The sequence below is a fragment of the Skermanella rosea genome (assembly GCF_016806835.2).
GTDB lineage: Bacteria > Pseudomonadota > Alphaproteobacteria > Azospirillales > Azospirillaceae > Skermanella > Skermanella rosea.
Window position 1 is genome coordinate 4,631,009 of record NZ_CP086111.1, and the last position, 113,086, is coordinate 4,744,094.

Consider the following 113,086-nt stretch of genomic DNA (forward strand, 5'->3'; position numbering starts at 1 on the left):
CGCAGGGCGCCGGTTCCGGCCCGATCCTGGAGGAGGCACCCAGGGCCGCCGCCAAGGCGGCCGCGCATCCGGCGGCCCCGGCGGCGACCGGCCAGGCGGCCGACAACGTGCTGACCTTCTACAGCCCGACCGAAGCCGTCTCCTGGGGGGTCGACCAGGGAGCCTTCCCGGACGCCGCCGCCGCCCAGGCCGCCTATGACCAGCTCAAGGGCGAGGTCGGGCCGCGCAACGCCAAGGAGATGTACGCCGCCTGGATCGACTTCGTGTCGAACCGCAAGCCGCGCCGCCGGCGGGCGTAGCCGGGGTTTACGGTATGCCGTCGGCGTCGGCCCTGCGGGCCGAGGCCGACCTACGCCGCACCGATGCCAGCCGCCGGGCCTCAACTCGCGTCTTCCAGTTAGGTTGTGCCCGTAGGTCGGCCTTCGCCCAAAGGGCGAACGCCGACATCAGCCGCATCGACTCCGGCCGCCCCGTGTCAGCCCGCGCCCTCCAGCATGGCGCGGATCCTCGCCAGCAGGACGCGGGCATTGAAGGGCTTGCCCAGAACCTGGGTGCGCGGGCCGAGGATGCTCTCGTCCAGATCGGCGTCGTGGGCGTAGCCGGTCAGGAACAGGACCGGCAGGTCCGGCCGGCGCCGGCGGGCGATCTCGGCCACCTGGCGGCCGTTCATGCCGGGAAGCCCCACGTCGGTCGCCAGCAGGTCGATCTTCCCGTCCGCCTCCAGGACGGCCAGGGCCGCCGGGGGCTCGTGCGCCTCGATCACGCGGTAGCCCTGCCGTTCCAGCGACTGGACCAGCAGCATGCGCACGAGGCCCTCGTCCTCCAGGACGAGGATCGTCTCGCCGTCCCTGGCGCGCTTGGGCTCCGGCAGGACCGGGGCCGCAGGCGCCACGGACTGGGCCTCGGACTGGGCGCCGCCGCGGTGGCGCGGCAGGTAGAGCTTGACCGTGGTGCCCCCGCCCTCCTCGGAATAGATCGCGGCGTGGCCGCCGGACTGGCGGGCGAAGCCGTAGAGCTGGCTCAGCCCCAGCCCGGTGCCCTGCCCGAACGCCTTTGTGGTGAAGAACGGCTCGAACGCCCGGGCGACCACGTCGCGCGGCATGCCGGTGCCGGTGTCGGTCACCGACAGGCAGACATACTCCCCGGGCTCCAACCCGAACTCGGTCGCGATATAGCTCCCGTCCAGGTTCGCGTTCGCCGTCTCGATGACCAGCCGGCCGCCGTCCGGCATGGCGTCCCGGGCGTTGATCACCAGGTTCAGCAGGGCGTTCTCCACCTGGTTGGCGTCGGCCCAGGTCCGCCACAGCCCGCCGGCAGCCACCGTCTCGACCCGGATCGTTTCGCCGACCGAGCGCCGGATCAGCTCCTGCATGTCGCCGACCAGCGCGTTGAGGTCCAGGCTGACGGGAGCGAGGGGCTGGCGCCGGGCGAAGGCCAGCAGCCGCTGGGTCAGCGTCGCCGCCTTGTCGCCGGCCTGCATCGCGAAGCGGACGGGGCGCAGCAGGTCCTCGCGGTCCGAAAGCCTGTCCTGCAGCATGTCCAGGTTGCCGAGGATCACCTGGAGCAGATTGTTGAAGTCGTGGGCGACGCCGCCGGTAAGCTGGCCCACGGCCTCCATCTTCTGGGACTGGCGGAGCGCCTCCTCGGTGGAGCGGAGCGCGTCCAGGGCGTCGCGCTCGGCCGTCATGTCGCGGCCGACCGCGTGGATACGGGCCTCGTCCGGCACCGCCGTCCACGAGATCAGGCGGTAGGAGCCGTCCTTGTGGCGGTAGCGGTTCTCGAACCGCAGCGTCACCAGCCCCTTGGCGAGGCGTGCGGCCTCCCCCTCGGTCGCGGCGCGGTCGTCGGGATGGATCAGGTCGAGGAACGACAGGCTCAGCAGTTCGGCTTCGGACCAGCCCAGCAGGGTCGACCAGGCCGGGTTGACCGCGACGATCCGCCCGTCGAAGCCGGCGACCAGCATGATGTCGGTCGAGAGGCGCCACATGCGGTCGCGGTCGCGGGTCCGCTCGGCGACCTGCTGTTCGAGCGTGCGGTTCAGCAGGCGCAGCGAGGCTTCCGACCGGGCGCGCTCGGCCGCGGACCAGGTCCGGTCGGCGACGTCGCGGATCAGGGCCAGCTCCTCGCCCGTCCAGGCGCGCGGCGCCCGGTCGTGGATGTAAAGCACCGCCGAAAAGCGCCCCTCCTCCATCACCGGCACGTTGACCATCGCCGCCACGTCGATCGCGCGCAACGCGTCGGCGTGGCCGCTGGTCCGGGGATCGGCCGCGATGTCCGGCATGACCAGCAGTTCGCCCCGGTGCAGGGTGTCGATGAAACTGCCGTAGTGGCGGAACTCGTGCGTGCCGGCGATGCTCGCGACGCGCCCGTCGGTCCAGTCCCGCTCGACCGAGACCTTCAGGCCCCCGGCATCGACCCTGCCGTACCCCGCCCGGGAGACCCCGAGGGCCTTGCCCAGGACTTCCGCCGCCGCCTGGGCGATGGCGCCGGTATCGTTGAGGTCGCGCAGGCGGTCGCCCAGCTCGACCAGGCACGCGGCGCGCTCGCGCGCGCGGACAAGGTCGGTGACGTCGTTGCCGTCGACGAAGATGCCCGAGACCGTGCCGTCGGCCCGGGTGATCGGCTGCAGGACGAAATCGACGAAGCGCTCCTCCCCGCGGGCGTTCGTCGTCGGGTCACCGGGATTCCGCAGGAGCAGCAGACGGACCGCCCGCCCGACATGGGGCACCCCGCTGGCATAGACTTGGTCGAGCAGCCGCACGATGCCCTGCTCCTCCAGTTCCGGGATGGCCTGGCGGACCGGCTTGCCGATGATCTCGCGGTCGCCGACCAGGCGCCGGTAGCTGGCGTTGGCCAGCTCGTAGACGTGGCCCGGCTCGCGCAGCACGGCCATGAAGCTGGGCGCCTGCTCGAAAAGGCGGCGCAGGCGGTCCCCTTCCTCCGCCCTTTGGCGGTTCAGCGCGCCGACCGCCCGCGCCCGCTCGATCGCCTCCCAGGTCCGCTCGACCACGCCGGCCGCCAGCTCCGCGTCGGCTTCGGTCCAGGCGCGGGGAACGGGTTCGTGAAGATAGAGGATGGCTGCGAGACGGCCGCCCTTGAGCAGCGGGACGGCCAGCAGCGCCCGCGCGCCGATCCCGGCGGAGACCGCCCCGGCCGTCCGCGGATCGGCGGCCAGATCGTCGATCCGGAGCGTCAGCCCGGTCCGGAGATGGCCGACCACCCCGCCGCCGAGCAGGTCGAGCGGGAAAGAGCGGCCGGCCAGGCTCGGCATCCGGCCGTCGGTCCAGTCGTTCTCCACCGTGAAGCCGAGCCCGTCCCGGTCGATCTCGGCATAGCCCGCGCGCGACGCCTTGAAATGCCGGCCGAGCATCTCCGCCGCTACGGTCGCGATGTCCCCGGAGGTGTCAAGGGTGCGCAGCCGCTCGGCCAGGTCGAGCTGGAGGGTCAGGCGCCGCCTCGTCATGACCTCGCCCGTCGTCTCCATGCAGGCGCACAGGAAGCCGGCGACGTCCCCCGCCTCGTCGCGCAGCGGCGAGAACGAGAAGGTGAACCAGGTGTCCTCCAGGACGCCGTTGCGTGTCATGGAGAGGTGGAAATCCTCGAACCAGATCGCCTCGCCCGCCAGCGCGCGTTCGGTGAGCTGGCGCAGGTCGTCCCAGATCTCCGCCCACAGGCGGGAGAAGGGCTGCCCCGGCTCGGCCGGGTGCTTGGCGCCGAGCAGCGGGATGTAGCTGTCGTTATGGAAGAAGAGGAGGTCCGCCCCCCACGCCACATACATGGGATGGCGCGAGTTGAGCATGATGCCGACCGCCGTGCGCAGAGCCGCCGGCCAGCCCGCCGGCGCCCCGAGGGGCGAGGACGTCCAGTCGTGGGCACGCAACCGCGCGCCCATCTCTCCGCCGCCCGACAGGAAGGGCGGGCGATCCTCCCCGGAGGAGTCCCTCATCCGGCGTCCCGACCGGACGCGGCCATGGGGCTCCGGATGGGGTCGGGTCGGATCGGGGTCGGGAGGGTCATGGCCGCACGCATGGTCTGGGTGAAGGCGACCATAGGCCCAAGCCCCCCTCCCGCACAACCGATCAAGAGGCGAAAAGCCGCCGTCAGGACTGGCGCGCCGCTTCCGCCCGATCCTGGTACTCCCCGACCTGGTTCTCGACGTTGGCGAGTTCCGCCGGCACCGGTTCGTTCCGGGTCTTGATCAGGGACAGCACGACGGAGCCGCCGATCAGGGTCGCGGTGACGCCGAGCGCCAGGGCGGTCGGGACCTTCCAGATGTCGATCAGAATCATCTTCGTGCCGATGAACACCAGCACCAGCGACAGCCCGTATTTCAGGTAACTGAACCGGTGGATGATGCCGGCCAGCGCGAAATACAGCGACCGCAGGCCAAGGATCGCGAAGACGTTGGAGGTGTAGACGATGAACGGGTCGTCGGTCACCGCGAAGATCGCCGGCACGCTGTCGAGCGCAAACATCAGGTCGGTCGCCTCGATCATCACCAGCACGAGCAGCATCGGGGTCGCCAGCAGCAGCCCGTTGCGCCGCACGAAGAAGGCGGTGCCCTCGTAGTTGTCGGTCATGCGGACGCGGGCGCGGACGAAGCGGAGGATGCGGTTGTCCTCGAGGTTCTTTTCCTCGTCCGACGAGAACAGCATCTTGAAGCCGGTGAACAGCAGGAACGCGCCGAACAGGTAGATCGTCCAGTGGAACTGGTGGATCAGCGCGGTGCCGGCGAAGATCAGGGCCGCGCGCATGACCAGCGCGCCCAGGATGCCCCAGAACAGGACGCGGTGCTGGTATTGGGGCGGCACGGCGAAATGGCCGAAGATCATCGCCATGACGAAGATGTTGTCGACCGACAGGCTCCACTCGATCAGGTAGCCGGTCGTGAATTCCAGCCCCTTCTCCATCCCCATGAACCAGTAGATGCCGCCGTTGAAGGCGAAGGCGAGGGAGATGTAGCAGGAGCTGGCGATCAGCGCCTCGCGGACGGTGATCTGATGGGGGCGGCGGTTGAAGACGCCGAGGTCGAGTGCAAGCAGTACGAGGATGAAGGCATTGAAGCCTATCCAAATCAAGGGTGATGTTTCCATCGGCCCCTCCAGATGCGGTCACGCCCGTCGGCGCAAGAGCAGAGGAAGGGATCCGACATCATAGGTGGCGACCCACCTACCAGAGGGGCCCGGATCCGGTTTCGGCGACTCCCTAGCTCCGGCTGCCGCTGCTGTCAAGGTTGCCATCCCTCCCGTGGCATGCTTGATGAAGGGGCATCATGAAGCCCGAAGCATGAGGGGGGAAAAGAACATGGCTTCCACGGAGAAGGTCGCGCTGATCACCGGCGCCGGGACGGGAGTCGGCAGGGCCGTGGCCCTTGCGTTGCTGGAGGCGGGGTACTCCGTCGTCCTGGCCGGCCGCCGCCGGGAACCGCTGGAGGAGACCGCGGCGCAAGGCGCCCGGTTCGGCGGGCGCACGCTGGTGGTGCCGACCGACATCGGCGACCCGGCCTCGGTCGAGGCGCTTTTCGCGAAGACGAAGGAGGAGTTCGGCCGACTCGACCTGCTTTTCAACAATGCCGGCAGCGGCGCCCCGGCGATCCCGCTGGAGGAACTGACCTTCGACCAGTGGAAGAAGGTGGTGGACGCCAACCTGACCGGCGCGTTCCTGTGCACCCAGGGCGCCTTCCGGCTGATGAAGGACCAGCAGCCCCGCGGCGGCAGGATCATCAACAACGGCTCGATCTCGGCCACGACGCCCCGGCCCAACTCGGCGCCCTATACCGCGACCAAGCACGCGATCACCGGCCTGACCAAGTCCACCTCGCTGGACGGCCGGAAATACGACATCGCCTGCGGCCAGATCGACATCGGCAATGCCGCGACCGACATGACCGAGCGGATGAAGGAAGGCGTGCAGCAGGCCGACGGCTCGTTCGCGCCCGAGCCGCGGATGGACCCGCGGCACGTCGCGAACGCCGTGGTCCACATGGCCAGCCTGCCGCTGGAGGCCAACGTGCTGTTCATGACCGTGATGGCGACCAAGATGCCGTTCGTCGGCCGGGGCTGAGGCTCAGGCCGAGGCCGAGGCCGGAACCGGGCATCCGGGCGGGGGTCAGTCGACCCCGGCCAGCACGACCTGGGAGTCCAGGCCCATGGTCGTCAGCGTGTTGGGCGTGACCGTGCCCGTCACCTGCAGCCCGCGGTCGCGCTGGAACCGCTCCAGCGCGGCCTGCGTGCTCTCGCCCCAGATGCCGTCGGTCTCCCCGGCATAGAGGCCGAGCTGCTTCAGCCGGCCCTGGATGGTGCGGACCGCGTCGGTGGAGAGCGCCTTGCCCTGGACCTCCGCCGGGAGCGCCGCCGTGCCGGCATCGGCGTCGAGCCCCAGCAGGTCGGTCGGCCGTATGCCCATGGTCGCGAGCGTCGCCTGGTTGAGGCCGTCGGTCACCTGGAGCCCGCGGCTGCGCTGGAAGTCCTCCAGGGCCTCCTGGCTGTCGCGGCCCCAGATGCCGTCCACCGCGCCCGTATAGGCGCCCAGCTCCTTCAGGCGGCGCTGGATCTCCTTTTGCCCCTGGGGCGACAGCGGCTGGGTGTAGCTGAGCGACCGCGAGCCGTCGGAGGAAGTCTGGGCGAAGCTGGCTGGCGCGAAAGCGGCGGATGACAAGAGCACACCCGTGAACAGCAATCCGATCCTTGCGTAGTGCTTCATCCCCAGCGCTCCCTGTCTTCGGGTTGTTTGCACCGCGGCATCGATCCGCCGCGAGGTTTCACCCTCTACAACAGCGTTCGGCGGAATTACTCCCGCTCCGGCGCGATGGGCGTGCGGAACTGCATACAGGCGAACGGCACGCGGAGCCGGGGGAGCTTGCCGCGGCGCCGGTGCGGCGGAATGCGCGCGTTTGCGACAACGGGGCGCGGATCGGCGCGGAAATTCAGCTTGCCAGATACATAGGAGACGAGGCATTTCCTGCTCGCCGGAACCGGCGCGCGGCTTGCTTCGGGTCAGACCCTGCCGGGCCGCGGGTTTCCGGCAGCGCGCGTCGGGACCACTGCTTGAACTTTCGTGGAGAGAGCCACCATGTCTTCCATCGATCGGCTTATCGCCGGGTTCAGGGCGTTCCGTGTCTCGAATTTCGAGCACCGCCCCGAACTGTTCGAGCAGCTTGTCAGCCGCGGCCAAGCGCCCGAGGTGCTGATGATCGCCTGCTCGGACTCGCGGGTCGATCCGGCCCTGCTGCTCAACGCCCAGCCGGGCGAGCTGTTCGTGGTGCGCAACGTCGCCAACCTGGTCCCGCCCTACGAGCCCGACGGCCGGCACCACGGCACCAGCGCGGCGCTGGAGTTCGCCGTCCGCGACCTGAAGGTCTCGCATATCGTGGTGCTGGGCCATTCCCGCTGCGGCGGCATGGCGGCGCTCCGCAACTCGGCGCTTGGCGAACGGTCCGACCGCGAGTTCATAGCGCCCTGGGTCTCCATCGCGGAGGAGGCCTGCCACTGCGCCGATGCCGAGACCCTGGCCGGCCCGGACGGGGCACGGCTGGTGGAACAGGCTGCCCTCAAGGTCTCGCTGGCCAACCTGATGACTTTTCCCTGGGTGCGCGACCGCGTCGAGTCCGGCGAGCTTCAGCTCCACGCCTGGTGGTTCAACCTGGAGAAGGGCGAACTCTGGGCCGTCACCGACGACGCGGAGCCGCCGGCCCCCATCGCGTGAGGTCAGCCGGCCGTCCGGGAACCGGTTTCAGAAACCCAGCCGCTTCAGGTCGGCGATCGAGCTGGCGGCGCCGGTGTGAAGGATGAAGACGCCGCCGGCCGCTTCCCACGGGGCACGGGTGCCGGCGCGGTCGTCCACCAGCACATGCCCCGGACCGGCATGGCGCGCCTTGTCGCGCGTCATGCAGGTGATGACCGGAACGTCGGCGCCCAGCATGGCCGCGACCCAGCGGCGTTTCTGCTCCGGTGCCCAGTCGCCCAGGGGCAGGCCGGTCAGGATGGTCGGCCCGTGGGGCTTGCAGAACTCCCACAGGACCTGGGCGTCGTGCATCATCTCCAGCGTGCCGTAGAAGTCCGGCGCCTTGGCGAGCGCCTGCCACATGCGCTTCAGCGGCAGCTGGTCGGGCCGCCGGCCGGTCACGGCCTCGACCCCGCGGTCGAAATCGGCCAGCACGCCGTCGAGGTCCAGGAAAAGCTTCATGTCGGTCGTACCCAGGCTTGCGAATGTTCCGTGGCGCCGGGAGAGCCTCCCGCACGATCAGGAACATAGGCGGCCGGACGGCGTCACGCTATTGTGGGACGGAAACTCCCGGGAGGACGTCATGCCGATCCGCACCGCCGCCAGAACCGCCGCGATGGTCGTTGCTTCCATCCTCGCCACCGGCGGAGCGTCGGCCCAGACCGCGCCGCCGACCGCGCCCCCGATGGGCCATGGCAGCCATCACCAAGGCCACCATGGCTCCCCGGCCGCGCCGCCGGCGGGCACGGCTCCGGCAATGCCGGGGCAGGACGCCTTCGGCGCGATCCAGGAGATCGTCCAAATCCTCAACGCCGATCCGGCCACCGACTGGTCCAAGGTGGACATCGAGGCCTTGCGCCGGCACCTGATCGACATGAACGAGGTCACGCTCAACGCGACTGCCGTGGCGACGCCGGTGGAGGGCGGAGCGCGCTTCGAGGTTTCCGGCGAGGGCCGCACCCTGGAAGCGATCCGCCGCATGGTCCCCGCCCACGCCCGCGAGATCGACGGCATGGACGGCTGGACGGTACGGGCGGACCCGACGCCGACCGGCGTCGCGCTGACGGCGACCGCCGCCGCCCCCGGTCAGGCCGCGAAAATCCGCGCACTCGGCTTCATCGGCATCATGGCCCGGGGCAGCCACCACCAAGCGCACCACCTCGCGATGGCGCGGGGGGAGTTCGGGCATTGAGGGGTTTTACCGCGCTTCTACGTTATCCAGTGCATGTCAAGCCGCACGGTTCCGCAATTGAACAGGGTCTCGCCCCGGGGACCGGCGCGCTCGGCGCCGTCGCGATGCCGAACATCGAACTCGGTAACATCGCGGGCACGCTGGCGGCTGGCTCGGCCGGGAAGTGCCTCACCAAGAAATACCTGTTGGCCGGGATCTAAACGGGCCGCACCCTGGCCTCGGCTTGGTTCATCTTGACGCCGAAGGACGCCCACCACGCTGCTCGTGTTCTCGGCCGTGATGGGCAGCCCGTGGCTAGCCACCGTGCCGCTCACCTCGGGCTTGGTCGTCCATTTCTACGGGTTGCGCTAAAGGGGCACGCTCTACGGCATCGTAGCTGCCATGGGCGTCTGGCTCGGCGGCCGGCTCTACGACTCCTATGGCAGCTACGATGGCTTGTGGTGGATCGGCATCGGCATCGGCGCCTTCAGCGCGCTTGTCCATCTGCCGATCCGCAGGTCCGCGTGGCCCCTTGCGGCGGTCCCAGCATAGGGAAGCACCTGAGTGCCTGACGGGGCAGTTGGTGCGCGCTAAGCGTGCAACGGTCAACGGGTTTTTAGGTACGAAGGATTGCGCGATCCGGAATCCCGCTCCCGGACGCCAGGCGGAGTCCGTCAATTCCGCCACTCTGAAGTGAGTGGACGGGCTCATCGACCCTCGCCTGCACGAACGAATCGGGGGGGGCTTCCGCCGATCGAAGCTGGAGCGCGTCACGCGCCCAAATCGATGACATCACTGCAGCGGCTCGGCCCAATGCAAGGGGCCTCCGATAAACCCGGCGCGGTTCAATTCAGTGTAGCATTGACAAGGGCGTCGTCCTTGAGATGAGCACAGTAGCAAACTGCTATCCACTTCGGCCGAGCGAAGACGCATGTGCCCGCGCGACAGATCGTATGATGCTCGTGTACCCTCAGCCTCAACGTGCAGGCTTCGTTTTGGCGAGTAGATATGGTGGTCCATGTAACTCAGGAGATTATCCAAAATTATCCTGACTTGAGCCAACTTCAGGCGCAGTCGGCGACCGGACCCCAAACGTATACAACCTGCATCGCAACCGATGAGCTAGCTCTGGCAACCAGCGAAGCCGTGGCTCGGAGCCAGGCAGAAATTGAGCGGCTGGCCGGCCGCCTGGACGTATTCTTGGCCGGGATGCGGGCCGTCGCCGATAAAACGCTGATGAACCAGATCGGTGGAAAAGAAAGCGATTCGGCACGGCAGCTCACAGAGTTCCTGGATCAGTTGCGACACAATAGCGAAGATCTGCTACAGCGGCAGCGCTCAGCGCTGAAGACGTTCAACACTGTTCTATTTGGCCGCACGGGTGCAGGGAAGAGCTCCATGATCACGGCCATGGCGCGCACCGATGGCAAGGCGGTATCGCATGGGGAGAGTGACTGGACGACCGACGTCAAGCCGCTCCCATGGAATTCATGTCTGATCTATGACACCCCCGGCATCAACGGGTGGGGACGAGGGCAAAGTCGCGATAAGCTGGAGGCACGTGCGCGCGAAGCGGTCGAGGTAGCAGACGTCGTATTGGTCTGCTTCGATACCCAGAGCCAACAGATTGAGGAGTTCGCCAAGCTTGCAGCCTGGGTAATTCATTACCGTAAACCCCTCATCGCTGTGCTCAACCAACGCAATCCCGTGTGGCGGGTGCCTGACCGGGTGCCGAGCGGTACAGCCCGCGCAAACCTATCGCGGGCGATTGCAGAGCATGCGGGCAACATCCGAGACGAACTGGGCCGCCTGGGATTGGGAAACGTGCCACTCATCGCGGTCAACTCCAAGCGTGCGGTCGCTGCCCGTGCCGCCTCGCCGTTCGAGGGACCGGACCTGGAGGGCTTGACGAAACAGAGGGACGTCTACGGTTGCGAAACCCTTGAGGCTTGGTCCAACTATCGCCGCCTGGAGCAATTGCTGGTGCAGGCCGTCGGCGAGCACGCCGTCGCCTTTCGGCTTGGCGCGCTGAATGACCAGCTTCGTAGTGTGTTCCAAGACCTGCACTGCCAGTTCGACAAGCTCGGCAGCAACTCCCGGCTCGGTGCGGAGACCCTTGAAAAAGAGATGCTTGCGCCGCTGCTGCGGCTGGTCGGCTATCCGCGCAAGGACGATGCGGAGTGCCGTGCCGCCCTTGTCGTCGATGGACACGATTTGCTTGACGAGCTTGAGCAGCACCGCCGTGGTGCGTTCCAGGCACCGGCCGAGGGCGAGTACACACGGCTGACACGGAGCCTGATCGAGGCTGGGATCACTCCGTTGCGACTGACGTCCCTGAGAAACGCGGAAATGTGTATTTTCGATGCGTTCGAGTGCGGCAAAGAGATTGACGGCGAGAGTGTTCGGCTCGCCTGCTTCGATGAGCTGACCATGCGACGGATTGCTGAGACTGCCCTTGCGGAAGGTTTTGCCTATCTCCGCGACAGGGCCGCCCTCGCTGAGACGGACACCCGCTTTGCGCTAAACCTCCAGATCCGTGCCAACGCCATCGCCGGGGCCAGTGGGGATGGATGGAAACACAGCGCCTGGGCTCTAAAGACCGGCGGCATTCTAGCCGGCGCTTTCGGCGCCTTAGGTGGATTCGCGATCGCCAATTTCTGGAATCCGCTGGGCTGGGCAGCTGGCCCCGCTGCCCTTGTTGCACTTCTCGGCAGTGCAGGCGCGACCCTATTCGGCCTGTTAGGAGACTCCGCTCGCAAGGAGGCGGAGTCGAACCGCCTTGCGGCACGCCGTACTGCTATGGCCAGTATCCGGAAGACAGTTCACGCGACCTACGACAGGGTCACTGAAGATCTGATGGCACAGGTGCGGCAAACGGCAGTATCGGCCAGCGCCAAACTGCTGCTTGGGCCGGTTCGGCAGGCGTTAGAACTGCGGCGCATTGCGGAAATTTGCGGTGAGTTGACAACTCGCCTAGCCCAGCAGATCGACGAACTTCCGATTAGGGTTTACCCTCAGGCGTTGCTTTGGGAAGTTGCGCGTCGTCAAGAGCAAGCGGCGTTTCCGGGCATGGCCAACGCTTCGGCGCTGTATTGGCTGGGCGAGGACTGGATCGAGGATCCGCGTGGGCTCAGCCAACAGAAGGCCTCCATAGGGTCGGGGCGGACAGATTGCTACAATTCCAAGCTCTTCGACAGCCTGTTTGCCAGAATGGGTCGCATCTTCGAGCGCGCTGATTGCGGCATCAATGGCCAGGATGCCGACACTTGGCTGCATGAGATGGCTGAGCGGTGTAGGGATGACCCGTTGGCGCAGAATACACTGTCCGAGTTGAAGACCATCGGCGAAGACGGGCGGCCGCGGATCCATCTTGTGGGCGACTATAACTCAGGCAAATCCAGCTTCATTAAGCGCCTTCTCATCGAAGCCGGGCTGCCAGCGCCAGCGTCACTGGAAGTCGCGGCCAGACCAACGACCGCTGCGTTGCTCGAATACGACTGCAATGGTCTGGTGCTGGTTGACGCCCCAGGCTTCCAAAGCGGTGACGCGGCGCATGCGGAGATAGCCTCGAACGCCTTTCCGGACGCATCCGCCGTGATTTTCCTTTTCCAGCCCAATCTGGTCCTGGGCGACGATCAAGCGCTACGAGCGGTGCTGCTGGGGGATGCTGAGCGTGGTCTGCTGGCCAAACGCGATCGAGTGTGCTTCATCGTAAACCGAGCCGATGAGCTAGGCGTCGATCCTGAATGGTCGCCAACGGTGTACGCGCAACTGACGGAGCGCAAGCGGCTGGAGTTGGTGCAGGCTCTGAAGTCTCGTGGGATTGAGGCCGACGAAGATCGCATCGTCTTTATGGCCAGTGATCCCTATGGTCTTGTCGGCAACAATGTCGACGTGGACGCGTCGGCCTTCGATGCCCATCGCGCTTGGGATGGGTTCGACCACTTCAACGCGGCCCTGAACCGGGCTCGTCCTTCGCTCTTGGCGTCTGGTGTGGCGCGGTCAGTACTGGAAGGCGGCGTCGCGCGGCTGACGAGGCTGAAGGGCGACCGGCTGATCAGGGTCGTGATGGGAACGCAAGCGCTTCGGGAGATCAAACGCGTCATCGAGGCCGTACGTGAAACGATCGGGAACGGACAACAACTCGGCGAACGGTTCTTCCATGACCTGCAATGCCTCGTCGAAGACTATGTATCTGCTCGAAAGGATGAGGTCCTCGGCGAACGCGACCCTGTGCGCCTGCGGATCAAGGCCGAGGCGCTTTCGCAGTGGTGGACCGACCCAGCGTTGCAGGTCGAGATGACACAATGGCAAATGCGGTGCGCCGAAGCGTTGGAATCGTGGTACGTACAAAGCATCGAGGCGCTCTCGCGACGTATGGAATCGGTCGAATTCCGGCAATCACTTCGAATGCCTGTAGAGCGCTATGACAGGATTCTTGATGATGCGCAAGGTAAGGGACCGGCACTTGAAGTAATTGATAAGATCGGACGGTCCTTAGGCGGTGCGACCCGGGATGTTGTTTACAGCATCGGCAAGGCGCTGGGCGTGAAGTTCAAGCCCTGGGGAGCAGTCAAATTGGCTCGGAGCCTCGCCAAGGCCGGTGCGGTGATCGCCGTTATCGGAGTCGTGGTTGACATTGCATTCGTGTTCGTGGACGAAAAGCGGCAGGCGGAACGCGAACGGCACCGGCACGAGTTAACTGACTTCTTGCGAGCATCATCGCACAGGGTCGTACACACCGCAGCCTTTGGAGACGAGGATCAGCCAGGCCTGCTGCCCCAGCTTGGGGACGCGTTGGCAATATTTGAGCGGCATGCGCGCGAACTGACCGAAGCCTACGACGCGCTGGCTGACGAGATCTCCTGCGAGGAAGAGTGGATCGAAACCTATAGGGCACTGACAGCACAAGCACTCGAGCGGCTTCAAAAGCGGGGACGGTCACATGTCTGAAACTTCGCACATCACAGAATCGCTCTGGGCTCACTTGGCGACATTCCCGGCCACAAGGGAAGCGGTGTTAGAGCATCTAAACCGATGGAACGCATTCGCTGCCACTGACGTACTGCGGGTCATCATTTTTGGCGTTTACGACGCTGGCAAGAGCAGCCTGCTCAAGCGTCTGCTGGTGGAAGCAGGTGTCCCAGTGCCGTCCTGGCTCACGGTCAGCGCGCGCCGCGAAACCTTCGAGGCGTTGGAGATCGAGGCAGGCAACCTGATCTTCGTCGACTCGCCGGGCCTGAAAGGGGGCAACGATAGGCATGACGACATCAGCCGCAAGGCCCTGCAGCTTGCGGACGCATACTTATGGGTAATGCCGCCTCAACTGGTGACATCCGGACAGGCGGAAATCCTGGGCTTCCTCAAAGGAGACTTCTTCCATTGTAAACTTCCCCACGAGGCGGTCGTCGGCGCGACCATCGCGGTCATCGGCCGGATGGACGAGGCCGGTGTGGACCCGCCCGATAGTCCTGAAGGATACCGCAGCATCGTCGCAACCAAGACGGCCGAGTTCGAAGCGATGCTGCGCAAGGCGGGTATCGAGGGCGGTCTCGTCGGCCCTCTCTGCGTCGCCGCCGACCCCTATCAGAGTGTTGGCAACCTGCCGGATCCCGAGCTGGGGCTCTACGATCCTGGCAGGGAATGGGATGGCATCGATGCATTGCAGACAGCGCTGGGCCGGCTGGGTGGCGATTTCCTAAGGTTGAGAGCGTGGGCCGGACTGCGGTTCGTTGCTGCGGTCGCAAAGGAACTCGCTGGTGAACTCGCTGAGCATAGGTCGGCGATGGATCTTCAAGCTGAGCGCTTCGTCCGTGAGGAGGAACGTTACCGCCTGTTTCGCAAACGGCTGTCGGTCTTGATAGCGCAAGCGGAGAAGGATCTTCAGCGTCGTGTCGAGGAAGCACTGCTTTCCATAACCCGTATTGGATCCGAGGACACCGGAAAGGCCATCGATCGTCTCGAAAAGGCGATGAAACAGGGCATCGACCAGTGGTCGGCATTCAGTGTGGCGGAACTCACGGGTCTTGCGCAGGAGTTCGAATTGGAGTTGCACGAGCATCCTCTTGAGATCGATCTATCAGCGATCGGCGATGTATCAGATGGCCGCATAGGCACCTCACCATCCATGTGGCAGAAGGACGGCCTCAACAAACTCCGCAGCTGCGTGTTCGGGTTTGGTCCAGTGCTGAAGGAGTCCTTCCATGCCTACGTTGGCGCCAGCATAGGCATGTCGGTGAAGACCGCATCCGATAGGCTGCAGAAGCTGGAAGGCTTAGAAGGGGATGCATTGACTGCCGCCATCAAAAAGCTGTTCAGAACCACGGAAAGGATGGAAGAGGCCAGCAAGTACGTCAGGTGGAGCGAACTGGCGGCCGTCTTGGGGCCGATCGCCGCCCAACTCGCCGGCTTGGGTATGGATCTCGTCGCAGATCTCATGACCGCGCAGGAGGCTGCTGAGCGAAAGCGGCGGCGTGACGAACTCATTGGAGAGCTCGCCGAACTCTCCGCCAAAATCGTCGATCAGGCGAATTCGATTTTCAAAGTTATTTGCGACGACTTGGATGCGCCGTTGACCGAGCAGATGGAATTGGCACTGTGCAAGAGAATGCACCTGTTAGAACAACGCAAGAAGATAGACCTTTTTCTGATCGAGCTGAACAACCGACTCGACCAGATGAGCGCCCGGAGGAAAACCGCTGGGGCCTAATTGAAACACCCTCCTAGAATGTGCGAGTTGCGAATCTCACGCAATGGGCGGGTGTCGTGGAATTGGTAGACTCACGTGAATTCGAATTCCTCACCACTGTCATGCGGGCTCGAGTCCCGCCGTCTACACCACACCTTTATAAGCACGGTCGGAGGGCGGCCAGATTGGATCACGGATTCACCCCGACCCTCTCCGCCCAACGTTCGGCAATCGAAACCTAGCGATAAGCCAACCATTGTTCTGCGGGAAAGTAACTCCTGTACCAACTTCGACGTCGGTAGAATTTTGGCGGAGAAAACCAGCCCGTAGATAGAGAAAATGCCTCAGAACCGCCTAGCCAGCCAAATTGCCGGTTCCGTTCCTGTACGCTAAAGCTTTTAATAACTCGGAGTTCTTCAGGAAGCGACGCGCAGGAGGGCACGTCTAATTCTAAAATAGTGGCGGACGGGGTGGGATTCGAACCCACGGTACCCTTGCAGGTACGCCGCATTTCGAGTGCGGTGCCTTCAACCACTCGACCACCCGTCCGACGCATCAGCCTCGCCCACCGCGCGGTGGCGAAGCGGCGCGGAAACTAGCGTATGTAGCCGGCGTCCGCAAGGCCAACTTTTGCATCCGGATCCTGACGAGTTCAACGCGGATTTTCGCGTCGCGGCGCAGGTCCGTCGGCCACTCTACCCCTCGTGGTTTTCCGACAAACCGTCCCGGCGGGATGGGCGCCTGATGTGTTCGACGCCATACTTCACCAACACCAAGGCTTTCCAGCTCTCATCGATGAACCTGATCACGACGACGTCATCAAATTCCTGCGCCGGGCTCCTCATGTGGAGATCAGACGGCCTCTGGTGACCCAACGTCACGGCGAGGTCAGCGGCAGCTCGGTCTTCCGACATCAGCGATAGCATCATACCCCATCTTCCGGGCGAGGGCATCACGATCCCGCCGTTCCCTTGAACCCTGACGCATAGCAGATTATGCAGCTCCGACCGGATGGGGTCCGGACGCTCGGGTTCCTTACGAACGACCAGACCGCCCGACGCCGCGTTCGCCGGTGCCGCCCGCTCCGGAATCCGCAATCCCCCTGTTGACTCTCCGCCGCCGATGAGTATATTCGCCGCTCCTTACCAGCGGGCTCAAATCTCGGACGAGGTTTGTCGTGCCCGTAGTTTGTATTCAGATACGGCAGTGGCAAACATGTTCGCAGTGATCCGCACCGGCGGCAAGCAGTACAAAGTCGCCAACGGCGACGTGATCAAGGTCGAGAAACTGGCCGGCGAGGCTGGCGCTTCCATCAACTTCGACGAAGTCCTGATGGTCAGCGATGCCGGCAGCACGACGGTCGGCACCCCCCTGGTCGCAGGGGCTGCGGTCACCGCCGAAGTCATCGCCCAGGATCGTGGTCCGAAGATCATCGTCTTCAAGAAGAAGCGTCGCCAGAACTACCGGCGCAAGAACGGGCACCGTCAGGACCTGACCGTGCTGCGCATCACCGGGATCAGCGCGTAACCTCGCGCTCGACACCCCCGATCGGTACGATCCTGGCCCATAGGAGTTCAGAGCAATGGCACATAAAAAGGCAGGCGGCAGCTCCCGCAACGGTCGCGACAGCGCCGGCCGTCGTCTCGGCGTGAAGAAGTACGGCGGGGAAAGCGTCCTCGCCGGCAACATCATCGTGCGCCAGCGCGGCACCCAGTTCCACCCCGGTGCCAACGTCGGCGTCGGCAAGGACCATACCCTGTTCGCCCTGGTCGAGGGGCAGGTCAGCTTCCGCAAGTCGATCGCCGGCCGGACCTTCGTCTCGGTGAACGAGAACCTCCAGGCCGGCGCGAAGGCCGAGGAAGTGCCGGCGGCCGCCGAATAACGGCGCCCCAGCATCCTGAGGTCAGGAACTGGATAATCGGGGGGTCGGTTCAGCCGTCCCCCCGATTTTCGTTTGGGCTCCCCCTACCCTCGCCGGCCTCCGCTCCCCACCTGCCGCAGACGACCACTTCCGCCGACATTCGTTGACATCCGAGCGTTGAACCCAGAGCCATGAAATTCCTCGACCAAGCCAAGGTATACCTGAAGAGCGGTGACGGCGGGCCCGGCATCGTCGCCTTCCGGCGCGAGAAGTTCATCGAGTTCGGCGGGCCGGACGGCGGCGACGGCGGCAAGGGCGGCGACGTGGTCATCGAGGCGGTCGAAGGACTCAACACCCTGATCGACTACCGCTACCAGCAGCATTTCAAGGCGCCGCGCGGCGGCCACGGCATGGGCCGCGACCGGTCCGGCGCCAAGGGCGAGGACATCGTGCTGCGCGTCCCCGTCGGGACCCAGGTGCTCGACGACGACCAGGAGACCGTCCTGGCCGACATGGTCGAGGTCGGGCAGCGCGTCGTGCTGCTGCGCGGCGGCGACGGCGGGTTCGGCAACGCCCACTACAAGTCCTCGACCAACCGCGCGCCGCGCCAGAGCCATCCCGGCTGGCCGGGCGAGGAGCGCTGGGTCTGGCTGCGGCTGAAGCTGATCGCCGACGCCGGCCTCGTGGGGCTGCCCAACGCCGGCAAGTCGACCTTCCTGGCCGCCTCGTCGCGCGCCAGGCCCAAGATCGCCGACTATCCCTTCACCACGCTCCAGCCCAACCTCGGCGTCGTCTATGTCGGCGAGGAGGAATTCGTGCTGGCCGACATCCCCGGCCTGATCGAGGGCGCCCACGAGGGCTCCGGCCTGGGCGATCGCTTCCTCGGCCATGTGGAGCGCACCCGCGTGCTGCTCCACCTGATCGACGGCACCCAGGAGGACGTGGCGGAAGCCTACGCGGTGATCCGCAGCGAGCTGGAGGCCTATGGTCACGGCCTCGCCGAGAAGCAGGAGATCGTCGGCCTCAACAAGTGCGACAGCCTCGACGACGAGGAGATCGCGGAGAAGAAGGCGATCCTCGAGGAGGCCGCCGGAGCCCCGGTCATGGTGCTGTCCGGCGCCACCGGCATCGGCGTGCAGCCCGTCCTGTTCGAACTGCTCCGCCGGATCAAGGACGCGCGCGAGGAGGAGGCCGAGGAGGCAGCCCCCGGCCGCCGCCATCCGGTCCCGCTCCACCACGGCGAGCGCACTCTGGCGGAGCCCGGCCGGGAGCTGGGCGGCGAGGCGCGCGGGGAAGACGACCACGACCTGGACGACGAAGACGATCATGCCGACTGACCTGGCTGCCGCCGCCGCCGAAGAGACCTCCGCCAGCAGCGTCCCCACCCTGCGCGACGCGCGGCGGCTGATCGTCAAGATCGGGTCCGCCCTGCTGGTGGACGAGACCACCGGCAAGGTCCGGCGCGACTGGCTGGACGCCATGGCCGACGACGTCGCGGCGTGCAGGGCGCGCGGCCAGGAAGTCATCATCGTCTCGTCTGGTGCCATTGCCGTCGGGCGCGAGCATCTTGGCCTGATCGGCCGGCCCCTGCGGCTGGAGGAGAAGCAGGCTGCCGCGGCGACCGGGCAGATCCGGCTGGCCCATGCCTACCAGGAGACGCTGGCCCGCCACGAGGTGACCGTCGCGCAGATCTTGCTGACCCTGGACGACACCGAGGAGCGGCGCCGCCACCTCAACGCCCGCAGCACCATCGACACCCTTCTGAAGCTGGGCGCCGTGCCGGTGATCAACGAGAACGACACGGTCGCCACGTCGGAGATCCGGTTCGGCGACAACGACCGGCTGGCCGCCCGCGTCGCCCAGATGGTCAGCGCCGACACGCTGGTGCTGCTGTCCGACATCGACGGGCTCTACACCGCCGACCCGCGCCGCGACCCCACGGCCACCCTGATCCCCGAGGTCCGGGAACTGACGCCCGAGATCGAGGGCATGGCCGGCGAGCCGCCGCCCGGATACAGCTCCGGCGGCATGGTCACCAAGATCGCCGCCGCCCGGATCGCGCTGGCGGCGGGCTGCCGCATGGTGATCGCCAAGGGCAAGCGGATGAACGCGCTGTCCGCCCTGGACGCGCCGGTCGCCAGGGGCGGCGCCCCCTGCACCTGGTTCCTGCCCGGGGCCGAGCCAAGGACCGCCCGCAAGCGCTGGATCGCCGGCCACCTCAACGCCCGCGGCACGCTGGTGGTGGATGCCGGCGCCGCCGCCGCGCTCGCCCGCGGCAGCAGCCTGCTGCCGGCCGGCGTGGTCTCGGTCGACGGCGATTTCCAGCGCGGCGACGCCGTGGTCGTCCGGGCCGCGGACGGGCGCGAGCTGGCGCGCGGGCTGACCGCCTACGCGGCCGACGACGCCCGCCTGATCATGGGCCACCACAGCCAGGACACCGTCGAGATCCTGGGCTACCAGGGCCGGACGGAAATGATCCACCGCGACGACCTGGTCCTTTCCTGACACGCTTTCCCGCGCACAATCCGGAACCCCCAATGATAAGAGCCGTCCTCTGGGACATCGACGGCACGTTGCTGGACAGCGAGCCCCATCACTTCAAGTCCTTCGTGGCGGTCTGCGAGAGCCATGGCCAGACCTTGGCGAAAGCAGACTACGACCGCCTGCTGGGCCGCTCCATGGCGGAGGTGTACGCCCTGCTGAACGCCGTCCAACCGCTGCCGCTGGACCTGCCGGAGTTCGCCGCCGCCTGCTCCGACCACTACGTCACCCATGTGGCCGACGTGCCGCCGCGCCCCGGCGCGCTGGAGAAGGTCGCCGACCTCGCGGGCTCGGGCATCGCCCAGGCCTGCGTGTCGAACAGCGCCCGGCGCGTCGTCGAGGCGAACATGGCCGTCATCGCCATGCCCGAGGCGCTGGGCTTCGCCCTGTCGCGCGACGACGTGACCCGCGGCAAGCCCGACCCGGAACCGTACCTGCGCGCCGCCGAACGCCTGGGCGTGCCGCCGGACGCCTGCGTCGCGGTGGAGGACAGCCCGATCGGTGCCCGCGCCGCCAAGGCGGCCGGCATGATCACCATCGCCTGGCCGCAGCACCGGACGCTGGAATTCGACGCGGTCGACCGTATCGTCGGGCAACTGGACGAGATCGACTGGACAGCCCTTCTCCGGGACCGGAAAATCACCTAAAGTCCCGCCCCCAAAGAACCGAGACCGGGAGTAAGCCGCCGTGACCGCCGTCAAGCACACCGTCGATCCCTTGCAGGGGGAAATGCAGCAGTTGGGGCGCGCCGCGCGCGCCGCGGCGGCGGTGCTTGCCCAGGCCCCGACCGAGCGGAAGGATGCGGCGCTGCGCGCGGCCGCCGCCGCGATCCGGGAACGGTCCGCCGCGATCCTGGAGGCCAACGCCCGCGATGTCGCCAACGCCAGGGCGCGCGACATGGCCGCCTCCCTGATCGACCGGCTGAAACTGGACGGGGCCCGGGTGGAAGGCATCGCCAAGGGTCTGGAGGACGTGGCCGCCCTGCCCGACCCGATCGGCACCGTCATGGCGGAGTGGGACCGGCCCAACGGGCTGAGGATCGCCCGCGTCCGGGTGCCGCTGGGCGTCATCGGCATCGTCTACGAGAGCCGCCCCAACGTCACCGCCGACGCCGGCGGGCTGTGCCTGAAATCGGGCAACGCCTGCATCCTGCGCGGCGGCTCCGACAGCTTCGAATCGTCCCGCGCCATCATCGCCTGCATGCGGGAGGGCCTGCGTGCCGCCGGCCTGCCCGAGGACGCGGTCCAGCTGGTGCCGACCACCGACCGCGCCGCCGTCGGCATCCTGCTGACCATGGTGGACGACATCGACGTGATCATCCCGCGCGGCGGCAAGTCGCTGATCCAGCGGGTCGCGGCGGAGAGCCGGATCCCCGTGATCAAGCATCTCGACGGCATCTGCCACGTCTATGTGGACGCCGCCGCCGATCCGGCGAAGGCGCGCGATATCGTGCTGAACGCCAAGATGCGCCGCACCTCCGTCTGCGGTGCCGCCGAGACGCTGCTGGTGGACCGTTCCGTTTCCGGAACCGTCCTGCCCGCCGTCCTGGACGCCCTGATCGCCGCCGGCTGCGAGGTGCGCGGCGACGAGGCGACCCGCAGGATCGACGGCCGCGCGGTCCCGGCGACGGTCGCCGACTGGGACACGGAGTATCTGGACGCGATCATCTCGGTCCGGGTGGTGGACGGCGTCGATGCCGCGATCGAACATGTCAACCGGCACGGCTCCCACCATACCGACAGCATCGTGACCGAGGACGCGGCGGCGGCCGAGAAGTTCCTCACCCAGGTGGACAGCGCCATCGTGCTGCTGAACGCCTCGACCCAGTTCGCCGACGGCGGCGAGTTCGGCATGGGGGCGGAGATCGGCATCTCCACCGGCAAGCTCCACGCCCGCGGCCCGGTCGGCGCCGAGCAGCTGACCAGCTACAAGTATCAGGTCCGCGGCACCGGGCAGACCCGTCCATGACCGGTATTCCGGCCGAGGGGAGCCGGGACCCGGCGTGAGGAGGGTGACTCTCTACGGCGGCCGGACCTGGGCCGGCCGGCGGGTCGGGCTGCTCGGCGGGTCGTTCAACCCGGCCCACGAAGGGCACCGCCACATCAGCCTGCTGGCGCTCAAGCTGCTAGACCTGGACTATGTCTGGTGGCTGGTCAGCCCGCAGAACCCGTTGAAATCGACCCGCGACATGGCGTCGCTGGAAGAGCGGCTGGCCGGCGGCCGGCTGGTCGCCCGGCACCCGCGGATCGTCGTCACCGACGTGGAGTGCGCGCTGGAAACCCGTTTCACGGCGGAGACCCTGGCCAGACTGCACCGGTACTTCCCGCGGACCCGGTTCGTCTGGCTGATGGGGGCCGACAACCTGACCCAGATCCCGCGCTGGCAGAACTGGACGCGAATCTTTAACGGGACACCCGTTGCAGTCTTCAGTCGTCCTCCATATTCTTTAAGTGCGTTGCACGGCCAAGCCGCGCAACGCTACAGGTGTCGCCGGGTCGGCCAGGCCCGGGCCCGGGGGCTCGCGGAAATGCAGCCGCCGGCCTGGGTGTTTTTCCAGAACCCGTTGCATCCGGCATCGGCGACGGAAATCCGGAAGCGTCGCGCGCAGGCAGCGGCGGCGGCTTCCGGCGGTCAACCGGTTCAATAGAGGTGAAAGCCATAGCTACGTTCATGCAACAGACCCCTGAAAACGGGTCGAACTCGCAACAGCTCCCCCATATGGAACTCTCCCATATGGACCTGCCCAGGCAGCTCAGCGAGCTGGTCGTCAAGTCTCTGGACGACGACAAGGCCGAGGACATCGTCGTGATCGACCTCGCCGGCAAAACCACCATCGCGGACTACATGGTCGTGGCATCGGGCCGCTCGACGCGGCAGGTCGGCGCCATGGCCGAGCATCTGCGCGAGAAGCTGAAGGTTGCCGGGGCCGCCGCCGTCGAGATCGAGGGCCTGCCGCAGGCGGACTGGGTCCTGATCGATGCCGGCGACGTCATCGTCCACCTGTTCCGGCCCGAGGTCCGCAGCTTCTACAACATCGAGAAGATGTGGGGCATCGAGCCGCCGGCGGCTCGGCAGGACATGCTGTACGCCTGACCGGCCGGCTTGGACGGATCGGTCCGGTACGGAACGGAACGGTACGGCACTGAAAAGGTAGTCCCATGAAGATCTGGCTCGCCGCCGTCGGGCGGGCGCGGGCCGGGGCGGCGCGCGACCTGTACGAGGAGTACGCCCGGCGGATGACTTGGCCGCTCGTCCTGAAGGAGGTCGAGTCGAAGAAGCGCGTGCCGCCCGACGAGCTGAAACGCCTGGAAGCCGACCTGCTGCTGTCGGCCGTCCCCAATGCCGCCACGATCGTGGCGCTTGATGAACGCGGCGCGGCCCTGTCGAGCGAGCGCTTCGCCGAAAAGCTGGGCGGCTGGCGGGACACGGGCGTCGGCGACGTCGCCTTCCTGATCGGCGGGGCGGACGGCCACGGCGAGGCGGTGGCGAAGCGGGCGGACCTGATGCTGGCGCTGGGTCCCATGACCTGGCCCCACCTGATGGTGCGCGCCATGCTGGCGGAGCAATTGTACAGGGCGCAACAGATTCTGGCGGGACACCCTTATCATCGTGCATAAACTGTCCGTTGGGTCCGGCCTGTTCCACGGCTGCCGAAACGGATCCTTTACCAAACTGGGATAGTGCTATGTCCGCCATGACCGATACCAAACGCCCCCGCCCCGTCGTCCTTTGCGTTCTCGATGGCTGGGGCTATCGCGAGGATCCGGCGGACAACGCCGTGGCGCAGGCCCATACTCCCGTGTTCGACCGGCTTTGGCAGTCCTGTCCCCGCGCGTTCCTCCACGCGTCGGAGGAGGATGTCGGATTGCCCAGGGGCCAGATCGGCAACTCCGAGGTCGGCCACATGAATCTCGGCGCCGGGCGGGTCGTGTTCCAGGACCTGCCGATGATCGACAAGGCGATCGCCGAAGGCGAGCTGGAGCGCAACCCCGCGCTGAACGGCCTGATCGACGCGCTGAAGGCCTCGGGCGGCTCCTGCCACCTGATGGGCCTGCTGTCCCCCGGCGGCGTCCACAGCCACCAGTCCCACTTCACCGCCCTGTGCAAGGCGCTCAGCGCCGCCGGCGTGCCGGTCGTGATCCACGGCTTCCTGGACGGCCGCGACGTGCCGCCGCGCAGCGCCCGCGAGCAGGTCGGCGAGTTCCTGAAGTCGATCGAGGGCGTGCCCGGCATCCGCTTCGGCACCATCGACGGCCGCTACTACGCCATGGACCGCGACAAGCGCTGGGAACGCGTGGAGCGGGCCTACAACGCGATGGTCGCCGCCCAGGGCCTGGAGGCGCCGGACCCGCTGGCCGCCATCGACGCCGCCTATGCGGCGGACACCGGCGACGAGTTCGTCCTGCCCACGGTGATCGACGGCTATACCGGCATGAAGGACGGCGACGGCGTCCTGATGGTCAATTTTCGCGCCGACCGCGCGCGGGAGATCCTGACCGCCCTGCTGGACCCCGGCTTCAAGGGCTTCGACCGGCGCAACCCGATCCGGTTCGCCGCCGCCGCCGGCATGGTCGAGTATTCGGCCGAGCTGAACGAGCACCTGAGCGCGATATTCCCGCCGAAGGAACTGACCAACGTGCTGGGCAAGGTCGTGTCCGACGCCGGGCTGACCCAGCTCCGCATGGCCGAGACCGAGAAGTACCCGCACGTGACCTTCTTCTTCAACGGCGGGGAGGAGAGGGTCTATCCGGGCGAGGAGCGCATCATGGTGCCCTCCCCCAAGGTCGCGACGTACGACCTCCAGCCCGAGATGTCGGCGCCCGAACTGGCGGACAAGGCGGTCGAGGCGGTCGGTTCCGGCAAGTTCGACATGCTGGTGATCAACTTCGCCAACCCCGACATGGTCGGCCATTCCGGCATCCTGGAGGCCGCGGTCAAGGCGGTCGAGGCGGTGGACGCCTGCCTGGGCCGCTTGGTCGACGCCGTCGCGGCGCAGGGCGGAACCCTGCTGGTCACCGCCGACCACGGCAACTGCGAGATGATGCGCGACCCGGTGACCGGCGGCCCGCACACCGCCCACACGCTCAACCTAGTGCCGCTGATGCTGGTCAACGGGCCGGCCGACGCGGTAGGCCTGGGCGACGGCAAGCTGGCCGACATCGCGCCGACCATGCTCGACCTGATGAAGCTGCCGCAGCCGGCCGAGATGACCGGCCGGTCGCTGATTCGCCACGCCGCAAGCGGCGCGGCGGGCCGCGCCTCAAGCGGCGCGGCGGGCCGCGCCTCAAGCGGCGCGGCGGAGTAAACGCATGCGGAGGGCGGCATTGGCGGCGGCTGCCCTCCTCGGCGCCGCGGGCGGGTTTTCCGGAAAACCGGCCTGGGCCCAGGCCGACCCCCGCGCGTCCCAGCGCGCCCTGACGGAGATCGAGCGCCAGATCGAGGCCGGCCGCCAGCGGGACGCGGCGCTCGCCCGTTCCGGCGAGGCGCTGGAGCGGGAACTGGAAGGTCTCCGCACCCGGCTGGTCCAGACCGCCGATGAGGCCGCCAAACTCGAAACCGAGCTGACCGGGCTGGAGGAGACGCTCCGCGCCCTGGAGGCGGAAGAGTCGGCCCAGGCCGGCAAGCTCGACGCCGACAGGGCCAGCATCGCCGAACTGCTCGGCGGGTTGCAGCGGCTGTCGCGCATCCCGCCCGAAGCCATGATCGCCCGGCCGGATTCGCCGGTCGACACCCTGCGCGGCGCGCTGCTGCTGCGCTCCGCGGTACCGATCCTGCGCGAACGGGCGGAGGCCCTGGCCCTGTCCCTGCAACGGCTGGCCGACCTGCGCGCGGACCTGGCGACCCGCCGCGCCCAGGCGCAGGACGCCCGCACGGCGCTGGCGGCCCGCCAGGACGAGATCGCCAAGCTGGTCGAGCGCCGGCAGGAGCTTCAGCAGCAGACCGAGGCGGAACGCCGGCAGGTCGCGGACCGGATGGCCCGGCTGGGCAACGAGGCGCAGGACCTGCGCGGCTTGATCGAGCGGCTGGAACGCGAGGCCGAGCAGCGCCGCCGCGAGGAGCAGCGCCGCAAGGCCGAGGCCCTCGCCCGGGCCAAGGCCGAACGGGAGAAGGCGGAGCGCGAGCAGGCCGCCCGCGCGGCGGCGGCCGCCGCGGAGCGGGAGCGCGAGATCGCCGCCTCCATCACGCCGCCGACCCCGCCCGATCGCCCGGACGGCGGGTCGGGCGGCGGTTCAGGAGACGGGGCGTCGCGCCTGCCGGTGGCGGGCCAGGTCACCACCCGCTACGGCGAGGCGGACAAGTTCGGCGTGACCAGCCGCGGGCTGACGGTCTCGGCCCGGCCGGGCGCCCAGGTGGTGGCGCCGTCGTCCGGGTCGATCATGTTCGCCGGGCCGTTCCGGGGCTACGGCCTCATCTTGATCGTTGAACATCCGAATGGATACCATAGTCTTATCGCAGGACTGGGCCGTATCGACACCAAGGTCGGCCAGCGCGTCCTGGCGGGCGAACCCTTGGGCGTGATGGGTAGCCCGGCGGACGGCGATCCCGATCTCTACTTCGAGCTGCGACGGAACGGTCAGCCCATCAACCCGCAGCGCGGCCTCCCCGCTTCCGATGGGAAAGGACAAGGTTAGATGATGAAAACGATCAGTGCTGCCGCCCTAGCGGGCGTATTATTCCTGGCGCCGGCTTGCGCGATCGCCGAGACCAACACCTCGGAAACCTACAGGCAGCTCAACCTCTTCGGCGACGTGTTCGAGCGCGTCCGGTCCGAGTATGTCGAGCCGGTCACCGACGAGCAACTGATCGAAACGGCCATCAACGGCATGCTGACCTCGCTGGACCCGCATTCCAGCTACCTGAACCGCAAGAGCTTCCAGGACATGCAGGTCCAGACCCGGGGCGAGTTCGGCGGTCTTGGCATCGAGGTCACGATGGAGAACGGCCTGATCAAGGTCGTCTCGCCGATCGACGAGACGCCGGCCTTCCGCGCCGGCATCCAGCCCGGCGACCTGATCACCCACCTGGACGGCGAGGCGATCTCCGGCATGAGCCTGGCCGACGCGGTCGAGAAGATGCGCGGCCCCGTGGGCAGCGACATCAAGGTGACGATCCGGCGCGGCGAGGGCTCCGAGCCGTTCGACGTCAGCATCACCCGCGACACCATCAAGATCCAGTCCGTCCGCTATCGCGAGGAGGGGGACGTCGGCTATATCCGCATCACCACCTTCAACGAGCAGACCCAGATGGGCCTGGAGCGGGCGGTCGAACGCCTGGAGAAGGACCTGGGCAACAAGCTGACCGGCTACGTGATCGACCTGCGGAACAACCCGGGCGGGCTGCTCGACCAGGCGATCTCGGTGTCCGACAGCTTCCTGGACAAGGGCGAGATCGTCTCGACCCGGGGCCGCAAGCCGGAGGACGGCCAGCGCTACAACTCCAAGGCGGGCGACCTCGCCAAGGGCAAGCCCATCGTGGTGCTGATCAACGGCGGCTCGGCCTCCGCGTCGGAGATCGTCGCCGGGGCGCTGCAGGACCACCGCCGGGCGATCGTGCTGGGCACCCAGTCCTTCGGCAAGGGTTCGGTCCAGACCATCATCCCCCTGCCAGGCCACGGCGCCATGCGCCTGACCACCGCGCGCTACTACACGCCGTCGGGCCGCTCGATCCAGGCGCTCGGCATCAGCCCGGACATCGAGGTCCAGCCCGCGCGGGTCGAGGAGATCCAGCAGGGCCTGCGCCGCCGCGAGGCCGACCTGCGCGGCGCGCTCCGGAACGACACCGTGACCGGCGGCCAGCAGGGGCAGCCCGCTCCCCAGGCGGCTCCGCCCACCCCGGCCCCCGGCACCCCTGCTCCCGCCGCTCCGGCACCCAGTCCCGGCGCGCAGGGGGCGCCCCAGGGGACGCCGCAGGGCGAGGACGCCGACGCGGCGGCGGCGGCCAACGACCAGTTCGACTACCAGCTCGCCCGGGCACTCGACCTGATCCGCGGCGTGTCGCTGTTCAACACCCGCGCCGTGAACTGAGGCCCGCGCACCCCCGATGGCAACCGCCGCCAAACAGGCTCCGAAGGCGAAAGCCCCCAAGGTCAAGGTCGCCATCGACGTCGCCGCCATCCGCCGCGCCGTCGCCCAGGCCTTCGCCAAGCTGAAGCCGCGGCGGCGGAAGGCGGCCGGGCCGGTGGTCGACGGCGAGCGGACGCTGTCGACCGAGATCGACACCGGCGTCGAGCGCAACCTGGTCACCCGGCGCATCCGGACAGTGGCCTTGGCGGCGAAGGCGACGGCCAGGTCGCGCAACGGCCGGCGGGCCGCGGGGGCGCTCGCGGTCCTGCTTCCCGTCCTGCTGGTCGGCGGGACCGCGGCTTGGCTGGTGGGCGGGGCCGAGGAGACGGAACGCGAGCTGGCGGCGGCGGTCCCCCGCATCGTAGTCCCCGTCCTGGCCCCGGACAGCGGCGGCGTGATCCAGGCCGAACCGGCCAAGGCGGCGCCGGCCGCCGTCAATTCGCCCTACGACCCGGTCCCGATGGTGCCGGCCCCGGCGGCCGGCCTGATCGAGGATTCCCCGCGCGGCCCGCTGCCCCGGATCGCGTCCGACGGCAGGACGCCGTGGCAGACCTATGCGCGCCCCTTCTTCCACGACGACAAGCGCCCGCGCATCGCCCTGGTGATCGGCCCTCTGGGGATCTCGTCCGGCGCGACGCTCCGGGCGATCGAGGGGTTGCCGGGGGCCGTCACCCTGGCCTTCGCGAGCGGCGCCGGCCAGCTCGGCACCTGGGTGGACCAGGCGCGCCGGCTGGGGCACGAGGTGATGCTCGATCTGCCGGCCGAACCGGCCGACTTCCCGCGCAACGATCCCGGCCCCGGAGCGCTGCTGGTCTCGCTCGACGGCGACCGCAACCAGCAGAGGCTGCTGGGATCGCTCGGGCGGGTCTCCGGGTATGTCGGAGTCCTGTCCCTGTCGGGGAACCGCTTCACGGGAGCCCCCGACAGCGTCCGCCCGATGCTGGCGGAGGTCAACCGGCGCGGACTGATGTTCCTGGACGCCCGCGCCGGCGCCCGAAGCATCGCCGCGCGGGAGGCAACCAGGATCGGCCTGCCCCGGGCCATCGCCGACACCCTGGTCGACGAGGTTCCCTCCGGGCCCGCCATCGAGGCGCGCCTGCGCCTGCTGGAGGAGGCGGCCCGGCTGGACGGCGCCGCGGTCGGAATCGCCCAGCCGTACCCGGTGACGCTGGACCGGCTCAGCGACTGGATCAAGACGCTGGAAGGGAAAGGCATCGTGCTGGCCCCCATCACGGCGCTCGTCAACAAGCAGGCCGACCGGTAAACCGTCCGGCAGGAAGAAGCCCCATGAGCAAAGCGGACAAACTGCCCTACCGGCCCTGCGTCGGAATCATGCTGGTCAACCCCGGCGGCAAGGTCTTCGTCGGCCGGCGGATCGACACGCCCGACGCCTGGCAGATGCCCCAGGGCGGCATCGATGCCGGCGAGACCCCGCGCGAGGCCGCGCTCCGCGAACTGGTCGAGGAGATCGGCACCGGAGCCGCCGAGGTCGTCGCCGAGACGGAGGACTGGCTGCGCTACGACCTGCCGCCCCACCTGATCGGCAAAGTCTGGAAAGGCAAGTACCGCGGGCAGGAGCAGAAATGGATCCTGGCCCGCTTCACCGGAACCGACGGCGACATCGACCTCGTCACCGACCATCCGGAGTTCGACGCCTGGCAGTGGGTCGAGCCGGACCGGCTCGCCGACCTGATCGTCCCGTTCAAGCGGCCGATCTACGAGGCGGTGGTGGCGGAGTTCCGGAGCCTGCTCACGCCTCCACCGGGCTGACCACGCGCGATTCCAGGCGTTCGGCCGGGAAGTACAGGGTGATCGTGGTGCCGTGGCCGGAGACGCTGTCGATGCGCAGCCTGCCGCCATGCAGCTCGACCAGCCGCCGGGTAAGGGGAAGCCCCAACCCCGTCCCCTTCTGGCGGCGGTTCATGGCATTGTCGATCTGGCTGAACGGCTCCATCGCCCTGACCTGCTCGTCGGGGCTCATCCCGATGCCGGTATCCGAGACGGCGACCGCCAGCCCGCCCTCCCCCGTCAGGGCGGCGGAAACCGTCACGCCGCCGCCGGCCGGCGTGAACTTGACCGCGTTGGAGACCAGGTTCAGGACCATCTGGCGCAGCTTGCGCTCGTCCCCCCACAGGGGCGGCAGGGGTGCCGGGACCGCCGCCCGGAGAGTGACGCCGCCGCGCTGCGCCAGTTCGGCGACGATCCTGACGCTGGAGCCGACGATGGACCGCACGTCGATCTTTCCCTCGCTCAACTCCAGCCGGTTCGCCTCGGCCTTGGACAGGTCGAGCAGGTCGTTGATCAGGTCGAGCAGATGGTGGCCGCTGACGCGGATATCCGCCGCATATTCCCCGTAGCGCTTGTTGCCCAGGGGACCGAACACCTCCGACTCGATCAGCTCGGCGAACCCGATCACCGCGTTGAGCGGCGTGCGCAGCTCGTGGCTCATGTTGGCCAGGAAGCTGCTCTTGGCGGAGTTGGCCGCCTCTGCCGCCCTGCGGGCCTCGTCCAGTTCGCGGTTCTTGGCCCGGGCCTGCTCGACCGACCTGCCCATCAGCGCCAGCGCCGTGGCGATCCCGCGATACTCGTCCCGCTCCGTGATGATGAAGCCGCTGACCAGCGCCTCCGGCTTGTCGTGGGCGATGCGCTGGCTGACCTCGTCCAGGCTGAGGTCCGCGTCGACGACCAGCGGCAGGCGGTCCATGAGGAGGGAAATCGGCCGGCGCTCGTACAGGTCGCGCAGCAGGGGCTTGGCGAAAGTCGCGTACAGGTCCGGCCGGGCGATCATCCCGACCACGGCGCCGCGGTTCACCACCGCCAGCGCCGGCCATTCCGGATGGTCGGCGAAGATGTCGTAGACCCGCGTGCAATGCACCAGCGGGTCGATGGACGGCAGCGGGATGATCAGATCCCCGGCCCTGAAGCCGCCTTCCCCGGGCGCCGTCCTGTTCGGTCCTGGCAAGCGGTAGCTGCGCGGCACGGGCGCACATGCAGACATGACGTCTTGCCTCGAAATTTCAGGGAGCGGCTACCCCCAATATAGCGGACATGCGTGACGGATTTTTGACGCTCCGGTTTCACTACCCGCAAAAGATTTCGTGGCCGGCGGTTCTCCCCGGCTGGATGCTCGGCCGGCTCGATGCTCGGCCGGCCCGCTATTCGGAGGTGACGGTCACCTCGACCTCCATGCCCAGGAAGTCCTCCGCCTCGCCGAACCAGTCGCCGGTGAGGGGAACGGCCTGCGCCGGGTCCCGGGTGACCGCGACCCGGATGAGGCCGGCGCCGCCGACGATGCCGTTGGTCGGGTCGAACTCGACCCATCCGGCACCCGGCAGGTAGATCTGGACCCAGGCATGGGTGGCGCCGCCGCCGACCCGGCTCTCGGGATCGCCGTCGACCGCCGGGTCGTAGAGATACCCCGAAACGAAGCGGGCGGCGAAACCCAGCGTGCGTGCCGCCTCCATCATCAGGAGGGCGAAGTCACGGCAGGTGCCGGTCCGGGTTTCCAGGGTCTCCGCCGGGCTCTGGGTCCCGACGGCGACTCGCGCCTTGTAGGTGAAGCTTTCCTTGATGGTGCCGGTCATCGCGACCAGCATCTCCTGGGTCTCGGTCGGACCGTCGGTCCGGATGAACTGCTTGGCCCACTCGTCGACCAGATGGTCGGGATCGGGGAAATGGCGCTCCGTCGTGCGCCCGAGATCCGGGATCTCCTCGGCCGAGTAGGAGAACGGATAGGTCTTCGCGTAGTCCTCGATCGGGAAGTCGGGATTGGACAGGCCGAAATGATCCAGCCGGATGGAGCTCTCGAACCGCAGTTCGGCCGCGGTCTGGTCGAACGAGGCGATCGCGATCGAGTTGCCGAAGACGTCGTGCATCCAGCGGACGTTTGTCGGCGGCGGGCTGATCGTCATCCTGGTTTCGAGCAACCGCATGTCGTGACTGTCGCGCGGCCTGAACATCAGGCGGTGCTCCCCGAAGCTCACCGGCGTCGAGTAGCGGTACACGGTCACGTGCCTTACGTTCAGGATGGTCATCGTCGTCACCTTTGCCGGCACCCGAGGGGCACGGGCGCGGCATCAACGCAACGACCGACCAAAGGTTCCCACCCGCCCGGCGCCGATGGGACACGCCGGAAACAGGAAAGGCCGCGCCGGTGCCGGCGCGGCCTTGTACGACCCGATGGCGTCGATCCGGCGCGGCGGCGGCCCCGCCGCCGCGCCCGCGATCTCAGGCGGCCTTGGAGACCGTCAGCGCCTTCAGCTCGGCGACGCTTTCCTGCGTGCGGGAGCTGATGACCGAATAGGCCTCCCGGCTGCCCTTGGCGGCGATCTCCGACAATTCGCGGACTTGGGCGCTGACCTTGTCGGCCGTGGTCTTCGCGAGTTCCGCCTGCATGTTCAGGGTGGCCGGGAGATCCTTGACCGCCAGGACGGCCTTGGCGCTCTCCGCGGAGTCCTTCAGGTTCGCCTCGGCGATCTCGACCTGGCGCTTGATCAGGGTCTGGGCCGTATCGGCGAAAATCCTGCCGACCTTGACCATGGCTTCGAAATTGCGGTTCTGCGCGTCGATCAACGCTTTGACGTCGAGGTTCGGAACCTGGCCACTGAACAGCTTGCCGAAGTCGAAATTGTTCTGGGACATCTGTTGGAACTCCAATAGTTTCACTCTTGTTGCACCGCAGCAAACTGATAAGGTTTTTATAAATGCCCTTTCGATGCTTTGCCAACACGGAATCGCACACCCGGAGCACCAAACCACGCCGACAGACAATTTGCCGCAGGCAGGCTCGGGAATTGCAGACAAAACGGGAAACCGGAGCAGTGCGGACAGCGAAAAGCATCCGGAACGGCACGATGGCTGCACCAAATACTTCGGTTCCACTTCCGGCAGACCGACTTGTTTGTACCTTTTATGGGGCGAAATCAGTTCCTTATCCCTTCGGATGAGAATTATTTTTATAATGTGTGCTATCGCTACAACATCTTTGCTTGCTGGCGGAGCAGTTGCCGCTGTAGAAGGAGAAAACAGGCCAGGGAGTGGACGATGCCTTTTCTCCGGTTAGCGAAGTCGGGAGTTGCCGCGGTTCTTTTCTCTCTGGCGGCCCTGTCCCTGTCCGGACCTGCCCTGGCCGGCTACGTGAACTGCGTCCAGTTCGTCCGGCAAGCGGGCGCGATCGAACTTTCGGGCAATGCCTGGATGTGGTGGCCCCACGCCAAGGGGCGCTACGAAACGGGGCAGCGCCCCCACCGCGACGCCGTGATGGTCTTCCAGCGGACCAAGGCGATGCCGTCCGGCCACGTGGCCCTGGTGAGGCATGTCCTGGATTCGCGCACGATCGTGATCGAACACGCCAACTGGGCGCCGCGCGACGGCGCCAAGGGCAGGATCTCGCGGGATCTGGTCCGGGACGTCTCCCCCGGCAATGACTGGACGGCGGTCCGGGTCATGTACCGGCCGACGGGAAGCTTCGGCAAGACGTACCCCACCAACGGCTTCATCCACCCCAATCCGCCGGCCTCCTTCGCCGATCCGATCATCGAGCCATGAACGCTTGGGGTAGCCCATCTGTGTCATTTTTGGGTAATTTGCTTCTCCATATAACTTTCTGCGTTGTCATACGATCGTCTGCATAGTACCAAAGCCATATCATCTTTCGCCCAATGCATATGTGGCTAACAGAGTGGTGGTGGTGTCGATGCAAGCGACGAATATGGACACGGCATTGATCTGCCGTAACGTGACGGTCTCAGGACGCCGGACCAGCATTCGGATGGAGCAGGTGATGTGGACCTCGCTTACCGATATTTGCCGGCGCGAGGAGCGGTCCATCAACGAGATCATCTCGATGATCGACGAGAAGCGGGCCGACACCAACCTCACGGCCGCGATCCGGGTTTTCCTGATCTGCTATTTCAGGGATGCCTCGGCCTTCCAGAGCATGCGCTTCGCCGGCATGGCGGAGGAATCGGACTTCGACGTGAATGCGGATCCCGCGCCGGACGAGGGGCTCCGGTGCGGCGCCCTGGTGAGTGCGGCGCTCGACGTCGTCGGCCCGCGGCGCGCGGCGGCGAGCGACGGCAACTGAACGCCGGGATCAACGCCCCGCAGGCCGGCAATCGCCCCGTGGGCAAGGGCCGGCCTGCGCTTCGGATCGACGTCCGGCGTTCCGGTTACCAGTGGAACCGCGGAATGGCCCCTTGCGGAATATGGCCGCTCGCGGCGGCGGCGGCGGCCAGCCTGATCGGGTCGGGATGCTCGCCCCAGGCGGTCGCCAGCTCTTCGAGATGGATGCCGCTGGTCACCAGGAGGGCGTCGATCCCGGCGGCGTTCGCTCCCGCCACGTCGGTCCGGAAACTGTCGCCGACGGCCGCGATCCTCGCCCGGTCATGGATGCCGAGCAGGTCGAAGCAGCGCCGGTAGACCGGGGCGTGCGGCTTTCCATGATACCGCACGGAACCGCCCAGCTCCTCGTAGCGCTGGGCCAGCATGCCTGCGCAGATCGCCATCTTGGTGCCGACCACCACGACGAGGTCGGGATTGGCGCAGACCATCGGCAGCGCGTGCGCGGCGCAGGATTTCAGGATCGCCTCGTAGTCGGCGATCGTCTCGTCGAAGCTGTCGATCCCGGTATTGACGACGAAATCCGCCCGTGCCGGATCGTCGACCATCTCGAGCGGGAGCTCCTCGAACACATCGGCGTCGCGCGGCGGCCCGATATGGAGGCAGCGGCGCCCGAGGCCCGCGTGCCACTCGTCCGGCGGATCGGCCAGGGCGTCGTGCGTGGCCTCCCCCGAAGTCATCAGGTGGTCGTAATGGTCCGGCGTGATACCCATGCCGGCCAGCTTCTCCGCGACGCCGGCGCAGCGGCGCGGCGCGTTGGACAGCAGGCAGACCCGCTTGCCCCGGGCCCTCAGCCGGTCCAGGCAGTCGATGACGCCCGGATAGGCCTCGACCCCGTTGTGCAGGACCCCCCAGAGATCGAGGATATAGCCATCGTAACGATCCGCCAGCGCGGCGATGCCGGAATGGACGGGAACCGCCGCGGGAGTGTCTTCGGAATGCATGTCGCCCTTCAAGCTACGGGAGAAACGGGTGAAGCCCGCCGGTGGTCGGCCCCGACGGCGTCCTTCAGGGAAGGAAACCCGTCGGCGCGCAAAAGGGCAGCAAGGTCGCGGTTGATCTCGCCCACAAGGCGCGGCCCCCGGTAGACCAGGGCGGTATAGAGCTGGACCAGCGAGGCGCCGGCGCGGACCTTGGCGTAGGCGTCGCGGCCGGACTCGATGCCGCCGCATCCCACCAGCGGGAGCCTGCCTCCGGTCAGGCGGTACAAGTCGGCCAGCACGGCGGTGGACGCCGCCATCAGGGGAGCCCCGCTCAGCCCGCCGGTCTCGGCCGCGATCGCCGGCGGCAGCCCGGGAGGGCGGGAGACCGTCGTGTTGGAGACGATCAGCCCGTCGATGCCGCTGGCCAGCGCCACCTCCGCGATGTCGGCCTTGTCCTCGTCGGTCAGGTCGGGCGCGATCTTCAGAAGCAGCGGCGGCGGCTTGCCGGCGGCAGCCTCGGCGCGCGCGGCCAGCGACCGGTCCAGCAGCTCGGCCAGCGGTTCGCGGCCCTGGAGCGTGCGGAGGCCGGGCGTGTTGGGCGACGAGACGTTGATCACCAGGTAATCCGCGAGCCGGGCCAGCCGGCGAATGCCGATCACGTAGTCGGCCGCGGCGTCCGCCGTCTCCTTGTTCTTGCCGACATTGGCCCCGACCAGCCCCGGCCGGCCCGCCCGGCCCTCCAGGCGGGCGGCGACGACGTCCAGCCCGTCATTGTTGAAGCCGTAGCGGTTGATCATCGCCCGCTGCTCCGGCAGGCGGAACACGCGCGGACGCGGGTTGCCGGGCTGCGGGCGGGGCGTCACGCTGCCCACCTCGACGAAGCCGAAACCCTGGGCCAGCATGGCGTCCGGGACTTCCGCGTTCTTGTCGAACCCGGCGGCGAGGCCGACCGGATTGGCGAAGTCCAGTCCCCACACGCGGCAGGCCAGGGCCGGATCGGCGGCGGCGCGGCTGGCCGGCACCAGGCCGGTCTTCAGGGCCGAGATTGTGAGGCCGTGGGCGGTTTCCGGGTCGAGCCGGCGGAGCAGCGGCCCCGCGACGGGAAAGAGGTCGATCAATTTCCGTCATTACTCCGGGTATCGTCGGCGACGCCCTGCGGGAACCGGTGCCGGCCGTCGGGACCCAGCGGCAGGGAATCGACCGCGACGACCGCCTCGACCGGCAGGGCACCGTAGAGATGGGGGAAGAGTTGCCCGCCGCGCGACGGCTCCCATTTCAGGGCGGGTCCCAGCCGGTCGGCGCGCACTGTCAGCAGGACCAGGCCAGCCTGCCCTTTCCGGTGCTTCGCGGCGCTCTCGACGATCTGGGCGGCGGTGGAGAAATGGATGAAGCCGTCGGCGGCATCCTGGGACGAGCCGGGATAGCTTCCGGCGCGCTCGGCTGCCGCCCATTCCTCGGCCCGGCACATGTGGTAAATGACGGTGTCGCTGGTCATGGCCGGGACACTAGCCCAAACGGGCCGCGGTGCAAAGGCCGGGCGGCTCCGTGGAATAACCCTATTCTTTTTGCAGAATGCGAGACGCGATGTGCGGTCCCTTCGGCAATTTGCAAAGCCGAACCGGTTGCTAATCTGTCGCTAACCATGGCGGAAGGATTGGATTCGACCGCCTCCGACCTCGGCCTGTCCGTTAAGCCCATGTTCCGTCATGCCTTTTGTTTCGTATCCGAGGCAACGATCGGACTCCCGGGTGAGTGGCACCGATCTTGCCTTTACAGGTCCACCACCAGGAGGAAAACATGGATACGCGACTGCATTATCAAATCGACGAGAAGCGGCCTGCCAGCAACGCGATGAACTATGCGCTGAACGTGGTCGAGACCATGGGCGACACCGGCCTGGTCAGCGTCCCGATCAAGCCGACCACCGCGATGCTGACCGCCGGCGCGCGTTCGGGCCATGTCAGCGTCGAGACCGCCTGGAAGATCTACCAGGCGATGATCAACGAGGAAGGCTGACGGCCCGCGCGGGCTGGACGACCTGGAACCCGACGGCGCGGCGGCATGATGCCGCCGCGGCCGCCGAGCTTCAGGACGCCCCCTTTCCAACCCGGCGCGCCAGGAAAGCGAACGGCCCGGACTCCGGCCCGTCGCCCGCCGCGACCCGCTTGTCGCCGGACCTCTTGTAGACATAGATGCCCAGGACGCTGAGGCCGACGGTCCAGATCGTGCCGAGCGAGGTCATCGCCGTGATGACCAGATTCGCCTGTCCGGGGTCGGTCACGATCACCCAGGCGATGGCGAGCATCTGGGCGAGCCAGGTCAGCGCCATGATGTAGCCGAAGGTCGGCCGCATCCGCCGGACATAGGCGTCCTCCGACGCGACTTCCGCCCGCAGGCTCCGGTTCACCTCGGTCAGCGCGACCCGCCGGTCGGCGGAGTCCAGCTCGGCCATCCGCTCCACGTGGCGGTTCGCCTCGGCCACCGATTCGGCCGGGATGCTGCCGTCGCCCACCGCGGCGTCCACCGCCCGGACGGCCTTTGCGGCCTGGGCCGCGACGGGACCGTCGATCTTCTCCAGCCCGGCCCCGACCGCCTTCAGGAGCAACGGGAGCCCGAGTTGGGCGAGCGCCAGCGGGATCATGACGGCACCCCGCCGCCGGCCGCGTAGAACAGGCGGTCGCCGATCTCCGCGGTCGGCGCCAGCCGAGCCGCCCAGTCCGGCAGGATTCCGCCGTCATGGTACAGGGTGGCGCCCCCGGTCGGATCGTCCAGCAGGCCGGCCGCCGCCCGCCGGGCGATCCGCAGGCAGGTCGCGAACAGCAGGGCGTCGGACGATGCCCGGCCGCTCCCCGTTGGACCGGAGGGCTGGACGACGGAAAGCCGGAACAGGGCCGGGTTGTCGGCGCTCCAGCAGGGAAACCGCCGGCAGATGTCGGCGATGGCTGCGCCGGGCTCCAGGGCCGCCCGGTTCATGACGACCGCGGCCACCGCCTCCATGCCCCGCAGCGTCTCGGTCCGCGCCTCGCCCCACAGGGTGCGGGCAAAGATGTCGATGGTGCCGTCGCCCGGCCCGCCCGCGGCGGGCCGGGCGGCGGGCGAGGCAGCGGGCGATGGAACGGGCACCAGCCTCCGCCGGGTCATCGCCGCTCTCCCGACCGCTCGGCCTGGATCAGGGCCGCTCCGTCCAGCTTCGCGTCGATGCGCAGCAGATGGTCGGTCAGCCGGCGCTCGACGTCCTTCAGGTAGCCGACGGACACGTAGGTCTTGGCGACCTCCAGCTTGTAGGCCGACAGGCTCTCCCGCATCTGGGACAGCGCCGTCTCGGACAGGCGGTGGACACGGTCGAGCGCCTCCTCCGACTCCTGGCGGACATGCCAGATCAGCCAGAACAGGGCGGCCAGCATCGGCAGCTCGACGACGGTGATCCACCAGGAGAGATTGATCCCGGAAGCTTCAGGCATTTGCTTTTCTCCTGATCAGGACGAAGAAAGGCCGCCCCGAATGGGCGGCCCGGTCATTCCCGCTGGCGGGAAGGTCACACTTTGAAGTCGGTCACGGCCCGACCCGGCGGGCCACCGCGCCAGTCGGCGTTCCGGCCGGGCCTCGCGACCGCGCCGAAACGGACCGGCTCGGTCGACAGGCAGCCGGCGACGGCGTCCAGGCCGTCGTCGTGGCCCTTGTGCCGGCCGCCGGGGCGCCACTCGCGCATTTCCCGCACGAAGGGCGTGTCCCAGACGCTGCGGTGGGCATGCAGCGCGCCGGCGGCCAGCACGGCGTCGAACGCCTCCAGGATGCGGCGGTCCTTCGGCACGCTGGAGCTCTTCTCCACCACCGAGGCCCCGACCCCGCACCGCGCCAACTCCCGCCGCAGGATGCCGGGCAGGAACTTTCCCACGCCGTTGGTCTCCAGGATGACCGACGGCAGGTGGAGGTCGCGCAGGAACTCCGCCACCTGCCGGCACTGCTGCGCCGCCTCGTGGTCGTCGCCGTCCGGAACCGCCGTCAGGTAGCGGATCCGATGCAGCCAGTAGCCTCCGTCGGCGTCGGAGAAGACGGCGGCCAGGACGCTGCCGTCCCCCGCCCTGCCCTCCCGCGCGGCACCGTCCGGCGCCGCCGCCCCGTAGGCCGGGTCCCACCAGCAGCTGGCCGACACCATGCGCCGGTCGCCCAGCATCAGCACCGGAACGCCGCGGGCTTCGCGGTAGTCCAGCTCGGCCTCGTAGGGCAGCAGGCGGTCCGGGTCGAGCCGGCCGTCGGCGATGCTGACCGGCTTCAGCATCATCTGGCTTTCGAACTTGTTCGGCCCGGTCGCCCGGCGGATGCGCTCGATCGCCTCGTCCGGGAAGCGCGTGGGCCAGGCGCTTTTCTCGTCGGCGTCCCGGATCGGGATGAGAAGCCGCTGGAACCCGTCGAGGAAGGGAACGGCCTCGCCGATCTCGGCGCGCGGCTCGTCGGCATAGATGGTGTAGTAGCTGTGCGGCGTGCCGACATAGAGCTGCATGCCGCCGGGCACCAGGATATAGTCGATCTCGCTCAGCCGCTCGCGCAGGTCCTCCCGTTTCGGCGCGGTGTCGCAGGTGCGCGGGACCTCCACGTCGTCGCAGATCACGACGTCCGCCCGGCTGCCGGTCAGGTTCGCCCCGATCCCGCGGGCCAGCATGCTGGGATCGCGCAGTTCCATCGGCCGCCGGACGGTGAACTGGTCGCTGGCCCACTGGTCGGCCCGCTCGGGCTTGAGGCCCTGGGTCTGGGGGTGGCGCTCGACGATCCGCTTGACGGTGCGGACCATCTTCTTGGCCAGCGCCAGGTCGGCCGCCAGCACCATGATCCGCAGGGACGGGTCGGTCTTCAGCAGCCAGGCCGCGAACAGCCCGACCACGGTCGATTTCCCGCTGTTGCGGAACGCCATCAGGAGGAGCCGGCGGTCTCCCCCGTACCAGCCCGTGGTCAGCCATTCGGCGATGCGCATGTGGTGGTCGGGCGACGGCAGGTCCTGGAACGTGTTCCACACGATCAGGAAATCCCTGAAACTCTCGAACCTTTCCACCGCCGTTCAGTCCCCGTCCGGGGCGTCCGTCCCGTCCAGTTCGGCGATCGTGCGCGCCGCCCGGGCATAGACCTCGGCGAACGGATCGCCCGGAGCGCCATCGTCCGGGGCGGCACCGTCCGGCCCCGCCTTCGGCAGCGTCGCCGTGACCAGCCGGTGGAGTTGGAAGAGCGCCGTCAGGTGGCCGATCGCCGCCTTGCAGGCGCCCTGGAGGGCGGTGAACTCCTTCGGATCGTCCGGCAGGGAGACTTCGCAGATCTTCCCGTAGGCTTCGGCGGCCCGTTTCACCGCCGGCGGCAGGACCACCGCCAGCAGGGTGGTTCGCATATCTTGTCCTTCATCGAGCATCGGGTTCCAGGTCCTTTCATGGGTTGCGCGCCAGGATGTGCCAGGCGGCGCCGTTGGACATCGCGGTCACCGCATGCCCCTTCTCGACCAGCGCGATGGCCTCGCCGTCGGGTCCGCCGCCGCCCGCCTGGGTGACGGTCACGGCGTTGCCGCTGACGTCGGATTTCTTGATCGTGACGGTGCGGCCGACCGCCAGGGTGGCGGACGGGGCCGGCAGCCGGACCTCCGTCGGACCGCCATAGGCGCTGACCAGGTAGAAGCCCCGCGCCAGGTCCGGCTCGAACAGGCTGCCGCCCTCGAAGAAGCCGGCGTTGCCCGGCACCGCGTGGGCCGCCGTGATCCACCACGCCGCCCCGTTGGAGACGACGGTGACGAAATCGTACCGGCTGCCGAGCGGGAACGGCCTGCCGTCCGGCCCCGATCCGGTGGCGTCGGTGACCGTCACGGCGTTGCCGCTCAGGTCCATCTTCTTGACCGTCAGCGACCGCCCCTCGGCATCCGGGGGCGCCGGCAGGCGGAACTCGACGGCGCCGTTGAAGGCGCTGACCAGATGGACCGAGCGCGTCATGTCCGGCAGCACCAGCCCGCCCGCGACCGGGTCGACGAAGCGGGTCTCGTACCGCATCGCCTCCACCGTCAGGTCGGTGACCTGGCTTCTCTTGAACCGGTTCTTGGCGGGATAGCCCGCGTTGTAGGCCGTGAACTCGCCGCCGGACTGGTCCCAGATCGCCGGCCCGCCGCTCGCCGAGAACAGGTTGGTGATCGAGGTCTCCTTCGAGCCCGCCTCCAGGTACACGTTGGGCACGCCGCCGACCGACTCGGTGTAGAGGTTGACCAGCAGGTTCTTGTCGGTGTCCGGCCCGATCCGGAAGCAGGAATGGGCCGTGGTGGACAGGTTCGCCTCGCAATCGACGAAGGCGTTGTTGTAGCGCCCGTGCTGGACGTAGAAGCCCGACCCGGCGCTGGGCACCGCCAGCGAATAGACGCGGACGCAGTGGAACTTGTTGGCGTTCGGCGTGTCGCCCTCCCCCGTGCGGACAAGGTGGACGCCGTGCAGCAGATGGCGGACCACCAGCACCCGCGCCAAGTTGTTCCAGTAGCAGGGCCGGTCCGGGCTGTCGCCGCCGTCCAGCACGATGCCGGTCCCGGTGTCCCACACCGTCACGTCATGCACCGCGTTCTGCACGCACGGCCCGTCCCGCCCGGTCAGCTTGATGCCGACGCTGCCCTGCTCGATCCGCAGATGGTGCAGGCTGGCGTAGCTGTCGGGCAGCAGGACGACCGGAAAGCCCTCTCCGTCGGCGCGCAGGATCGACCCGGCGCCCGACCCGTGCAGCGTCTGCCCGTACCCCACCGGCAGCGTCCCGGTCACTCGGTAGGTGCCCGGCGGCACGAAGACGGACGTGGCGGCCGTCAGCGCGGCCTGGATCGCCAGGGTGTCGTCGGCGATGCCGTCGCCCACCGCGCCATAGTCCCGCACCGACGCCACGTCGGCCAGCTTGTCCCGGATCGAGCGCCGGACCGCGCCGGCTCCCGGGGCCACGAAGCTGCTCAGCGCGTCGGCGTCCACCGCCGGCGTCACGGTCGGGTTGCCGCCGCCGTCGAACGCCAGAAGCCGGTTCGCCCGCGCCGCCCGGCCGGGCAGCAGCGACGAGGCCGGCAGGTCGGTCGCGGCGTAGCGCAGCGTCAGCAACGCGTCGTCGGCGAGCTGCTGGACGCAGGCGGTCAGGTAGTCGAACTCGTCGTTGAGCGACCGGGCCGGCAGCGCGCCGCTCTCCAGGAAGTCGGTCACCCGCTCGTAGGGCAGCCGGCGCAGCAGCGTGACCTGGACGCCCTCGGGCGGGGCCACGTCGAAGGTGACGGTACCGCCCGCCGTGGCGCCGCTTCCGGTCACCGTGAAGCCGCCGGTCTGGAGGGCGGCGTCGAGATGGACCTCGATGTCCTCCGACGCGAAGATCGGGAACGGATAGGCGAAGGCCCGCTGTGTCCCGTCCGCGATATAGTGCCGGCGCGGGGGAACCGCGCCGATCTTGATATGTCCGGTCATGATGTGTCCACTTCCCGTGTCGCCCCTAATAGGCGTTGCCGAACAGTTCGAGCCGCTGGCGCTCGGCCAGCTGCGACTGGTCCAGCAGGTTGCGCCGGCGGGAATCCTCGACCTCCTGGGACAGCGCCTGCCCGCGCAGCCGCTCGACCGCCTGGGCGTTCCGGCTGTCGGCGTCGGTCCGGTTGACCAGTCCCAGCAGCACCGCCTCGCCGGACCCGTCGGCGGTGCCGCCGCCCCACGTCCCCAGGCTGGCCCGGCTGCGCCCGACCGCCCGGCGGAGGGCATCGCGGCGGGCCGCCTCGTCGGCTTCGGCGCTGGCCTGGATCTGGGCGCGGCGGGTCTCGATATCGGCCCGCTGCGCCTCGGCCGCTGCCTCCTGGCCCTGTAGGAGCTGCCGGGTCTGGAGGGCGTGGGTCTCGCGCAGCACCTCCTCGGCGTGGCGTTTCTGGTCGGCCAGCTCCCGCTGGCGGTTCGCCTCCTTCTGCTTCTCGAACTCCAGCTCCTCGGCCCTTTGCCGGGCTTCGGCCTCCGCCGCCTTGCGGGCGTCCGACGCGCTGGAAAAGCCGTTGACCACCCGCTGCGCGCTGGAGATCACCGGCAGGGCCTGCAAGGCCACGTTGGCAATGCCACCCATCAGTCGTTCACCTTCAATTCCATGGTTACGGAGAGCAGCGTGAACGGCAGGGGAGCGTCCTGCTCGATCCGCCACAGCGGTGCGGTCTGGTCCCGCGCCCAGCCGAGCGAGCGCAGCCGGCGGTCGCCGCTGACCCGTTGCGGGGCCGCGTCGCCGAGCGCCGCGTCGCCCAGCCGGCGCAGCGGGAAATCGGTCAGGCCGGCACCGACGTCGGCCCGCAGCGCCGCGGTGTCCTCCAGCTGGAAGACCGCCTGGACCAGCCGGAGCGCCGGTCCCCGGCCGCCGCCGGTGGACAGCGGGCTGGGCGGCAGCGGCTCGACCACATGGGTGAAGGGCAGTCCCGCCTCCACCGTGCGGGCCGGCGGGTCCAGGGTTATGGCGCCGCCGGACACCGTCGCGTCCGGCCGAAGCACGCCGTCGGCCACCACCCCGACGGCCCGCCCCTCCAGGTGGTCGAGCCCCGACCACACGGCGGCCGGTTCGTCGCTCTCCCCGTACAGGCCGGCATCCAGGTGGAGCGCGTCGTCCAGCCGCTCGATGTTCCAGCGGGTCGAGAAGCCTTCCGGCCGCTGGACCAGCAGATGGACGTCGTCGCCGACCACGGCGACGGAATGGATCGTCCCGCCGGTGTCGATCCGGGTCCAGGCGGTGACCTGCTCGGCGCGGAACAGGGTCAAGGCTCCCAGCGTGCCGTCGGCCATGACGATCAGCATCAGCCGGCGTCCCTGGTCGTAGTCCTGGTCCACCGGGCGGACCACCAGATGCCGGGCCAGCAGCGCCAGGTCTGTCGCCTGGTACGCCTGTTCGCTGTCGGCGAACAGGAACTCCCGGATCTCCCGGCCGTTGCGCGACACGAACAGGGTCGCCCCGTCCACGTCGCGCGGCGGCACCGACCGGTCGGTCGGCGAGCCGATGCGGGTCTGGCGGTTGAGCTGGATGGTCTGGGGCGTCAGCGGCTCTCCCGTGACCATCCATTCCGCCCCCGAGGTGAAGACCTGCAGGTGCCGGCCCGAGAACACCGCCCGGATCGCGTTGATCTGGTCGGACAGGATGCCGAACTCGATCGCCTCGTCGTCGAGCCCCGTCCCTAAGTCGAAGTTCCAGATATCGGCGGAGCGGGACAGCCACAGCCGGTTCGGCAGCTCGCGCGAGCCGCCGATCACCAGCCGGTCCTGGTGGAACGCGGCCGAGACCGGATAGCCCCGCAAGGGCGAGAAGGCCTGCTCGTCCCACACCGCCGTGGCGGCGGTCCCGGTCAGCGCCTCGGCCGTCACGACCCGCACCTGCGTCCCCGACAGCACGTCCAGGACGGTGACCTGGCGGCCCGCCACCCGCAGCCTGACGCCCGCGTGCCCCGGCTGGAACACGGCGGCCGAGGCGGTCAGGACGACCGTCCCGGTGGTTCCGTCCGGCGTCAGGGTCACCCCGGCCGGCGCGAAGCGGTACCAGGGCTGGCGGATCGCGCTCCCTTCCACCAGGAATTGCCACTCCTCCAGCGACCACGCGGACTCTCCCGTACGCTTCAGCTTGCGCGGGGCGACGTCGGGATGGCAGACCAGCAGGGTGTCGCCGCTCTGGGTCCAGGTGATCTGGCCCAGCTGCGACGCCGTCCAGGGCGCCTCGACGGTCGCCACGACGGCGTCGCCGCGCAGCACGTCGATGCGGTATTCCGAGAAGGCCAGCAGGTAGGTCTGCTCGGTGCTGAACTCGAACGCGACCAACCGCCCCGGCCCCCGCGCCGCGGCCGAGAACGCCATGCCCGGCCGCCGGGTGATCCCGCCGGTCGGGTGGATCAGCAGGTTGCGCAGGGTCAGCGCCCCGTTGTCGTAGGCCCGGAGGTCGCCGCGCCCCAGCAGCAGGCGGGAAATCTCGCCGCTGGTGAAGTTGGTCTTCAGGATCCGGACCCGGGTCATCGGCCGCGCGCCTCGACCAGGGTGAAGTCCTCGAAGCCCGGCTGGCTGTCCTGTTGGACGTCGATCAGCCGGGCGCGCCGGAACTCCGCCTCCGCCAGCCGGGCCAGCGCCTCGGCCCGGCTGGTGTTCTCGGTCAGCGGCAGGCAGAACTCCGCCGCCAGCCGGGCGATCAGCGCCTGGTCGAAGAACGGCGGGAACGCCGCCTCCGCCGGGCGGCTGACATAGGTCAGCGTGACCTGGTCGCTGTCCGACTGGAGCGTGGTGCCGACGATCCTGTAGCCGATGCCCCGGCCCCGGCCGGGCGTCCCGGCGGACAGCGCCCGCAGGAAATCGACCGGCAGGGCATGGGCGAAGCCGTGGTCGCCGAGCGGCGCCTCGGCCAGCCGGGCCAGCGTCGCCTGGACCGTCGCGAAGCTCCAGGCGTTGGCCGAGAGCAGCGCGTCGCGGGTCGGCCCGTAGAGCGCGTCCGCGACCTCCGCCTCGGCGGTGCCGTCGGTAAAGCCGGTGATGGAAGCTGCCCCGATCTTGATCAGGGCCCTGCTGCACAGACCGATCGGGGTCAGCGCCATGGGGTGGTTCTCCTCTGGCAGGGGGGCTGGATCAGTCGCCGTTGGTGGCGCCGACCTGGGTCAGGTTGGCGACGTCCACGGTGCCGCCGCTGTTGGAGGCGACCAGCAGGATGCCGGCCTGGGGCGTCCCGTCGGCGTCGAGGTTGGCCATGATCATGTCGCCGACCCGCAGCATGTCGGAGGCGGCGTTGAAATAGCCGGCGGTGTCGGCGTCCGCCGCGAGGTCGCCGGTGACGTAGTGCCAGAGCGTGAAGCCGTTGGCATATGCCAGGACGCTCAGGTCCTTGGTCTTGAAGGCCATCTTCGGAACTCCTGGGGATGGGGGATCGGTCAGTTCTCGAGGCAGCGCAGGGTGACGACGCCTGATGTGTCGATCAGGCAGGCGCCCTGGCTCATCATGTTGTTGACGAAGTGCGAGGCGCGGTCGCCGTGCCAGGTCACGTCGGTGGTGACGTCGGCGCCGGCCGCGTGCCCGACCGCCGTCTTGTGGTACCAGTGGCAGAGCCGCACGTTGCCGTTCAGCGTCAGGCCGGAATGGGGGATCCACAGGGTGCCCAGCCAGCGCTTGGCCTGGGTGCCGCGCCACGGCAGCTCGTCCGGCCCGACATAGTCGGACTTGGCGAACTCCTCGATCCCCAGCAGCTGGCTCCACTGCTTCCAGCCGACCACCGCGTAGCGCTGCCCGTCGTCGGGAACGTCGGCTTGGCCCAGCGTCTCGAAGGCGGCCAGCACCTTGGCCTTGGTCAGCCCGTCGGTGGCGAGGCCGGCATAGCTGACGGAGGTGTCCAGCTGGGCGATGATCAAGTCGTCGGTCTTGCGGCCCAGCGCATAGGCACCGGCGTTGGTGATGACCGAGCGTTCGTCGATGTTGGTCTTCAGCTCGTCCAGCTTGTCGACCCAGTCGCCGGCGTAGTAGTCGGTCAGGATGCATTCGACCGGCGCGTGGTCGATGTTCATCACCGGGACCGCGCCGTGGCGCGCCTTGGGCGAGGCGACCCCCTTGCCGACCTTCTGGAAGATGGTCGAGGCGCCGCGGACGTCGCCCTTGCTGCGCACCGTGTTGCGCAGCTTGGAGCCCATCCGCTGGAAGCTCTCGTGGACCTCGCGCTCGAACTGCTTGACGAAGGCCCTGTCGATGGTGGTGGACATGGATGCGCGATCCTTTCTGGAAGGCCCGCCGTGACGCGGGCAAAGAAAAAGGCCAGACCGCGAGGTGCGGTCCGGCCCGGTGGACGGAGTTGTGGTGTTGACAGGGAAAGTATTAGGTTTTTATTCCTTTTCGGTCAAGCCCTTTTTCATCGCTCCGCGAATTTTCCCCGAAGGTCCGGCTCAGGCGGGCCGGAACGGCATGACCTCCGCCGCGATCCTGGCGCCGGCTTCCCGGCGGGCCGTCTCCAGATCATACCGCGCCTGAAGATTGATCCATATCTGCGCCGACGTGCCGAAATACCGGCCGAGCCTGAGCGCGGTATCGCCGGTGATGCCGCGCCAGCCCGTGACGATGGCGTGGATCCGCGTCGCCGGCACCCCCACGTCCTTCGCCAGCCTGTAAGCCGAAATGCGGAGCGGCCCGAGAAACTCCTCGGAAAGGATCTCGCCGGGATGAACGGGAGGAAGCATCTCGCCGGTTGCCACGTCGGCAAAGTCGATGCTCCCCGCGTCGATATCCTCACGTGCGATGGCCATGCGTTCCTCCCGTCACTCTCCGGTTCGAGGGTAATCGACGCTCCCGACCTCGGCAACCGGAGCTGTACCCGATCAGGTCGATCCGCCCGAGACGGCCGATCCGATGCGTTGCGCCATGGGCGCAACACAGCCGCGAGGATCGGAGCGGTTCAACCTGATCGGGTTCCGCTCTACTCGCGGTCGGGATACATCCGGCGGAAGCCCTCCGTCACCTTGGCGAGCAGGGCAGGGTCGCGGTCGCGCCAATAGCGCGGGTCGCGCATCATCTTGTGCAGGTCGGCCTCGCTCCCCGCCGGCTGGGTCTCGGCCGCCCCGCTCCCCGCAACCGCGCGGAGCGCCGCCGGCTCCGACGCGGTCATCATGCGGTGAAGGGCGATCACCCCGTCATAGCTGGTGGTCAGGCCGTCCAGCGCCGATGCCGGCAGGTTCTTCTTCGCCCAGGCCAGGAGCTGGCGGGAGATCTCGCGCCAGGCATCCTCGCCGCCGAAATGGCTGACCAGCCGCATCACCTCGCGCTCCGCCTCGAACTCGAAGGCGATCTGCCGGATCATCGGCACCAGCCGCTCGGCCGCCAGATCGTACAGCAGCTGCGCCTGCTCGGGCGTGAAGCCGGCGGCGTGGAGCCGCCGGTTCAGGTCCGGGTCGGCCTCGAACAGCCCATGGTCGCACCGGATGCAATAGCCGTCCGGCGCGTCCGGCACGCCCAGCATCCGCATCAGCGCGGCGCGGTCGGGAACGCCGGCGCCGGGGGTAACCGGGTCCGAGGCCGCGGGGTCGATCAGCAGGGATTCGCTCATAGGTCACACTCCTCAGGATGAAACGAAAGGAAGGAAGAAGGGAACTCACTCCGCCGCCGCGGGCGCCGTCCGGACCAGCTCGCCCGGCACGCCGAACGAGCGGCCGAGCCAGCGGGCCGCGGCGGCATGGTCGACCGCCGCCTCGGCGTCCTTGCCGAGGCCGCCGGCCACCTCCAGCCAGCGCAGCGTCGCCTGGACGTCGCGCTGGGCCTGCGCCTGGGCCAGGGGCGAGCGGTACTGGAGCTCGACCGTCCTGCCGTCCACGGCGACGTCGGGGATCTCGCCGCGCCGGCGCAGGATCGCGACGGCCCGCATCATCAGCGGCGTCAGCAGCTCGGACTGGAGCCGGCCATAGGTGGCGCCCAGCAGGCGCGACATCTCGGCCGACCGTTCCAGCACCTCGGTCGCGGTCATCCGGCCGTCCGACACCTGCCCCAGCCGGTCCACCAGCAGGGCGTGCCGGATGCGCCGCCGCAGGTCGTCGAGCACCAGCTGCGACACGTCGAACCGGCCGGGCGCCGCCAGGGGCGTCAGCCCCGCCGACCCCACCGCCTTGGGGATGATGGTGCCGGGCACCAGCCGGATCGTGCCGGGGTTCAGCACCCCGTCGTCGTCGGCCTGCCAGATGCCGGTGACCGCGATCGAGGCGTTCTTCAGCACCAGTTCGACCACCTTGTTGGCCGTCTTGATGTCGGGCAGCGCCTTCATCACCGGCGACCGGCCATAGGTCTCGCCCGGCGCCTTCAGCCAGCGGAAATTGATGAAGGGGGAGCGGGCGAACCGCCCCTCCGCCAGGACGGCCGCCTCCGCCAGCCCGCTGTCCAGGATCACGCTGTAGCGGTAGGCCGAACCGTCCTTCAGGACCGCCTCGACCACCGCGAAGCGGGCCTGGGGATCGCGGGCGGCCTCCCGCTCCAGCGCGTCCGGAACGGCGGCGTCGGGGAACCGCAGCCGGAGCTGCGCCAGGGTCAGCTCGCTGCGCCGGAAGGTCCCATCCAGCCGCCCGTCGGCGCCCTCCTCCAGCACGACCTCGGCCAGCGGCACCGCGGTGAAGCGGAAGCCGGAGTAATCGCCCGGCGCCGCCTCCTCGAACAGCAGGCAGGCGGTCCCGGCGGTCACCAGGTCAAGGTAGCATTGGTGCATCTCGACCGCGAAGTTCGACCGGTCGAAATGCGACTGGAGCGTGATCGCCGCCTTCTCCAGCACGGGGGCGGCGGCGTCCCGCTCGGCATCGTCCAGGTCCGGCCCGGGCGCCAGGCCGAACCAGCGGGACCAGGGCGGCGTCAGCTGGGCCAACAGGCTGGCGGCGAGCTGTTCGACCGCGTCGGCCGCGGTGCCGTCGAACAGCCGGTCGGCCTTGCGTTCCCCCGGGCTTCCCCCGGAGCCGAACCCGCCGCCGTGGGGCAGCGCGTGGTCGTAGCATTCCTGCCAGTGGGCTTCCCAGACGCTCCGCCTGGATTTGGCCGCGTCGAAGCGCTGGAGCAGCGCCGGTGCGTCCATCGCCCTACTCCCCCAGCAGGCGCTTGCGCGCCGGCGCGGCACCGGTTCCGGCCTGCTGGAGAACGCCGCGCCACGAGGTCAGCACCGTGCCGGTCAGGCTGCGGTCGCGCCGGGCCAGCGCCTTCTCCGCGGCGGCCAGCGCATCGGCCTGCTCCTGCGTGGCGGTCTTCGCGGGCGTGACCGGCGCGGGAGCCGGCGCCACGGGCTCGGCCGGCGCCGGCTTTGTGGCGGGTTCCTCCTCGACCGGCACCGCCGGGGTGGGGTCGGGCCTGGACACGACCGGCGCGGGAACGGTCGGTTCCGGCACGGCCGGCGCCGGGGTGACGGACGCCGTCGGGGACGTGGCGGCCGGGGACGTCGTGGTCACGACGGACGGCACCTTGGGCGGCGAGAACATCTTGGCCATGGGGATCGGGCTCCTTCGGAAGGTTCAGGAAAAGGCCGGCGAACCGGCCCGGGTGGACGCACGGCCGGCGGACGCGCACCCGACCGGCGACGCCGGGTCGAGCAGCCGGCGGTAAAGCTGCCAGGGGGTCAGCACCCAGCGGTCATGCAGCCCCAGCACCCGCTTGGCCGCTTCCACGCAGGTGAACGGCCCCCAGGGTGCCGGGCGGTCCAGGTCGCGCCGGACCGGGGCCGCCACCACGGCATGGCCGCGCTCGGCGAACCAGCCGACGAGGTCGAAGCCGGCGGCGACCGGCTGGACCGCGATCTCCAGGTGCGGCGACAGCGGGTCCACCGTGATCCAGTGGGTCCCGTCGTTCAGCGCCACGAAGCAGTGGCGGAAGCCCGGCCGCAGCAGCCGGAGCCACCACAGGTCGGCATCGCCGCAGAACACCACCCAGGCCCGCGGCTCGGCGCGGGGCGGGGCGGCGGGCGCCAGGGTGCCGCTCATCCCGCGAGCCGGGCGTCGGCGACGATGCCCTTCTCGCGCAGGATGGGATCCAGGAAGTCCAACGCCTCCCGCCACAGGCCGGACGCCCGCACCTCCAGCCGGCGCTCCGGATCGGGCGCCATCAGGCGGCGGCCGTAATGGACCAGCACGTGGAGGTGGTCGCGGATCAGCTTGCGCTGGCGGTACAGCCGGTCGACCACGCGGATCATGTCGAGCGGTTCGCAGGGGCGCGGCACCATGCCGCGGCCGGCGACGATGCGGGCTCCGGACGCGCGGGCCTCCTGCGCCTGGACGAACCAGAACCAAGCTTCCTCGGCGCTGTCGAAAGGCACCGCGAAAGCGTCGGGATCCGTGTCGGGTCGCGGAGAACCGGGACTTCCGGCAGGAGAAGGCGGGCGATGCCGAAGGGGAGACGGGGACGGGTGGCCGGACAAGGCGGCACCTCCTGTGCGGACTGGATTTCGGGGAAGGGCATCTTCCTGCGGGAAGAACCCCCTTGATGTTCCCCTTATGTTCCGCTTTAATTCCTACGTCAAGCTTTTTGTGAAAACGTTCCTAGGGACATGAGGACCAGAATATGTGAAATTGTTCCCATGCTTAAACACGCAGACATTTGGCAGGCGATTGATCGCCTCGCAGCCCAGAACGGGCTGTCGGCCTCCGGCCTCGCGCGGCGGGCCGGGCTGGACCCGACGACGTTCAACAAGAGCAAGCGGACCACGACCGAGGGGAAGCTGCGCTGGCCGTCGACCGAGAGCATCTCGAAGGTGCTGGAGGCGACCGCCAGCTCGTTCAGCGATTTCGTCAGCCTGGTCGACAACGAGCAGATCACCGGCGCCACCCAGCGCATCCCGGTGATCGGCTATGCGCAGGCGGGCGCCCAGGGCTTTTTCGACGATGCCGGCTATCCCGTCGGCAGCGGCTGGGACGAGCTGCAATTCCCGCACGTCGGCGATCCGCAGGCCTATGCGCTGGAGATCACCGGCGACAGCATGGAGCCGGTCTACCGCGACGGCGACATCATCATCGTCTCGCCCTCGGCCAGCCTGCGGCGCGGCGACCGCGTCGTGGTCAAGACCACCGGCGGCGAGGTGATGGCCAAGCAGCTGCTGCGCTCGACCGCCAACAGGATCGAGCTCCAGTCGATCAACCCGGCCCACCCGTTGCGCACGCTCAGCCCGACCGAGATCACCTGGATGGCGCGGATCGTCTGGGCAAGCCAGTAGGCCGCGGGACGGCCGACTAGGATTGGAATAAATTCCTTTGACCGCAGCGTGGGTTTGTGGTCACATCGCCCCATGACGGACGATTCGCACCCCAACGCCGCCGATCCGGCGACTCTCCTGGCCGACCTGTATCTGGATTTTTCCGGTCCGCCGCCGCGCGCGGCCCTGTCGGCGACACTATTGGGCGGCCGCGCCCCTCGTGACGCCGGGCGGATCGCGGCGGCCGGGCGCTTGGCCTCCCGCCTCGCCGCCGATGCCCGACTCGGCATCGCCCGCCGCCGGGCGGCCTTCGGGCGCATTACCCGGGCCGATCCCCGGATCGATCCATGGCTCGCCCGCCTCGTCGCCGACCTGGCGCTTCACCGGGCGAGCGCGGTGGCCCGCATGGCGTCGGCTCACTCCATGCCGAGCGCCATCTTGTAAAGCTCGATCAGCTCTTCTTCCTCCTGACGCTCCTCCTTGGCCTTCTTGCGAAGCCGGATGATCGTCCGGATGATCTTCACGTCGAAGCCGGTGCCCTTGGCCTCGAGATAGACATCCTTGATGTCGTCCGAAATGCCCTTCTTCTCTTCCTCGAGTCGCTCGATGCGCTCCACGAACGAGCGCAGGCGATCGGCGGCGATACCGCCGACATCGTTCGCCGGCCCGGCATCGGCCCGCGCCGCAACTGAAGTGTCCGTCATGAATTCCTCGTCACCAGAAACGACTTGTCGGAGGCACCATAGCCAATCCGACCGCCAAGGGCACCCCCGCCGACGCTCCGCCCCAACTTTTCGATAGCCCCGGAAGTCTCGTCACCCCGCCGCCCCCCTTCGGTGCCGTAGGTCGGACTTCGCCCGCCAGGGCGAACTCCGACGCACTGCATCGACGCTCCGGCCCGCCTGTCGGCGTCGGCCTTCGGCCGAGGCCGACCTACGGAATACCGATCAAAAGCACTGTTCCGCAATCCGGACCGGGGCACCCTGTTCGGAAACCGCTCCAGGATAAAGGGAAGCGGTTCCTCAAAAGTCCCTCAACTCCAAGGAGCCGCCCCTCAGTGGTCCGATCGGGCCTGTGCGGCGGCGAAGGCCTGCTGCTTCTCGGCGGAAGCCTCGGACTGGTGCTTGTTCTTCCACTCCTCGTAAGGCATGCCGTAGATGATCTCCCGCGCCTCGTCGTAGCTCATCTCCAGTCCCTTGCCCTCGGCGGCCGCCCGGTACCATTTCGACAGGCAGTTCCGACAGAACCCCGCCAGGTTCATCATGTCGATGTTCTGCACGTCGGTGCGGTTGCGCAGGTGCTCGACCAGCTGCCGGAAGGCCGCGGCCTCAAGCTCGGTGCGCGTGCGTTCGTCCAGTTCGGTCATCGTCGTCCACTCCCCAAAGCGCTTCCGATCAGGCGGAAGCAGTCGGCTTGACATGGCGTCACCCACCGCCGGGCGCAACCGCTTCGTCGGGAGGGACGCGGCCGGACGGACCACGCCGATGCGCCCGCCGCCCTCAGCCTCCCGCCGCCGGCTCCAGCCCGTGCAGGGTCTCGCCGATCAGCCAGTCCACCACCAGCTTCAGCGCGTCCTCGGCCGTTGCGCCGGCCGCCAGCGCCTCCTGGTAGACGGCGACCTGCCGGTGGGCGCTGGTGCCCCGGGCCACGATGCCCCGGGCGTTCTCGATCGCCTCGACGCAGCCCAGCGCCTCGGCGTCCTCGCGCAGCAGGCCGATCAGCTCCTCCAGCAACTCGCCATAGGGGACGATGCCGCCCCGGCCGAAATCGATCAGGCCGGCGTCGAAGCCGTAGCGCTGCGCCCGCCAGCGGTTCTCCTCCAGCAGCAGGTTGCGGTAGCGCCGCCACGCGACGTTGCCGCGCCGCAGCCGCCACAGCATGCGCAGCAGGCAGACATAGAAGGCGGCGACGGTCAGCGTGTCGTCCAGCCGGGTGCAGATGTCGCTGATCCGCATCTCCAGCGTCGGGAACCGGCCCGACGGGCGGATGTCCCACCACAGCTTGGTCGCGTCCTCGATCACCCCGGCATCGACCAGCGCGCCGACCTGCTGCTGGAACTCGCCGAAGCTCTGGTATTCCTCCGGCATGCCCGTGCGGGGCAGCTCGTTCCAGACCGCCAGCCGGTAGCTCTTCAGCCCGCTGTCCTGCCCCTGCCAGAACGGGGAGGAAGTGGACAGCGCCAGCAGATGGGGCAGGAAGTAGCGGACCTGGTTCATCAGGTCGATGCGCAGGTTCTCGTCCTCGATCCCGACATGGACATGCATGCCGCAGATCATCAGCCGCCTGGCCGGCGCCCCGATGTCGCGGGCCAGCATGTTGTAGCGGTCCCGGTTGGTGTGCTTCTGCGGCAGCCACACCGCGAACGGGTGGGTCGAGGCCGCGATCGGTGCCAACCCGTAACGGTCCGCCACGTCGGCGACCGAGCGGCGCAGCCAGGTCAGTTCGGTCCGCGCCTCCGACAGGTCGGCGCAGACGCGGGTGCCGATCTCGATCTGGCAGCGCAGGAACTCGGGATGGACCTGCTCGGGCGCCACGGCGGCGCAAGCCTCCAGCATGTCCTCGGGCGGGTCGGGCACGATATCGCGGGTCTGCCGGTCTACCAGCAGGTATTCCTCTTCGATGCCGAGCGTGAAGCTGGGGGCCGGTGCAGCCATGATCCTCAGAAGTGCTGGATGCGATACAAGGTAGGGTCGTCCAGGACCTCGTCCAGGGCCTCGCCCAGGATGCCGGCCCATTCGGCCGCCCCGTGGCGGGTGTCGATCAGGTCCTGGCGGATCTCCACCAGCAGATGGGGCAGCCCCGGCACCACCGCGTGGCGGTCGATGGTCGATCCCTCCGTGCCCTTGCCGGTATAGGGCTCGTTGTCGCCCACCACCAGGCGGGCGTCGGCCCGGAGCCGTTCCATCACCGGCACCGGCATGCGGGGATCGCGGTCCCACAGGATGCCGATATGCCAGGGCCGCTCGATACCGTTCATCACGGGGGTGAAGCTGTGGATCGACACGACCGCCGGAACCTGCCCGCGCCCGCGCAGCCGGTCGATCTCGGCGGCCGCGGTCGAATGATAGGGCCAGAACAGCCCGTCCACCCGCTGCGCCGCCTCCGCCGGGTCCAGCGCCCGGTTGCCCGGCACCACCACGCCGTCGCTGATCACCGGGATCGAGGTCGGGTCGTCCAGGTCGCGGTTGAGGTCGATGATCAGGCGGGAATAGCCGGACAGCACGGCCGCCGCGTCCCAGCGTTCCACCAGCGCCCGGGTCACGTCGGCGGCGCCGATGTCGTAGGCGATGTGCCGGGACAGCGCCGCGTCGTCCAGCCCCAGCGTCCCCAGCGACGCGGGCATGGCGTTGGAGGCGTGGTCGCACAGCAGCAGGACCGGCGCGCGGCCCTCGCGGTTCAGGACCGTCACCGGCGGCGGATCGCCGGGACCGAGCAGCGGCGGCATCGCCGAGGGCTTGGGAGCCGTGGAGGAAGCAGACATGAACGCCACTATACCCGAAACGCCGCACGGCGAAATGCCCCGCGACACCGAAATCCGGGAGCATGGCCGCCCTGACGAAATCCTCCCTTGCCACGGCACCCCCGCCGGGTGTCCATGCACATCCCGCGCGTCTCTTTCGGCCCCGTCTCCTTCGGAACCTTCCCGATGCCCAGCACCCCTCCGGTCCCCTCGCCCAAGATCATCGCTCCGGGCCTGTCCCCCGCGGCCATCGCGGCCGACCGCGCGGCGCGGATCGCCCTGATCGCCCTGCTGGTGGGTGCGCTCGGCATCGCGCTGTCGCCGATCTTCGTCCGGCTGAGCGAGATCGGGCCGACCGCCACGGCGTTCTGGCGCATCGGCTTCGCCATGCCGGTGCTGCTGGCGTGGCTGGCGCTGGAGGGGCGCGGCACGGCGGCCCCCCGCCGTCCCTCGACCCGGCGGGACTATCTGCGGCTGACCTGGGCCGGCCTGTTCTTCGCGGGGGACCTCGCGGTCTGGCACTGGTCGATCCAGTTCACGTCGGTCGCGAACTCGACCCTGCTCGCCAACTTCGCGCCGATCTTCGTCACGCTGGTGTCCTGGGCGGTGTTCAAGCAGCGCTTCTCGCGGACCTTCATCGCCGGGCTGGCCCTGGCGATCGGCGGCGCCGTCGTGCTGATGGGCGAAAGCCTGAACCTCAGCCTCAGCCACCTGTTCGGCGACGCGCTGGGCATCGTCACGGCCATGTTCTACGCCGGCTACATCCTATCGGTCGGCCGGCTCCGGGCCGAGTTCTCGACCGCCACCATCATGACCTGGACCGGGCTGGTGACCGGCCTGACGCTGATGCCCCTGGCCCTGCTGTCGGGCGAAAGCCTGATCGCCCCCAGCCTGTACGGCTGGCTGGTGCTGGCGGGCCTGGGCGTGATCAGCCACGCCGGCGGCCAGAGCCTGATCGCCTACGCCCTGGCCCACCTGCCGCCGGCCTTCTCCTCGGTCAGCCTGCTCCTGCAACCCGCCGCCGCCGGCGTGTTCGCCTGGATCCTGCTCGGCGAACCGCTGAGCGCCTGGCAGGCCGCCGGCGCCGCCATCGTCCTGGCCGGCATCTTCATCGCCCGGCGGGGCAGCCGGTAGAACGCCCTTCCAAGCCTTGCGGAACGGTCCGGTCAGGACCCTCTGGCGTCAGACGCCGTCTGGTATTACCATGGCAACCCCTATCGAACGAAGACCCGGCCCGGAGGAAGGCGCAAAGTGACCGAGACGAGCGAAGCGGCCGAACCCGTCGCCAAGGCCGGCGCGGACCGGGTTTCCGACAGGGTCGCGACCAAGCTCCTGGACATGATCGCCCACGGCGAGCTGACGCCCGGCCAGCGGCTCCCGGGGGAGCGGCAGCTTGCCGAGCAGATGCAGGTCAGCCGGGTGTCGGTCCGGGCGGCCTTGCAGCAGCTCAAGACCCAAGGCTTCCTGGCCGCCGTCCAGGGCGGCGGCACGCGGGTGCTCTCGACCGCCGGCGACATGGACCCGGCGCTGACCGAGATGATCCGGGTCAAGTTCGACAATCTGTATGACCTGGCCGAGATCCGCGTGATCCTGGAATCCTGGGCGGCCCGCCGCGCCGCGATCAACGCCACGCCCGAGCAGGTGGCCGAGATCGGCCGGACCGTCGTCGCCATGGCGCAGCCGTCGCGCGGCAAGCTGCGGGCGACCGACGACGTGGACTTCCACATCGCGATCGGCAAGGCGGCGGGCAGTCCGGTCTACATGCACATCCTGTCCGTCATCCGCGACACGCTGACCCAGATGCTGGAGTTCCACCGGCACGAGCTGTTCGAGCGGTCCGAGGACAAGGTCGTGCTGGCCCAGCACCGGGCGATCCACCGCGCCATCGACCGGCACGATCCCGACGCCGCCGCGACCGCCATGACGGCCCACCTGACCTGGGTGCTCGACCACTACCATGCCGCCCGGCGCCGCCGCGACGAGGCCGGCGCGGAAAAGCCGCCGGTGGCGGACGCTCCCGCCGGATAGGCCGCCTCAGCCCCGCCGCTGCGGGGCCACGCCGCCCAGCGCCCGGGTGATCTCCCCGGCGGCGCCGACGACCAGCACTCCCAGTTCGGCGATCCGCCCGTCGGGGATCCGGACGGCGGGGCCGGAGATCGACAGGGCGCAGAGCGGCCTGCCGTGCTCGTCATGGACCGCGGCCGCCACGCAGCGCAGCCCGACCGAGTGCTCCTCGTCGTCGACGGCGTAGCCGCGCCTCCGGGTCTCCGCCAGGTCCCTCGCGAGGTCGTCCGGACCGGTCAGCGTCCGCCCGGTGATCCGCTTCAGCGGCAGCCCCTTCAACACCGCCAGCGCCTCCTCCTCCGGCAGGGCCGCCAGCAGGGCCTTGCCGACGCCCGAGCAGTAGAGCGGCGCGCGCGTGCCCGGCTGGGACAGGGCGCGCATCATCTCCCGGCATTCGACCTGGGTCAGGATGACCGCCTCGCCCTTGTCCTCGACCGCGAGGTTGACGGTCTCGCCCGAGTCCTCCATCAGGCGCCGCATGACCGGGCGCGCGATCACGGCATGGTTCCGCCGGCGCAGGAAGGCGCCGCCGACGGTGAAGGCCTGCACGCCGATGAACCAGCGCCCCCGGTCCTCGTCGAACGCCACGTAGCCCCGCTGCTCCAGGTTCTTGAGCAGGCGGTGCGCGGTGCTGGGCGGCTGGCCCGTCAGGGCCGCCAGCTCGGCCGAGCCGACGCCGTCCCCGGCCGCCGCGATGCATTCCAGCAGGTCGAGCGACCGGCTCAGCGCCTGGACCGGGCCGGCCGCCTCCGCCCTGGTCCCCTGTTGCCCGTGATCCCCGTCCAAAGCCTCTCCGCCAGTCTGGAAAACCCACCCCCTGTGTAAGGGCTGTCGCGGAGCGGCGCAACCGGGCGAAACGTCGGCCGCTCCGCCCGGTCAGTCGAACAGGCGGCCCCGACCCGACCGGCATTGACATTCCGGCACCGGACGGCAAGTTTTGGCTCGGCGGTGACCCGCCCGCGGCACCCGCCCGTTTCGGCCCGCCCGTCTCGGAATGACCGCACACCGGCATTGTTGACCATCCGACGCCTCCAGCCGGGGCGAAGCCTCCTGAACCAAGACCCGCGCGAGAAGGGATTCACATGAAACGCAAGGCCAGTTCGATCCGGCGTTCCCGCTCGACCAAGATCGTCGCGACGCTCGGGCCGGGCACGTCCTCGCCGGAACAGATCCGCGCCCTGTTCGAGGCCGGCGTCGACGTGTTCCGGCTCAACTTCAGCCATGGCGTCCAGGAGGACCACGGCACCCGACTGGAGATCCTGCGGGGGCTGGAAAAGCAGGCGGGCCGCCCGATCTGCGTCATGGCCGACCTGCAGGGGCCGAAGCTCCGCGTGGGCCGTTTCGCCGACGGACCGATCAAGCTGAGCCCCGGCATGAGGTTCCGCCTCGACCTGTCCGACGAGCCGGGCGACGAGACCAGGGTCAAGCTGCCCCACCCCGAGATCTTCGAGGCGCTGACCCCCGACACCGACCTGCTGCTCGACGACGGCCGGGTCCGGCTGCGCGTGCTGAGCTGCGGTCCCGACCATGCCGAGACGGAAGTGGTCACCGGCACCCAGCTGTCCGACCGCAAGGGCGTCAACGTCCCGAACGTGCTGCTGCCGCTGTCGCCGCTGACCGCCAAGGACCGCGACGACCTGCGCTACGCGCTCGACATCGGCGTGGACTGGGTGGCACTCAGCTTCGTCCAGCGGCCGGAGGACGTGGCCGAGGCGCGGCGGCTGATCGCCAACCGCGCGGCGCTGCTGGTCAAGCTGGAGAAGCCGTCCGCCATCGCCCACCTCGACGAGCTGATCGAGATGGCCGACGGCATCATGGTCGCGCGCGGCGACCTTGGCGTGGAGATGCCGGCCGAGGACGTGCCCAGCATCCAGAAGCGGATCGTCCGCGAGTCGCGCATGGCCGGCAAGCCGGTGATCGTCGCGACCCAGATGCTGGAATCCATGATCGGCTCGCCGGCCCCGACCCGCGCCGAAGCGTCCGACGTCGCGACCGCCGTCTATGACGGTGCCGACGCCGTGATGCTGTCGGCGGAGACCGCGACCGGCGCCTACCCGATCGAGGCCGTGTCGATCATGGACCGCATCGCCCGCCGGGTCGAGCACGACCCGCTCTACCGCGCCATCATGGACGCCCAGCACCCCGACCCCCAGCGGACCTCGGCGGACGCGATCACCGCGGCGGCCCGCCAGGTCGCGCATACCGTGTCGGCCGCCTGCATCGTGACCTACACGACCTCCGGCTCCACGGCGCTCCGCGCGGTCCGCGAGCGGCCGGACGTGCCGATCCTGTGCCTGACCTCACGCCTGGAGACCGCGCGCCGGCTGGTGCTGTCCTACGGCGTCCACAGCGTCAACACCGGCGACGTCAGCACCTTCGCCGAGATGGTCCAGAAGGCCTCGCGCATCGCCTACCAGGACGGCCTCGCCACCGAGGGCCAGCGGCTGGTGATCACCGCCGGCATCCCCTTCGGCACCCCCGGCAACACCAACGTCCTGCGCATCGCCTGGGTCGAGGGCAACAGCCAGCCGTGAGGCCGGCATTCCCGGCTACTCCGCCGCCTGGACCTGCGGGGCCGCCTTCGGCCGCGTGACGAAGGCCGGGTTGCCCTTCAGGGCCTCCGGCAGCGGGCCGCCGGTCGCCCAGTCCAGCAGCTCGACCGTATGGACGATCGGGATGCCGGTGCCGGACCCGATCTGGGTCATGCAGCCGATATTGCCGGCGGCGATCACCTGGGGCTTGGTGCTCTCGATGTTGTGGACCTTGCGGTCCCGCAGCTTCGTCGCGATCTCGGGCTGAAGCAGGTTGTAGGTGCCGGCCGAGCCGCAGCACAGGTGCCCCTCCGGCACCTCGCGGATCTGGAACCCGGCGGCTCCCAGCAAGGCGCGCGGCGGCGTCTTGATCTTTTGTCCGTGCTGCATCGAGCAGGCGGAATGGTAGGCAACCACCTGCCCCGTCTCGACCACCGGCTCGCCCAGGCCCAGTTCGGCCATGAACTCGGTGACGTCCTTCGCCAGGGCCGAGATGCGCGCCGCCTTGTCGGCCAGCTCCTTGTCCTCCCGGAACATGAAGCCGTAGTCCTTGACGGTCGTTCCGCAGCCGGACGTGTTGATCACGATGGCGTCCAGGCCGCCCCGCTCGATCTCCCGCGTCCAGGCCAGGATGTTGGCGCGGGCGAAGCCGTGGCTGCTGTCGGTCTGGCCCAGATGGTGGTTCAGGGCGCCGCAGCAGCCCGCCCCCTTGGCCACCACCACCTCGACGCCGTGGCGGGTCAGCAGGCGGACGGTGGATTCGTTGATAGCGGTGTTCAGCACCTGCTGGGCGCATCCGTTCAGGATCGCGACGCGCTTGCGCCGCGCGCCCTCGGCCGGGATCACCTGCGGCTTGTCCACGGCGCTGGGGCCGGGAATCCGCTTCGGGGCCAAGGCCAGCATGCCCTTCAGCTTGGCGGGCAGGACGCCCGCGACCGGGCTTCCCGCCCGCGCGGCCATCAGCGCCATGCGGAACAGGCCCGGACGCGGCAGGACCGTCGCCAGCATCCTGCGCATCAGCCGGTCCGCCGCCGGACGGCGGTAGGTCTTCTCGATATGGGCGCGGCCATGGTCGACCAGGTGCATGTAATGCACGCCGGACGGACAGGTGGTCATGCAGGACAGGCAGGACAGGCAGCGGTCGATATGCTTGACCACCTGCTCGGTCGCCGGCTTGTCGTTCTCCAGCATGTCCTTCATCAGGTAGATGCGGCCGCGCGGGCTGTCCAGCTCGTCGCCCAGCAGGGCATAGGTCGGGCAGGTCGCCGTGCAGAAGCCGCAATGGACGCAGGCGCGCAGGATCTTTTCGGACTCGCGGACATCGGCGTCGGCGAGCTGGGCGAGGGAGAAATTGGTCTGCATGGCGGTTCTCTGCGTCAGACCCCGGCGTACATGCGGCCGGGATTGAAGATGCGCTTGGGGTCCAGGGTTTCCTTGACGCGGGCGGACAGGGCCGCCAGCGGTGCCGGCTGGGGATGGAACACGTCGGAAGACGCGCGGACGGTGTCGGGCGCCCGGATCAGCGTGGCGTGGCCGCCGCCCGATCCTCCGCCCAGGCCGACCGCGCCGCGCACGGCGTGCTGCCCGGCCGCCTCGGCGCCGGGATCGACGGCGAGCCAGATCAGGCCGCCGCCCCAGTCGAAATAAGCGTCGGAGCCGGGCAGCCGCCGCTTGATGTCGGCCACCACCCGGGCACCGTCGGCGGGCGGCACCGACAGGCGCCAGACCAGCCGTTCCGGTTGGGCAACGAACGGCTTGACGTCCCGGAGGGCGGCCCAGAAGGCCAGCGACGGCTCGCGGTCCAGGAAGTCCACCGTCCCGAAGCCGCCGAGCAGATCGCGCAGCTTGCCGGCGCGGTACTCGATCGACCGGCCGAAACCCTCCAGCCGGATCGCGGTCGCCGCGGCGTCCGATCCCCCGGTGCCCAACTCCTCGACGCCCAGCCCGCCCGCCAGCGACGCCGGCACATGGGCGGCGCCGGCGACTTCGTAGGGGCTCTGCAGGGCCAGCGCCATCACCCGGATGGCGTCCGTGTCGTCCAGCCCGCGGACCAGCACGGTGCGGGTGACCTCCGGCGCCGGAAGCACCTTCAGCGTGACCTCGGTCAGCACCGTCAGCGTGCCGTAGGCGCCGGCCACCAGCTTGGGCAGGTCGTAGCCGGTGACGTTCTTGACCACCCTGCCGCCGGCCTTGAAGGCCTCGCCGCGGCCGCTGACCGCCTGGCACCCCAGGAAATGGTCGCGCACGGCGCCCGCCTTGACCCGGCGCGGCCCCGCCAGATTGCAGGACACCACGCCGCCGATCGTCTGGCGGCCGGCCTCGCCGCCCAGCAGCGGGCCGAAGTCGGTCGGCTCGAAGGCGAACTGCTGGCGGTTCTCGGCCAGCAGGGCTTCCAGCTCGGCCAGCGGGGTCCCGGCGCGGGCGGACAGCACCAGCTCTTCCGGTTCGTACAGGGTCACGCCGGTCAGGCCCGACAGGTCGAGCGTGTGGGTCGCCTGGAACGGGCGCCCCAGCGCCCGCTTGCTGCCGTTCCCCACCAGCTCCAGCGGGGTTTCCTCGGAAATGGCCCAGCGGACGGCCTCCAGGGCCTGGTCCGCGTCCGTGGGCTTCAGATGTGTCTTCATGCCGGGCCTAGAAGCGCGGGAGGTCGGGAAACGGGATCTGCCCGCGGTGTATATGCATGCGGCCCAGCTCGGCGCAGCGGTGGAGCTGCGGGAAGACCTTGCCGGGGTTCAGCAGCCCTTCGGGGTCGAAGGCGCATTTCAGCCGCTGCTGCTGGTTCAGGTCGATCTCGGTGAACTGGTGGGTCATCAGGTCGCGTTTCTCGACCCCGACGCCGTGCTCGCCGGTCAGCACGCCGCCGACCTCGACGCACAGCTTCAGGATGTCGGCGCCGAAATCCTCCGCCGCCTGCAACTCGCCGGGCTTGTTGGCATCGTAGAGGATCAGCGGGTGCAGGTTGCCGTCGCCGGCGTGGAACACGTTGGCGACCCGAAGCCCGTGCTTCTCCGACATCTCGGTCATGCGGTTGAGGACCAGCGGCAGCTGCTTGCGCGGGATCGTCCCGTCCATGCACAGATAGTCCGGGCTGATCCGGCCCACGGCGGGGAAAGCCGCCTTGCGCCCGGCCCAGAAAACCATCCGCTCGTCCTCCGACTCGCTGACCCGGACCGAGACGGCGCCGCAGTCGCGGGCGATCTTCTCCACCTCGCCGATCAGGTGGTTGACCTCCGCCTCCGGCCCGTCCAGCTCGACGATCAGCAGCGCCTCCACGTCCAGCGGATATCCCGCGTGGACGAACTCCTCCGCCGCGTGGATCGCCGGCTTGTCCATCATCTCCATGCCCCCGGGAATGATGCCGGCCGCGATGATGGCGGCCACGCAGTTGCCGCCGGTCTCGCTGCTCGGGAATCCGATCAGGACGGCGCGCAGCGTCTCCGGCTTGCGCAGGATGCGGACGGTGACCTCGGTCACGACGCCCAGCAGCCCCTCCGACCCGGTCATGATGCCGAGCAGGTCGTAGCCTTCGGCATCCAGGTGCTTGCCGCCGAGCCGGACGATGTCGCCGTTCATCAGCACCATCTCGATGCCGAGCACGTTGTTTGTGGTCAGGCCGTATTTCAGGCAGTGGACCCCGCCGGAATTCTCCGCGATGTTGCCGCCGATCGTGCACGCGATCTGGCTCGACGGGTCCGGGGCGTAATAGAACCCCTCGTGCGCCACCGCGGTGGTGATGCCCAGGTTGGTGACGCCGGGCTGGGCGGTCACGGTCCGGTTGGCGTAGTCGATGTCCAGGATCTTGTTGAATTTGCCCAGGCCCAGGATGATCCCGTCGGCCAGAGGCAGCGCGCCGCCGGACAGGGACGTGCCGGCTCCCCGGGGAACGACCTTGATCCCAAGCTCGTTGCAGTATTTCAGGACCTGGGAGACCTGCTCGGTCGTGGTCGGCAGGACGACCACCATGGGCAGCTGGCGATAGGCCGTCAGGGCGTCGGTCTCGTAAACCCGCATCTCGTCACGTTCGACGATGACGCCTTCGCCCGGCACGATGGCCCTCAGAGCATTGACGATCTCCGCCCGGCGGGCGAGCACCGAAGCGTCAGGCGTGGGCATCTTGATCATGCCGTGTTTCCTCCTCCAGCGGACGGGGCCGTACAGCGGCAACAGCCGATGCCGGTCTCTTGTCCCTCGGCCGCGCCTCGTCGGCGGCGGCATTTCATCGCGCGCACATTGGAAAATCGTCGCGTTGATGTAAAGTGGTATCACCACTTGGCCGAACAAGAGGCCCTGAAGAAAGGATCCTGCGGGTTTTCACCACCCCTGAAAAGCAAAACCGCGCCGAAACTGCGGCGCGGTCACCCCCCGGAGATACGGGCTCTCCCCTTCAGCACGCTCAGCCCTGGCGCGCCTTGAAGCGGGGGTTCTGCTTGTTGATGACATAGACGCGGCCCTTGCGGCGGATCACGCGGCAGGCCTTGTGCCGGGTCTTCATGGATTTCAGCGAGTTCACGATCTTCATGGTTCACAGTCCCAGGAGGGTAAGTCACAAGAGCGGCGGAAAATATGGAGCGCAAGGCCCGATGTCAACAAGCGCCTGTGTTTGCGCGCCGTTTTCGGGTCAGCCTTCCGACCCCCGGGTCAGCCTTCTGACCCGTCGGCCAGTTTCAGGGCGAAGAAGCGGTACATGCGCAGCCCGCCCTGCAGTGCGGCGACGCGCCGCGCCCAGAGCTCGACCTCCTCGACCACCGCCAGCTTGGTCTCTTGGTCCATGCTGTGCTTCTCCAGGAACTCGGTCAGCGACTGGATGGCGGCCAGGATCAGCACCCGGTGGGCGTCGGTGACGTCCTCGGTGATGCGGATGTCCAGGTTGCGCTGCTGGAGCGAATTGACCGTCTTGGCGACCGTCAGCGGGAACGGCTCCAGCGGTTCCTTCGCCAGCCATTCCTTCACGGCCGGCGAGCGCGGCTCGTCCTTCTCGAAGACATAGTCGGTGAAAAGGAGCTGCCCGCGCGGCTTCAGGCTCATCTCGATGCCGTCGCACAGGTTCTCCCGGTCCTTGATGCAGAAGAACGCCTCCTTGGCGAAGATGCAGTCGAACCGCTTCGGATGCCGGAAATTCTCGGGGTCGTAATGGGTGACCGTCGCCTGCTTGGCCATGCCGGCCTTGACCGAGCGCTCCATCCCCTCCTTCGCGAGGACGGGGGACGGCTCCAGCCCGGTGACCCAGCAGCCGTACTGGGCCGCCATCTTGCGCGCAGCACCCCCCAGGCCGGCCGCCAGGTCGAGCACGCTCATCGCCGGGTTCAGCCCCAGCGGCTTGACCAGGTCCGGTATGTAGTCCTCGCCCCCCGGCGAGGTGAAGCCTTCGCCCCACAGCTTCTCGACCACGCCGACCCGGGTCGCGGACCAGAGCGGCTTGCCGAAGCGGGAATTGACGCCGGGCATCGCCGGCCTGGGCGCCGCGGGAGCGGCCGGCGCGGCTGCCGCCGGTTCCGGCGCTGCGTCCGCCTTGCCCTCGGGCAGGTCATAGCCTTCCCACCAGGCAAGCAGACGCTTCTTCCAGGGCTTACCGGTCGCCGAGGCTTCGCTCATCTCCCAAACATCGTCCTGAATGCGGCATGGAACAGCCGCGGCGCGGACCGCCGACGGCGCTACCCTCGTAGCATGATGCCGTTAAACGCCGGTTAAGGGGAATTGGAAGCTTTTCTGGAAAGCCGGGAGCGGATCGTCCCGGAGCGGCAAAAGAACGCGCCGAACTTTCATACTATAACCATAGGGTGTTAACATAGGAGCGCCAACCTTTCTCTAGGTTGCTTTTTGGTTTCATGTTACCTGATGATGATCATAAGGCCCCTGAAAGGCTCGAGAAAGTCGGGGTCCAAACAGTCATCCCTGTGTCTGAATGATCCATCCGCCATGCACCGGCCGGAAGCGCTCCGAAACCGAAGGCTTTCCCGCCATCGTTCCTCCGCTGCCGTTGAACGAGCCGAAACGGCTTGAAACCCTGCGGCGCTACGCGTTGCTCGACACGCCGCCGGAGGCCGCCTATGACCGGATGACACGTCTGGCCGCCCGGATGCTCGGCACCCCGGTCTCGCTGATCAGCCTGCTCGACGAAAGCCGGCAGTGGTTCAAGTCGCGCCACGGCTTCGACACGCCGTGGACCGGGCGCGACCTGGCTTTCTGCTCCTACACCATCCTCCAGGACGACGTCATGGTGGTCGCCGACGCGCTCCAGGACGAGCGGTTCGCCCGGAACGCGCTGGTGACGGACGATCCCGGCATACGGTTCTACGCGGGCGTGCCCCTCCGGACCTCCGGCGACCTGGCATTCGGGTCCCTGTGCGTCATCGACAACGTTCCCCGGCACGATTTCGGGGACGAGGAGAAGGCGATCCTGCGGGATCTGGCCGCCATGGTGATGCACGAGATCGAGGCCCGCCACGCGGCCGACGTCGCGGCCCGGGAGATCGAGGAACGCCGCAAGGCGGAGCGCGCGCTCGCCGCGGCGCTGGAGGAGAAGGAGACCCTGCTGCGCGAGATCCACCACCGGGTCAAGAACAACCTCCAGAGCCTGTGGGGCCTGCTCCAGATCGAGAAGTCGAAGCTGGCCGACGGCCATGCCAGGGAGCGGATGGACGCGGTCAGCCAGCGGATCAGCGTGATGGGCAGCATCCACCAGCAGCTCTATACCTCGCCCGACCTCTCCCGGATCGACCTCGCCGCCCATATCGAGGAGCTGTGCCGCGGCCTCATGGACCTGCACGGCCGGCACGACCGCGTCAGGATCCTGATCGAGGCGGATCCCCTGGAATGCACCCTCGATACCGCGATCCCCCTGGGCCTGATCGCGAACGAGGTGATCTCCAACAGCCTGAAGCACGCCTTTCCGGGGGAGCGGGACGGCACGGTGCGGGTGAGGCTGCGCCGCCTGTCCGATGCCGCACACCCCGACGGGCTGACGGAACTGCTGCTCGCCGACGACGGCGTCGGCATGCCGCGGGCCGCCGGGGGCGAGGACCAGGGAGGCATCGGCATGATCCTGATCCGCGCCCTCGCCGCCCAGATCGGCGCCGGCGTCTCGGTCGAGCACGACCCCGGCCTCGCGATCCGGATCCGCTTCGCCGAATGACGCCGGCCCCGCCCGCTCACTTCCGGGCCGACGCCCGTCTGATCCCGGCGGCGATGTCCCGGCTCAGCGCGTTCAGCGCCCGGTTCATGGCGGCGACGGTTGCCTCGATGCCCTCGCCCTCGACCGGTTCGACGTACCGCGCCCGGGCGCCCGCCCGCTCCGCCTCGGTCTGCGCGTCGAGCACGCTCCAGTAGGCGTTCAGCACGGCGTCGCCGGACGCGTCCCGCTCGAACGAGGTGACGTCGAGGGTGACGGTGTAGGTCAGCTGTTCGCGCCGGCGCAGCGGCAGCACGAAGACATTGTCGCTGGGCAGCAGGCCCCGCAGGTTGTCAGCCACCACGCGGGTGACGTCGCCCTGGAGCCGCTGGCCCCAGCGGTCGCCCTGGCTGACCTGGATCGTGTTGGCGCCGGACCGGGTCACGATCTCCGGCCGGTCCAGGTATTCGGGAATGTTGGCCTGCTCGACCCCGACCGCCGGGCCACGCGCGGCGGCCGGCGATCCCGGCCCGGTCGCGGCTTCGCGCGGCAGGGAACTCAGGACATGCAGGTCGGGGGGCGGCAGCGTCGCGGCGCAGGCGGCCACCAGCGGGACCAGCAGCGCCAGCAATCCCAGTCGAAAGCGTCTCATGGTCTATCTCCCCAGCAGCAGGGCGTTGGGATTGCGCTCCAGCGTCTCGGCGAAGCTGCGCAGCGAGCGCGAGGCCAGCGACAGGTTGCGCATCGACGTCTCCAGGTCGGAGCGGACGGGCGAGTTGCGGGCAACCAGCTCGTTGGTGTTGCCCAGCATCGTCTGGGCCTGGGATACCGCCTGCTCGACGCTCTCCGACGTGGTGCGCAGGGACGTCACCAGCGGCCCGAACTCCCGGTTGGCGGTGCCGACCAGCCCCTGGAGCTCGGCCATGGTGGCCTGGAGATCCTGCTGCACCTGGGCCAGTGTGTCCGACCCCGTGGTGAAGGTGCTGCGGGCCGCGGCCATGGTGGTCTCGAACTCGCGCATGCCGCCGGCCATGGCCGCCAGGGCCTCGCCGATCTCGGGCGAGGACAGCAGCTTGTCCACGTTGGTCAGGGTGTTCATCGCCGTCGCGACCATGTCCTGGATCGGCAGCTGCTCGATGTTGCGCCGGACCACGTCCAGGGTGGACGGGATCGCCGGGATCTCCGCCACGTCGGTATCGCCGCCGACCAGCGTGGCCGGGGTGTCGGGCAGCAGGTCCAGCTCGACCATCAGCTGCTGGGTCACGTAGCTCTGGAAGACGAGCTGGGCGCGCAACCCCCGCTCGACCATGGTTTCGTAGCTGATGTCCGGCTGCTCGCCATCGGGCAGCCCCGCCCATTTCATCCGGTCCCGGTCGAACTCGATATAGGTCGGGATGCGGGCGGTCAGGTCCTGGCTGTCGATCACCAGGTCCACCCGGGTCACCGAGCCGACCCGGACGCCGCGGAAATTGACCGGCGCCCCGACATACAGCCCGTTGACCGATCCGTCGAAATAGATCACCGCCGGCGCCAGGCGTTGGTTCAGGATGCCGCTGCCCAGCGCCACCAGGGCGGTGACGAACAGGGCGATGGCGCCGAGCACGAACAGGCCGATCAGGCGTGGATTCGCCTTTCTCTTCATGGAAATCTCCCGGCGGAAAACGGCTTCGTCCTCATGGCTGGGCCTCCTCGAGCTCGCCGCGGCTCAGGAAATCCCGAACCGAGCGGTGGCGGCTGTGCTCCCGCAGGCGCCGGGGATCGCCCCCGTCGATCGCGGTGCGGCTCTCGGCGTCCAGGAAGACGGAATTGTTCGCGATGGCGAAGATGCTGGCCAGCTCGTGGCTGACGATCACGACGGTGGCGCCCAGGCTGTCGCGCAGCTCCAGGATCAGGTCGTCCAGCCGGCGCGAGCTGAGCGGGTCGAGCCCGGCCGACGGCTCGTCGAAGAACAGGATGTCGGGGTCGAGCGCGATCGCCCGCGCGAGGCCGGCGCGCTTGCGCATGCCGCCGCTGATCTCCGAAGGATAGAAGTCCTCGAACCCGGCGAGCCCGACCAGGGCCAGCTTGAGCGACACCAGCTCGGCGATCTCGGCGGGCTTGAGTTTGGTGTACTGGGACAGCGGCACCGACACGTTCTCGGCCAGCGTCATCGAGCTCCACAGCGCGCCGCTCTGGAACAGCACGCCGAAGCGCCGGCTCATCACCGCCCGCCGCTCCAGGTCCGCGGCGGTGAAGCTCTCGCCGTCGTAGCGGATGTCGCCGGCCGCCGGCTCGACCAGGCCGATCATGTGCTTCAGCAGGGTGCTCTTGCCGCAGCCGCTGGCGCCCATGATCACGAAGATGTCGCCGGTCGGCACCTGGAAGCTGACGTCGCGCTGGACGACGAAACCGTCGAAGGCCATGGTCAGCCCCTCCACGGTGATCCTGGGCGCGGCTTTCCCCGGCCGGGATTCACTGGGCCGATCGGCCCCGGGATCGCTCATGTCAGATCCCCAGCAGGTTGGTCATGACGGCGAAGACCGCGTCGACCACGATGATGAACACGATCGAGGTCACCACCGCCGAGGTGGCGGCGACGCCGACGGCCTGGGCGCTGCGTCCGGCCTGCATGCCGCGGAGAGCCCCGGCATAGGCGACCAGCATGCCGAACACGATGCTCTTGACGAAACCCACCCAGAAGTCGGTCATGCTCAGCGCGCCGACGGTCTGGATGATGTAGGCGTTGCCGGACAGGCCCAGCATGGCGACGCCGACGATGTAGCCGCCCAGCAGGCCCAGGAAACAGGAATAGATGAACAGCAGCGGCATCATCAGCGCCAGCGCCAGCACCCGGGGCAGAACCAGGAAGTCGATCGGCGAGATGCCGATGGTCGACAGCGCGTCGATCTCCTCGTTGCCCTGCATGGTGCCGAGCTGGGCGGCATAGGCGGCGCCGGTCCGGCCGGCCAACACGATCGCCGTCATCAGGGCGGCCATCTCGCGGGTCATGGCGAGGCCGACCAGGTTGGCGACATAGATGTCCGCGCCGAACTGCTGGAGCTGGATCGCGCCGACGAAGGCGACGGTCAGCCCGACCAGCAGCGAGACGATGGTGACGATCGGCAGCGCCTGCGCCCCGGCATCCTCGATCGCCTGCAGGAAATCGACCCGGCGGAAGCGGGCGCGCCCGACCAGCATCCGGCCGAGCCCCAGCATGATCTCGCCCAGGAAGCTGACCGCCTGGTCGGCGCCGCGCAGGTTGTCCAGCACGGCGCGCCCGACCCTGACCGTCAGCGGCGCGGCGCCGCCGCCGCGCGCCGCGTCCGCCTTGACCGGCACCGCGCGGGCCAGGGCGATCAGCCGCACTATGCCCGGCGGCAGACCTCCGGCGTCGAACCCGACGTCGCGGGCGGCGCACAGGTCGCGCACCTTCAGCAGATAGCTGACCAGGGCGCTGTCCCAGCCCCGCAGGCCGCCGTCCTCGCAGGCCAGCATGCGGACCCGGTCCCCGTCGAGCAGCGCCTCGACGTCGGACGTCCCGGCAAGGCCGTTCGCGATACGCCAGTCCCCGGACAGCACGAGCGTCAGCCGCCCGGCATCGCCGGGGCGCAATTCCACCGCGTTGCCCCGGTCGTCGTCCCGGGACCTGTCCTGCCTGGTAACCGCCGTCATTGCACTCCGTCCGGGCTCGGGCCGGCAGGCCGTGAGCCGGGCGCCTTCCGTTTCGTCCGGTTAATCTGAACGAAGGAGGTGGACGCCGATTTGTTCCCGGGAACCGAGAAAAGCCACAGGGCGGCGCGGGTCAGCGGGCGCATAGTTCGGCCGTGGTCGCCGTGGGCAACTCGGCCGCGGAAATGCCGAACCGCGCCACCACGTCCAGATGCTCCGGCGTGCCCAGGAACGATCGCAGCTCCCGGTCGAACGCCTCGACCAGATCGGCGTCCTCCCTGCGGAAGCCGAAGGCGCCGTGCTCGGCGGGTCCGGCGGCCTGCCGGGCCGTCGGCCGGAACGGCTGCGCCACCTCCAGGATCTTCGGATCGCGCTCCACCACGGCCCTGACGGCGGGCGCCGCGGCCGCCAGGGCGTCGACCCTGCCGGTCACCACCCCGCGCGCGGCGGCGGCCACGTCGGGGAAGATTACGAGCTGGCTGTCGCGGATGCCCGCCGCCCGGACCAGGGTCCGCTCGACCGTCCCGGCCACGACGCCCAGCCGGACCGAAGGGTCCCTGGCGATGTCGTCGTAGCCGTGGATGTCGCGGGGGTTGCCGGCACGCACCGCCAGCCCCCTGCCCAGATCATTGACGGCGCGGTAGGTCGGTGAGGAGAACGCGATCTGCCGGCAGCGCTCCGGCACGATATACATGCCGGATGCGATGACGTCGAAGCGTCCGGCCTTCAGGCCGCGGATCAGCGCGCCGAACTCCACCTCCACCGCCCGGATCTCCCGCACTCCCATCCGCGCGAAGACCCGGCGGGCGACCTCCGGGGCCTCGCCCGTGACGCGCCCGTCCGGCAGGCGGTACGAGAAGGGCGGCATCGGCGCGTAGCCGATCCGGACCGCCCGCGTTTCCAGGATCCGGTCCAGGGTCTCCCCGGCCCGGGACGAGGCCATCGGCAGCATCGCGCCGAGAAGGATCAGCAGGAATGCCGCGGTCAGCCCGCCGGGCCGGCAACGGGTCACAATCATCGTTCCCACGACTTATACAATTCAAGGGTGGTTGACTTGCGCATCATAGTGCCATCATTGATAGCGCCGCCATTACCCAAGTTAACCAACAAAGGATAGGAACCAGCCGCAACCCATGAAGCGCGCCCGACTTCCGACGATGCTGCTGGCGGCCGCGCTGCCCATCGTGCTCTTCGCGGCAGCCATGACGGTCCTGTTCGACCGGCAGCAGACGCGGTCCTGGGAAGCGGTCATGCATCAGGCCACCGCGGCGGCGCGCGCCACCGTCGACGAGCGCGTGATGACGATCCGGATCACCCTCGAGACGCTGGCCATATCGGGCCGGTCCGCGGACCGCCGGCGCGCCGATTTTCCCGTGCAGGCGGAGCGCGTGCTGGCCATGCGCCCGGACTGGATGGCTCTCCGGCTCACCCTGCGCGACGGCAGCGCCGAGGCGGACGTTCGCCGCGACGGCCTGGAAGTGCCCCGGAACGCCGGGGCGGCCGGGGTGGAGGCGGATATCGCGGCGGTCTTCCGCTACGGCGAGCCGCGCGTCAGCGGCGTGTTGGCCGATCCGGCACGGGCCGACGAGCCGGTGTTCGCGGTCAGCGTTCCCCTGTTCGGCGACGACGGGGTCGAGCGCGTGGTCACGGCCCATGTGCGGGCATGGACGATCAACCAGGCCTTGCGGGACCAGGGGATTTCGCCGGGATGGCGGATCGCCGTCCTGGACAGGGACGGCAGCCTGGTCGCCCGCACCCTGTCGGAGGATTCGCGAGATCCCGGCATCGGCGGCCCGCCGGACGCGACCCTGCTGGACGGGCTGCGGCGCGGGCTGCCGATGTTCCACGCGACCAACGCGCTGAACGAGGACCTGTACGTCGCCTCCTCCGTCTCGGGCCTGACCGGGTGGACGGTAGCCCTCGGCATGCCGGCGTCCCTGATCGACCTGCCGGCCAAGCGGACCCTGGCGGCGGTGGTCGGCGGCGGCATCCTGGCGGTCGCGCTGGCCCTCGGGATCGGCTGGCTGCTGGCGCGCTCCCTGATGAAGCGCAGCGCCGCCGAGCGCCGCCTGCTTCAGCTGGAACTGGCCCAGGCCTCGAACGAGCGCACCGCGGCCATCCTGGAAAGCACGTCCGACGGAGTCTTCGAGGTCAATCCCGGCTGGCGCATCATCTTCATCAACAGCCGCGCCCGCTCCCTGCTCACGGGAGGCGTCGACGTCACCGGCCGCCTGCTGTGGGACGTCCTGCCCGAGGCCGACACCACCGCCTTCTGGCACGAATTCCATCGCGTCGCCACGGAACGGGTCCCGGCGGAGTTCGAGGAGTTCTATCCGGCCCTGGGGGCCTGGTTCTATGTCCGGGCGTTCCCCCTGCCCGACGGCGGCATCGCCGTCTATTTCCAGGACGTGACCGAGGGCCGCCGCGCCCGCGACGCGCTGGCCGACAGCGAGCGCCGCTACCGCTTCCTGGCCGAGAGCATTCCCCAGATCGTCTGGACGGCGACCCCGGACGGCGGCGTCGACTATGTCAACGGCCGGCTCAAGACCTACCTGGGCGCCAAGGAGGAGAGCTTCTCCGACGGCTGGAGATGGCTCGAGAACCTGCACCCGGACGACGTCGAAAGCACCCGGCAGGCCTGGAAGAGCGCCCAGACCACCTCCAGCGTCTATGAGCACGAGCACCGCTTCCGCCGTCACGACGGCATGTTCCGGTGGCATCTGGCCCGCGCCCTGCCGATGCTGGACGAGACCGGGCAGGTCGTGAGGTGGTTCGGCACCTCGACCGACATCCATGACCAGAAGTTGCAGCAGGAAGCGCTCCAGGCCGCGCGCGACGAGGCCGAACGGGCCCGCGGCGTGGCCGAGCAGGCCGACCTGGCCAAGAGCAGGTTCCTGGCCGCCGCCAGCCACGACCTGCGGCAGCCGATGCAGTCGCTGTTCCTGTTCGCCGACAGCCTGAAGGCGCACATCGCCGATCGGGAGGGGGCCGACAAGCTCCTGCACCTGCGGCGCGGCCTGGACGCCCTGAAGGTCCTGCTGGACGGTCTGCTGGACGTGTCGCGACTGGACGCCGACGCGGTCCAGCCGACCGTCGAGGACGTGCCGCTGGACCCGTTGCTTGACCGGATCGGAGGCGCCTATGCCAAGGTGGCCGCCGCCAAGGGGCTGTCGTTCGAGATCCGCGCCTGCGGCGGCACCGTGCGGACCGACCGTACCTTGCTGGGCCGCATCCTGAACAACCTGCTGGAGAATGCCGTCCATTACACCGAAACGGGCCGGATCAGGATCGACTGCCGCCGGACCGGCGACACGGTCCGGATCGAGGTCCAGGACACCGGCATCGGCATTCCTCCCGACCACCTGGAAGACATCTGGACGGAGTTCCACCAGGTCGGCAACCCGGAGCGCGACCGGAACCAGGGGCTCGGCCTCGGGCTGGCGATCGTCGACCGGCTCGCCCGCCTGCTGGGCCACCGGGTGGAGGCCCTGTCGGCCCTCGGCCGGGGGTCGGTCTTCAGCATCGAACTGCCGGCCGGCGCCGCCGTGGAGACCCCGGCGGTCGCCCCGGCCGCCGCTGCCGGCGGTCCGGCATCGGCACCCCCGCCGCCCGCCCCCGCGTCCCCGGCGGGCGAGCGGCGCTACGCGGTGCTGGTGGACGACGACGCGATCGTCCTGCTCGGGCTCCAGAGCATCCTGCGGGACTGGGGCTACGACGTCCTGGCCGCCGGATCGACGGAGCAGGCGCTGGACCGGCTCGGGACCTCGGACCGCAGGCCGGACATCGTCGTGGCCGACTACCGGCTGCGCGGCGGCCGCGTCGGCACCGAGGCGATCCTGAAGATCCGCGAGCTGTTCGGCAGCGACATCCCGGGCGTGATCCTGACCGGGGAGACCGGGCCGGAATGCGCGCGGGACGCCGCCGCCCACGGCTTCAGCGTCGCCCACAAGCCGATCACGTCGCACCAGCTCAGCCTCGCGATGGAGAAGCTGCTCAGCGACGCGGCGGACTGAGTCCGGGGGTCACGGCGCGCGGGTGATGCGCCCCTCCACCTGCGGTGCCACCGGGCCGTTCGCCTTGATGTATTCGGCGACCACCATCTCCAGGTTGGGGCCGAAATCATAGGCGTCGGCGGCCTTGGCGAACAGGCCGTAGCCGTCGCCGCCCGCCCGCACGAAATTGTTGGTCGCGACCTTGTAGGTCGCCGCGGGGTCGAGCGGGCGGAAGCTGCCGTCCGGCTCGCGGACCTCCACCGACCGGATGCGCTCCCCCTCGGGCTTGGCGGGATCGAACGCGTAGCGCAGCCCGGCGACCTGCGGGAAACGCCCGGTGCCCGACGTGGTCTTGTCGTGCGCCTTGGACACCCCGCCCTCCAGGCTGGCGCGCAGGTCGGCGCCGCTGATCTCGAACGTCGCCAGGGTGTTGGAGAAGGGCAGCACCTCGATCACCTGGCCCATGGTCACCCGGCCGGCCGGGATGCCGGACCGGATGCCGCCGCCGTTCTGGACCGCGATGCGGGTCCCCTGGTCGCGGGTCGCCCACAGCATCGCGTCGGCGATCAGGTTGCCCAGGTTGCATTCGCCGAACCGGCAGGCGTCGCTGGTGCCGACCAGTTCCACCCCGGCCTCGCCGACGGGCTGGCCGCGGAGCTGGGCCAGCGGCACGTTGAGCTGGACGATCTTGTCCCGCACGGCGGGGTCCTGGGCTACCTCGGCTCCCAAGGCCACCGGACCGCCGGTCCAGGCCGTGGGCACGCCGGAAGCGTCGAAGGTGACGTCCAGCCGGCCGAGATGGGTCCCGTAGGAGCCCGCCTGCACCACCAGCGCCGGGGCGCCCGACGGGGTCGTTACGACGGTCGGATAGGGACCGGCGGCCTTGTCGTTGCCGGTTTCCAGGAAGCTGTGGCTGTGCCCGCCGACATAAACGTCCACGCCGTCCACCGCCGCGGCCAGCGCCTGGTCCTCGGCATAGCCGACATGGGTCAGCGCGATGATCTTGTCGACGCCTTGCGCCTTCAGGTCGGCGACCGCCCGCGCCAGGGCGGCGGCCTCGTCGCGGAAAGCCACGGTGGGGCCGGGGCTGGAAGTGATCGGGGTATCGGACGTGGTAAGGCCGATGATTCCGATCCGCTGCCCGCCCTTCTCGACTACGGTGGACGGCTTGTAGCGGCCCTCCAGGCCGGGTTCGCGCGAGCTGTCCAGGTTGGCGCTCAGCACCGGCCAGGACACCGCGTCCAGATAGGGGCGCAATCCCGCCGGGCCGTCGTCGAACTCGTGGTTGCCGAGCGTCTGGGCGTCGGGGTTCAGCATGCCCAGCACCGTCTGGACCGCGCCGTGCTTGAAATGGGTATAGAAAAGGGTTCCCTGGAACTGGTCGCCGGCATCGAGGAACAGGGCATTGTCGCCGCGCAGCTCCCGGAGCTTGGTCTGCAGGCGGGCGGCGCCGCCGACGCACTTGGCGGCCGACTCGTCCTTCGGCGTGCAGAACCCGCCGGAGGAGGTCACCTGGTCGTAGCGGGCATGCACGTCGTTGACGTGCAGGATGCGCAGCTGGAACTCGGCCGCTCCGGCCGCCGCGGGCCAGAGGCCGGTTCCGAGCAGGGTCAGGAGCCCTGCTCCAAGCAGAGCGGTTTTCGTCGCCATCGTCGCCCTCGCCATCGTCGCATATTCCTCTGGAAGATCCCGGCCCCGAAGCCGGCCTCCAACCTTTTGCACGATCGTGCGTTCAGTCTTCAAGAAGAACCCTCCCCGACTGCCCTGCGGGTTTCGACCGCAACGCTGATTCGAGCCCAAACCTGAAAGGCCTGCCATGGAAAGTGTCGATGCCGTGCTCGGCGCACTCAACACCGTGATCTGGGGCTACCTGCTGATCTATGTGCTGATCGGCGCCGGGATCTACTTCACCGTGAAGACCAGGTTCGTGCAGTTCCGCCGGTTCGGCCACCTGTTCGGCGTCATGTCCGGCTCCCGCCACTGCGAGGGCGGTGGGATATCGCCGTTCCAGGCCTTCTGCGTCAGCATGGCGAGCCGCGTCGGCACCGGCAACATCGCCGGCGTCGCGATCGCGCTGACCCTGGGCGGGCCGGGCGCCGTGTTCTGGATGTGGTGCGTCGCCCTGGTGGGCATGGCGACCGCCTTCGTCGAGGCGACCCTGGCCCAGCTCTACAAGGTGCCGCAGCCGGACGGCACGTTCCGCGGCGGCCCGGCCTATTACATCCAGCGCGGCCTGGGCTCCCGGGCCTGGGGCATCGTGTTCGCGATCCTGCTGATCTTCACCTTCGGGCTGGCCTTCAACGCGGTCCAGGCGAACACCATCGCCGACGTGCTGGGCGAGAGCTTCGGGGTGCCGACCTGGGTGACCGGCGTGGCGCTGGCCCTGATCTGCGCGCCGATCTTCTTCGGCGGCATCCGCTCGGTCGCCCGCGTGGCGGAATGGATGCTGCCGGTCATGGCGCTGGCCTACGTGGCGCTGGCGCTGCTGATCCTGGCGATCCACATCGACCGGGTGCCCGACATGTTCATGCTGATCGTCCGCTCCGCCTTCGGGCTGGACCAAGCGGCGGCCGGGGCCTTCGGCGGGCTGACGGTGGCGCTGATGAACGGCGCGAAGCGCGGCCTGTTCTCCAACGAGGCGGGCATGGGCAGCGCCCCCAACATGGCGGCCACCGCGACGACGCACCATCCCGCGACCCAGGGCTTCATCCAGGCGCTGGGAGTCTTCGTGGACACCATCGTGATCTGCTCGGCCACCGCCTTCATCATCCTGCTGTCGAACCAGTACGACGTGACCGGCGCCACCGAGATGGCGGGCGCCAGCCTGACCCAGTCGGTGATCGCGGAGGAGTTCGGCACGGCCGGCGGCCTGTTCATGACCTTCGTGATCTTCCTGTTCGCCTTTTCCTCGATCATCGGCAACTACGCCTATGCCGACGGCAACATGACCTTCCTGGGCGCCCGGATCAGCACCTTCAACATCTTCCGGATCGTCGCGGTGCTGGCGGTGCTGGGCGGCTCGATCGGCGAACTGCCGACCGTCTGGGCGCTGGCCGACGTCGCCATGGGCCTGATGGCGCTGGTCAACCTGGGAGCCATCCTGATGCTGTCCAAATGGGCCTTCGCGACCCTGGCCGACTACGAGGCGTCGGAAGAGCGGGGCCGGCCCCGGTTCGAGGCCAGCGGCAACGCCCTGATGCCGGGCGCCCTGAAGACGGAGGTCTGGTAGGTGCCTACGGCGATGCTGCTTTAGTCCCGATTGACAGGAATCGCGGTCGCCGCCACCGTGCGGACACGACAATAACAACCAATCACGAATCGGGAGGAATCGACCCATGTTCACGCTGGCCCTGCTGCTCTACCGGAAGCCCGGCACCACCACCGAGCAGTACCAGACCTACTGGCACGACGTTCACGGCCCGATCGCGGCGAAGATCCCCGGGCTGCGCGGCTATGTCCAGAAGCACGTCCAGCCCGACGCCGAAGGCAACGTGCCGGTGGACGGCATCGCCGAATTGACCTTCGACAGCGCCGACGCCCAACAGGCCGGCTTCGCCTCCCCGGAGGGCAAGGCCGCGCTCGACGATGTCGCCAACTTCGCGGACACGTCGCGGGTGGTGGCCTTCCCGGTGGAGGTGCGGCGGATCGTGTAGCGGTCGGGGCGGGGCGGAAGCGGTAGTCCTGGGGAGGAGCGCGGCGTTGGGCCGCGGGGACTCCCCGGGATTACGGTGTGAGGGAGGCGGGCATCAAATCGTGCCAACGCCTGCAACTTCAAAATTCATTCTTTTTCATTTTACCTTTCAAGCTTTACCTTGCGCTTCAGAGTCCCTGAGGTAGGCGGGGGAAATCAATACCTATGTATCTTTGATCAACTCCTCAATGATACTCGGATGGCCAAGCGTCATCGGGGTATCTCATCCAGACCTGCACAGCTTGAACCATCCCGGAAGGAGCGCCACGCTCAGGGTTGGATGGTCCTATCGACATACTGGTTTGACCGGCTGGTGATGGAATTCTTGTGTTATCAGTCTCTCATAACCATAATGGAGCGGGTGATGGCTGAGGAGGATGTCGGCCTTGACGATCTACTGTTGCTCGACGGCCAAATCCTGGTGGTCGATCCCGAGGGCGGGCATTGGGTCAAGTTCGTCGTCCATCGGGTGCCGCCAAGCCCGGAACGCCCATCCGGTGTCCCGCGCGCATCGGCGAGGCAAGGGAGGGGCCGGATCAGCGAACGATCATCGGCATCGACACGACACGGTACGTCCCTACGACTACACCAGCGCCGCCGACCTCCTGAAGGACTTCTGGTCGGAGGTGGATGCGATATTGAAGGAACGAGGAGTGCTGTGATGACCACGCTTCGCATCGGTATCGCCAGCTATGAGCAGATGAAGGCCCGCACCATGGCTATTGCGCGGGGCGAGCTTCGTCCCGGCCCCGACGAGCCCAAGGTCTGGTTCACCTCCATGGATTCCCTCGCCAAGGTGCTGTCGGAAGACAACCGGACGCTTCTGCGCCAGATCGCAGCGACGCGCCCGGCCTCGCTGGACGAATTGGCAAAGGAGAGCGGTCGGAAGAAGTCAAACCTGTCCCGCACCCTCAAAACCATGGCCGGCTACGGACTGATCGAACTTGATCGCGGTGAGCGGGGCCGGATCAGCCCACGGCTGACGTTCGACAGGTTGGTGCTGGAAATCGGCGTGTAGGGGTTCGGCGTGAAATTCGCCTTCCCGATCCAACCTGGCCTCTTCCACTTCACCCATAATGTCCGAAGAAGGGGAAGGCGCTCCTGGGCGCTCCGATCGCTTCATTGCAGATCGTCACCCCGGAACACAGGATGAGCCAAATCTGCAAAATATCGATTTTGAGGAGTCTGGGCTTGGAGCGGGTGAAGGGAATCGAACCCTCGTCGTAAGCTTGGGAAGCTTCTGCTCTACCATTGAGCTACACCCGCGACGCCCCTGTTTATAGGGCATCGCCGCCCCCGATTCAAGGCGGCGATTCACTCCCTCGTACAGACCCTCACGCAGCCCCGCGCTCTCACGCCGGCGCGTTCAGCAGCCGCCACTCCCGGGCATAGGCCGGCGCGCCCACGCCCTGGCGGGCGGCGATTTCCGGGGCCAGCATCGGCTCGGGTTCGGCGGGCCAGCGGGTCAGCAGGCCGGAGACGCCGGCGAGCGAGCCTTCCACCAGTTCCAGCGCCAGGAAGCGGTCCAGGTCCACCGGGCCGGGCAGGCTCATGGAGAGGGTCAGGTCCCGGGTGAAGCCGAAGCGGCCATAGTAGGGCGCGTCGCCGACCAGGACGACGCTGCGCCAGCCGGCGGCCGAGGCCCGGTTCAGGCTCTGCCGGATCATCTGGGCGCCCAGGCCGCCGCTCCGCATGTGCGGCGCGATCGCGATGGGGCCGAGCAGGATGGTCGGCGTGACGCCGCCAATCAGGACGGGCCAGTAGCGGATGGTGCCCACGACGGCATCGTCCTCCAGCGCCACCAGCGACAGGCCGGGGACGGGATCGACGCCTTCGCGCAGGCGGTAAACGGTCTTGCCGGCCCGTTCGGGGCCGAAGGAGAGGTCCAGCAGGGTGTCGATGGCGGCGGCGTGATGCGGCTGCTCGATCGCAATGTTCATTGAGGCTTGTGATCCCGGCGGCAGGAAGTGGGCAGAGAGGCTGTAACGCCGTGCCGCCGATGCCGGGGAGGGAAACTCAGGGGGTCAGCCTGCCGTCCCATGGGCATCAGCACGCGGCGTGAGGACTGCGTCGCTTGCGAGAGCGCAAGTCGGCATCCTTCGTCGTCGTAGGGCGTGCTGGGGCGACATGGGGCTGGGGTTACCCATACAGTTTCAAGGGACGCTGGATATAACACCACCCCCCTTCCGGTTAAAGCAGGAAATTCGTCATGGGACATCATGGCCCTACATCGATCAAACCGGCGTGATCGGTACGCAACATCCATGACTTCCGACTGACTCGCGGGTTGTCCTGGGATACCGTCCGGCACGGCTGAAAGGACCCGAACCAAGGCATGACGACAGGCGAACGGATCGACATCGCGACCGCTCCCGCCGCATCCGACGCCCCTGCCCCCGCAGCGGGCCGGCGGCGGCGCAGCCGGCTGGAAGCCGTGCCGGCGGTGACGCTCGTCCTGTTCCTCGGGCCGATCGCCGCCGGGCTGGCCGGCACCTGGGCGCCGGCCTTCGGAATCCTGCCCGCGCTGGGCGGGACCGAGCCGACGCTGGACCCGTGGCGCGGGCTGCTGGCGGCGCCGGGGCTGGGCGGGGCCGTGCTGCTGTCCGCGGGGACGGGGCTGGCGGCGACGCTGCTGTCCTTCGCCATCGCCCTGTGGTTCTGCGCCGCGTGGCACGGCACCCGCACCTTCTCCGCCTTCCGGCGGCTGCTCGCCCCCCTGCTGGCCCTGCCCCACGCCGCCTTCGCGATCGGGCTGGCCTTCCTGATGGCGCCCAGCGGCTGGGTCGCGCGGCTGCTGTCGCCCTGGGCGACCGGCTGGACCTTTCCGCCCGACCTGGCGCTGGTCAACGATCCCTGGGGACTGGCGCTGGTGCTGGGGCTGATGGTCAAGGAGGTGCCGTTCCTGATGCTGATGGTCGTCGCGGCGCTCGGCCAGACGCCGGCGGACAAGGCGCTGACGGTCGCCCGCAGCATGGGGTACGGCCCGGTCACGGCCTGGCTGAAAGTGGTGCTGCCGCTGGTCTATGCGCAGGTCCGGCTGCCGGTTTACGCGGTGCTGGCCTTCTCCCTGTCGGTCGTGGACGTGGCGCTGATCCTGGGGCCGGGCACGCCGCCGCCGCTGGCGGTGCTGGTGCTGCGCTGGTTCTCCGATCCCGACCTGGCGCTGCGGTACCAGGCGGCGGCGGGCGCCTGCCTGCAATTGGTCCTGGTGGCGGCGATGATCGCCCTGTGGCGCCTGGCCGAGGTCGCGGCCGGGCGGGCCAGCCGGGGCTGGCTGGTGTCCGGCCGGCGCGGCGGTTCCGGGCGGGCGGCGCGGGCGGTCTCGGCCGGGCTGGCCGCCGGGGTGGTGGCGGTCGCGGTCGGCTCCTCGGTCGGGCTCGGCCTGTGGTCGGTGGCGTCGCGCTGGCGCTTTCCCGACGCCCTGCCCGGCGGCTGGACGCTGGAGACCTGGGAACGGGCGCTGCCCGCCCTGGCGGGTCCCGCCTGGACGACGCTGACGGCCGGGCTAGCCGCCGCCGGGATCGCCCTGGTGCTGGTGCTGGGCTGCCTGGAGAACGAGCAGAGGTCCGGCCTTCGGCCCTCGGCCCGCGGGCTGTGGCTGCTCTACCTGCCGCTGCTGGTGCCGCAGATCGGCTTCCTGTTCGGGACCCAGGTGCTGCTGGTGGCGGCCGGGCTGGACGGCACCTGGCCGGCCCTGGTGTGGAGCCACCTGCTGTTCGTGCTGCCCTACGTGTTCCTGACCCTGGCCGATCCCTACCGGGCGCTGGACGAGCGCTACGCGCGGGCGGCGGCGTGCCTCGGCGCCTCGCCGGCTCGGGTCTTCCTGCGGGTCAAGCTGCCGCTGCTGCTGCGCCCGGTGCTGGCGGCGGCGGCGATCGGCTTCTCGGTCAGCGTCGCCCAGTACCTGCCGACCCAGTTCGCCGGGGCCGGCCGGCTGCCGACGCTGACCACCGAGGCGGTCGGGCTGGCGGCCGGGGCGGACCGCCGGCTGATCGGCGTCTACGGCTTCGCCCAGGCCGCCCTGCCCCTGGCCGCCTTCGCCCTGGCGCTGCTGGCGCCGGGACTGGTCGGGCGGGCGCGCCGGTTCGGAAGCGGAACGGGAGGACGGGCATGAGGGCGGGCCTGGGACCGCCCCTGGGAGCGGATGAGGAACACTGGCTGGAACTCGACCGGGTGACGCTCAAGCTCGGCGGACGGGACCTGTTCGCGCCGCTGTCGCTGACCATCCGGGGCGGCCGGGTCGCCGTGCTGATGGGGCCGAGCGGAAGCGGCAAGTCCAGCCTGCTGGCCCATCTGTGCGGGACCCTGGACCCCGCCTTCGACGCCGCCGGACGGGTGGTGCTGGACGGCGCCGACCTGGCCGGGCTGCCGCCGGAACGGCGCCGGGTCGGCATCCTGTTCCAGGACGACCTGCTGTTCCCCCACATGAGCGTGGCGGAGAACCTGGCGTTCGGCCTGCCGCCGGCCGTCCGGGGACGCGCCGGGAGGCGGGCCGTGGTCGATCGGGCGCTGGACGAGGCCGACCTCGCCGGCTTCGGCGGGCGCGACCCGGCGACCCTGTCGGGCGGACAGCGCGCCCGCGTGGCCCTGCTGCGAACCCTGTTGGCGGAGCCGTCGGCCCTGCTGCTGGACGAACCTTTCGGCAAGCTGGACGCCGCCCTGCGCGGCCGGTTCCGCGCCTGGGTGTTCGATCATGCGCGGCGGCGCGGCCTGCCGACCCTGCTGGTCACCCACGACCCGGCCGACGCGGAGGAGGCCGACGGGCCGGTCGTCGATCTCGGCGCGGCGGAGCCCGATACGCCGACGACCGCATATGGGGGTACGTTATTAAGCGGGCGTAAACGCAAAGGAGCGTAGAAACGGGATGGATACGCTCCTGGACAAGGAGGAAAGCACGGAGTAATTTTTGTTTCGCTGCCATTTCGATACAACCGACGCCCGGTCGCGAGCCCGCCATGTACAGTCAGACAACCCGCTCGATCAGGGTTTCCGTCAAGCCGACGTTCCTGGAGGAACAGTCCTCGCCGGCGGAACACCATTTCGTATGGGCCTATCATGTCCGGATCGAGAACACCGGGGGCGAGACGGTTCAGCTGCGCAACCGCCACTGGCGGATCACCGACAGGTTCGGCCGGGTCCAGGAGGTGCAGGGAGCCGGCGTCGTCGGGGAACAGCCCGTCCTGGAACCGGGAGAGAGCTTCGAATACACCAGCGGCACGCCGTTGACCGCTCCCTCGGGCATCATGTCGGGCAGCTATCAGATGGAAACCGCGCGCGGCGAGAAGTTCGACGTGACGATACCGGCCTTCTCGCTGGACAGCCCCCACGAGACTGTCCAACTCAACTAGCAGCCACCCCTCCTGCGCCGGACAGCGGCGCGACTGCCGACCGGCCGATCTTGAATCGGGCGAACGGCACGCCACTTCGCTGTTCAAGCGGAACCGGTTCCCGCCCACGCACGACGGTCGGGGGACGACAGTGCGCGACACAGCGAACCGGGACAGAGCCGACCATCGAAAGGTACCCGTCGTGAGTGCATCGAAGCCCCTGGCTACGGACAACATCGTCCGCGGTCCTTCCCACCATCGCCGCAGCGCCCCCGGGATTGCGCGCCCAAGCCGTGCCGAAGCCGAACAAGCCGTCCGCACCCTTCTGCTCTGGGCGGGAGACGATCCCGACCGCGAGGGCCTGCTGGGCACGCCCGACCGCGTGGTGCGGTCCTACGAGGAGTTCTTCGCCGGCTACGGCGTCGATCCGGTGGAACTGCTCCAGCGCACCTTCGAGGAGACCGACGGCTATGACGAAATGGTCGTCCTGAAGGGCATCCGGTTCGAATCCTACTGCGAACACCACATGGTGCCGATCATCGGCAAGGCGCACGTGGCCTATCTGCCCAATCACCGCGTCGTCGGCATCAGCAAGCTGGCCCGCGTGGTCGAGGCCTATGCCAAGCGCCTCCAGATCCAGGAGAAGATGACCTCCCAGATCGCCAACACGATCGAGGAGGTCCTCCAGCCGCTCGGCGTCGCGGTCGTGCTGGAAGGCGAGCACCAGTGCATGACCACCCGCGGCATCCACAAGCCCGGCGTCAACATGGTGACCAGCCGGATGCTGGGCGCCTTCCGGACGGACCCGTCGACCCGCCGGGAATTCCTGGCCATGATCGGCAGCCCGTCCGGCAACGGCATCGGCGGCTGATCCCAGAGGCATAAGGCAGTATGATGAGGGCGCCGCGGCGACGCGGCGCCCTTTTCCCATTCCGGACCCTGGCCTTTTCCTTTGGATTATCGCCCCGTCTTCTTCGTTCTCGGCATCCTGCTGTCGACGCTGGCCTTCAGCATGCTGGTCCCGATGCTGGCCGACCTGTCGGTCGGGCACCCGGACTGGCAGACCTTCGCGATCTCGGCGGCCTTTACCCTGTTCGTCGGCGTGTCCCTGCTGCTGACCAACCGGATGCCCGAATTCACGCTGTCGATCCGCCAGGCCTTCCTGCTGACCACGCTCTCCTGGGTGGTGACCGCCGCCTTCGCCGCGGTACCCCTGATGCTGGCGGAGATGGGGCTCAGCTACACCGACGCCTTCTTCGAGGCGATGTCCGGCATCACGACGACCGGCGCAACCGTGATCGTCGGGCTGGACTCGGCCCCGCCGGGCATCCTGCTGTGGCGGGCTCTGCTTCAGTGGATGGGCGGGATCGGCATCATCGTGCTGGCGCTGTCGGTGCTGCCCATGCTCCAGGTCGGCGGCATGCAGCTGTTCCGAACGGAATCGTCGGAGAAATCGGACAAGGTACTGCCGCGAGCCGCCCAGCTGGCGAGCTGGATCGGCCTGATCTACCTGGGCTTCACGGCGCTGTGCGCGGTCGGCTACCGGCTGGCCGGCATGGGCTGGTTCGATGCCTTCGCCCATGCCATGACCACCATCGCGACCGGCGGCTTCTCCACCGCCGACGCGTCGGTCGCCTTCTTCGACGATCCGCTGATCGAGCTGGTGGGGATCGTCTTCATGCTGGCGGGGGCGCTGCCCTTCGTGCTGTACCTCCGGGCCCTGCGCGGCGACCCGCGGCCCCTGCTGGCGGACCGGCAGGTCCAGTGGTTCGCCGCCGTGGTCGCCGCAGCGATCGGCATCATGGCCGCGCACCTGTGGATCGAGCGCGACTACGAACCGCTTGCCGCGCTGCGGCTGGCGTCGTTCAACGTCGTGTCGGTGATCACCGGGACGGGCTACGCGACGTCGGACTTCGGGACCTGGGGACCGTTCGCCGCGGGGCTGATGTTCTTCCTGATGTTCGTCGGCGGCTGCGCCGGGTCCACCTCGTGCGGGATCAAGATCTTCCGGTTCCAGGTGCTCTACGCCACCGCCGACGCCCAGATGCGGCGGCTGATCCAGCCGCACGGCGTCTTCATCGCCTATTACAACGGCAAGCCGATCCCGGAGGCGGTCTCGGTGTCGGTGATGAGCTTCTTTTTCCTCTACGCCCTGTGCTTCGTGGCGCTGTCCCTGTCGCTCCAACTGCTGGGGCTGGACTACATGACGGCGATGAGCGGCGCCGCCACCGCGATCAGCAATGTCGGCCCCGGCCTGGGGCCGGTGATCGGGCCGAGCGGCACCTTCGCGCCTCTGCCCGACGCCGCCAAATGGGTCCTGTCGGCCGGGATGCTGATGGGACGGCTGGAGCTGTTCACCGTGCTGGTCCTGCTGACCCCGGCCTTCTGGCGCCAGTGAGGGAATGGGGATACAGTTCCCCCCTTCCTGGCCCCCGTCCCTGGCAGGATCAAGGAAATGCTGGAATTCGGACGCTCCCTGCGCCGGCTCCGCCGGCTGAACGGCATCAAGCAGGAACACCTGGCCGAACTGGCCGGCGTGACCCAGGCGACCGTGTCGCGCTGGGAATCCGGGCGGCACCGGCCGACGCCGGAGCAGGCGGCGCAGCTGCTGCCCCTGCTGGAGGCGCGCCTGAACCCGGCGGGCGACGCCATGCTGAAGCGGCTGGTGGAAACCTCCGCCCTGCGGGTCCACCTGGTCTGCGACGTCAGCCACCGGCTGCTGGCCGTGTCCCAGGGGCGCCGGCGGGAGTGGGAGAACGACGCCCATGACCTCTACGGCGAGACCCTGTGGCCCTTCGCGTCCGACGGCATCCGCGACGGCGAGGCGCGCCTGGGGGACCTGGGCTGGTACGAACCGGTCGCCCGTCCCGTCGCCGGCTGGACCGACTTGAAGCATTCGGGCGTGATCCGCATGGGTCCGGGCATGTGGCTGTGGGAGCGGGTCCGGCTGAGCGACGGCCGCTTCGCCCGGATGGTCACCACGCTGCCGCTGGAGGACCTGCGGCGCGGCGTGCCCGAGGCGCGCATCGTCTCCCTGCCGCCCGGAGCCGAAGAACCGGTCGTATGATTTATACGTCGGCCCGGGCGGGGGTGCGGCGGTAAGTTTGCCCTCTCCTGGAGGGATGAGCCATGCCGATAAGACTCTTCCGGCGCCGCCCCGTCGCGGAGCCGCCGCTTGCCGAGGTGGCCGCCGGCCTGATGGCGGCACGGGACGCGGACCGGATCGCCCTGATGGTCCTGGCCCTCGGGCCGCGCCTGAACGAACGCCTGGACCTCGATGAATGCCTGCGCCTGGCGGCGGCGGGCAACTTCACCGACGGGACCCGCGAAACCCGCTTCGTCGAGACGCTGGCGCGCTTGGCGCGCCGCATCGAGCTGAACGCCGCCCCGGCCCGGCACTGGACCGGGGACGACCGCCGTCGCCTGTTCGACCCCGACTTCCTGGCCCGGCGCTGCGCCGGCGAACCCGTGCTGGCTGAGTTGAACGACCTGCTGTGGCACGCCGCCGTCGCCAGGCTGCGCGAGGCCGGCGAGAACCCGGCGGCGGTGGCGCTGGAGGCGATGGGGCTGACGGCGCAGCTGGCACCGTCGAGGGCGACGGCCCGGTAGGTCGGCAGCTACCCCGCTACCGCAGCGTCACCGCCGACAGGTTGCCGTAGACCCCTTCCTCCAGCTTGGCGTTCAGCTCGGTCATCATGCGCTCGACCATGGCGAACAGGGCGTCGTCCCTGCCCTGGAGGGAGATGTTCTCGGGCACGCTGATGGTGCGGGCGACGGCGGCGCCGGTGTAGCCGTGGAAGCGGCGCGACGGCTGGTCCACGACCAGATCGACCGCCAGCTTGCCGTCGTAGCGCTCGGACTGGTCGGTGGTGAAGGCGCCGCGCAGGCCGGTGGTCGGCGGCAGGCCGGTCTCGACGATGCTGGCGTCCTTGATGATCACCCGCAGCGTGCCGCTGCCGCCCATGGCGCGCAGCCGCTCGTTGGCCCAGCGGCGGATCGCGTCGGACGGGGGCACCGGGGCCAGATGGTCGACGTTTGGCTGCACCTGGGGCGGCTGGTATTGCTGGACGACCTCTACCGTGGCGACGTCGAACGAGATCGGGGCCGCGTCGGCGAAGCTGATCTGGCGGGCCGCCTGGCGCGGTGGCGTCGACTGGCAGGCCGCCAGGGCGAGGGTGGCTGCCAGGACGAGGGCGGCCGGACGGAGAAGGCTGCGGAGCATGATGGCGGTTTCGCGGAAAAGGAGGGGGTTCACGGATAGCACGGGGCTGCGGTGCCGGTCACTTGGATTTGGCCGGCGGCGGCTTGGGCGGCTGGGATTTGGGCGGCTGGGATTTGGGCGGCTGGGATTTGGGCGGCTGGGATTTCCGGACCTTCGCCGAGGTCGGCGCCACGGCGGCGCGGAGGTTCTTCGGCGAGACCACCAGGCAATAGGCCTTGGCCTGGCGCAGGCGCTTGCAGGCGGCCGTGGCCTGCGCCTCCTCCAGCCCGACGACGATCGGGCGGTGCTTTCTGCGCCGTTCGATCGTCGTCAGCATGGCCCCGCCGAGCACGGCGGCATGGCTCCGCATCAGCTTGCGCCCGGCGTCGGCCGCCTTCGCCTTGGTGTTGAAGGTGCCGGCGATCTCGACGCTCCAGCCGCCCTGCGCCCGCGGCATGCCGGGAACCGAGACGATCGACGCGCAGGTCGGGGAGATGACGCCGGCGGCCGGCTCGTCCGGCTCCCGGGTCCGGACCGGGTCGATGTCGCGCAGGGTGACCGGGATCTTGGGGGACGGCTTGGCATAGGCCTCGTCCATCAGCCGGGCGATGCTGTCGGCGCGGTCGCCGCGGCTCAGCTCGCCCAGGACGACGGCGACCAGCCGGCGCCCGTCGCGCACCGCCGACGCCACCAGGTTGTACCCGGCGGCGCAGGTGAAGCCGGTCTTGATGCCGTCGGCGCCCCGGTAGTTGGCCAGGAAACCGTTGACGCTGTTGAAGGTGCTGCCCCGGTGGACGAAGCTCCGGGTGCTGAAATAGCTGTACTGGTCGGGAAAGTTCCGCAGCAGCGCCAGCGCCAGGATCGTCAGGTCGCGCGCCGTGACGACCTGCTCCGGGTGGTTGAGCCCGGAGGCGTTGCGGAACTCGGTCCGGTTCATGCCGAGCGACCGGGCCTTGGCGGTCATGGCTTCGGCGAAATCGGACTCGGTGCCGCCCAGCCGCTCGGCCAGGACGACGGCGGCGTCGTTGGCGGATTCGATGATGGCGCCCAGGATGGCGTCTCGCGCCCGGATGGTCGAGCCCTGGCGAAGCCGCAGGGACTGGCCGGTCTGGCTGGCCGCCCGGACCGACACGGGCAGTTCCTCGTCCAGCTTCAGCCGGCCGGCCCGCAGCGCGTCGAACGCCATGTAGACCGTCATCATCTTGGTGGTCGAGGCCGGGAAGCTGCGCAGGTTGGGCTGCTCGGCATGGAGCACGACCCCGCTGTCGGCATCGACGACCAGGCTGGCCCGGTACGCGGCGGCAGGTCTCGGGAAGAGAAGGCTGGAGAACAGGGCTCCGGAGAGGATCAGGGCCGCGAGCGCGCCCGCCGACGACACACGAACGCATACCCGCAGCACGATGAACCCCTATGGATCAGCCGTAGACATTCTCCAATTGTGCATCATCAAAAGTATACGTCGAGTTACAGAACTCGCACGTGACCTCGACCCGGCCGTTGACCTTCAGTTCCGAGATCTCCTCCCGCGGCAGCGACCGCAGCACCGTCGCCACGCGGTCGCGCGAGCAGCGGCAGGTGGCCCGGAGCTCCGTCGGAGTATAGACCCGCACGCCGTCCTCGTGGAACAGGCGGAACAGCAGGTCGTTGGGCGGCAGCCCCGGGTCCAGCAGCTCGGCGTCGGTGCAGGTGCCGATCAGCACCATGGCCCGGCGCCAGTCGTCGGCCACGTCGCTTCCCAGCACCTGCTGGATCTGGTCCTCCGGCAGTCGCTGGAGCATCAGGGCGCCGCCGCGCCAGATCCGGTCCGAGTCGGTGCCGGCATGGCCGACCGCGACCTTGATGCCGGTATCGAGCTGCTCGGACTGGCGGAAGTAATGCTGAACGCAATCCGACAGGGTATCGCCGTTCAGCTCGACGATGCCCTGGTAGCGTTCGGTGTGCTCGCCCTGGTCGACCGTGAAGGCGAGATAGCCGGTGCCCAGCAACGCAGGCACCGGCGCCGCAACACCCGCGTCGGCCCCGGCCAGCCGCTCGGCGTCGAACTGGGCGTAGCCGCGCACGTCGCCGGTGCTGGTGACGTCGGCCACCATCAGCGAGATCGGGCCGTCGCCCTTGGTCTGGAGCGTGAAGATGCCCTCGTATTTGAGGGCGCCCGCCAGGGTGATGGCGAGCGTGATGGTTTCGCCGAGCAGATGGGCGACCGGCTCGGGATAGGCATGCTTGGACAGGACCTCGTCGAGCATCGGGCCGACCTTGACCAGACGGCCCCGCAGGTGCGAGGCGTCGATCTGGAAAGGCTGCACGATGTCGTCGGTGAGGGGATTCTCGGCGTGACCGAAATGACTCATGAACTCAGACACCAGGTTAAAATGCCCTTCTGGGCGTGCAGGCGGTTTTCCGCCTCGTCCCATACCACGGAGTTCGGTCCGTCGATCACGTCGGCGGTGACCTCGTCGCCGCGATGGGCTGGCAGACAGTGCATGAATATGGCGTCCGGTTTCGCGTTTGCCATCAGGCGCCGGTCAACCCGGTAGGGGGCCAGCATGTTATGGCGGGTTTCGGCGTCCTGCTGGTTCATGGAGACCCAGGTGTCGGTGACCACGCAATCGGCCCCGGCCACGGCGGCTTCCGGGTCGCCACCGACGGTGACATTTCCGCCCTGCCCGGCCGCCCAGCCGACCAGGTCCGGGTCGGGCCGGAGCTGTTCCGGACAGGCGAGCCGCAGCTCGAAGCCGAAACGGACCGCGGCGTGGATCCAGCTGGCGGCGACATTGTTGCCGTCACCGCTCCAGGCCACCACCTTGCCCGCGATCGGGCCGCGGTGCTCCTCGAAGGTAAGCACGTCGGCCATGATCTGGCAGGGGTGCGACCGGTCGGTCAGCCCATTGATCACCGGGACGGTCGCGTGCTCCGCCAGTTCCAGCAGCTTCGCCTCGGAATCGGTGCGCAGCATGATCACGTCGACGAAGCGGGACAATACCTTGGCGGTGTCGGCCACCGTCTCCCCGCGGCCGAGCTGCATCTCCTTGGAGCTGAGCATCACCACGTCGCCGCCGAGCTGGCGCATGCCGACCTCGAAGGAGACGCGGGTCCGGGTGGACGGCTTCTCGAAGATCATGGCGAGCGTCTTGCCGGCCAGCGGCTTGTCGCTCCTGCCGCCGGCCTTCAGCGCCTTGCCGCGCTCCAGGATGGAGCGCAGCGTCGCGGCGTCGAAATCGTCGAGGTCGAGGAAGTGGCGGGGGCCGGGACCGCCGGAGGCCGGCGCGGTCATTGCGCCAGCTCCGCGCAGGCCTTGTCGAGGATATCGATCGCCTCGTCCACCTGGGTCTCGGTGATGATCAGCGGCGGCAGCAGGCGCACGACGTTGTCGCCGGCGGCGACCGTCAGCATGCCGTGGGCGCGCAGCTTGTCCACCACGGTGCCGTTGACGATCTCCGGAACGAACCGCAGGCCCAGCAGCAGGCCGGCGCCCCGCACCTCGGCCAGCGCCTTGGGGTGGCGCGCGACCGCCTCGGTCAGGCGGCCCCACAGCATGCGGGCGATGCGGTCCACGCCTTCCAGGAAGCCCGGCTCCAGCATGACGTCGAGCACCGCGTTGCCGACCGCGGTGGCCAGCGGATTGCCGCCATAGGTCGAGCCGTGGGTACCGGGGGTCATGCCGACCGCGGCCTTCTCCGTCGCGAGGCAGGCGCCCAGCGGGAAGCCGCCGCCGATGCCCTTGGCGACCGACATCACGTCGGGGGTGATGCCGGCCCATTCATGGGCGAACAGCTTGCCGGTGCGGCCCATGCCGGTCTGGATCTCGTCGAACAGCAGCAGCAGGCCGTACTCGTCGCAGACCTCGCGGAGCTGGCGCAGATAGTCGAGCGAGCCCGCACGGATGCCGCCCTCGCCCTGCACCGGCTCGATCGAGATGCCCGCCGTCTCGTTCGTGATGGCGGCGCGCAGCTCGTTCATGTTGCCGAAGGCGACCTGGTCGAAGCCGTCCTGCATGGGGCCGAAGCCCTTGACCATCTTCTCCTGCTTGGTCGCGGCGATGGCGGTCGTGGTCCGCCCGTGGAAGGCGCCGCCGGCGGTGATGATCCGCCAGCGCTCGGGATGCCCCGTCTCGTACTGGTACTTGCGCACCACCTTGATCGCGCATTCCCAGGCTTCGACGCCGGAGTTGGTGAAGAACACCGTATCGGCGAAGGTGTGATCGACAAGTCGTCGCGCCAGGCTCTCCTGCCCCGCCACGCGGTACAGGTTGGAGGTATGCCAGATCTTGTGCGCCTGATCGGTCAGGGCCTTGATCAGGTGCGGATGGGCATGGCCCAGCGCGGTGACGGCGACGCCGCTGGCGAAATCCAGATAGCGTCGGCCGGTCGTGTCGAAGACATAGGGTCCTTCGCCCCGCTCGAACACGACATCCGCACGGGCATAGGTGGGCATGACAACAGGGATCACGGGTAAGCCCCCAACGGGTTCAATTCCGGCAACGGTCCACCAGCGCCGCCATCCGGAAAACGGCGTAGTACGGAAAGCACGAACTCCCGGAAGGCGCAGCCGTCCGGGAGACCGCAGACTATCCAAAGCCGGGGACGGGATGTCAACGATTGCGGGCGCGAATCGGGCGGGCGGGGCGTGATTTCATGGGCCGGCGCAGCGAAACAGGATAAAATTCGCGGTAATAAATCCTTAAATGCATTGTGACAATCTTGCGCCCGATTTGCATTCAAAGGAATGCATCCACGTGTTCGGGAAAACGCCTCAGCAATGATCGCCGCTGCATTTCGTCCTGGAAGCGACAGGATCCCCCTCGGCAGGCTCCTTCGCCTTGCCCTTGCCGGAACGGTGGCATTGAGCGGATGCGCCACGCCGCCGCCGCCGCCCGTCGCGGTCCAGGCCCCCGCCGCCGTCGCGGAGGCCCAGAAGCAGGCGGCGCTGGCGCCGCCCGCCGCGAAGAGCTTCAAGCGGAAGGTGGCGTTGGGGCGTTTCACCAACGAGACCCGCTACGGCAAGGCGCTGCTGGGCGGCGACCTGGATCCGCTCGGGCGCCAGACCGGCGACATGCTGAGTTCGCGGCTGGTCGAGTCCGGCCGATTCATCGTGCTCGAACGGCCGGACCTCGCGGCGGTGAAAGCCGAGCAGGCGCTGTCCGGCGGAGGCAACACCGTCGGGGCCGACACCCTGATCGTCGGGTCGCTGACGGAGTTCGGCCGCGGCGCCGAAGGCCAAGCGGGATTCCTCAGCAATACCAAGCGCCAGGTCGCCCGGGCCAAGGTCGAGGTGCGGCTTGTCGACGTCAGGACGGGACACGCCTATTTCTCGGCGACCGGCGCCGGGGAGGCGGCGGTCGAGCAGGGCACCGTCATGGGGTTCGGCTCCCGCGCCGATTACGACGCTACCCTGAACGACCGGGCGATCGGCGCCGCGATTTCAGACCTGCTCAGCAGCCTCGTCGCGAAACTCGAAGAGCGCCCCTGGCGCAGCGACATCCTGAAGGTCGACGGACCACGCGTCTATATCAGCGGCGGCACCAGGCAGGGCCTGAAACCGGGAGACAGGCTCGCCGTCATGCGGAGCGGCGAGCGGGTGAAAAGCGCGCAGAGCGGTTTCGACCTGGAACTGCCGCCCTCCCCCGTCGCCGAACTGGTGGTGGAGAGCACGTTCGGCGACAGCGTCACCAGCGAGGGATCGGTCGCACGCATCGCGGCCGGCACCATTCCCGGCGGGAACACCAGCGGCCTGTTCGTCGCCGAAGTGAAGTGAGGGGCCAGGAAATGATCATTCGTCCACTGACCTTGGCCGGCGCCCTGCTGCTGACCGCCTGCGCCTATCCGAGCACGACGGTCCGGACACTGGAGGAAGAGCCGCAGCTGGCCTTCGCCAACGCTTCCCCCACGGCCATGCTGTTCGTCAACGGCGTCCTGGTCGGCCCGGCCGCCGATTACGACGGAAAGAAGAGCACGCTTCAGGTAGGAACGGGCACCCACACCGTCGAAGTCCGGGAAAACGACAGGGTCATCTATAGCGACAAGATCTATCTGGGATCGGATCTGACCAAAATTATCTCCCTGCCCAAGTGAGCCAGATGATGAGAACCAGCCGTATTTTCGTTTTGGCTGCGGCCGCGATTTGCGCCGGATGCGGCCCAACGACCAAGTATTATTGGGGAAACTACTCCAGGTCGCTTTATGACTACCAGCAGAACCCTACCAACCAGGTCACCTACCAAGCCGCGCTGGAGAGCATCATCGCGTCGGGCGACCAGACCCGGAAGGTTCCCCCCGGCATCTATGCCGAGCTTGGCTACCTGAAGCTCTCGTCGGGCGACAGCGAAGGCGCCGTGGCGCTGTTCGAGAAGGAGAAATCCGCTTGGCCGGAGTCGGCGCTCATGATGGAGAAAGCCATCCTGAATGCGCGTGAAGGCAAGAACAAGTCCCCCGCGGCAACCGGCGTCACGCCGGCTTCGTTACCCACCAGCTAAGGCGACGTCCCCATGCGAATTCTCTTCAAGGCCGCCCTGGCCTGCCTGTGCCTGGCGGGATTGTCCGCGTGCGCGGTGCCGCCACAGAAGAAGGACTTCAGCACGATCCGCGCGAACCACCCGCGATCCATCCTGATCGTGCCCGTGACGAACTCCAGCACGCAGGTCGATGCGCCGGACAATTTCCTGGCGACCCTGCCGGTACCGCTGGCCGAGAAAGGCTACTACGTCTTCCCCGTGCACATGGTGAAGCGGGTCATGGAGGACGAGGGCCTGGCCGACGCCGACCTGGTCCACTCGGCGGACGCCCGGAAGGTCGCGGCCCTGTTCGGAGCCGATGCCGTCCTGTTCGCCAACATCCGACGCTGGGACAGCCAATACATCCTGCTGTCGACCACCACGACGGTCGACATCGACTACACCTTGAAAAGCGGCAGGACGGGAGAAACGCTTTGGGAGGAGACGGTCCACACCGCCTATTCTCCGCAGGCGCAGAACTCGGGCGGTCATCCCCTGGCCTTCCTGGTCACCCAGTTCATCGTCGCCGCGATGGAGAGGGCGGCTCCGAGCTACCTGCCCCTGGCCAGCCAGGCCAACGGCGTCGCCTTCTACACGGCGGGCCGCGGAATTCCCTCCGGTCCCTACGACCCGCAGTTCGGCAAGGACTATTGAAGCCTGGGCATCGGAGCGCGGGGCGGCATGACCGCCTCACGGCCGCAGCTTCCACCCCCGGCTGATCAGCACGCCGCACGCGGCCCACAGCGCCGCCGCCGTCCCGGCGACCACCGCCAGCGACGCCAGGGGCGACGCCTCCGCCCCGCCCAGGAAGCCGTAGCGGAAGCCGGAGATGGCGTGGAAGATCGGGTTGAGCTGGATGAGGGCCGGGAACGGCTCCGGCAGGGCGTCGGCCGGGACGAAGACGCCGGACAGGAAGGTCAGCGGCACCAGGACGAAGACGAAGGCCGCCGCCAGATGGTCCCACTTCTCGCACCACAATCCGATCAGCACGCCGGCCAGGGACATCATCAGGGCACCCAGTGCCGCGAAGGCGACCACCGCCCAGGGGGCGGCCATGGGCATCGGCCAGACCAGCAGGGTGCCGGCCAGCACCACCGTCCCGGTGACGAGGCCGCTCAGCGCGCCGGCCAGGGCGTAGGCCGCCGTCATCTCCGCGGCACCCAGCGGGGCCATCAGGATGTCGCTGATGATGCCTTCCATCCGGTCGAACAGCAGGCTGAACGCCGTGGTCTCGGCCGAGCGGAACAGCGCCGCCATCAGCACGAGGCCCGGCACCGCGAAGGACAGCAGCGCGTCGCCTTCGGCCGTGCCGCGCTCCGGTCCCAGGGCGAAGACCAGGACGATGAAATAGACCAGGGTCTGGAAGGCGGGCGCCAGGACGGTCTCCAGCGCCTCCTTCAGGTAGCGGCTCAGTTCGCGGCGGAACAGGGTCCGCGCACCCATCCAGTGGATGCGTCCGATCGCGCGGGGCCGCGGCCCCTGGAAACCCGACATGGCACCGTCACGCCTTCAGCTTGTAGCCGGTGGACAGCATGCGCAGCAGCAGGACCGCAAGCGCCGCGTTGATGCCCAGCATCACCGCGACGCCGATCGCCAGGGTGCCGTCGGACTGGCCGATGAAGCCGTAGCGGAACCCGTCGATCATGTAGAAGAACGGGTTGAAGTGCGCCAGCCACCAGAAGGCCGGGGGCAGCCGGTCCACCGAATAGAAGGTACCGGACAGGAAGGTCAGCGGCGTCACGACGAAATTGGTGAAGGCCGCGATATGGTCGAACTTCTCGGACCAGATGCCGCCGATCATGCCGAGCTGGGCCAGCATCATGGACGCCATGAAACCGTGGAACAGGATGAAGGCCGGGGAATGGAAGCCCAGCGGCACGAAGGACCAGATCGCCGCCCCGGTCACGACGCCGACCAGCAGCCCGCGGGTCACCCCGCCGCCGACGAAGGCCACCGCCATCTCCATCGGGGACAGCGGCGGCATCAGCACGTCCACGATGTTGCCCTGGACCTTTGATATCACGACCGAGGACGACGTGTTGGCGAAGGCGTTCTGCGCCATCGCCATGACGATCAGGCCCGGCCCCAGGAAGACCAGGAACGGCACGCTTCCGGCCATGCGCACGACGCCGCCCAGCGCCAGCGCGAAGACGGCGTAGAACAGCAGCGTGGTGACGACCGGCGCCGCGATGGTCTGGGTATAGACCTTGATGAACCGATGCACCTCCCTCTGGTACAGGGTCCAGAGGCCGATCCAGTTGACGGTGCCGATATCGCGCGGCAATGGCGGGAGATGGGTGCTCATGATGCCCTTCAGCTAAGTGCGCGCACCCTAATGTGAAGCCGGCGCATGGCACAATTGCCGAGAGCGAATGGCTGGTGGGCGGCAACGCCGCACCCCCGGCCGGGCTTACGCCCGCAGTTGGCGGACGAAGTCGTGGACCTGGCCGTCCAGGCTTCGAACTTCCGTCATCAGCTCGTTGGCGAAGACGCGGACCCGGCCCGCTCCGTCGCCGGTATGGTCCGCCGCCCGGCCAACGCCCTGGATGCCCTGGGCGGCGGCGGCGACGCCGGTGGCGACCAGCTGCGCCGTGGCGGCGATCTCGCGGGTGGCGGCGCTCTGTTCCTCCACGGCGGAGGCGATCGTCGAGGTCACCTGGTCGATCGAGGACACGGCCCCGGTGATCCGGCCGATGGCATCCACCGCCGACCGGGTGGCCTCCTGGATCTCGCCGATCCGGGCGGTGATCTCCACGGTGGCGTTCTCGGTCTGGCCGGCCAAGCCCTTGACCTCCGCCGCGACGATGGCGAAGCCCCGGCCGGCCTCGCCGGCGCGTGCCGCCTCGATGGTGGCGTTCAGCGCCAGCAGGTTGGTCTGCGAGGCGATCGCCTGGATCAGTTGGACCACGTCGCCGACCTGGGCGGCGCCCCGGGACAGCGCCTCGACCGCGACGGCGACCGCCTTGGCCTGCTGGTTGGCGTCGTCGGTCATGCGCGAGGCGCCGGCGATCTGGCGGCTGATCTCGCCGATCGAGGCGGTCAGCTCGTCGCTCGCGGTGGCGACGCTCTGCACGCCCGCCGAGACCTCCTCCGCCGAGGACGCGGACGCTCCCGCATCGGTGCGGGTCTCCTCCGCGGTCCGGGCCAGCGCCTCGGCCTCGTGCCGGACCTGCTCGGAAACTTGGCGGAGGCTCGCCGAAACGCTGCCGACGCCCTGCTGGAAGGCGGCGGCCAGCGCCATCATCTCGTCGCGCCGGCGGCGCTCGGCGGCCTGCCGTTCCTCCTCGCGGCCTGCGGCCAGCCGCTCGTTCTCCGCCTGGGCGAGCCGGACCTCATGGAGCGCGGTCTCGGAGGTCCGAAGCGCCTGCCCCAGCCGGGTGACCATCCAGACCAGGACGCCGGTCTCCAGCACGACGATCACGGCGTGCAGGACGACGCGCCCGAGATCGCCGCCGCCGGGAAACACCGCCGCCGGCAGGGCGAAGTTGAGGACCAGGTGGTGGACGGCCGTGGCGCCGGCCCCCAGCAGGATCGTCACCGGGCAGGCGAATCCGGCCAGCATCGCCAGGGCGGCGAAATAATACATATGCATGTCGATCTGCCAGACGGACCCGCGCATGTCGTAGACGAGGGCGGAGACCGTCATCACGAACGCGACCGCGACGACGCTCCGCGCGGACAGGCCGGTCGGGTCGCGCCAGACGGCAAGGCTGGCCGCCAGCGCGGCGAGGCCCGCCAGGGAGACGGCTCCCGCCGTGTCGCTCTCCGGGTAAAACCACGCCAGGGCGAGGATCAGGGGGACATGCAGCCACAGCAGGGCGACGGAGAACAGCGCCATGTTCCGGCGCTGGTTCATCAAACCGGTCATTTCGAAGGGGTATCCGCTGGCAGGCACCCGGACATTGCGCGCGCGTCCAGGAGCAGATAAGCATCAATCGGATGCCGGGGATCATCCCGGGCATCCGGGCGCGCGACGATGATGAAGGACCGGGGCGCCGCGACCGGCAGCCAGCCGGCTTCGGACACCCGGGAGATGGCGTCCGTGACGGCGGTTCGGGGATCGAACACGACCATCACGGCATGGCCGGGCCTGGGCGACAGGGTCAGGACGCCGCTGACGGCCAAGCCGCCCGCCAAGAGGGCGCAAGCCGGAAGTAGTTCCGCCATCCGACGACCCATGGCCACATCCATCCGAATTAAAGGAGTGGAAATCTAAAATACCGACTTTCTAATTTAGGGTAATTCGTCCGGATTCGTATTGCATTTTAGGCATATGCCTCTTGACCGATCCGGATCCACCACTTGGACGACCCAGCGCGACAGGAGCATCAATCATGTCTTCCACCCCGGGTTCCACCCCGCCGGGCCGGCGGCAGCAGAAGCCGGTCACCGCCCAGTACCTGGAGAACGCGGCGCTCTACTATCTCCAGCGTTTCGCCAGTTCGTCGGCCAACCTTCGCCGGGTCCTGATGGGCAAGGTGGAACGGTCGGCGCGTGCCCATGGGACCGACCGGTCCGAGGGCGCCGCCCTGGTCGAGGCGCTGATCGAGCGTTACCAGCGCAGCGGGCTGCTGGACGACAAGGCCTATGCCGAGATGAAGGCGTCCAGCCTGCACCGGCGCGGCACCTCGACGCGGGCGATCCGCGAGAAGCTGTCGCTGAAAGGCGTCGGCGGCGACGAGATCGCGGCCGCGCTGGAAAGCGTCGACGAGGAGACCCCCGGCGATACCGAGCTTGCGGCGGCGGTGGCGCTGGCCCGCCGGCGGCGGCTCGGCCCGTTCCGCCGCACCGGCCGCGAGGAGCACCGGGAGAAGGACATGGCGGCGCTGGGCCGTGCGGGTTTCGGTTACCAGATCGCCCGGAAGGTGGTGGATGCGGAGGATCCCGATGCTATTCAGACGGAAGATTAAGGAATAATATATTTTTGGAATGATTTTATTATTGCGTTGCAACCGATAAGTTCTATCGTGAGGAGCGCGGCGACCGGAGTTCCCGGCGTCCGTGCCGGGCCCGGCCCGGCGGTCGACCGACGACGGATTGATGACGGAGCTGCCGGGACGATGTCTATAGCCCGCGGGGGATCCATGACCCTCGATGGTGCCGCCGCCACCGACATACCGACCGACATTCGCGTGGTCGTGGCGGAGGACGACCGCGGCACCCGCCTGGTCCTGCGGGGGTTGCTGCGGTCGCTCGGCGTCCGGGACTTCGCGGAATGCGCCAACGGGGCGGAGGCCTTCGTGCAGATCCAGCGCTCCGCTCCCGACATCCTGATCTCCGACTGGGAGATGCCGGAGGTCTCGGGCATCGCCCTGACCCGACTGGTGCGCAACCATCCCGACAGCCCCAACCCGCTGATGCCGGTGATCATGCTGACAAGCCACAGCAACCACCAGCTGGTCGAGCGGGCGCGCGACGCCGGGGTCACGGCCTTCCTGGCGAAGCCGGTGTCGCGCAAGGCCCTGGCCGCCCGATTGGAGGCGGCGGTCCACCGGTCGCGCTGCTACGTGCTGACCCGCCGGTTCTTCGGTCCCGACCGCCGACGCGCCCAAGCCGGCACCGACGGGGCGGCGAAATCCCCCGCGGCCGGCAAGCCGCCCGAGGGACGGAGCCAGCCGCCCAGCGCCGACCTGGACACGGCGGGGGACGCCTTCCTGATCGACCCGGCGCCGCTGGCCGCGGCCTGCGGCATGCCGCCGGGGCTGGTGCGGCCGTCGCCGCTGTCCCGGTCCCTGTTCACCCGCGTGCGCGCCAAGCGGATCGACCTGGTGGCGGCCGACCGGAGCCGGTTGGAGATCGTCCGGGACGGCCTGCTCAAGGGCGGCGACCCGGAGCGCCTGGCCGCCGTCCTGATCGACACCATGGACCAGATCCGCCAGAGCGTCGGGCTGAGCCATCCGCTCGTTCAGCGGGTGTGGTCGTCCCTGGCGGCGATCCGCGACCGGATCGATCCGGCGGATTCCCGCTCCCTCGACATCCTTCACCTGCATGCCCACACGATCGAGCGCCTGCTGGACCTGGCCGGCCAGCCGGACCGCCGCCTCGCGGAGACGACGGTGGCCGAACTGGAAGCGGCGGTCGCCAAGCTGTTCCCGCCGCTGCGGGCATGAGGGTGCGGGAACGGATCAGGCGGTGCGGCGCCGGTCGATTCCGCCGGGATGGCGGACCTGGAACCGGTGATAGACCTCCATCGTCGGCGCGCACCGGGCGGCGTCGCCCCGGCGCATCGCGCGGACGAGGTTGTCGCGCATCATCTGGCGGATCGCCGGCGCCCCCCAGGGGCGGTCGAGAAGGCTATGGCCCTTGGCAAGGGCGACCACGAACCCCAGCCGCTCGTGGCGGGAGATCTCCTCGATCTCTTCGGGTAACAGGTCGCTGAATGCGATACAGTCGTTGAGCGTCAGCACTGGTGCCTCCCATGGATCGGCGGGAGAGGCGATTGGTCGGCGGCAGCTGATGCCGGTTACGGTCAACCGCAGGCGGTCCCGTGTTGCTATTCCCCAGAGATCGGGCGGCTCCATGTTCTTGGTTCATTTGTCCGGCCCTGCTGGCCGATGCCGTCCTACCCCTTAAGTAGGCGCCCGAACGCCCATGTTTTCCATGTCGGGCTCATGGCCGCGTCAACTTGTCGCAGGATCGCCCTATGACCGATAGGGAGGCCGAAAGCGAACGCTTCGTGGTGCAGCGCGCCGCCGGGAAGAAATGGGAGACGGTGACGGTCCACGGCAGCCAGGCCGACGGTTCGGCGGCGTTCGCCTCGGCGGTACAGGCGGGGCCCCGGTCGTTCCTTCGGCTGATCCGCCTGCGCGCCGATCCGGAGGCGCGCGGCGAGGTGTACGACTGGACCCTGGTCAGCCTGCACGACCCCCGCCGCCACGCGCCGCCGCCGGTCCGGAAGACCGGGTCCGCGAAATCCGGGGGCGCGAAGTCCGGGGGCGCGAAGTCCGGGGGCGCGGAGCGGGTCCGCGCCCCCGTCAGGCTCTATGTCCTGCTGTTCATCGCCGGGGCGGCGCTCGTCCTGCTGTGGCTGCTGGCGGGCGGACGACCCCGGTGAGCGCTGTCGGAAGCGTCCGGCCCTACTTCTTGACCAGCGGGCACTGGCTCTGGGCCAGCGGCAGATAGGCCTCGGTGCCGGGGATGGTTCGAACGATTTCGTAATAGTCCCACGGCTTCTTGCTGTCCGACGGGGCCTTGACCCGCGCCAGGTACATGTCGTGGACCATCCGGCCGTCCTCGCGCACATCCCCGTTGCGGGCGAACATGTCCTTGATCGGCAGTTCCTTCATCTTGGCCGCGACCACCTTGCCCTCGTCGGTGCCGGCCGCGTCGATCGCCTTGAGGTAATGCATGACCGAGGAATAGACGCCCGCCTGGACCATGTTGGGCATGCGGTCCATGCGCTCGAAATAGCGCTGCGACCAGGCCCGCGCCTCGTCGTCCATGTCCCAGTAGAAGCCCGTCGTCAGCACGAGGCCCTGGGCCGTCTCCAGCCCGAGGGAGTGGACGTCGCTGAGCACCAGCAGCAGGCCGGCGAGCTGCTGGCCGCCCTGGACGATGCCGAACTCCGCCGCCTGCTTGATCGCGGTCGTGGTGTCGGTGCCGGCGTTGGCGAGCCCGACCACCTGCGCGCCCGAGCCCTGCGCCTGGAGCAGGAAGGAGGAGAAGTCGGCCGTGTTGAGCGGGTGGCGGACGGCGCCCAGCACCTCGCCGCCGGCCGCCTTGACGACCTCCCCGACATCCTTCTCCAGCGCGTAGCCGAAGGCATAGTCCGCGGTCAGGAAGTACCAGGTCTTGCCGCCCTCCTGGACCACCGCCTTGCCGGTGCCGTTGGCCAGCGCCACGGTGTCGTAGGCCCAGTGGAAGCCGGTCGGCGAGCAGGCGTCGCCGGTCAGGCGCGAGGTCGCCGCTCCCGAGGTCAGCGTGATCCGGCCGGTCTGCTTGCCGATCTCCTGGACCGCCAGCGCCACCGACGAGGTCGTCAGGTCGGCGATGGCGTCGACGTTCTCGCGGTCGAACCACTGGCGCGCGATGTTGGAGCCGATGTCGGGCTTGTTCTGGTGATCGGCGGACAGGACTTCGATCGGCTTGCCCAGCACCTTGCCGCCGAAATCCTCGACCGCCATCTGGGCCGCGATCACCGAGCCGCGCCCGCCGAAATCGGCGTAGAGGCCGGACTGGTCGTTCAGCACGCCGATCCTGACCGTGTCTCCCGAGACCTGCGCGCCGGCCTGCCCGGCCGACAACGCCAGCGCGCCCGTCGCCAGCGCTCCGGCGAGCACCCTGGACAGGGTCTTGTTCGTTGACTTCATTTGGTTTCCTCCCGTCTTCAACTCCTTTCCTTGAAGACCGGGGACGCTTTGGTGTCAACTGATCCTTGGAGGAAACCGTCAGGGGTGCGGATTGCAGGCGACGCGGACGGCCCGTCGGAGGGGCTCTTCGGCGGCGGCGAGCGCCCCGTCGATGCGTTCCGCCAGGACGGAAGCCGTCGCCCCGTCGCCCGCGTGGCAAACGTCGAGCAGGTGGTGGGCGATCGCCTGCACGGTGACCGCGCCGACATTGCTCGACGATCCCTTGAGGGTATGCGCCTCCTTTCCCGCGGCGGCGAGGTCGCCCCTCGCCAGTGCCGCCCGGATGCCGGACGCGGCCTCCCGCCCCGCTTCCAGGAACAGGTCGATCAGGTCGGCAACCGTGTCCCAGCCCATCGCGTCGGCCAGGTCGGCCAGGCGTTCCGAATCCACCAGGTCGTCAGCCCGGTCCGCCGCGGGGTCCGCGACGGGGTCGGGATCGCGCCGGGGTTCCGCAGGGACGGCGCGCGCCGTCCAGCGCTCCAGCTTCTCGTTGACCAGCTTGCGATTGATCGGCTTGGCCACGAAATCGACCATGCCGCAGGCGCGCCACTCCTCCCCCTGGAGCAGGTCGGCATCCGCCGTCATGGCGATCACCGGGGTGGAGCCCGCCGGCGGCGGCAGGGCGCGGATCGCCCGGGTCGCGGCGAAGCCGTCCATCTCCGGCATCTGGATGTCCATCAGGATCGCGTGGTAGGGCCGGCGCAATGCCGCTTCCACGGCCTCCCGCCCGTTGACCGCCACGTCGATCCGCCGCCCCTCCTCCTTCAGCAGGCCGGCCAGGATGCGCCGGCTGATCGGGTCGTCCTCGACCACCAGGATCGCGGTCTCCGACCCGGCCCCGGCGCGCACCGGGGGCGGAACCGGAACCCGGGCCGGCGGTGCCGGCGGCGGCTCCGCGCCGCTTCCGCCGCGCCGGTGCCCCCAGTAGCCGATGGCGTTGGCCAGCTTGCGGCGGTCCACCGGCTTGGGCAGATAGTCGTCCATGCCGGCCGCGAGGCATTTCTGCGGGTCGCCCTCCATCGCGTTGGCGGTCATGGCGATGATCGGCACCTCGGCACGGCCGCCCTTCAGCCTGCGGATCGCCGCCGTCGCCTCGTACCCGTCCATCTCCGGCATCTGGACGTCCATCAGGACCAGATCGTAGGGCAGGTTGCAGATCGCCTCGACCGCCTCGCGGCCGTTGGCGGCGATGTCGACGCGGTGCCCCAGCCGGGTGATCAGCCCGGTCGCGACCTGCTGGTTCACCTGGTTGTCCTCGGCCACCAGGATGCGCAGCCGCCGGGCCGGCACCGCCGTTTCGGCCGGGGCCGCCGCCGGGTCGGGCCCGTCCGGCGCCGCGCCGCCCAGCAGCTCTGCGAGCCGGGTCAGCAGGGTGGCGTGGCGCAGCGGCTTGTGCAGCAGGCCGTCCACCGAGACGCCGACCAGTTCGTCCTTCAGGCTGCCGACTCCCGACGAGGAGCACAGGATGACCTTGAGGTCGCGCAGCCTGGGATCGGCGCGCAGGATCGCCAGCAGGTCGATGCCGGACATCTCCGGCATGTTGTGGTCGAGCAGGACGGCGTCGAGCGGCTGTCCGGCGCGGCTGGCCTGGCGCAGGATCATCAGCCCGTCGGCGGCCGAGACCGCGGTGCGGGTCTCCACGCCCCAGGGGGCCAGCTGGCGCGCCATGATGTCCCGATTGACCGCGGTGTCGTCCACGATCAGCACCTGCCGCCCGGCCAGCACCGACCAGTCGGCCTGCCGGGCGGCGGGAACCAGCCCGGTGCGGGGCAGCGGCAGTTCGAACCAGAAGGTGGATCCCCGGCCGACCGTGCTCTCCACGCCGATGGTGCCGCCCATCAGGTCGACAAGCCGCTTCGAGATCACCAGCCCCAGGCCGGTGCCGCCATAGCGCCGGGACGTGGTCGAATCGACCTGCGAGAAATGGCGGAACAGCCGCCCCATGGCCTCCGGCGGGATGCCGATTCCGGTGTCGTCCACCACGAAGCGCACCCCGGCGACCTCGCCGGCACCGTGGTCGCCGGATTCGGGGCCGGGTCCCGCGAGGTCGATGACCTGCAGCGAGACGACACCCTTCTCGGTGAACTTGACCGCGTTGCCGACCAGGTTCAGCAGGATCTGGCGCAGCCGGCCGGGATCGCCGCGCACCAGCTTGTGCAGCCGGGGCGGCACGAAGCTGACGATCTCGATGCCCTTCGACAGGGCCCGAGGGGCCAGCAGCTCGATCACCGCCTCCGCCTCGTCGAGGATGGAGAATTCGGCCTCCTCCAGTTCCAGGTGGCCGGCCTCGATCTTGGAGAAATCCAGGATGTCGTTGATGATGGCGAGCAGCGCCTCGCCGCTCTCGCGGATGGTCTCCGCGTAGTAGCGCTGGTCGCCGGTCAGCGCGGTGTCCAGCAGCAGGCCGGTCATGCCGATGACCCCGTTCATCGGGGTCCGGATCTCGTGGCTCATGGCGGCCAGGAACTCCGACTTGGCATGGTCGGCGGCTTCCGCCCTGTCCTTGGCCTCGACCAGTTCGCGCGCGATGCGGCGGCGCTCGGTCACGTCCACATAGATGCCGACGGTGCCGCCGTCCGGCGTGCGCCGCTCGGTGCTCTCGATCGAGACGCCGTTGGCGAAGTGATGCAGGAACGGCATGCCGTCGGCCCGGCGATGGGCGCGCATCCGGCTCTCCAGCCATTCCGCGGTCCGCTCCGGCGGAAGGCCGGCATAGTGGCCGCTGGCCGCCGCGGCCTCCAGCGCCTCGGCGAAGGGCAGCCCGGGCCGCAGGAGGTCGGCGACCGGCGCGAACATCCTTCGATATTCCTGGTTGCACAACACCAGCCGGTCGTCGGCATCGAACAGCACCAGCCCCTCCGAGATGCTGGCGATGGCGGCGGCCAGCTTGGCCTCGGCCTCGGTCACCCGCTGCTCCGCCTCGACCGAGGCGGTGATGTCGGTCGCGGTGCCGCGGTATCCGGCGAAACTCCCGCCGTCGTCGAACAGCGGCGTCCCGCTGATGCTGATCGTCCGGGACGTGCCGCCGGCGTCGCGGAACGTGCCGGTCAGCCCGCGGAACGCCCGGCGCGCCTCCAGGTCGGCGAGCCGGCCGGCGTCCACCGCCATCAGCTCTCCCAGGGTGCGGCCGACCGACAGTCCGGCGTCGGGACCCAGCACCGCCTCGAAGTTGCCGAGGAAGCGGGTGAAGCGAAGGTCGGCGCCCATCTCCCAGAACCAGTCCGAGGCCGAGGCGGCGAAATGGCGGAAGCTGCGCTCGCTCTCCCGGATCTCGCGCTCAGCCTCCTTGCGGAGCGTGATGTCCCGGATCACGCCGATGAACTTGCGGCCTTCGGCCAGCGTGATCTCGGCCACCGCCAGTTCGATCGGGAAGATCTCGCCGGACCGCCGCCGGGCCACCGCCTCCCGCTGGCGGCCGATGATCCGGGCCTTACCGGATTCGCGGTAGGCCGCGACCTGGCCGTCGTGGGGCGCCGCGTCGGCCGGGGCCATCAGCAGGGTCAGGTTCCTGCCTCGCAGCTCGTGCTCGGCATAGCCGAACATGGTCTCGATCGCGCGGTTGACGCTCTCGATCGCGCCCCGGTCGTCGGCGGTGACGATACCCTCCCCGACATTGTCCAGGATGGTGCGGGCGACCGCCTCCCCCTCCGCCCGGATGCGGCGGTTGACGGCCTCCAGCTCCTCCTCCATCAGGCGGGTGCTGCGCTCGATCCGGGCACGCTCCTGGTCCGCCTCCGTGTAGGCGGCATCGACCATTTCCAGCAGGGCCGCCATGTCGGGCTGGCCGTCGGGACGCCCGCGTGCCGCCCGCCTGAGCTGGCGCTCCAGCAGCCGGTGCAGGCTCATCTTTCGCCGATGGTGGTGATCGTCATGGTCTGGTTGTGCAGCTCGCAGGCGCCGGTGCGGGCGTGGGGCGAGATCTCGCCGTAGGAGTAGAAGCCGAGGGTGCGGGCGTCCCCGCCCAGGATCTCCGCGGCGCCCTCGACCTCCTCGGCGACACGCTGGCCCAGCACCAGCTTGCGGCCGATGCAGGACACCAGGATCGCGAGATGGGTCCCCTCGGGTGCTGCGGCCATGCCGGCGGCCTCGCCGGCGCCGTCGATCAGCTTCTCGAAGCTGGCCCGCATCAGCTGGGCGACGCTGCCCTCGGGCACGTCGCCCGCGAAGACCATGGTGTTCGTCGCGTCGTCGGTCCCGACCACGGTGCGGACCACCTCGCCGCCGTCGGGCCTGACGATGCGCAGCGGGAACAGCAGCGCCGAACCGGGAAGCTCCGGCACCAGGTCGCCGAGATAGCGCTTGTAGAGGTCGAGCGCCGGCTGGTTATCCAGGGTGTGGAGCACGTTCCCGGCAGAGCCGGTGATCCGGCGCTCCGGCCCGAAGGGCTGCCAGCCGCCATAGCTGCCGTGTCCGACGGCGACGGCGTCGCCGTACAGGCCGATGGCGGCGACCCGCCCGGGCCGCGGCTGGTCCCCGGCGCCGACATGGGTGACCTTGAAGTCCGCGCCGTCGCCGGCAAGGCCGCCGGTGATCGTGACATCGGCGCCCACGATCTCCTGCAGCCCCCGGATCAGGTCGCTGCCGTTGATCCGCGTGCCGTCGGACAGGATGAACAGGGCGCGCAAGCCGTCCCCCGGCAGTTCGGCGGCGAGGCGCCGGCCGACGGCGCGCGATTCGTCGTCCCCGATCTCCACCTTGGCGATCCGCACCGGAGTGGCGTCGAACGAGACCGCGGAGGCGACGACGGAGCCGTCGAACACCTCCTCCCCGATGATCTCGCCGCCGGTCGAGCATCCGACCAGGGGGGCTCCGGGGAACCGGTCCTGGATCTCGGCGAGCCGGGCCGCCAGGTCGGGGACGCCGGGTCCGAAGAAGTAGAGGACGAAGTCCGCCCGGGACAGGTCGTCGGAAGGCCGCATGTCCTCCCATCCCTGCCCCGGCGTCCAGGCAAGCTGACTGACGCGCATATCCCGCAACTCCGGTGAACGGCCGCGGGCACGGATGCTGGCGGCGGTGATCAACGGCCACAAGGATTACCCGCATGCGGAGAGTTTATCCACTTCTCCTTTACGCAACGGGATATGCCGCTCCGGAACGCACAATCCTCAACCGCCCCGCCCGGCCCGGAGCGCCTGCGGCGGAGATCCGGCCGGAGAGGGCAGCTCCGCCGCCGGGGATGCCTGGCCGTCGCTCCGGATATGGATCGTCCGCTGCGGGAACGGGATCTCGATGCCCAGCTCGTCGAACCGGCGCTTCATGCGGCGGTTGAACTCGCGCCCGACCGTCCATTGCTGGATCGGGCGGGTCTTGATCCGGGCCTTGATGATGACGGCATTGTCGCGGAAGGCGTCCACGCCCAGGATCTCGATCGGCTCCAGGATCAGCCGGCCGAACTGCGGCGTCGCCTGCAGTTCGGCGCCCAGGTCCTTGATCACGCCGATCACCCGGTCCGTGTCCTCGCCGTAGCCGATGCCGATGTCCATGACATAGTAGGAGAAGTCCTTGGTCAGGTTAAGCACCGAGTTGACCTGGCTGAACGGGATCGAGTGGACGCCGCCGGCCTGGTCGCGCAGCTTGATCGTGCGGATCGTGATCGCCTCGACCAGGCCGCTGTGGCCGCCTCCCACGTCCACCACGTCGCCGACCGAGATGGTATCCTCGAACAGGATGAACAGGCCGGTGATCACGTCCTTGACCAGCGTCTGGGAACCGAAGCCGATCGCCAGGCCGATGACGCCGGCACCGGCCAGCAAGGGCGCTATGTTGACGCCGATCTCCGACAGGGTGACCAGGGCGACCACGGTGATCAGGACCACCATGACGGCGTTGCGGAGCAACGGCAGCAGGGTGCGGACCCGGGCGCTGCGTTCGATCCGGGTGCCGTAGCGGTCGGTTCCGGTCAGGTAGTGCTCGATCAGGTTGCTGGTGACCTCCCAGGTGATCGCGGCGAGGATCAGGACGACCCCGATCGAGACGGCGGCCGAGCTGATGCGCTGCCCGATCGGCGACTCCAGCCAGGCGAAGCTGTCGACGCCCCAGGCGTTGAGCAGGGCCAGCAGGGCGAAGAACCAGACCACCGCCTTGATCACCCGCTGGAGGATCGGCAGGTAACGGTTCGCACGCTCCTCCAGGTGCGGGAACTGCAGCTTGACCTCGGGCGAGATCGAGAAGCCACGGCGGATCAGGGCGTCGGTCAGGTTCACGACGATGCGCGCCGCGATCAGCACCAGGATCGACAGGCCGGTGGCCCGCAGCATGAACTCGAACCCGTCCTGGACGCTGAGCGCCCAGATCCCGTAGATCACCACCAGGTACAGGATCGCCAGGATGTGCCAGATGTCGGCCAGCCGGCGCCGGGCCGCGCGGAAGGCCCCGCTGCGGCTGCCGGCCGCGATCTCCTGGGCCTCGACGGCGCCGTTGCCCCCGCCGCCCAGGGGACGCCCACGCAGCCATTCGGCGACGTCGCGGCGGTTCTGCAGGATCAGGATCACCAGCATGCCGGTGACCACCAGCCCGACCAGCTTCAGCAGCGCTTCGTAGGAGCCGCCGGGCAGGCCCAGCATATAGGCCGCCTCGGAGATGAAGTAGCCGTACACGGCAGTATAGGCGAGGCGCCGCACCCAGATATAGCCGTAATGGGCCGACTCGTCCCCGATCGGGAGCATCCGCAGGTTCGGGGCCGTCGGCTCCAGCACGCCGCGGGTCAGCGCCAGGATGAGCTGGATCAGGATGGTCGCGTTGATCACGATCAGCGCTACCAGCCGCACGATCAGCGGCGGATCGGTGACGGACAGCGTGCCGTAGCCGGCGACGGCGAACACGCCGATCGGCAACAGTTCGATGACGGTGCGCAGGACCACCAGCGGCAGGCGGGCCAGGATACGCTCGCTCCGCCGTTTCTCGATCGACAGCCGGGCGCGGCGGAGCAGGCGCGACATGGCGGCGCTGGCCAGGAACCCGACGCCGACCGCCAGGACGAGCTGGAGCCCGACCTGGATCCAGCGGTCGCGGCGCATCTCGTCGGTGGCCTGCCCCCGGAGCCATTCCACCGTGTCCGGCAGGTCGGCGAAGACGGCCCCTATGGCGATCATCTGCCGGCTGAGGCGCCCGACCCGCTCCGACAGGAATTCCAGCACCCGCGTGCTCGGCGGCTCGATCTCCTCCTGCTCGGTCTGCCGCTGCGTCTGCAGCAGGGTGCGGAGCTGGGCGGTGAGCCGTTCGCGGGCGGCGGGGTCCTCCAGGGTGGCCAGCAGATCCTGGATCTGCTTGGTGGGGTCCTCCGGCTCGGCGGCGGGTGCCGCGGGTGCCGCTCCCGGCAGTGCCGCGGAGGGAACCTGGGCGGAGGCGGGCGTGCCGCACAGCAGCAGGGCCAGCAGGGGCAGGACCGTCAGAAGGCCGAGCACCGACCGGCCGAAGATACGGTCGATCATCATCCGTTCGCTTGATCCATGATTTCGGGAAACCGCGACGTTAACGCGGGCGGCCACGGCAAGCCACCCGCCGGGGTGTGTCTTTGTCGAGCCAAAAACCCGCCACGGCGCAATTAGTTGCGATGGTGGAGAAATCGGAAGGGGTAATTCGGCGCCGAGGCGCGGCTCAGTCGGTGGCCGGCCGGAAGCTGACATGGCGGGCGTGGATCGCCCGGATCGAGCCGTCCTCGCGCATCGAGGCCAGCGCCTCGTTGAAGCGCTCGACCAGACCGGCGGCGCCCGACCGGCTGCGGGCGATCGCGAGGCGGAACTCGACCCGTTCGATCGGGAACTCGAGGAAGGCGGACCGGGCGGCGCCGCTTTCCTGGGCGGCCAGCAGGAGAGGCTCGGTGAAAGTCACCAGGACGACCCTGCCCTGTCCCCGGAGCACCAGGGTCAGGGCGGCGGCGCTGCTGGCGACGTCCTCGATATGAACGCCGGCGGCGACGAGGCTGCCCTGCACCGGGTCGCCGTGGATGGTGATGACCCGCAGCCGCGGCTGCCCCGGGGCCTCTCCCGCTTCCGGATCATCCGCCGGACCGCCGGACTGGCGGATCGCGACCGCCCGGAAGCTGTCGAGCGGCGGGCCGGAATAGCCGGTCCCGACGAAGGCGCTGACCGATGCCTCCAGCAGGCTGTCGGACAGCACGAAGTCCGCCGAGCCAGGGCCGGAGCCGCCCCGGAAGACCGTGGCGAAAGCCCGCCCGTTGCGCACGGTGTGTTCGGCGCGGGCCGCCGGCATGTAGGCGTATCTCGGCGTCCGGCCGTCCCGCCGGAAGGCTTCGGACAGGATCTCGGTGACGATCCCCTGCGGACGGTCGGGAGCCGCCCCTTCGAGGATGAAGGGAGGGAGCGGCGCCAGAACGACGTTGACCAGGTCCAGCGCCACCGCCGGCTCCGGCAGCAGCACGGCGGGGAGGCACGACAGGAGCATGAGACGCAGTATCCGGAATGCCCGCGCGATCATCTGCCCCTCGGGTTGACGGCCTTGCGGCCCATTCAATCCCAAGTGCCGAAGCTTGGCAACGTCCGCCGCACGCCCGTGTGCCGGGCTGCGGCATCACGCGGCAGGCGGGCGCAAAGTCAGATAGATGAGGCCGGAGGAGACGGCGTCGGCCAGCGGGCCGGGGGTTCCGCGCTCCGGCAGGTCGAGGTCGCGCAGGATCGCGTCGAACCGGAGATCGGCCGCCGGGCGGCCGGCGGACGGCCGGTGATGGTCGTAATAGAGGCTCGACACCTCGATCATCGGGTTGGGGACCTGGACGCCGATCCGCGGCTTCACCAGCCGGTCGATCAGCGCCACCGCGAAGGTCAGGTAGTATCCCACCAGCGGCCGCGCCCCGACGAATCGCAACAGGTCGAGCGCCGCCTGCTCCTGGTCCCGGGAGGCGGCGTCCGGCGCGGACGGGCCGGTCCTGAGGTGGAGCCGGCGGCTGGTCAGCAGCCGGTTGCCGCGGATCGGGATCGCCACGACCTCCAGCAGGTCGGCCTGCCCCACGTCGAACGAGCTGGCTGCCACGGCCAGGGCGACCGACTCGCCGCTGTCGTCCTCGTCGAACAGGAAGGCGTAGGCGGGGTCGGCCAGATGGCGGCGGTTGAGCGACTTGCGCAGGTCCGACAGCATGATCAGAACATCTTCAGGTGGAAATGATAGGTGATGAATTCCTTGAAGCGCTTGACGATCGACAGCGAGTCCTTCAGCAGGTCCCGCTCCAGGCGGTTCAACTGGTCCGGCCGGATGAAATTGTCGGTCTGGGTGCCGGTGTCGCCGGCCGCCAGCCGCAGCTTGAGGCGCAGTTCCAGCATCGCCAGCAGGGACTCGGTCAGCTCGGTCGCCAGGGTCGCGTCGAACACGCCCAACGCCTGGAGCGCCCGGATGCGGTCGATCGTGTTGCGCTCCTGCAGGCGCTTCTCCAGGGCCAGGCTGCGCACGCCATGGACCAGCGGGAAGATCCCGCCCTTCTTGATGTCGAGCTGTTCCCCCTTGAGGTGCGAGAACAACCCGATCGGCGTGTCGAAGCTGAGCGTCGGCCGCGCGAAATGGGAGAAGAACATGTCGTTGGCGGACAGCGTCTCGATCAGGTAGTCGCGCGCCTGGTCGAGCAGCGTGGCGTCGCCGGCCACCGGCGCCGCGTCGTAGAAGATCGCCAGGTTGAGCTGCGCCGCCTCGTCCGGATGGTAGACCCAGCCATGGATCGCCGCCCGGTACCCGGCCAGCGGCCGGGTCCATTCCGGCGTATTGACCATGATGCCGCCGGGGCACTGGGGATACCCGAACTCGATCAGCGAGCGGGAGAATTCCGCGGTGATCGACTCCAGGTCCGGGCAGGTATAGCCGTCGCGCAGGATCAGGCCGTTGTCCTGGTCGGTCTTCAGGATCTGCTCGCCGCGCCCTTCGCTGCCCATCACGATCAGGCAGGAATTCTCCAGCAGGTCGGGCGGGGCCAGCAGCTCGAACAGCTTGGCGAAGATCCGGCGGTTGAGCGCCGTGACCATCTCGGCGATGAACTGGACCTTGACGCCGTTGCCGTGCAGGGCCTGGATCAGCGTCGGGATCTCGGCCGAGGCGGCCCGAAGGTCCGCCAGGTCGGAGGCCCGCTCGACCCGGATCGCCACGATGTGGGAATTGTTGGAAAGGAAGCCCAGCAGGTCGACCTGCTCCAGGATGCCGGCGATCGCCTCCCCCTCGGTCACCACGACGCGGCGGATGCCGTGCTTGGTCATCACCACCAGGGCGTTGAACAGGAAGTCGTCTATGTCGAGCGAGATCATCGAATAGCTGGCGAGCGGCCCGACCGGCGAGGTCACGGGCGCCCCGTCCAGGATCACCGCGTCGCGCAGGTCGCGGTCGCTGAGGATGCCCACCCGTCCCGGCGTGCCGTCGGCGCCCGGTTCACCCCTGACCAGCAGCGAGGTCGAGCGGGTCGCCTTCATGGCCGCGACCGCGTCGCGGGCGCTGCAGTCGGCACCCACATAGGCGGCGGGGTGGATATAGGCCTGCCGGATGCGGGCCATCATGAACGAGGTCAT

The 113,086-nt window shown here is 68.9% G+C and carries 109 protein-coding genes and 2 tRNA genes (2 of these 111 cut by a window edge); 48 read left to right on the plus strand and 63 right to left on the minus strand.

What is annotated here, in order from left to right; genetic code table 11:
* Positions 1–299, plus strand: the 3' portion of a protein-coding gene (locus JL101_RS21685) for an AAA family ATPase (RefSeq protein ID WP_203096389.1). The gene continues 706 nt to the left of window position 1, outside the view; the window shows 299 of its 1,005 coding nt (coding positions 707–1,005); the start codon falls outside the window, past its left edge; its stop codon occupies positions 297–299.
* 176 nt (positions 300–475) lie between these two features.
* On the opposite strand, the gene JL101_RS21690 is transcribed toward JL101_RS21685, so the two are convergent.
* A complete protein-coding gene (locus tag JL101_RS21690) occupies positions 476–3,946 on the minus strand; it encodes a GAF domain-containing protein (RefSeq protein WP_203096388.1) in 3,471 nt (1,156 codons plus the stop codon).
* Between the two features lie 154 nt (positions 3,947–4,100).
* Positions 4,101–5,078, minus strand: a complete 978-nt coding sequence (locus JL101_RS21695; RefSeq protein WP_323374678.1) for a TerC family protein — start codon at positions 5,076–5,078, stop codon at positions 4,101–4,103.
* Positions 5,079–5,304: 226 nt separating this feature from the next.
* Here JL101_RS21695 and JL101_RS21700 point away from each other — a divergent pair, with 226 nt between their 5' ends.
* Positions 5,305–6,063: an SDR family oxidoreductase gene (locus tag JL101_RS21700; RefSeq protein WP_203096386.1), complete on the plus strand. Its 759-nt coding sequence runs from the start codon at positions 5,305–5,307 to the stop codon at positions 6,061–6,063.
* Between the two features lie 45 nt (positions 6,064–6,108).
* On the opposite strand, the gene JL101_RS21705 is transcribed toward JL101_RS21700, so the two are convergent.
* Complete coding sequence (locus tag JL101_RS21705; RefSeq protein WP_203096385.1) at positions 6,109–6,702, minus strand: peptidoglycan-binding domain-containing protein; 594 nt, start codon at positions 6,700–6,702, stop codon at positions 6,109–6,111.
* Between the two features lie 369 nt (positions 6,703–7,071).
* Between JL101_RS21705 and JL101_RS21710 the strand changes: the two genes are divergently transcribed.
* Positions 7,072–7,704: a carbonic anhydrase gene (locus JL101_RS21710; RefSeq protein ID WP_203096384.1), complete on the plus strand. Its 633-nt coding sequence runs from the start codon at positions 7,072–7,074 to the stop codon at positions 7,702–7,704.
* A 27-nt stretch (positions 7,705–7,731) separates the two neighbouring features.
* Here the strand turns inward: JL101_RS21710 and JL101_RS21715 are convergent, their stop codons facing one another.
* Entirely contained in the window at positions 7,732–8,184 is a 453-nt protein-coding gene (locus JL101_RS21715; RefSeq protein ID WP_203096383.1) for an HAD family hydrolase, read from the minus strand.
* A gap of 121 nt (positions 8,185–8,305) precedes the next feature.
* Between JL101_RS21715 and JL101_RS21720 the strand changes: the two genes are divergently transcribed.
* The 4 genes from JL101_RS21720 (at position 8,306) to JL101_RS21735 (ending at position 15,602) form a co-directional block, all read left to right on the plus strand.
* Positions 8,306–8,914, plus strand: coding sequence for a hypothetical protein (locus JL101_RS21720; RefSeq protein WP_203096382.1), 609 nt, complete (start codon positions 8,306–8,308; stop codon positions 8,912–8,914).
* A complete protein-coding gene (locus JL101_RS21725; protein WP_203096381.1) occupies positions 8,911–9,114 on the plus strand; it encodes a hypothetical protein in 204 nt (67 codons plus the stop codon). The genes JL101_RS21720 and JL101_RS21725 overlap by 4 nt, the downstream gene beginning before the upstream one ends.
* A 787-nt stretch (positions 9,115–9,901) precedes the next feature.
* A complete protein-coding gene (locus tag JL101_RS21730; RefSeq protein WP_203096380.1) occupies positions 9,902–13,846 on the plus strand; it encodes a GTPase in 3,945 nt (1,314 codons plus the stop codon).
* Positions 13,839–15,602 (plus strand): GTPase, encoded by a 1,764-nt coding sequence (locus JL101_RS21735; RefSeq protein ID WP_203096379.1) that lies wholly within the window; start codon positions 13,839–13,841, stop codon positions 15,600–15,602. The genes JL101_RS21730 and JL101_RS21735 overlap by 8 nt, the downstream gene beginning before the upstream one ends.
* 438 nt (positions 15,603–16,040) lie before the next feature.
* Here the strand turns inward: JL101_RS21735 and JL101_RS21740 are convergent.
* Positions 16,041–16,130: transfer RNA gene (locus JL101_RS21740), tRNA-Ser, on the minus strand.
* A gap of 666 nt (positions 16,131–16,796) precedes the next feature.
* Between JL101_RS21740 and rplU the strand changes: the two genes are divergently transcribed.
* The 14 genes from rplU (at position 16,797) to JL101_RS21810 (ending at position 29,816) form a co-directional block, all read left to right on the plus strand.
* Positions 16,797–17,108, plus strand: coding sequence for a 50S ribosomal protein L21 (gene rplU / locus JL101_RS21745; protein ID WP_037457177.1), 312 nt, complete (start codon positions 16,797–16,799; stop codon positions 17,106–17,108).
* A gap of 55 nt (positions 17,109–17,163) precedes the next feature.
* On the plus strand, positions 17,164–17,463 hold the full coding sequence (gene rpmA / locus JL101_RS21750) for a 50S ribosomal protein L27 (protein WP_203096378.1): 300 nt from the start codon (positions 17,164–17,166) through the stop codon (positions 17,461–17,463).
* 170 nt (positions 17,464–17,633) lie between these two features.
* Positions 17,634–18,779: a GTPase ObgE gene (obgE, locus tag JL101_RS21755; RefSeq protein WP_203096377.1), complete on the plus strand. Its 1,146-nt coding sequence runs from the start codon at positions 17,634–17,636 to the stop codon at positions 18,777–18,779.
* The gene (gene proB, locus JL101_RS21760; RefSeq protein WP_203096376.1) at positions 18,769–19,947 is read left to right on the plus strand and encodes a glutamate 5-kinase; all 1,179 of its coding nucleotides are present in this window, start codon (positions 18,769–18,771) and stop codon (positions 19,945–19,947) included. The genes obgE and proB overlap by 11 nt, the downstream gene beginning before the upstream one ends.
* 32 nt (positions 19,948–19,979) lie before the next feature.
* Positions 19,980–20,630: an HAD family hydrolase gene (locus JL101_RS21765; protein ID WP_203096375.1), complete on the plus strand. Its 651-nt coding sequence runs from the start codon at positions 19,980–19,982 to the stop codon at positions 20,628–20,630.
* 82 nt (positions 20,631–20,712) lie between these two features.
* Positions 20,713–21,951 carry a glutamate-5-semialdehyde dehydrogenase gene (locus tag JL101_RS21770; protein WP_203096605.1) on the plus strand — a complete coding sequence of 413 codons (1,239 nt, stop codon included), beginning with the start codon at positions 20,713–20,715 and terminating at the stop codon, positions 21,949–21,951.
* Between the two features lie 34 nt (positions 21,952–21,985).
* On the plus strand, positions 21,986–22,630 hold the full coding sequence (locus tag JL101_RS21775; protein WP_203096374.1) for a nicotinate-nucleotide adenylyltransferase: 645 nt from the start codon (positions 21,986–21,988) through the stop codon (positions 22,628–22,630).
* Positions 22,631–22,716: 86 nt separating this feature from the next.
* Positions 22,717–23,076 (plus strand): ribosome silencing factor, encoded by a 360-nt coding sequence (gene rsfS / locus JL101_RS21780; RefSeq protein ID WP_158046908.1) that lies wholly within the window; start codon positions 22,717–22,719, stop codon positions 23,074–23,076.
* A 65-nt stretch (positions 23,077–23,141) separates the two neighbouring features.
* Complete coding sequence (gene rlmH, locus JL101_RS21785) at positions 23,142–23,600, plus strand: 23S rRNA (pseudouridine(1915)-N(3))-methyltransferase RlmH (protein WP_201073624.1); 459 nt, start codon at positions 23,142–23,144, stop codon at positions 23,598–23,600.
* 77 nt (positions 23,601–23,677) lie between these two features.
* A complete protein-coding gene (gene gpmI / locus JL101_RS21790) occupies positions 23,678–25,288 on the plus strand; it encodes a 2,3-bisphosphoglycerate-independent phosphoglycerate mutase (RefSeq protein WP_203096368.1) in 1,611 nt (536 codons plus the stop codon).
* A gap of 4 nt (positions 25,289–25,292) precedes the next feature.
* Complete coding sequence (locus tag JL101_RS21795) at positions 25,293–26,615, plus strand: murein hydrolase activator EnvC family protein (RefSeq protein ID WP_203096367.1); 1,323 nt, start codon at positions 25,293–25,295, stop codon at positions 26,613–26,615.
* A complete protein-coding gene (locus JL101_RS21800) occupies positions 26,616–28,007 on the plus strand; it encodes a S41 family peptidase (protein ID WP_203096366.1) in 1,392 nt (463 codons plus the stop codon).
* A 16-nt stretch (positions 28,008–28,023) separates the two neighbouring features.
* Positions 28,024–29,310, plus strand: coding sequence for a divergent polysaccharide deacetylase family protein (locus tag JL101_RS21805; RefSeq protein WP_203096365.1), 1,287 nt, complete (start codon positions 28,024–28,026; stop codon positions 29,308–29,310).
* A 23-nt stretch (positions 29,311–29,333) separates the two neighbouring features.
* Positions 29,334–29,816 carry an RNA pyrophosphohydrolase gene (locus JL101_RS21810; RefSeq protein WP_203096364.1) on the plus strand — a complete coding sequence of 161 codons (483 nt, stop codon included), beginning with the start codon at positions 29,334–29,336 and terminating at the stop codon, positions 29,814–29,816.
* Here JL101_RS21810 and JL101_RS21815 read toward each other — a convergent pair.
* From JL101_RS21815 to JL101_RS21825, 3 genes are all read right to left on the minus strand, one after another.
* Complete coding sequence (locus tag JL101_RS21815) at positions 29,797–31,044, minus strand: sensor histidine kinase (protein WP_203096363.1); 1,248 nt, start codon at positions 31,042–31,044, stop codon at positions 29,797–29,799. The two genes, JL101_RS21810 and JL101_RS21815, sit on opposite strands and share 20 nt — an antisense overlap.
* 157 nt (positions 31,045–31,201) lie before the next feature.
* Positions 31,202–32,080, minus strand: a complete 879-nt coding sequence (locus JL101_RS21820; protein WP_203096361.1) for a transglutaminase family protein — start codon at positions 32,078–32,080, stop codon at positions 31,202–31,204.
* 193 nt (positions 32,081–32,273) lie between these two features.
* The gene (locus tag JL101_RS21825; RefSeq protein WP_203096359.1) at positions 32,274–32,687 is read right to left on the minus strand and encodes a phasin family protein; all 414 of its coding nucleotides are present in this window, start codon (positions 32,685–32,687) and stop codon (positions 32,274–32,276) included.
* A 402-nt stretch (positions 32,688–33,089) separates the two neighbouring features.
* On the opposite strand from JL101_RS21825, the gene JL101_RS21830 reads away from it, so the two are divergent.
* Entirely contained in the window at positions 33,090–33,593 is a 504-nt protein-coding gene (locus tag JL101_RS21830) for a CHAP domain-containing protein (RefSeq protein WP_203096357.1), read from the plus strand.
* 235 nt (positions 33,594–33,828) lie between these two features.
* Entirely contained in the window at positions 33,829–34,131 is a 303-nt protein-coding gene (locus JL101_RS21835; protein ID WP_407697343.1) for a ribbon-helix-helix domain-containing protein, read from the plus strand.
* Between the two features lie 85 nt (positions 34,132–34,216).
* On the opposite strand, the gene JL101_RS21840 is transcribed toward JL101_RS21835, so the two are convergent.
* Genes JL101_RS21840 through JL101_RS21850 form a run of 3 tightly spaced genes read right to left on the minus strand, consistent with a single transcriptional unit; the run spans position 34,217 to position 36,584 of the window.
* Positions 34,217–35,110 (minus strand): TIGR01459 family HAD-type hydrolase, encoded by an 894-nt coding sequence (locus tag JL101_RS21840; protein WP_203096353.1) that lies wholly within the window; start codon positions 35,108–35,110, stop codon positions 34,217–34,219.
* 8 nt (positions 35,111–35,118) lie between these two features.
* Positions 35,119–36,207: a quinone-dependent dihydroorotate dehydrogenase gene (locus tag JL101_RS21845; RefSeq protein WP_203096351.1), complete on the minus strand. Its 1,089-nt coding sequence runs from the start codon at positions 36,205–36,207 to the stop codon at positions 35,119–35,121.
* The gene (locus tag JL101_RS21850) at positions 36,204–36,584 is read right to left on the minus strand and encodes a DUF952 domain-containing protein (protein WP_228435054.1); all 381 of its coding nucleotides are present in this window, start codon (positions 36,582–36,584) and stop codon (positions 36,204–36,206) included. Before JL101_RS21850 ends, JL101_RS21845 begins: the two co-directional genes overlap by 4 nt.
* 302 nt (positions 36,585–36,886) lie before the next feature.
* Between JL101_RS21850 and JL101_RS21855 the strand changes: the two genes are divergently transcribed.
* Positions 36,887–37,105 carry a hypothetical protein gene (locus tag JL101_RS21855; RefSeq protein ID WP_203096349.1) on the plus strand — a complete coding sequence of 73 codons (219 nt, stop codon included), beginning with the start codon at positions 36,887–36,889 and terminating at the stop codon, positions 37,103–37,105.
* Between the two features lie 70 nt (positions 37,106–37,175).
* Here the strand turns inward: JL101_RS21855 and JL101_RS21860 are convergent, their stop codons facing one another.
* The 17 genes from JL101_RS21860 to JL101_RS21945 all read right to left on the minus strand — a co-directional run bounded on the left by JL101_RS21860 (position 37,176) and on the right by JL101_RS21945 (position 50,857).
* Positions 37,176–37,730 carry a 3TM-type holin gene (locus tag JL101_RS21860; protein WP_203096347.1) on the minus strand — a complete coding sequence of 185 codons (555 nt, stop codon included), beginning with the start codon at positions 37,728–37,730 and terminating at the stop codon, positions 37,176–37,178.
* Positions 37,727–38,230: a cell wall hydrolase gene (locus JL101_RS21865; RefSeq protein ID WP_203096344.1), complete on the minus strand. Its 504-nt coding sequence runs from the start codon at positions 38,228–38,230 to the stop codon at positions 37,727–37,729. The genes JL101_RS21860 and JL101_RS21865 overlap by 4 nt, the downstream gene beginning before the upstream one ends.
* Complete coding sequence (locus tag JL101_RS21870) at positions 38,227–38,550, minus strand: hypothetical protein (protein WP_158046924.1); 324 nt, start codon at positions 38,548–38,550, stop codon at positions 38,227–38,229. Before JL101_RS21870 ends, JL101_RS21865 begins: the two co-directional genes overlap by 4 nt.
* A gap of 74 nt (positions 38,551–38,624) precedes the next feature.
* Positions 38,625–40,136, minus strand: coding sequence for a phage terminase large subunit (gene terL / locus JL101_RS21875; RefSeq protein WP_203096342.1), 1,512 nt, complete (start codon positions 40,134–40,136; stop codon positions 38,625–38,627).
* 6 nt (positions 40,137–40,142) lie between these two features.
* Positions 40,143–40,463, minus strand: a complete 321-nt coding sequence (locus JL101_RS21880; RefSeq protein WP_203096340.1) for a hypothetical protein — start codon at positions 40,461–40,463, stop codon at positions 40,143–40,145.
* A gap of 37 nt (positions 40,464–40,500) precedes the next feature.
* Positions 40,501–42,531: a glycosyl hydrolase family 28-related protein gene (locus tag JL101_RS21885; RefSeq protein WP_203096338.1), complete on the minus strand. Its 2,031-nt coding sequence runs from the start codon at positions 42,529–42,531 to the stop codon at positions 40,501–40,503.
* 25 nt (positions 42,532–42,556) lie between these two features.
* Positions 42,557–43,165: a hypothetical protein gene (locus JL101_RS21895; protein ID WP_203096337.1), complete on the minus strand. Its 609-nt coding sequence runs from the start codon at positions 43,163–43,165 to the stop codon at positions 42,557–42,559.
* Positions 43,165–45,078, minus strand: a complete 1,914-nt coding sequence (locus tag JL101_RS21900) for a hypothetical protein (RefSeq protein ID WP_203096335.1) — start codon at positions 45,076–45,078, stop codon at positions 43,165–43,167. Before JL101_RS21900 ends, JL101_RS21895 begins: the two co-directional genes overlap by 1 nt.
* Complete coding sequence (locus tag JL101_RS21905) at positions 45,075–45,647, minus strand: hypothetical protein (protein ID WP_202681962.1); 573 nt, start codon at positions 45,645–45,647, stop codon at positions 45,075–45,077. The genes JL101_RS21900 and JL101_RS21905 overlap by 4 nt, the downstream gene beginning before the upstream one ends.
* 31 nt (positions 45,648–45,678) lie before the next feature.
* On the minus strand, positions 45,679–45,948 hold the full coding sequence (locus JL101_RS21910; RefSeq protein WP_203096333.1) for a hypothetical protein: 270 nt from the start codon (positions 45,946–45,948) through the stop codon (positions 45,679–45,681).
* Between the two features lie 29 nt (positions 45,949–45,977).
* Positions 45,978–46,796 carry a phage capsid protein gene (locus tag JL101_RS21915; protein WP_203096331.1) on the minus strand — a complete coding sequence of 273 codons (819 nt, stop codon included), beginning with the start codon at positions 46,794–46,796 and terminating at the stop codon, positions 45,978–45,980.
* A 180-nt stretch (positions 46,797–46,976) separates the two neighbouring features.
* Positions 46,977–47,333, minus strand: a complete 357-nt coding sequence (locus JL101_RS21920; RefSeq protein ID WP_228435056.1) for a HigA family addiction module antitoxin — start codon at positions 47,331–47,333, stop codon at positions 46,977–46,979.
* A gap of 170 nt (positions 47,334–47,503) precedes the next feature.
* Entirely contained in the window at positions 47,504–48,130 is a 627-nt protein-coding gene (locus tag JL101_RS21925) for a capsid assembly protein (RefSeq protein ID WP_203096329.1), read from the minus strand.
* A gap of 45 nt (positions 48,131–48,175) precedes the next feature.
* Positions 48,176–49,630 (minus strand): portal protein, encoded by a 1,455-nt coding sequence (locus JL101_RS21930; protein ID WP_203096327.1) that lies wholly within the window; start codon positions 49,628–49,630, stop codon positions 48,176–48,178.
* Positions 49,631–49,634: 4 nt separating this feature from the next.
* Complete coding sequence (locus JL101_RS21935; RefSeq protein ID WP_203096325.1) at positions 49,635–50,036, minus strand: hypothetical protein; 402 nt, start codon at positions 50,034–50,036, stop codon at positions 49,635–49,637.
* Positions 50,037–50,060: 24 nt separating this feature from the next.
* Positions 50,061–50,525, minus strand: coding sequence for a hypothetical protein (locus tag JL101_RS21940; RefSeq protein WP_228435058.1), 465 nt, complete (start codon positions 50,523–50,525; stop codon positions 50,061–50,063).
* Entirely contained in the window at positions 50,522–50,857 is a 336-nt protein-coding gene (locus JL101_RS21945) for a hypothetical protein (RefSeq protein WP_203096323.1), read from the minus strand. Before JL101_RS21945 ends, JL101_RS21940 begins: the two co-directional genes overlap by 4 nt.
* Positions 50,858–51,118: 261 nt before the next feature.
* Between JL101_RS21945 and JL101_RS21950 the strand changes: the two genes are divergently transcribed.
* Positions 51,119–51,751: a S24 family peptidase gene (locus tag JL101_RS21950; protein WP_201073690.1), complete on the plus strand. Its 633-nt coding sequence runs from the start codon at positions 51,119–51,121 to the stop codon at positions 51,749–51,751.
* Between the two features lie 72 nt (positions 51,752–51,823).
* Positions 51,824–52,174 carry a hypothetical protein gene (locus JL101_RS21955; protein WP_228435060.1) on the plus strand — a complete coding sequence of 117 codons (351 nt, stop codon included), beginning with the start codon at positions 51,824–51,826 and terminating at the stop codon, positions 52,172–52,174.
* On the opposite strand, the gene JL101_RS21960 is transcribed toward JL101_RS21955, so the two are convergent.
* From JL101_RS21960 to JL101_RS21975, 4 genes are all read right to left on the minus strand, one after another.
* Positions 52,147–52,434, minus strand: coding sequence for a DUF2312 domain-containing protein (locus tag JL101_RS21960; RefSeq protein WP_158046941.1), 288 nt, complete (start codon positions 52,432–52,434; stop codon positions 52,147–52,149). The genes JL101_RS21955 and JL101_RS21960 overlap by 28 nt on opposite strands.
* Before the next feature lie 350 nt (positions 52,435–52,784).
* Positions 52,785–53,096 carry a DUF1244 domain-containing protein gene (locus tag JL101_RS21965; RefSeq protein ID WP_203096321.1) on the minus strand — a complete coding sequence of 104 codons (312 nt, stop codon included), beginning with the start codon at positions 53,094–53,096 and terminating at the stop codon, positions 52,785–52,787.
* Positions 53,097–53,229: 133 nt separating this feature from the next.
* Positions 53,230–54,384, minus strand: coding sequence for a carboxylate-amine ligase (locus JL101_RS21970; RefSeq protein WP_203096320.1), 1,155 nt, complete (start codon positions 54,382–54,384; stop codon positions 53,230–53,232).
* Positions 54,385–54,389: 5 nt separating this feature from the next.
* Entirely contained in the window at positions 54,390–55,211 is an 822-nt protein-coding gene (locus JL101_RS21975; protein ID WP_203096318.1) for an N-formylglutamate amidohydrolase, read from the minus strand.
* Between the two features lie 165 nt (positions 55,212–55,376).
* Here JL101_RS21975 and JL101_RS21980 point away from each other — a divergent pair, with 165 nt between their 5' ends.
* Both JL101_RS21980 and JL101_RS21985 read left to right on the plus strand, forming a co-directional pair.
* Entirely contained in the window at positions 55,377–56,324 is a 948-nt protein-coding gene (locus JL101_RS21980; RefSeq protein WP_203096316.1) for a DMT family transporter, read from the plus strand.
* Between the two features lie 117 nt (positions 56,325–56,441).
* Positions 56,442–57,218, plus strand: coding sequence for a FadR/GntR family transcriptional regulator (locus JL101_RS21985; protein ID WP_228435062.1), 777 nt, complete (start codon positions 56,442–56,444; stop codon positions 57,216–57,218).
* A 6-nt stretch (positions 57,219–57,224) separates the two neighbouring features.
* Here the strand turns inward: JL101_RS21985 and JL101_RS21990 are convergent, their stop codons facing one another.
* Positions 57,225–58,040 (minus strand): IclR family transcriptional regulator domain-containing protein, encoded by an 816-nt coding sequence (locus JL101_RS21990; RefSeq protein ID WP_203096314.1) that lies wholly within the window; start codon positions 58,038–58,040, stop codon positions 57,225–57,227.
* Between the two features lie 296 nt (positions 58,041–58,336).
* Between JL101_RS21990 and pyk the strand changes: the two genes are divergently transcribed.
* Positions 58,337–59,788, plus strand: coding sequence for a pyruvate kinase (gene pyk, locus JL101_RS21995; protein ID WP_203096312.1), 1,452 nt, complete (start codon positions 58,337–58,339; stop codon positions 59,786–59,788).
* Between the two features lie 15 nt (positions 59,789–59,803).
* Here the strand turns inward: pyk and glcF are convergent, their stop codons facing one another.
* The 5 genes from glcF to JL101_RS22020 form a co-directional block, all read right to left on the minus strand.
* Positions 59,804–61,147: a glycolate oxidase subunit GlcF gene (gene glcF / locus JL101_RS22000; protein ID WP_203096310.1), complete on the minus strand. Its 1,344-nt coding sequence runs from the start codon at positions 61,145–61,147 to the stop codon at positions 59,804–59,806.
* 14 nt (positions 61,148–61,161) lie between these two features.
* A complete protein-coding gene (gene glcE, locus JL101_RS22005; protein ID WP_203096308.1) occupies positions 61,162–62,409 on the minus strand; it encodes a glycolate oxidase subunit GlcE in 1,248 nt (415 codons plus the stop codon).
* Between the two features lie 7 nt (positions 62,410–62,416).
* Entirely contained in the window at positions 62,417–63,904 is a 1,488-nt protein-coding gene (locus JL101_RS22010; protein WP_203096600.1) for an FAD-linked oxidase C-terminal domain-containing protein, read from the minus strand.
* A gap of 274 nt (positions 63,905–64,178) precedes the next feature.
* Positions 64,179–64,304 (minus strand): type B 50S ribosomal protein L36, encoded by a 126-nt coding sequence (ykgO, locus tag JL101_RS22015; protein WP_012973122.1) that lies wholly within the window; start codon positions 64,302–64,304, stop codon positions 64,179–64,181.
* Between the two features lie 119 nt (positions 64,305–64,423).
* The gene (locus tag JL101_RS22020; protein ID WP_203096306.1) at positions 64,424–65,377 is read right to left on the minus strand and encodes a methyltransferase domain-containing protein; all 954 of its coding nucleotides are present in this window, start codon (positions 65,375–65,377) and stop codon (positions 64,424–64,426) included.
* Between the two features lie 310 nt (positions 65,378–65,687).
* On the opposite strand from JL101_RS22020, the gene JL101_RS22025 reads away from it, so the two are divergent.
* Positions 65,688–66,917, plus strand: a complete 1,230-nt coding sequence (locus JL101_RS22025) for a sensor histidine kinase (RefSeq protein ID WP_203096304.1) — start codon at positions 65,688–65,690, stop codon at positions 66,915–66,917.
* A 16-nt stretch (positions 66,918–66,933) separates the two neighbouring features.
* On the opposite strand, the gene JL101_RS22030 is transcribed toward JL101_RS22025, so the two are convergent.
* The 5 genes from JL101_RS22030 to ehuB form a co-directional block, all read right to left on the minus strand.
* On the minus strand, positions 66,934–67,545 hold the full coding sequence (locus tag JL101_RS22030; RefSeq protein WP_203096302.1) for a PqiC family protein: 612 nt from the start codon (positions 67,543–67,545) through the stop codon (positions 66,934–66,936).
* A gap of 3 nt (positions 67,546–67,548) precedes the next feature.
* Positions 67,549–68,535 carry an MlaD family protein gene (locus JL101_RS22035; RefSeq protein ID WP_203096300.1) on the minus strand — a complete coding sequence of 329 codons (987 nt, stop codon included), beginning with the start codon at positions 68,533–68,535 and terminating at the stop codon, positions 67,549–67,551.
* Between the two features lie 31 nt (positions 68,536–68,566).
* Positions 68,567–69,376 (minus strand): ABC transporter ATP-binding protein, encoded by an 810-nt coding sequence (locus JL101_RS22040; RefSeq protein WP_203096298.1) that lies wholly within the window; start codon positions 69,374–69,376, stop codon positions 68,567–68,569.
* A gap of 1 nt (position 69,377) precedes the next feature.
* A complete protein-coding gene (locus JL101_RS22045; RefSeq protein ID WP_203096296.1) occupies positions 69,378–70,544 on the minus strand; it encodes an MlaE family ABC transporter permease in 1,167 nt (388 codons plus the stop codon).
* 130 nt (positions 70,545–70,674) lie between these two features.
* Positions 70,675–71,559: an ectoine/hydroxyectoine ABC transporter substrate-binding protein EhuB gene (gene ehuB, locus JL101_RS22050; protein ID WP_203096294.1), complete on the minus strand. Its 885-nt coding sequence runs from the start codon at positions 71,557–71,559 to the stop codon at positions 70,675–70,677.
* Positions 71,560–71,674: 115 nt separating this feature from the next.
* On the opposite strand from ehuB, the gene JL101_RS22055 reads away from it, so the two are divergent.
* Positions 71,675–74,554 carry a hybrid sensor histidine kinase/response regulator gene (locus JL101_RS22055; RefSeq protein ID WP_203096292.1) on the plus strand — a complete coding sequence of 960 codons (2,880 nt, stop codon included), beginning with the start codon at positions 71,675–71,677 and terminating at the stop codon, positions 74,552–74,554.
* A 9-nt stretch (positions 74,555–74,563) separates the two neighbouring features.
* Here the strand turns inward: JL101_RS22055 and JL101_RS22060 are convergent, their stop codons facing one another.
* Positions 74,564–76,183, minus strand: a complete 1,620-nt coding sequence (locus JL101_RS22060) for a bifunctional metallophosphatase/5'-nucleotidase (RefSeq protein WP_203096290.1) — start codon at positions 76,181–76,183, stop codon at positions 74,564–74,566.
* Positions 76,184–76,349: 166 nt separating this feature from the next.
* Between JL101_RS22060 and JL101_RS22065 the strand changes: the two genes are divergently transcribed.
* The 3 genes from JL101_RS22065 (at position 76,350) to JL101_RS22075 (ending at position 79,242) form a co-directional block, all read left to right on the plus strand.
* Complete coding sequence (locus tag JL101_RS22065) at positions 76,350–77,762, plus strand: alanine/glycine:cation symporter family protein (RefSeq protein ID WP_203096288.1); 1,413 nt, start codon at positions 76,350–76,352, stop codon at positions 77,760–77,762.
* 106 nt (positions 77,763–77,868) lie between these two features.
* Positions 77,869–78,186, plus strand: coding sequence for an EthD family reductase (locus tag JL101_RS22070; protein ID WP_158046965.1), 318 nt, complete (start codon positions 77,869–77,871; stop codon positions 78,184–78,186).
* 699 nt (positions 78,187–78,885) lie between these two features.
* Positions 78,886–79,242: an HVO_A0114 family putative DNA-binding protein gene (locus JL101_RS22075; protein WP_203096286.1), complete on the plus strand. Its 357-nt coding sequence runs from the start codon at positions 78,886–78,888 to the stop codon at positions 79,240–79,242.
* Between the two features lie 174 nt (positions 79,243–79,416).
* On the opposite strand, the gene JL101_RS22080 is transcribed toward JL101_RS22075, so the two are convergent.
* Together JL101_RS22080 and JL101_RS22085 are read right to left on the minus strand one after the other, a co-directional pair.
* Positions 79,417–79,490, minus strand: a tRNA-Gly gene (locus JL101_RS22080).
* Positions 79,491–79,576: 86 nt separating this feature from the next.
* Positions 79,577–80,164, minus strand: a complete 588-nt coding sequence (locus tag JL101_RS22085; RefSeq protein WP_203096284.1) for a GNAT family N-acetyltransferase — start codon at positions 80,162–80,164, stop codon at positions 79,577–79,579.
* A 395-nt stretch (positions 80,165–80,559) separates the two neighbouring features.
* On the opposite strand from JL101_RS22085, the gene JL101_RS22090 reads away from it, so the two are divergent.
* The 7 genes from JL101_RS22090 (at position 80,560) to JL101_RS22120 (ending at position 87,160) form a co-directional block, all read left to right on the plus strand.
* Positions 80,560–82,338, plus strand: coding sequence for an ABC transporter permease (locus tag JL101_RS22090; RefSeq protein ID WP_203096282.1), 1,779 nt, complete (start codon positions 80,560–80,562; stop codon positions 82,336–82,338).
* Positions 82,335–83,081 (plus strand): ATP-binding cassette domain-containing protein, encoded by a 747-nt coding sequence (locus JL101_RS22095; RefSeq protein WP_203096279.1) that lies wholly within the window; start codon positions 82,335–82,337, stop codon positions 83,079–83,081. Before JL101_RS22090 ends, JL101_RS22095 begins: the two co-directional genes overlap by 4 nt.
* 98 nt (positions 83,082–83,179) lie before the next feature.
* Positions 83,180–83,572, plus strand: coding sequence for a Co2+/Mg2+ efflux protein ApaG (gene apaG, locus JL101_RS22100; protein WP_158046969.1), 393 nt, complete (start codon positions 83,180–83,182; stop codon positions 83,570–83,572).
* 214 nt (positions 83,573–83,786) lie between these two features.
* On the plus strand, positions 83,787–84,422 hold the full coding sequence (gene folE, locus JL101_RS22105; RefSeq protein WP_228435521.1) for a GTP cyclohydrolase I FolE: 636 nt from the start codon (positions 83,787–83,789) through the stop codon (positions 84,420–84,422).
* Between the two features lie 81 nt (positions 84,423–84,503).
* Positions 84,504–85,949, plus strand: a complete 1,446-nt coding sequence (locus tag JL101_RS22110) for a TrkH family potassium uptake protein (RefSeq protein WP_323374679.1) — start codon at positions 84,504–84,506, stop codon at positions 85,947–85,949.
* Positions 85,950–86,006: 57 nt separating this feature from the next.
* Entirely contained in the window at positions 86,007–86,618 is a 612-nt protein-coding gene (locus JL101_RS22115) for a helix-turn-helix transcriptional regulator (protein WP_203096275.1), read from the plus strand.
* 62 nt (positions 86,619–86,680) lie between these two features.
* Positions 86,681–87,160, plus strand: coding sequence for a hypothetical protein (locus tag JL101_RS22120; protein ID WP_203096273.1), 480 nt, complete (start codon positions 86,681–86,683; stop codon positions 87,158–87,160).
* A 16-nt stretch (positions 87,161–87,176) separates the two neighbouring features.
* Here JL101_RS22120 and JL101_RS22125 read toward each other — a convergent pair whose 3' ends face one another.
* From JL101_RS22125 to JL101_RS22145, 5 genes are read right to left on the minus strand one after another with little or no spacing between them, the layout of a single operon-like run.
* On the minus strand, positions 87,177–87,773 hold the full coding sequence (locus tag JL101_RS22125) for a hypothetical protein (RefSeq protein ID WP_203096271.1): 597 nt from the start codon (positions 87,771–87,773) through the stop codon (positions 87,177–87,179).
* A 58-nt stretch (positions 87,774–87,831) separates the two neighbouring features.
* Entirely contained in the window at positions 87,832–89,151 is a 1,320-nt protein-coding gene (locus JL101_RS22130; protein ID WP_203096269.1) for a serine hydrolase, read from the minus strand.
* 16 nt (positions 89,152–89,167) lie between these two features.
* Entirely contained in the window at positions 89,168–90,100 is a 933-nt protein-coding gene (locus tag JL101_RS22135) for an Hsp33 family molecular chaperone (RefSeq protein ID WP_203096267.1), read from the minus strand.
* Positions 90,097–91,023, minus strand: a complete 927-nt coding sequence (argF, locus tag JL101_RS22140) for an ornithine carbamoyltransferase (RefSeq protein ID WP_203096265.1) — start codon at positions 91,021–91,023, stop codon at positions 90,097–90,099. The genes JL101_RS22135 and argF overlap by 4 nt, the downstream gene beginning before the upstream one ends.
* A complete protein-coding gene (locus JL101_RS22145) occupies positions 91,020–92,198 on the minus strand; it encodes an aspartate aminotransferase family protein (protein ID WP_228435064.1) in 1,179 nt (392 codons plus the stop codon). The genes argF and JL101_RS22145 overlap by 4 nt, the downstream gene beginning before the upstream one ends.
* 387 nt (positions 92,199–92,585) lie before the next feature.
* On the opposite strand from JL101_RS22145, the gene JL101_RS22150 reads away from it, so the two are divergent.
* Genes JL101_RS22150 through JL101_RS22165 form a run of 4 tightly spaced genes read left to right on the plus strand, consistent with a single transcriptional unit; the run spans position 92,586 to position 94,893 of the window.
* On the plus strand, positions 92,586–93,503 hold the full coding sequence (locus tag JL101_RS22150) for a CsgG/HfaB family protein (protein ID WP_228435066.1): 918 nt from the start codon (positions 92,586–92,588) through the stop codon (positions 93,501–93,503).
* An 11-nt stretch (positions 93,504–93,514) separates the two neighbouring features.
* Positions 93,515–93,820 carry a DUF4397 domain-containing protein gene (locus tag JL101_RS22155; protein ID WP_203096261.1) on the plus strand — a complete coding sequence of 102 codons (306 nt, stop codon included), beginning with the start codon at positions 93,515–93,517 and terminating at the stop codon, positions 93,818–93,820.
* A 5-nt stretch (positions 93,821–93,825) separates the two neighbouring features.
* Positions 93,826–94,221, plus strand: a complete 396-nt coding sequence (locus JL101_RS22160) for a DUF4810 domain-containing protein (protein ID WP_203096259.1) — start codon at positions 93,826–93,828, stop codon at positions 94,219–94,221.
* A gap of 12 nt (positions 94,222–94,233) precedes the next feature.
* Positions 94,234–94,893 (plus strand): DUF799 domain-containing protein, encoded by a 660-nt coding sequence (locus JL101_RS22165; RefSeq protein ID WP_203096257.1) that lies wholly within the window; start codon positions 94,234–94,236, stop codon positions 94,891–94,893.
* Between the two features lie 36 nt (positions 94,894–94,929).
* On the opposite strand, the gene JL101_RS22170 is transcribed toward JL101_RS22165, so the two are convergent.
* The 4 genes from JL101_RS22170 to JL101_RS22185 all read right to left on the minus strand — a co-directional run bounded on the left by JL101_RS22170 (position 94,930) and on the right by JL101_RS22185 (position 98,406).
* A complete protein-coding gene (locus JL101_RS22170) occupies positions 94,930–95,733 on the minus strand; it encodes an ABC transporter permease (protein WP_203096255.1) in 804 nt (267 codons plus the stop codon).
* A 7-nt stretch (positions 95,734–95,740) separates the two neighbouring features.
* Entirely contained in the window at positions 95,741–96,544 is an 804-nt protein-coding gene (locus JL101_RS22175; protein WP_203096253.1) for an ABC transporter permease, read from the minus strand.
* A 105-nt stretch (positions 96,545–96,649) separates the two neighbouring features.
* Complete coding sequence (locus JL101_RS22180) at positions 96,650–98,107, minus strand: methyl-accepting chemotaxis protein (protein ID WP_203096251.1); 1,458 nt, start codon at positions 98,105–98,107, stop codon at positions 96,650–96,652.
* A complete protein-coding gene (locus tag JL101_RS22185; protein ID WP_203096249.1) occupies positions 98,104–98,406 on the minus strand; it encodes a hypothetical protein in 303 nt (100 codons plus the stop codon). Before JL101_RS22185 ends, JL101_RS22180 begins: the two co-directional genes overlap by 4 nt.
* 167 nt (positions 98,407–98,573) lie before the next feature.
* Between JL101_RS22185 and JL101_RS22190 the strand changes: the two genes are divergently transcribed.
* Together JL101_RS22190 and JL101_RS22195 are read left to right on the plus strand one after the other, a co-directional pair.
* A complete protein-coding gene (locus JL101_RS22190; RefSeq protein WP_203096247.1) occupies positions 98,574–99,149 on the plus strand; it encodes a regulatory protein RecX in 576 nt (191 codons plus the stop codon).
* 174 nt (positions 99,150–99,323) lie between these two features.
* Entirely contained in the window at positions 99,324–100,349 is a 1,026-nt protein-coding gene (locus tag JL101_RS22195; protein ID WP_203096246.1) for a response regulator, read from the plus strand.
* Positions 100,350–100,364: 15 nt separating this feature from the next.
* Here the strand turns inward: JL101_RS22195 and JL101_RS22200 are convergent, their stop codons facing one another.
* The gene (locus JL101_RS22200) at positions 100,365–100,646 is read right to left on the minus strand and encodes a hypothetical protein (protein ID WP_203096244.1); all 282 of its coding nucleotides are present in this window, start codon (positions 100,644–100,646) and stop codon (positions 100,365–100,367) included.
* Between the two features lie 236 nt (positions 100,647–100,882).
* Between JL101_RS22200 and JL101_RS22205 the strand changes: the two genes are divergently transcribed.
* Entirely contained in the window at positions 100,883–101,293 is a 411-nt protein-coding gene (locus JL101_RS22205; RefSeq protein ID WP_203096242.1) for a hypothetical protein, read from the plus strand.
* A gap of 22 nt (positions 101,294–101,315) precedes the next feature.
* Here JL101_RS22205 and JL101_RS22210 read toward each other — a convergent pair whose 3' ends face one another.
* The 7 genes from JL101_RS22210 to JL101_RS22240 form a co-directional block, all read right to left on the minus strand.
* Positions 101,316–102,548, minus strand: coding sequence for an ABC transporter substrate-binding protein (locus JL101_RS22210; protein WP_203096240.1), 1,233 nt, complete (start codon positions 102,546–102,548; stop codon positions 101,316–101,318).
* A 78-nt stretch (positions 102,549–102,626) separates the two neighbouring features.
* Positions 102,627–106,433: a response regulator gene (locus JL101_RS22215; protein ID WP_203096238.1), complete on the minus strand. Its 3,807-nt coding sequence runs from the start codon at positions 106,431–106,433 to the stop codon at positions 102,627–102,629.
* Positions 106,430–107,554, minus strand: coding sequence for an FIST signal transduction protein (locus JL101_RS22220; protein ID WP_203096236.1), 1,125 nt, complete (start codon positions 107,552–107,554; stop codon positions 106,430–106,432). Before JL101_RS22220 ends, JL101_RS22215 begins: the two co-directional genes overlap by 4 nt.
* Positions 107,555–107,692: 138 nt before the next feature.
* Positions 107,693–110,020, minus strand: coding sequence for a mechanosensitive ion channel domain-containing protein (locus JL101_RS22225; protein WP_228435068.1), 2,328 nt, complete (start codon positions 110,018–110,020; stop codon positions 107,693–107,695).
* Positions 110,021–110,183: 163 nt separating this feature from the next.
* Positions 110,184–110,990: a substrate-binding periplasmic protein gene (locus JL101_RS22230; RefSeq protein WP_203096234.1), complete on the minus strand. Its 807-nt coding sequence runs from the start codon at positions 110,988–110,990 to the stop codon at positions 110,184–110,186.
* A gap of 126 nt (positions 110,991–111,116) precedes the next feature.
* Positions 111,117–111,680, minus strand: coding sequence for a 3'-5' exonuclease family protein (locus JL101_RS22235; RefSeq protein ID WP_203096232.1), 564 nt, complete (start codon positions 111,678–111,680; stop codon positions 111,117–111,119).
* Between the two features lie 2 nt (positions 111,681–111,682).
* Positions 111,683–113,086: the 3' portion of a putative nucleotidyltransferase substrate binding domain-containing protein gene (locus tag JL101_RS22240; RefSeq protein WP_228435070.1), read on the minus strand. It continues 411 nt past the right edge of the window; only the last 1,404 of its 1,815 coding nucleotides appear in the window; the start codon falls outside the window, past its right edge; it ends in the stop codon at positions 111,683–111,685.

Coding starts and splice junctions, on each gene's coding strand:
- JL101_RS21690 (WP_203096388.1), bottom strand. CDS start 3,946: ATGAGGGACTCCTCCGGGGAGGATCGCCCGCCCTTCCTGTCGGGCGGC.
- JL101_RS21700 (WP_203096386.1), top strand. CDS start 5,305: ATGGCTTCCACGGAGAAGGTCGCGCTGATCACCGGCGCCGGGACGGGA.
- JL101_RS21705 (WP_203096385.1), bottom strand. CDS start 6,702: ATGAAGCACTACGCAAGGATCGGATTGCTGTTCACGGGTGTGCTCTTG.
- JL101_RS21710 (WP_203096384.1), top strand. CDS start 7,072: ATGTCTTCCATCGATCGGCTTATCGCCGGGTTCAGGGCGTTCCGTGTC.
- JL101_RS21715 (WP_203096383.1), bottom strand. CDS start 8,184: ATGAAGCTTTTCCTGGACCTCGACGGCGTGCTGGCCGATTTCGACCGC.
- JL101_RS21720 (WP_203096382.1), top strand. CDS start 8,306: ATGCCGATCCGCACCGCCGCCAGAACCGCCGCGATGGTCGTTGCTTCC.
- JL101_RS21730 (WP_203096380.1), top strand. CDS start 9,902: ATGGTGGTCCATGTAACTCAGGAGATTATCCAAAATTATCCTGACTTG.
- JL101_RS21735 (WP_203096379.1), top strand. CDS start 13,839: ATGTCTGAAACTTCGCACATCACAGAATCGCTCTGGGCTCACTTGGCG.
- rplU (WP_037457177.1), top strand. CDS start 16,797: ATGTTCGCAGTGATCCGCACCGGCGGCAAGCAGTACAAAGTCGCCAAC.
- rpmA (WP_203096378.1), top strand. CDS start 17,164: ATGGCACATAAAAAGGCAGGCGGCAGCTCCCGCAACGGTCGCGACAGC.
- obgE (WP_203096377.1), top strand. CDS start 17,634: ATGAAATTCCTCGACCAAGCCAAGGTATACCTGAAGAGCGGTGACGGC.
- proB (WP_203096376.1), top strand. CDS start 18,769: ATGCCGACTGACCTGGCTGCCGCCGCCGCCGAAGAGACCTCCGCCAGC.
- JL101_RS21765 (WP_203096375.1), top strand. CDS start 19,980: ATGATAAGAGCCGTCCTCTGGGACATCGACGGCACGTTGCTGGACAGC.
- JL101_RS21770 (WP_203096605.1), top strand. CDS start 20,713: ATGCAGCAGTTGGGGCGCGCCGCGCGCGCCGCGGCGGCGGTGCTTGCC.
- rsfS (WP_158046908.1), top strand. CDS start 22,717: ATGGACCTGCCCAGGCAGCTCAGCGAGCTGGTCGTCAAGTCTCTGGAC.
- rlmH (WP_201073624.1), top strand. CDS start 23,142: ATGAAGATCTGGCTCGCCGCCGTCGGGCGGGCGCGGGCCGGGGCGGCG.
- gpmI (WP_203096368.1), top strand. CDS start 23,678: ATGACCGATACCAAACGCCCCCGCCCCGTCGTCCTTTGCGTTCTCGAT.
- JL101_RS21795 (WP_203096367.1), top strand. CDS start 25,293: ATGCGGAGGGCGGCATTGGCGGCGGCTGCCCTCCTCGGCGCCGCGGGC.
- JL101_RS21800 (WP_203096366.1), top strand. CDS start 26,616: ATGATGAAAACGATCAGTGCTGCCGCCCTAGCGGGCGTATTATTCCTG.
- JL101_RS21805 (WP_203096365.1), top strand. CDS start 28,024: ATGGCAACCGCCGCCAAACAGGCTCCGAAGGCGAAAGCCCCCAAGGTC.
- JL101_RS21810 (WP_203096364.1), top strand. CDS start 29,334: ATGAGCAAAGCGGACAAACTGCCCTACCGGCCCTGCGTCGGAATCATG.
- JL101_RS21815 (WP_203096363.1), bottom strand. CDS start 31,044: ATGTCTGCATGTGCGCCCGTGCCGCGCAGCTACCGCTTGCCAGGACCG.
- JL101_RS21820 (WP_203096361.1), bottom strand. CDS start 32,080: ATGACCATCCTGAACGTAAGGCACGTGACCGTGTACCGCTACTCGACG.
- JL101_RS21825 (WP_203096359.1), bottom strand. CDS start 32,687: ATGTCCCAGAACAATTTCGACTTCGGCAAGCTGTTCAGTGGCCAGGTT.
- JL101_RS21830 (WP_203096357.1), top strand. CDS start 33,090: ATGCCTTTTCTCCGGTTAGCGAAGTCGGGAGTTGCCGCGGTTCTTTTC.
- JL101_RS21835 (WP_407697343.1), top strand. CDS start 33,829: ATGTGGACCTCGCTTACCGATATTTGCCGGCGCGAGGAGCGGTCCATC.
- JL101_RS21840 (WP_203096353.1), bottom strand. CDS start 35,110: ATGCATTCCGAAGACACTCCCGCGGCGGTTCCCGTCCATTCCGGCATC.
- JL101_RS21850 (WP_228435054.1), bottom strand. CDS start 36,584: ATGACCAGCGACACCGTCATTTACCACATGTGCCGGGCCGAGGAATGG.
- JL101_RS21855 (WP_203096349.1), top strand. CDS start 36,887: ATGGATACGCGACTGCATTATCAAATCGACGAGAAGCGGCCTGCCAGC.
- JL101_RS21860 (WP_203096347.1), bottom strand. CDS start 37,730: ATGATCCCGCTGGCGCTCGCCCAACTCGGGCTCCCGTTGCTCCTGAAG.
- JL101_RS21865 (WP_203096344.1), bottom strand. CDS start 38,230: ATGACCCGGCGGAGGCTGGTGCCCGTTCCATCGCCCGCTGCCTCGCCC.
- JL101_RS21870 (WP_158046924.1), bottom strand. CDS start 38,550: ATGCCTGAAGCTTCCGGGATCAATCTCTCCTGGTGGATCACCGTCGTC.
- JL101_RS21880 (WP_203096340.1), bottom strand. CDS start 40,463: ATGCGAACCACCCTGCTGGCGGTGGTCCTGCCGCCGGCGGTGAAACGG.
- JL101_RS21885 (WP_203096338.1), bottom strand. CDS start 42,531: ATGACCGGACATATCAAGATCGGCGCGGTTCCCCCGCGCCGGCACTAT.
- JL101_RS21895 (WP_203096337.1), bottom strand. CDS start 43,165: ATGGGTGGCATTGCCAACGTGGCCTTGCAGGCCCTGCCGGTGATCTCC.
- JL101_RS21900 (WP_203096335.1), bottom strand. CDS start 45,078: ATGACCCGGGTCCGGATCCTGAAGACCAACTTCACCAGCGGCGAGATT.
- JL101_RS21905 (WP_202681962.1), bottom strand. CDS start 45,647: ATGGCGCTGACCCCGATCGGTCTGTGCAGCAGGGCCCTGATCAAGATC.
- JL101_RS21910 (WP_203096333.1), bottom strand. CDS start 45,948: ATGGCCTTCAAGACCAAGGACCTGAGCGTCCTGGCATATGCCAACGGC.
- JL101_RS21915 (WP_203096331.1), bottom strand. CDS start 46,796: ATGTCCACCACCATCGACAGGGCCTTCGTCAAGCAGTTCGAGCGCGAG.
- JL101_RS21920 (WP_228435056.1), bottom strand. CDS start 47,333: ATGGCCATCGCACGTGAGGATATCGACGCGGGGAGCATCGACTTTGCC.
- JL101_RS21925 (WP_203096329.1), bottom strand. CDS start 48,130: ATGAGCGAATCCCTGCTGATCGACCCCGCGGCCTCGGACCCGGTTACC.
- JL101_RS21930 (WP_203096327.1), bottom strand. CDS start 49,630: ATGGACGCACCGGCGCTGCTCCAGCGCTTCGACGCGGCCAAATCCAGG.
- JL101_RS21935 (WP_203096325.1), bottom strand. CDS start 50,036: ATGGCCAAGATGTTCTCGCCGCCCAAGGTGCCGTCCGTCGTGACCACG.
- JL101_RS21940 (WP_228435058.1), bottom strand. CDS start 50,525: ATGAGCGGCACCCTGGCGCCCGCCGCCCCGCCCCGCGCCGAGCCGCGG.
- JL101_RS21950 (WP_201073690.1), top strand. CDS start 51,119: ATGCTTAAACACGCAGACATTTGGCAGGCGATTGATCGCCTCGCAGCC.
- JL101_RS21955 (WP_228435060.1), top strand. CDS start 51,824: ATGACGGACGATTCGCACCCCAACGCCGCCGATCCGGCGACTCTCCTG.
- JL101_RS21960 (WP_158046941.1), bottom strand. CDS start 52,434: ATGACGGACACTTCAGTTGCGGCGCGGGCCGATGCCGGGCCGGCGAAC.
- JL101_RS21965 (WP_203096321.1), bottom strand. CDS start 53,096: ATGACCGAACTGGACGAACGCACGCGCACCGAGCTTGAGGCCGCGGCC.
- JL101_RS21970 (WP_203096320.1), bottom strand. CDS start 54,384: ATGGCTGCACCGGCCCCCAGCTTCACGCTCGGCATCGAAGAGGAATAC.
- JL101_RS21975 (WP_203096318.1), bottom strand. CDS start 55,211: ATGTCTGCTTCCTCCACGGCTCCCAAGCCCTCGGCGATGCCGCCGCTG.
- JL101_RS21980 (WP_203096316.1), top strand. CDS start 55,377: ATGCCCAGCACCCCTCCGGTCCCCTCGCCCAAGATCATCGCTCCGGGC.
- pyk (WP_203096312.1), top strand. CDS start 58,337: ATGAAACGCAAGGCCAGTTCGATCCGGCGTTCCCGCTCGACCAAGATC.
- glcF (WP_203096310.1), bottom strand. CDS start 61,147: ATGCAGACCAATTTCTCCCTCGCCCAGCTCGCCGACGCCGATGTCCGC.
- glcE (WP_203096308.1), bottom strand. CDS start 62,409: ATGAAGACACATCTGAAGCCCACGGACGCGGACCAGGCCCTGGAGGCC.
- ykgO (WP_012973122.1), bottom strand. CDS start 64,304: ATGAAGATCGTGAACTCGCTGAAATCCATGAAGACCCGGCACAAGGCC.
- JL101_RS22020 (WP_203096306.1), bottom strand. CDS start 65,377: ATGAGCGAAGCCTCGGCGACCGGTAAGCCCTGGAAGAAGCGTCTGCTT.
- JL101_RS22025 (WP_203096304.1), top strand. CDS start 65,688: ATGATCCATCCGCCATGCACCGGCCGGAAGCGCTCCGAAACCGAAGGC.
- JL101_RS22030 (WP_203096302.1), bottom strand. CDS start 67,545: ATGAGACGCTTTCGACTGGGATTGCTGGCGCTGCTGGTCCCGCTGGTG.
- JL101_RS22035 (WP_203096300.1), bottom strand. CDS start 68,535: ATGAAGAGAAAGGCGAATCCACGCCTGATCGGCCTGTTCGTGCTCGGC.
- JL101_RS22040 (WP_203096298.1), bottom strand. CDS start 69,376: ATGAGCGATCCCGGGGCCGATCGGCCCAGTGAATCCCGGCCGGGGAAA.
- JL101_RS22045 (WP_203096296.1), bottom strand. CDS start 70,544: ATGACGGCGGTTACCAGGCAGGACAGGTCCCGGGACGACGACCGGGGC.
- ehuB (WP_203096294.1), bottom strand. CDS start 71,559: ATGATTGTGACCCGTTGCCGGCCCGGCGGGCTGACCGCGGCATTCCTG.
- JL101_RS22055 (WP_203096292.1), top strand. CDS start 71,675: ATGAAGCGCGCCCGACTTCCGACGATGCTGCTGGCGGCCGCGCTGCCC.
- JL101_RS22060 (WP_203096290.1), bottom strand. CDS start 76,183: ATGGCGACGAAAACCGCTCTGCTTGGAGCAGGGCTCCTGACCCTGCTC.
- JL101_RS22065 (WP_203096288.1), top strand. CDS start 76,350: ATGGAAAGTGTCGATGCCGTGCTCGGCGCACTCAACACCGTGATCTGG.
- JL101_RS22070 (WP_158046965.1), top strand. CDS start 77,869: ATGTTCACGCTGGCCCTGCTGCTCTACCGGAAGCCCGGCACCACCACC.
- JL101_RS22075 (WP_203096286.1), top strand. CDS start 78,886: ATGACCACGCTTCGCATCGGTATCGCCAGCTATGAGCAGATGAAGGCC.
- JL101_RS22085 (WP_203096284.1), bottom strand. CDS start 80,164: ATGAACATTGCGATCGAGCAGCCGCATCACGCCGCCGCCATCGACACC.
- JL101_RS22090 (WP_203096282.1), top strand. CDS start 80,560: ATGACGACAGGCGAACGGATCGACATCGCGACCGCTCCCGCCGCATCC.
- JL101_RS22095 (WP_203096279.1), top strand. CDS start 82,335: ATGAGGGCGGGCCTGGGACCGCCCCTGGGAGCGGATGAGGAACACTGG.
- apaG (WP_158046969.1), top strand. CDS start 83,180: ATGTACAGTCAGACAACCCGCTCGATCAGGGTTTCCGTCAAGCCGACG.
- JL101_RS22115 (WP_203096275.1), top strand. CDS start 86,007: ATGCTGGAATTCGGACGCTCCCTGCGCCGGCTCCGCCGGCTGAACGGC.
- JL101_RS22120 (WP_203096273.1), top strand. CDS start 86,681: ATGCCGATAAGACTCTTCCGGCGCCGCCCCGTCGCGGAGCCGCCGCTT.
- JL101_RS22125 (WP_203096271.1), bottom strand. CDS start 87,773: ATGCTCCGCAGCCTTCTCCGTCCGGCCGCCCTCGTCCTGGCAGCCACC.
- JL101_RS22135 (WP_203096267.1), bottom strand. CDS start 90,100: ATGAGTCATTTCGGTCACGCCGAGAATCCCCTCACCGACGACATCGTG.
- argF (WP_203096265.1), bottom strand. CDS start 91,023: ATGACCGCGCCGGCCTCCGGCGGTCCCGGCCCCCGCCACTTCCTCGAC.
- JL101_RS22155 (WP_203096261.1), top strand. CDS start 93,515: ATGATCATTCGTCCACTGACCTTGGCCGGCGCCCTGCTGCTGACCGCC.
- JL101_RS22160 (WP_203096259.1), top strand. CDS start 93,826: ATGATGAGAACCAGCCGTATTTTCGTTTTGGCTGCGGCCGCGATTTGC.
- JL101_RS22165 (WP_203096257.1), top strand. CDS start 94,234: ATGCGAATTCTCTTCAAGGCCGCCCTGGCCTGCCTGTGCCTGGCGGGA.
- JL101_RS22170 (WP_203096255.1), bottom strand. CDS start 95,733: ATGTCGGGTTTCCAGGGGCCGCGGCCCCGCGCGATCGGACGCATCCAC.
- JL101_RS22175 (WP_203096253.1), bottom strand. CDS start 96,544: ATGAGCACCCATCTCCCGCCATTGCCGCGCGATATCGGCACCGTCAAC.
- JL101_RS22180 (WP_203096251.1), bottom strand. CDS start 98,107: ATGACCGGTTTGATGAACCAGCGCCGGAACATGGCGCTGTTCTCCGTC.
- JL101_RS22185 (WP_203096249.1), bottom strand. CDS start 98,406: ATGGCGGAACTACTTCCGGCTTGCGCCCTCTTGGCGGGCGGCTTGGCC.
- JL101_RS22190 (WP_203096247.1), top strand. CDS start 98,574: ATGTCTTCCACCCCGGGTTCCACCCCGCCGGGCCGGCGGCAGCAGAAG.
- JL101_RS22195 (WP_203096246.1), top strand. CDS start 99,324: ATGACCCTCGATGGTGCCGCCGCCACCGACATACCGACCGACATTCGC.
- JL101_RS22205 (WP_203096242.1), top strand. CDS start 100,883: ATGACCGATAGGGAGGCCGAAAGCGAACGCTTCGTGGTGCAGCGCGCC.
- JL101_RS22210 (WP_203096240.1), bottom strand. CDS start 102,548: ATGAAGTCAACGAACAAGACCCTGTCCAGGGTGCTCGCCGGAGCGCTG.
- JL101_RS22215 (WP_203096238.1), bottom strand. CDS start 106,433: ATGAGCCTGCACCGGCTGCTGGAGCGCCAGCTCAGGCGGGCGGCACGC.
- JL101_RS22220 (WP_203096236.1), bottom strand. CDS start 107,554: ATGCGCGTCAGTCAGCTTGCCTGGACGCCGGGGCAGGGATGGGAGGAC.
- JL101_RS22225 (WP_228435068.1), bottom strand. CDS start 110,020: ATGATGATCGACCGTATCTTCGGCCGGTCGGTGCTCGGCCTTCTGACG.
- JL101_RS22230 (WP_203096234.1), bottom strand. CDS start 110,990: ATGCTCCTGTCGTGCCTCCCCGCCGTGCTGCTGCCGGAGCCGGCGGTG.
- JL101_RS22235 (WP_203096232.1), bottom strand. CDS start 111,680: ATGCTGTCGGACCTGCGCAAGTCGCTCAACCGCCGCCATCTGGCCGAC.